At 56.2% G+C, this 87565-nt stretch carries 75 protein-coding genes and 1 tRNA gene (1 of these 76 only partly in view); 33 read left to right on the top strand and 43 right to left on the bottom strand.

Translation table 11 applies throughout. The features are described 5' to 3' along the window. The 7 genes from Q4G72_RS14630 to Q4G72_RS14600 form a co-directional block, all read right to left on the bottom strand. Positions 1-392: carbamoyl phosphate synthase preATP-grasp domain-containing protein (locus Q4G72_RS14630; RefSeq protein WP_502213685.1), on the bottom strand; the 392-nt coding region annotated here is incomplete at its 3' end. A 184-nt stretch (positions 393-576) separates the two neighbouring features. Next, on the bottom strand, positions 577-1662 hold the full coding sequence (gene carA / locus Q4G72_RS14625) for a glutamine-hydrolyzing carbamoyl-phosphate synthase small subunit (RefSeq protein WP_303312175.1): 1086 nt from the start codon (positions 1660-1662) through the stop codon (positions 577-579). A gap of 52 nt (positions 1663-1714) precedes the next feature. Then, a complete protein-coding gene (locus Q4G72_RS14620; RefSeq protein WP_303312174.1) occupies positions 1715-1888 on the bottom strand; it encodes a hypothetical protein in 174 nt (57 codons plus the stop codon). Positions 1889-2035: 147 nt separating this feature from the next. Next, positions 2036-3175, bottom strand: coding sequence for an aspartate aminotransferase family protein (locus Q4G72_RS14615; RefSeq protein ID WP_303312173.1), 1140 nt, complete (start codon positions 3173-3175; stop codon positions 2036-2038). After that, positions 3175-4155 carry an N-acetyl-gamma-glutamyl-phosphate reductase gene (argC, locus tag Q4G72_RS14610; RefSeq protein ID WP_303312172.1) on the bottom strand — a complete coding sequence of 327 codons (981 nt, stop codon included), beginning with the start codon at positions 4153-4155 and terminating at the stop codon, positions 3175-3177. Before argC ends, Q4G72_RS14615 begins: the two co-directional genes overlap by 1 nt. After that, positions 4145-5332 (bottom strand): argininosuccinate synthase, encoded by a 1188-nt coding sequence (gene argG, locus Q4G72_RS14605; RefSeq protein ID WP_303312171.1) that lies wholly within the window; start codon positions 5330-5332, stop codon positions 4145-4147. The genes argC and argG overlap by 11 nt, the downstream gene beginning before the upstream one ends. Further along, on the bottom strand, positions 5332-5916 hold the full coding sequence (locus Q4G72_RS14600) for a GNAT family N-acetyltransferase (protein ID WP_303312170.1): 585 nt from the start codon (positions 5914-5916) through the stop codon (positions 5332-5334). The genes argG and Q4G72_RS14600 overlap by 1 nt, the downstream gene beginning before the upstream one ends. Positions 5917-6561: 645 nt before the next feature. On the opposite strand from Q4G72_RS14600, the gene argB reads away from it, so the two are divergent. Further along, positions 6562-7344 (top strand): acetylglutamate kinase, encoded by a 783-nt coding sequence (argB, locus tag Q4G72_RS14595; RefSeq protein WP_303312168.1) that lies wholly within the window; start codon positions 6562-6564, stop codon positions 7342-7344. Then, entirely contained in the window at positions 7332-8402 is a 1071-nt protein-coding gene (locus tag Q4G72_RS14590) for a M20 family metallo-hydrolase (protein ID WP_303312167.1), read from the top strand. Before argB ends, Q4G72_RS14590 begins: the two co-directional genes overlap by 13 nt. 2 nt (positions 8403-8404) lie before the next feature. Here Q4G72_RS14590 and Q4G72_RS14585 read toward each other — a convergent pair whose 3' ends face one another. Next, positions 8405-8866, bottom strand: a complete 462-nt coding sequence (locus tag Q4G72_RS14585) for a VOC family protein (RefSeq protein WP_303312166.1) — start codon at positions 8864-8866, stop codon at positions 8405-8407. A gap of 101 nt (positions 8867-8967) precedes the next feature. Here Q4G72_RS14585 and argH point away from each other — a divergent pair, with 101 nt between their 5' ends. Beyond that, complete coding sequence (gene argH, locus Q4G72_RS14580) at positions 8968-10269, top strand: argininosuccinate lyase (RefSeq protein ID WP_303312164.1); 1302 nt, start codon at positions 8968-8970, stop codon at positions 10267-10269. A gap of 48 nt (positions 10270-10317) precedes the next feature. Here argH and Q4G72_RS14575 read toward each other — a convergent pair whose 3' ends face one another. Together Q4G72_RS14575 and Q4G72_RS14570 are read right to left on the bottom strand one after the other, a co-directional pair. Then, complete coding sequence (locus Q4G72_RS14575; RefSeq protein WP_303312163.1) at positions 10318-11022, bottom strand: protease inhibitor I42 family protein; 705 nt, start codon at positions 11020-11022, stop codon at positions 10318-10320. 219 nt (positions 11023-11241) lie between these two features. Beyond that, on the bottom strand, positions 11242-16788 hold the full coding sequence (locus tag Q4G72_RS14570) for an alpha-2-macroglobulin family protein (protein WP_303312162.1): 5547 nt from the start codon (positions 16786-16788) through the stop codon (positions 11242-11244). Between the two features lie 153 nt (positions 16789-16941). Here Q4G72_RS14570 and Q4G72_RS14565 point away from each other — a divergent pair, with 153 nt between their 5' ends. From Q4G72_RS14565 to Q4G72_RS14545, 5 genes are all read left to right on the top strand, one after another. Beyond that, positions 16942-17469 (top strand): RBBP9/YdeN family alpha/beta hydrolase, encoded by a 528-nt coding sequence (locus tag Q4G72_RS14565; RefSeq protein ID WP_303312161.1) that lies wholly within the window; start codon positions 16942-16944, stop codon positions 17467-17469. A gap of 35 nt (positions 17470-17504) precedes the next feature. Then, on the top strand, positions 17505-18410 hold the full coding sequence (locus Q4G72_RS14560) for a LysR family transcriptional regulator (RefSeq protein WP_303312160.1): 906 nt from the start codon (positions 17505-17507) through the stop codon (positions 18408-18410). Positions 18411-18475: 65 nt separating this feature from the next. After that, positions 18476-19678: a threonine synthase gene (locus Q4G72_RS14555; RefSeq protein ID WP_303312159.1), complete on the top strand. Its 1203-nt coding sequence runs from the start codon at positions 18476-18478 to the stop codon at positions 19676-19678. A 116-nt stretch (positions 19679-19794) separates the two neighbouring features. Next, positions 19795-22545 carry an alpha-L-rhamnosidase-related protein gene (locus Q4G72_RS14550; protein ID WP_303312158.1) on the top strand — a complete coding sequence of 917 codons (2751 nt, stop codon included), beginning with the start codon at positions 19795-19797 and terminating at the stop codon, positions 22543-22545. A 274-nt stretch (positions 22546-22819) separates the two neighbouring features. Further along, entirely contained in the window at positions 22820-24199 is a 1380-nt protein-coding gene (locus Q4G72_RS14545) for an ammonium transporter (protein WP_303312157.1), read from the top strand. Between the two features lie 11 nt (positions 24200-24210). On the opposite strand, the gene Q4G72_RS14540 is transcribed toward Q4G72_RS14545, so the two are convergent. The 7 genes from Q4G72_RS14540 to Q4G72_RS14510 form a co-directional block, all read right to left on the bottom strand. Continuing rightward, a complete protein-coding gene (locus Q4G72_RS14540; protein ID WP_303312156.1) occupies positions 24211-25008 on the bottom strand; it encodes a ZIP family metal transporter in 798 nt (265 codons plus the stop codon). Between the two features lie 11 nt (positions 25009-25019). Continuing rightward, positions 25020-25295, bottom strand: a complete 276-nt coding sequence (locus Q4G72_RS14535) for a DUF167 domain-containing protein (protein WP_303312155.1) — start codon at positions 25293-25295, stop codon at positions 25020-25022. Between the two features lie 3 nt (positions 25296-25298). Beyond that, positions 25299-25499 carry a DUF5683 domain-containing protein gene (locus tag Q4G72_RS14530; RefSeq protein WP_303312154.1) on the bottom strand — a complete coding sequence of 67 codons (201 nt, stop codon included), beginning with the start codon at positions 25497-25499 and terminating at the stop codon, positions 25299-25301. Positions 25500-25612: 113 nt separating this feature from the next. Further along, positions 25613-26341, bottom strand: coding sequence for an endonuclease III domain-containing protein (locus Q4G72_RS14525; RefSeq protein ID WP_303312153.1), 729 nt, complete (start codon positions 26339-26341; stop codon positions 25613-25615). Between the two features lie 34 nt (positions 26342-26375). Continuing rightward, on the bottom strand, positions 26376-27263 hold the full coding sequence (locus tag Q4G72_RS14520) for a hypothetical protein (RefSeq protein WP_303312152.1): 888 nt from the start codon (positions 27261-27263) through the stop codon (positions 26376-26378). Positions 27264-27484: 221 nt separating this feature from the next. Next, positions 27485-27895, bottom strand: coding sequence for a response regulator (locus Q4G72_RS14515; RefSeq protein WP_303312151.1), 411 nt, complete (start codon positions 27893-27895; stop codon positions 27485-27487). A gap of 16 nt (positions 27896-27911) precedes the next feature. Beyond that, positions 27912-29444 carry a sensor histidine kinase gene (locus tag Q4G72_RS14510; protein ID WP_303312150.1) on the bottom strand — a complete coding sequence of 511 codons (1533 nt, stop codon included), beginning with the start codon at positions 29442-29444 and terminating at the stop codon, positions 27912-27914. Positions 29445-29534: 90 nt separating this feature from the next. On the opposite strand from Q4G72_RS14510, the gene Q4G72_RS14505 reads away from it, so the two are divergent. Then, complete coding sequence (locus tag Q4G72_RS14505; RefSeq protein ID WP_303312149.1) at positions 29535-30350, top strand: TrmH family RNA methyltransferase; 816 nt, start codon at positions 29535-29537, stop codon at positions 30348-30350. Here Q4G72_RS14505 and Q4G72_RS14500 read toward each other — a convergent pair. Continuing rightward, positions 30347-31009, bottom strand: a complete 663-nt coding sequence (locus Q4G72_RS14500; protein ID WP_303312148.1) for a DoxX family membrane protein — start codon at positions 31007-31009, stop codon at positions 30347-30349. The two genes, Q4G72_RS14505 and Q4G72_RS14500, sit on opposite strands and share 4 nt — an antisense overlap. Positions 31010-31148: 139 nt before the next feature. Here Q4G72_RS14500 and Q4G72_RS14495 point away from each other — a divergent pair, with 139 nt between their 5' ends. Then, positions 31149-31427 carry an acylphosphatase gene (locus Q4G72_RS14495; protein WP_303312147.1) on the top strand — a complete coding sequence of 93 codons (279 nt, stop codon included), beginning with the start codon at positions 31149-31151 and terminating at the stop codon, positions 31425-31427. Positions 31428-31480: 53 nt separating this feature from the next. Here Q4G72_RS14495 and typA read toward each other — a convergent pair whose 3' ends face one another. Beyond that, complete coding sequence (gene typA / locus Q4G72_RS14490; protein ID WP_303312146.1) at positions 31481-33289, bottom strand: translational GTPase TypA; 1809 nt, start codon at positions 33287-33289, stop codon at positions 31481-31483. A gap of 335 nt (positions 33290-33624) precedes the next feature. Between typA and msrB the strand changes: the two genes are divergently transcribed. Further along, complete coding sequence (gene msrB, locus Q4G72_RS14485) at positions 33625-34170, top strand: peptide-methionine (R)-S-oxide reductase MsrB (RefSeq protein ID WP_303312145.1); 546 nt, start codon at positions 33625-33627, stop codon at positions 34168-34170. Positions 34171-34342: 172 nt separating this feature from the next. Beyond that, positions 34343-34702 (top strand): hypothetical protein, encoded by a 360-nt coding sequence (locus tag Q4G72_RS14480; protein WP_303312144.1) that lies wholly within the window; start codon positions 34343-34345, stop codon positions 34700-34702. 76 nt (positions 34703-34778) lie between these two features. Here Q4G72_RS14480 and Q4G72_RS14475 read toward each other — a convergent pair whose 3' ends face one another. After that, the gene (locus Q4G72_RS14475) at positions 34779-35408 is read right to left on the bottom strand and encodes a hypothetical protein (RefSeq protein ID WP_303312143.1); all 630 of its coding nucleotides are present in this window, start codon (positions 35406-35408) and stop codon (positions 34779-34781) included. A 217-nt stretch (positions 35409-35625) separates the two neighbouring features. On the opposite strand from Q4G72_RS14475, the gene metG reads away from it, so the two are divergent. Next, complete coding sequence (metG, locus tag Q4G72_RS14470) at positions 35626-37671, top strand: methionine--tRNA ligase (RefSeq protein WP_303312142.1); 2046 nt, start codon at positions 35626-35628, stop codon at positions 37669-37671. A gap of 168 nt (positions 37672-37839) precedes the next feature. Here the strand turns inward: metG and pth are convergent, their stop codons facing one another. From pth to Q4G72_RS14450, 4 genes are all read right to left on the bottom strand, one after another. Next, entirely contained in the window at positions 37840-38403 is a 564-nt protein-coding gene (gene pth / locus Q4G72_RS14465) for an aminoacyl-tRNA hydrolase (protein ID WP_303312141.1), read from the bottom strand. A 189-nt stretch (positions 38404-38592) separates the two neighbouring features. Next, on the bottom strand, positions 38593-39165 hold the full coding sequence (locus Q4G72_RS14460) for a 50S ribosomal protein L25/general stress protein Ctc (protein WP_303312140.1): 573 nt from the start codon (positions 39163-39165) through the stop codon (positions 38593-38595). A gap of 88 nt (positions 39166-39253) precedes the next feature. After that, positions 39254-40183, bottom strand: a complete 930-nt coding sequence (locus tag Q4G72_RS14455) for a ribose-phosphate pyrophosphokinase (protein ID WP_303312139.1) — start codon at positions 40181-40183, stop codon at positions 39254-39256. Positions 40184-40317: 134 nt separating this feature from the next. Beyond that, positions 40318-40390: transfer RNA gene (locus tag Q4G72_RS14450), tRNA-Gln, on the bottom strand. 266 nt (positions 40391-40656) lie between these two features. Here Q4G72_RS14450 and atpD point away from each other — a divergent pair. From atpD to Q4G72_RS14430, 4 genes are all read left to right on the top strand, one after another. Beyond that, positions 40657-42162 carry a F0F1 ATP synthase subunit beta gene (atpD, locus tag Q4G72_RS14445; protein ID WP_303312138.1) on the top strand — a complete coding sequence of 502 codons (1506 nt, stop codon included), beginning with the start codon at positions 40657-40659 and terminating at the stop codon, positions 42160-42162. An 80-nt stretch (positions 42163-42242) separates the two neighbouring features. Further along, positions 42243-42488: an ATP synthase F1 subunit epsilon gene (gene atpC, locus Q4G72_RS14440; protein ID WP_303312137.1), complete on the top strand. Its 246-nt coding sequence runs from the start codon at positions 42243-42245 to the stop codon at positions 42486-42488. A 143-nt stretch (positions 42489-42631) separates the two neighbouring features. After that, entirely contained in the window at positions 42632-43516 is an 885-nt protein-coding gene (locus Q4G72_RS14435; protein WP_303312136.1) for a tetratricopeptide repeat protein, read from the top strand. 66 nt (positions 43517-43582) lie between these two features. After that, positions 43583-44704, top strand: coding sequence for a trans-sulfuration enzyme family protein (locus Q4G72_RS14430; protein ID WP_303312135.1), 1122 nt, complete (start codon positions 43583-43585; stop codon positions 44702-44704). Positions 44705-44711: 7 nt separating this feature from the next. On the opposite strand, the gene Q4G72_RS14425 is transcribed toward Q4G72_RS14430, so the two are convergent. The 3 genes from Q4G72_RS14425 to Q4G72_RS14415 form a co-directional block, all read right to left on the bottom strand. After that, positions 44712-45857, bottom strand: coding sequence for a DegT/DnrJ/EryC1/StrS family aminotransferase (locus tag Q4G72_RS14425; RefSeq protein ID WP_303312134.1), 1146 nt, complete (start codon positions 45855-45857; stop codon positions 44712-44714). Positions 45858-45932: 75 nt separating this feature from the next. Further along, on the bottom strand, positions 45933-46637 hold the full coding sequence (locus Q4G72_RS14420) for an acetyltransferase (RefSeq protein WP_303312133.1): 705 nt from the start codon (positions 46635-46637) through the stop codon (positions 45933-45935). Then, positions 46634-47296: a sugar transferase gene (locus tag Q4G72_RS14415; RefSeq protein WP_303312132.1), complete on the bottom strand. Its 663-nt coding sequence runs from the start codon at positions 47294-47296 to the stop codon at positions 46634-46636. The genes Q4G72_RS14420 and Q4G72_RS14415 overlap by 4 nt, the downstream gene beginning before the upstream one ends. A gap of 108 nt (positions 47297-47404) precedes the next feature. Here Q4G72_RS14415 and ispE point away from each other — a divergent pair, with 108 nt between their 5' ends. Further along, a complete protein-coding gene (gene ispE / locus Q4G72_RS14410; protein WP_303312131.1) occupies positions 47405-48217 on the top strand; it encodes a 4-(cytidine 5'-diphospho)-2-C-methyl-D-erythritol kinase in 813 nt (270 codons plus the stop codon). 14 nt (positions 48218-48231) lie between these two features. Here ispE and Q4G72_RS14405 read toward each other — a convergent pair whose 3' ends face one another. The 3 genes from Q4G72_RS14405 to tgt are packed head-to-tail and all read right to left on the bottom strand — an operon-like array spanning position 48232 to position 51461. After that, entirely contained in the window at positions 48232-49146 is a 915-nt protein-coding gene (locus Q4G72_RS14405) for a DMT family transporter (protein WP_303312130.1), read from the bottom strand. A gap of 51 nt (positions 49147-49197) precedes the next feature. Beyond that, positions 49198-50274, bottom strand: coding sequence for an LptF/LptG family permease (locus Q4G72_RS14400; RefSeq protein WP_303312129.1), 1077 nt, complete (start codon positions 50272-50274; stop codon positions 49198-49200). A 56-nt stretch (positions 50275-50330) separates the two neighbouring features. Continuing rightward, positions 50331-51461 (bottom strand): tRNA guanosine(34) transglycosylase Tgt, encoded by a 1131-nt coding sequence (gene tgt, locus Q4G72_RS14395; RefSeq protein ID WP_121237945.1) that lies wholly within the window; start codon positions 51459-51461, stop codon positions 50331-50333. 179 nt (positions 51462-51640) lie between these two features. On the opposite strand from tgt, the gene Q4G72_RS14390 reads away from it, so the two are divergent. The 3 genes from Q4G72_RS14390 to rsmG all read left to right on the top strand — a co-directional run bounded on the left by Q4G72_RS14390 (position 51641) and on the right by rsmG (position 54124). Next, a complete protein-coding gene (locus Q4G72_RS14390; RefSeq protein WP_303312128.1) occupies positions 51641-52774 on the top strand; it encodes a glycosyltransferase in 1134 nt (377 codons plus the stop codon). After that, positions 52765-53388: an RNA polymerase sigma factor gene (locus Q4G72_RS14385; RefSeq protein ID WP_303312127.1), complete on the top strand. Its 624-nt coding sequence runs from the start codon at positions 52765-52767 to the stop codon at positions 53386-53388. The genes Q4G72_RS14390 and Q4G72_RS14385 overlap by 10 nt, the downstream gene beginning before the upstream one ends. A gap of 118 nt (positions 53389-53506) precedes the next feature. After that, positions 53507-54124: a 16S rRNA (guanine(527)-N(7))-methyltransferase RsmG gene (rsmG, locus tag Q4G72_RS14380; protein WP_303312126.1), complete on the top strand. Its 618-nt coding sequence runs from the start codon at positions 53507-53509 to the stop codon at positions 54122-54124. Positions 54125-54243: 119 nt separating this feature from the next. On the opposite strand, the gene Q4G72_RS14375 is transcribed toward rsmG, so the two are convergent. Then, a complete protein-coding gene (locus Q4G72_RS14375) occupies positions 54244-55230 on the bottom strand; it encodes a YheT family hydrolase (protein WP_303312125.1) in 987 nt (328 codons plus the stop codon). Between the two features lie 151 nt (positions 55231-55381). Continuing rightward, positions 55382-56566, bottom strand: a complete 1185-nt coding sequence (locus Q4G72_RS14370) for an MFS transporter (protein WP_303312124.1) — start codon at positions 56564-56566, stop codon at positions 55382-55384. 146 nt (positions 56567-56712) lie between these two features. Here Q4G72_RS14370 and rpsT point away from each other — a divergent pair, with 146 nt between their 5' ends. Both rpsT and Q4G72_RS14360 read left to right on the top strand, forming a co-directional pair. Further along, the gene (rpsT, locus tag Q4G72_RS14365; protein WP_044512248.1) at positions 56713-56970 is read left to right on the top strand and encodes a 30S ribosomal protein S20; all 258 of its coding nucleotides are present in this window, start codon (positions 56713-56715) and stop codon (positions 56968-56970) included. A gap of 241 nt (positions 56971-57211) precedes the next feature. Then, positions 57212-58579 (top strand): T9SS type A sorting domain-containing protein, encoded by a 1368-nt coding sequence (locus Q4G72_RS14360; RefSeq protein WP_303312123.1) that lies wholly within the window; start codon positions 57212-57214, stop codon positions 58577-58579. A 76-nt stretch (positions 58580-58655) separates the two neighbouring features. Here Q4G72_RS14360 and pyk read toward each other — a convergent pair whose 3' ends face one another. Further along, a complete protein-coding gene (gene pyk, locus Q4G72_RS14355; RefSeq protein WP_303312122.1) occupies positions 58656-60095 on the bottom strand; it encodes a pyruvate kinase in 1440 nt (479 codons plus the stop codon). 150 nt (positions 60096-60245) lie between these two features. Continuing rightward, a complete protein-coding gene (locus Q4G72_RS14350; RefSeq protein WP_303312121.1) occupies positions 60246-60668 on the bottom strand; it encodes an IPExxxVDY family protein in 423 nt (140 codons plus the stop codon). Between the two features lie 154 nt (positions 60669-60822). Between Q4G72_RS14350 and Q4G72_RS14345 the strand changes: the two genes are divergently transcribed. From Q4G72_RS14345 to lgt, 5 genes are all read left to right on the top strand, one after another. After that, complete coding sequence (locus tag Q4G72_RS14345; RefSeq protein ID WP_019948606.1) at positions 60823-61059, top strand: acyl carrier protein; 237 nt, start codon at positions 60823-60825, stop codon at positions 61057-61059. A 102-nt stretch (positions 61060-61161) separates the two neighbouring features. Next, positions 61162-62412 (top strand): beta-ketoacyl-ACP synthase II, encoded by a 1251-nt coding sequence (gene fabF, locus Q4G72_RS14340; protein WP_303312120.1) that lies wholly within the window; start codon positions 61162-61164, stop codon positions 62410-62412. Further along, complete coding sequence (rnc, locus tag Q4G72_RS14335) at positions 62412-63161, top strand: ribonuclease III (RefSeq protein WP_303312119.1); 750 nt, start codon at positions 62412-62414, stop codon at positions 63159-63161. The genes fabF and rnc overlap by 1 nt, the downstream gene beginning before the upstream one ends. A gap of 209 nt (positions 63162-63370) precedes the next feature. Next, positions 63371-65305, top strand: coding sequence for an NAD(+) synthase (gene nadE / locus Q4G72_RS14330; RefSeq protein ID WP_303312118.1), 1935 nt, complete (start codon positions 63371-63373; stop codon positions 65303-65305). A gap of 120 nt (positions 65306-65425) precedes the next feature. Beyond that, positions 65426-66292 (top strand): prolipoprotein diacylglyceryl transferase, encoded by an 867-nt coding sequence (gene lgt / locus Q4G72_RS14325; protein WP_303312117.1) that lies wholly within the window; start codon positions 65426-65428, stop codon positions 66290-66292. A gap of 80 nt (positions 66293-66372) precedes the next feature. Here the strand turns inward: lgt and fbaA are convergent, their stop codons facing one another. From fbaA to Q4G72_RS14305, 4 genes are all read right to left on the bottom strand, one after another. After that, on the bottom strand, positions 66373-67461 hold the full coding sequence (gene fbaA, locus Q4G72_RS14320) for a class II fructose-bisphosphate aldolase (RefSeq protein ID WP_054413842.1): 1089 nt from the start codon (positions 67459-67461) through the stop codon (positions 66373-66375). Positions 67462-67632: 171 nt separating this feature from the next. Then, complete coding sequence (locus Q4G72_RS14315) at positions 67633-68526, bottom strand: SdiA-regulated domain-containing protein (RefSeq protein ID WP_303312116.1); 894 nt, start codon at positions 68524-68526, stop codon at positions 67633-67635. Between the two features lie 76 nt (positions 68527-68602). Beyond that, positions 68603-68824: a membrane protein insertion efficiency factor YidD gene (gene yidD, locus Q4G72_RS14310; RefSeq protein WP_303312115.1), complete on the bottom strand. Its 222-nt coding sequence runs from the start codon at positions 68822-68824 to the stop codon at positions 68603-68605. Between the two features lie 165 nt (positions 68825-68989). Then, positions 68990-69307 carry an antibiotic biosynthesis monooxygenase family protein gene (locus Q4G72_RS14305; protein WP_303312114.1) on the bottom strand — a complete coding sequence of 106 codons (318 nt, stop codon included), beginning with the start codon at positions 69305-69307 and terminating at the stop codon, positions 68990-68992. Between the two features lie 370 nt (positions 69308-69677). Between Q4G72_RS14305 and Q4G72_RS14300 the strand changes: the two genes are divergently transcribed. Beyond that, a complete protein-coding gene (locus Q4G72_RS14300) occupies positions 69678-70424 on the top strand; it encodes a hypothetical protein (RefSeq protein ID WP_303312113.1) in 747 nt (248 codons plus the stop codon). A 12-nt stretch (positions 70425-70436) separates the two neighbouring features. Next, on the top strand, positions 70437-72572 hold the full coding sequence (locus Q4G72_RS14295; protein WP_303312112.1) for a helix-hairpin-helix domain-containing protein: 2136 nt from the start codon (positions 70437-70439) through the stop codon (positions 72570-72572). Between the two features lie 93 nt (positions 72573-72665). Here the strand turns inward: Q4G72_RS14295 and Q4G72_RS14290 are convergent, their stop codons facing one another. The 5 genes from Q4G72_RS14290 to Q4G72_RS14270 form a co-directional block, all read right to left on the bottom strand. Beyond that, the gene (locus tag Q4G72_RS14290; RefSeq protein ID WP_303312111.1) at positions 72666-75971 is read right to left on the bottom strand and encodes a reprolysin-like metallopeptidase; all 3306 of its coding nucleotides are present in this window, start codon (positions 75969-75971) and stop codon (positions 72666-72668) included. Between the two features lie 127 nt (positions 75972-76098). Beyond that, on the bottom strand, positions 76099-78036 hold the full coding sequence (locus tag Q4G72_RS14285) for a DUF3857 domain-containing protein (protein WP_303312110.1): 1938 nt from the start codon (positions 78034-78036) through the stop codon (positions 76099-76101). A 1-nt stretch (position 78037) separates the two neighbouring features. Beyond that, positions 78038-80089: a DUF3858 domain-containing protein gene (locus tag Q4G72_RS14280; protein ID WP_303312109.1), complete on the bottom strand. Its 2052-nt coding sequence runs from the start codon at positions 80087-80089 to the stop codon at positions 78038-78040. Positions 80090-80127: 38 nt separating this feature from the next. After that, positions 80128-82161, bottom strand: a complete 2034-nt coding sequence (locus Q4G72_RS14275) for a DUF3858 domain-containing protein (RefSeq protein ID WP_303312108.1) — start codon at positions 82159-82161, stop codon at positions 80128-80130. A gap of 181 nt (positions 82162-82342) precedes the next feature. Continuing rightward, positions 82343-83575, bottom strand: a complete 1233-nt coding sequence (locus Q4G72_RS14270; RefSeq protein ID WP_303312107.1) for an MFS transporter — start codon at positions 83573-83575, stop codon at positions 82343-82345. 111 nt (positions 83576-83686) lie between these two features. On the opposite strand from Q4G72_RS14270, the gene Q4G72_RS14265 reads away from it, so the two are divergent. From Q4G72_RS14265 to Q4G72_RS14255, 3 genes are all read left to right on the top strand, one after another. Continuing rightward, the gene (locus Q4G72_RS14265) at positions 83687-85360 is read left to right on the top strand and encodes a catalase (RefSeq protein WP_303312106.1); all 1674 of its coding nucleotides are present in this window, start codon (positions 83687-83689) and stop codon (positions 85358-85360) included. A gap of 157 nt (positions 85361-85517) precedes the next feature. Further along, complete coding sequence (locus tag Q4G72_RS14260) at positions 85518-87395, top strand: ABC transporter ATP-binding protein (protein WP_303312105.1); 1878 nt, start codon at positions 85518-85520, stop codon at positions 87393-87395. A 123-nt stretch (positions 87396-87518) separates the two neighbouring features. Beyond that, positions 87519-87565, top strand: partial view of a DUF4136 domain-containing protein gene (locus Q4G72_RS14255; RefSeq protein ID WP_303312104.1) — the 5' portion only. It continues 538 nt past the right edge of the window; the window shows 47 of its 585 coding nt (coding positions 1-47); it begins with the start codon at positions 87519-87521; the stop codon falls past the right edge of the window.

Raw genomic sequence — 87565 nt, 5'->3', positions numbered from 1 at the left:
TCCTTGAAAATGTCGCGGTCCTCCGTGTCGATGATGCTCTGCACGGGCGTGCCCAGCACGCGCACATTATACTGCTCAAATACCCCGGCCCGGTACAGGGCCACGGCGCAGTTGAGCGCCGTCTGCCCACCAAAGGCCACCAGGATGCCGTCGGGCCGCTCCTTTTTAATGACTTCCTCCACGAAGTAGGGCGTCACGGGCAGAAAGTACACGTCGTCGGCCAGGTGCTCCGAGGTCTGCACGGTGGCAATGTTGGGGTTGATGAGGATCGTGCGGATGCCTTCCTCTTTGAGCGCCTTGAGCGCCTGCGAGCCGGAGTAGTCGAACTCGCCGGCCTCGCCGATTTTCAGCGCGCCGGAACCGAGGAGCAGTACTTTGGTGGGTTTGTTCATTCGTATGTGCTGGCGGGGCTTTACCCCAAGGCTCATCTACTAGAGAAGAGGGCGAAAAATTCTTTTTAAAAATTTGACTGTCATGTAGAGCGTAGCCGAGATATCTCACCCGCGCCGCTAGTTAGTATTGCAACATCAGCACGCGAGGTGTCTCGGCTTCGCTCGACATGACAGACGAGAGAGGCTATTCACTAGCTTTATACTCAGCAACTGCCTTCAAGAAGTCATCAAACAGGTACTCGGTGTCCTCGGGGCCGCCAGCGGCTTCGGGATGGAACTGGGTGGAGAAGAAAGGCTTGGTTTTGTGCTTGATGCCTTCACAGGTGCCGTCGTTCAGGTTTTCGAACAACATAGTCCAGTCAGCGGGCAGCGTATCGGTATCGACGGCGAAACCGTGGTTCTGGCTGGTGATGTAGCAGCGCTGCGTGCCGGTGAGCTTGACGGGCTGGTTGTGGCTGCGGTGGCCGTACTTGAGCTTGAAGGTGTCCCCGCCCGCGGCCAGGCCCATGAGCTGGGAGCCCAGGCAGATGCCGAAGATGGGCTTGTCCTGCTGCAGGGCTTGCTGCAGGTGAGCAATGGTGGCCTGGCACATCTTCGGGTCGCCGGGGCCGTTGCTTAAAAACAGGCCATCGTAGTCGAGCTGGGTAAAGTCGTAGTCCCAGGGCACGCGGATGAGCTCTACGTCGCGCTCGAGAAAGCAGCGAATAATGTTGGTCTTGGTGCCGCAATCCACGAGCACAATTTTATGTTGGCCGTGGCCGTAGCGGGTGACCTCCGTGGGGCTCACCTGGGCTACCAGGTTGTCCTGGTTGGGGTCATGGAGGGGCACATCTTCCCCGGCGACGATTTTGCCCAGCATCGCGCCTTTCTCGCGCAGCTTCTTGGTGAGCATCCGCGTATCCACCCCGCAGATACCGGGGATGTTGTATTCCTTCAGCCAGTCGCCCAGGCTTTTGGCCGCGTTCCAGTGGCTGTGCTCCTCAGAATAGTAGTTCACCACCAGGCCGGCAATGTGCACCTTGTCGGACTCGAAGATCCGGGAAATCGACTCGTAGAGCTCCTCGCCGGGCACGCCGTAGTTGCCCACCATGGGGTAGGTCAGCACCAGGATCTGGCCGGCAAAGGAGGGGTCCGTCAGGTTTTCCGGGTAGCCCGTCATGGCCGTACTGAACACGACCTCCCCAGCAGACGAGGTAAAGGCCCCGAAAGATTGTCCCTCGATTTCAGTGCCGTCTTCCAGCACTAGCTTGACCAATTTTGTATTTTCCAATTCGTTGATTCCGTTGAAAGACGTTTGAAGGCTACTTGCTCCAGCAGATTCTTTATTGATTGTAGGTGACTGCCGCTACGGTGTCATGATGCAGAAACACACGCAGGTCATCAGGAGCACCCAAACCCATATCATACTGCATCACCAAAAGGGAGTCGTCATTTTTATTCCACTGATAAACCGTGTCAGGGACAGATAGAATGATGGCTACCTGCTGTTGCGTCATGCCGGTTTTTACCTAGTGCATCTGCTTATATACCCTGCTGCTTTTCGAGAAATAGCTTACGTACAGCCAGTACCCTAGCATCAAAAGGAAACAGGTGATTAGGAAAACCTTAAGCACGTTCATAATTGATGCAGTTGCCTTCTAAGGCTAGGCCGTCACTGACTTTTCCGTCAGCGCATACAGCGCCAGCAGGAAACGGTCAACCTCGGCTTTCGTAATGTTCAGTGGCGGCAGCAGACGCAGCACCGTCGGGTCGGAGGCATTACCAACGAAGATGTGGTAGTCTGACAGCAGCTTGTCGCGCACGTCCTTGATGGGGAAGGCATACTTGATGCCCACCATCAGGCCCCGGCCGCGGATTTCCTCGGCACCGGCATTGGCTTCCAGCTCTGTGCGGAGATAATTACCCATTTCGGTAGCGTGGGCCAGCAGGTTTTCCTGCTCAATGACTTCTAACACGGCCAGCGCCGCAGCGCAGGCCAGGTGGTTGCCGCCAAACGTGGTACCCAGCAGCCCATAGAAGGCCTTCAGCTCCGGCGCAATCAGGATGCCGCCGATGGGGAAGCCATTTCCCATGCCTTTCGCCACCGAAATAACGTCGGGCCGGATGCCGGCGTGCTGGTGCGCGAAGAACTTGCCGCTACGGCCATAGCCGCTCTGCACCTCATCGGCAATCAGCAGCGCGCCATATTGCTTACACAGCGCAGCTAAGCCTTGCAGGAATTCATCGGAAGGCATGATGATACCACCCACGCCCTGAATAGGCTCGATAATGGCCGCACAAACGTCGCCGCCCTGTAACACTTGCTCTACTGCTGCCAAATCGTATTCCACGAAGGAAATGGCGTGGTCAGCGTTGAAAGGCGCTACGATTTTGGGGTTATCAGTAGCGGCCACTGCGCCAGACGTACGGCCGTGGAAAGCGCCTTTAAAGGCGACTACACGCTTCTTGCCGGTGTGGAAGGACGCCAATTTCAGGGCGTTTTCGTTGGCTTCAGCCCCTGAGTTGCACAGGAACAGCGAGTAGTCCTCGTAGCCCGATACCTTACCTAGCTTCTGGGCAAGCTCCCGCTGAATCGGAATCTGCACGGAGTTGGAGTAGAAGCCAATGTTCTGCAGCTGCTCGGTGAGGCGCTGCACGTAGTGCGGGTGGCTGTGGCCGATGGAAATCACGGCGTGCCCGCCGTAGAAATCCAGGTATTCCTGGCCCTTATCGTCCCATAGTTTCGCCCCCAGCGCCTTTACCGGCGTGATGTTGACGAGCGGATAAACATTGAAAAGCTCCATTAGAAAAGCACCGATTTGAGGTGAAGGCCTGTCGTCTCGGGCAAGCCGAAGAGCAGGTTCATGTTCTGGATTGCCTGGCCCGAAGCGCCTTTCACCAGGTTATCGATAACCGAGGTAATGAGCAGCTGCTTGCCAAATTTCTGCACGTGCAGCAGGCACTTGTTGGTGTTTACCACCTGCTTCAGGTGAATTTCTTTGTCAGAAACCGTGGTAAAGGGTGCATCGGCGTAGAACTTCTTATACAGCTCCCAGGCCTCCTCCTGGGTCAGGTCCGACGGCGTGTACACGCTGGCGAAAATGCCCCGCGAGAAATTGCCGCGGTAGGGGATGAAGTGGATATCCAGTTCCAGCGGAGACTGTAGCTGCGCCAGGCTCTCCCCAATTTCGCCGAGGTGCTGGTGGGTGAAGGGCTTGTAGATGGACACGTTATTGGTGCGCCACGAAAAGTGCACCGTCTCCGACAAGCTCTGGCCCGCACCCGTGGAGCCCGTAATAGCCGACACATGCACGTCATCCGTCAGCTTACCAGCCTGCGCCAAGGGCAGCAAGGCCAGCTGGATAGCCGTGGCGAAGCAGCCCGGGTTGGCGATGCTCTGGGCCTGCTGGATGCGGCTTTTGTTCAGCTCCGGCAGCCCGTACACAAACTCCCGGCCTTCAAACTCTGCATCCGCTTCCAGACGGAAGTCGTTGCTCAGGTCGATGACGTGGGTGGTTTCGGGTAGGGAGTTTTTCTCCAGCCAAGCTTTCGAATTGCCGTGGCCCAGGCATAGAAACACCACGTCCTCATCCCCGGCCAACTCGGAAGCAAATACCAGGTCTGTCTCTCCCACCAAATCATCGTGGACTTGATAGACGGGGTTGCCGGCGTTAGAGGAGCTGACGATGCCGCCCAACTCCACAAACTCATGATGCAGCAGAATACGGATCAGCTCCCCAGCCGTGTAGCCGGCCCCGCCGACGATGCCAACCTTAATTTTCATCGTTGAAGGAGGAGTGAATCCGCAGCTGGTTGCTGAAGATTTTGATGAAGCCTTTGGCGTCGCGGCCGTCCCAGGCGTCGTTTTCCTCGCCGTAGGTGGCCACTTTGGAGCGCATCATGTCATACTTCGACTCGATGCCCTGCAGCTCGAACTGGTAGGGTTTCAGCGTCACGAATACCTTGCCCGACACCCGCTCCTGCGACGAGGTGAGGAAGGCCTCAAAGTCGCGCATCACCGGGTCCAGGTACTGGGCCTCGTGCAGGAGCGTGCCGTACCAGTTGGCCACGTAGTCTTTGTGCAGCAGCTGCCAGCGCGAAGACGTGTGCTTTTCCAGTAAATGGTGCGCTTTCAGCAGAATCAGCGGAGCAGGGGCTTCGAAGCCCACGCGGCCTTTGATACCCAGAATGGTGTCGCCTACGTGCGTGTCGCGGCCAATGGCGTAGGCGCCAGCCAGCTCATTCAGCGCCTGAATCAGCTCTACCGGATTCATAGCCTTGCCATTCAGCGCTACTGGCTCACCTTTCTCGAAGGTTACCTCAATGCTGGTCGGTTCGGTTTCGCTGAGTTGGGTGGGGTAGGCCGACTCGGGCAAAGCCTGATGCGAGGTCAGCGTTTCGACGCCGCCCACGCTGGTGCCCCAGATACCCTTGTTGATAGAGTATTTGGCCTTCTCCCAGCTCATTTCGAAGCCGTGCTTATTCAGAAAGTCAATTTCCGCCTGGCGCGAGAGTTTCAGGTCGCGGATGGGGGTGATGATTTCCGTGTTGGGTGAAATCACCGAGAAAGCCACGTCGAAGCGCACCTGGTCGTTGCCGGCGCCGGTGCTGCCGTGGGCAATGTAGTCGGCCTTGTGCTCCCGGGCGTACTCGGCCAAAGCCAGCGACTGGAACATCCGCTCCGCGCTGACGCTCAACGGGTACGTGTCGTTCTTCAGCACATTGCCGAAAATAAGGTAGCGCAGGCAGTCGTGGTAGAAACGCTGGGTCACGTCAATTACCTCGTGCTTCGTGGAGCCCAGCTCGTAGGCCCGCTTCTCGATGGCGGCCAGCTCTTCCTCGGAAAAGCCGCCGGAGTTGACGATAACCGTGTGCACTTCCAGACCCAGCTCGCGGGTGAGGTACACAACGCAGAAAGACGTATCCAAACCGCCGCTGTAGGCGAGAACTACCTTTTTCATTAGTGCTGTTGAGGTTCTTCGATGAAGTTGATGGTTTCCTGGGGCTGCTGGGCAAATTGGTCGTTGAGGTTATCGTAGACCATGCCGGTGCACAGGCACATTTTGCGGTTATTGTCCTGCAGAATCTGGTAGTTTTTGCAGCTGCCGCAGCCCTTCCAGAAGTCGTCGCTCTGGGTAAGGTCCTGGAATGTAACCGGGCGGTAGCCCAGCTCGCTGTTGATCTTCATCACCGGTCCGCTGGTGGTAATGCCGAAGATTTTGGCCTGCGGATACTTGGTGCGTGAAAGCTCAAACACACGGTGCTTGATGGCGCGGCCCAAGCCTTCCTTGCGCAGCTCAGTGTTTACAATCAGACCCGAGTTGACGACAAATTTGTTGTCCTCGAAGGTCTCGATGTAGCAGAAGCCGGCCAGCTGATCATCCATGAAGGCAATGATGGCGTCGCCGCGTACCATCTTCTTAATCAGGTAGTTGGGGTCGCGCTTGGCGATACCCACGCCCCGTTGCTTGGCCGACTGCTCGTACCATTGACAAAGCGTTTCCACATACTGCGCGTCGGCAGCATTCGCAACTCGTAGAATCATGGGAAAAGTGACGATGGGGCCTATCCGGACAGGAAACGGCAGAAAGTCGGAGGGGAATTAGCAGATGCACGGGGGCAAACCGCCTGTAGACGGAGTTGCCATAACCACCTCTGGAGAGAAGCAGTAACCGGGGATTATGCCAGAAAAAAGAAGGATGGCAGAGCGGAGACGCGCGTTAGCGTCGCGCCAGGCGGGGACATACTTTCACCCGCGTTGGAAGCATACTCTTGGGCCTACACTCGTGTCGGTCAGTTATTCGTTGATTTTCTCTTTGGTTAGCCCCGCTTTACGTAAGCGGGCTTCGTCGGTTGGCAGTTCGCAGTGGAACGCAGACGAGGTATTGCAAGCCAGCTCTTAAGCTGGCATTATTCGCACCAGTAGGGCGGTACGACGCGTAAGTGCAATAGAAGAGAGACGAATCATGACAAGTACCAGAACCGCAGCGCGGTGGATGGGTTTCTGCGGTCTAAAATGCGGTAGACCCTGAAATCGTTGCAAAACTAGACGTTTTTTTTCGGAAACTTTGCTGGATCAGTCCAAAAAAAATGAGTGACCAGTAAAATATCATACTGCTGCTGGTTCCCGTTTTAAATAGAAATTTGGGCGTTTTGATACCATGTGCGCCATTTTTCTTTCCTCTCAATAATGAGTAACATCCTGAAAATATTCAAGATTGGTGGCGGCATCATTGATGATGAACAGCAACTGCGGCTTTTCCTGGCCGAGCTGGCGCAGGTGCCTGAACAAAAGATTCTGGTGCACGGGGGGGGCAAAGGCGCCAGCCAGATGCTTACCGATCTGGGCATCGAGCCGAAGATGGTGCAGGGCCGCCGCATTACCGACGCGGCCACGCTGGATATCGTTACCATGTTCTACGCCGGCAAAACCAACAAACAGGTGGTGGCCCTGCTCCAGAGTTTCGGGGTAGATGCGCTGGGCCTTTCCGGGGCCGATGGCAACGTCATCCGGGCCACCAAGCGCCCGGTCAAGGAAATAGACTACGGTTTTGTGGGTGATTTGCCCCTGGACAGCATCAACACCGAGCTGGTAGATCAGCTCCTGCAAACCGGCCTCACACCCGTATTTTGCGCCATTACCCACGATGGACAAGGCCAATTGCTGAATACCAACGCGGACACCATTGCCAGCACCCTGGCCCGCGCCCTGGCCGATTTGTACGAAGTGGAGCTGCACTTCTGCTTCGAGAAGGACGGCGTGCTGGCTGATATGAACGACGAGCAATCTGTCATTCCGCGCATCACGGCGGAGCAGTATCAGCACCTGAAAGCGGAAGGCGTTATTGCGGCCGGCATGGTACCCAAGCTCGATAACGCCTTTGCTGCGCTGGAGGCGGGCGTGGAGCGTGTAGTTATCGAAAATGCGCTGAAGATTAATGAGCCGGTAAAGACTATTCTATGTCAGCAGTAAGCGCCACGCTGGCCGAAGAGGCCATTCAGTTGCTGATTGCGCTGATTCAGACGCCTTCCTTCTCCCGCGAGGAAGAGAAAACGGCGGATTTAATCTTCGATTTCCTGACGCACCACGGTGCCCAGCCCCAGCGCAAAGGGCACAACGTGTGGGCCCGCAACCGGCATTTCGACCCCGGCAAGCCCACCATCCTGCTCAATTCTCACCACGATACCGTGAAGCCCGGCGCTACCTGGACCTATGACCCGTTCGGCGCGGTAGTGGAAGGCGACCAACTCACCGGCCTCGGCAGCAACGATGCCGGCGCCTCAGCGGTGAGTTTGCTGGCGACATTCCTGCATTTTCACAACCAGGAAAACCTACCCTACAACCTGATTTGCGCCATCACGGCCGAGGAGGAAATTTCCGGGGCCGGTGGTATTCGCAGCGTGCTGCCCGAACTCGGGGAAATTGCCCTAGGCATTGTGGGTGAGCCTACCCAAATGGACCTGGCCATTGCCGAAAAGGGCCTGGTGGTGCTGGACTGCGTAGCGCACGGCCGTACCGGCCATGCCGCCCGCGAGGAAGGGGAAAACGCCCTGTACAAAGCCGTACGGGATATTCAGTGTCTGAAGGATTTTCGCTTCCCGAATGTCTCGGAGCTGCTGGGGCCGGTGAAAATGACGGTCACGCAAATTCAGGCCGGTTCCCAGCACAATGTGGTGCCGGACCGCTGCACGTTTGTGGTAGATGTGCGCACCAATGAGCTGTATTCTAATTCGGAAGTGGTGGAGCTGGTGCGCCAGCACATCAGCTCGGAGGTGACGCCGCGCTCCACGCATTTGAACTCCTCGCGCATTGCGCTGGAGCACCCGCTGGTGCAGCGCGGTCTGGCGCTGGGGCGACGCACGTTCGGCTCCGTCACGCTGTCCGATCAGTCGATGATGCCGTTTACCACCGTCAAAATCGGCCCCGGCGACTCCGCCCGCTCCCATACGCCGGATGAGTACATTCTGCTCAGCGAAATCCGCCAGGGAATCCAGGGCTACGTATACCTGCTGACGGGGCTGGAGCTATGAAGCTAGGCTTGTTCCAGGGCGGAAATGTCAATTTTATGCATCTGCATCAGAGCCCCTATTTTGCGTTGCGCCCTTGCTGGATCGTCGCTGCGCAGTAACTGCCCTAGATTTACCGGCGTAATTTGCCACGACACGCCAAAGGGGTCTTTCAGCCAGCCGCACTGGCCCGGCTGGCCTCCATTAGCTGTTAGCTTTTGCCATAATTCATCTATTTCAGCCTGATCGGCACAGCTCACGGCCAACGAAATGCCATCGGTGAAGGTAAAGTGAGGCCCTCCATTCATCGCCACGTATTTTTGCCCGGCCAACTCAAACTCAACTGTCATTACACTATCCGCGGGCATGGGCCCCCCTTTATAATGTGTGACGTTATTGATTTTTGAGTCTTTAAAAATGCTGGTATACAGCTTCGCGGCCTCTTCTGCTTTGTCCTTGAAAGTCAGGAACGTGGTGATTTTCTGCATAGCTGAGAAATTGGGTTAAAATAAATTGAAGCGAAGAAAGGCGGTGGCCTGAAAGTAAGCAATAACGAATGGCCTTAGCCTAGAACAAAACCACTTAATACATGAAAATCTGGGACAAAGGCATTGCCGTCGATAAGAAAATAGAACAGTTCACTGTGGGCCGCGACCGGGAGCTGGATATGTACCTCGCGCGCTTCGATGTACAGGCATCCAAAGCCCAGGCGAACATGCTGGCTAAAGCCGGATTGCTATCCGAAGCCGAAAACCAGCAGTTGCAACAAGGCCTCACGGAGCTGGCCGCGCAGCTGGAAGCCGGCACGTTCACCATTGAGGAAAGCTTTGAGGACGTGCACTCCAAAATCGAGTATTACCTGACTGAGAAGTTCGGCGACGCAGGCAAGAAAATCCACACGGCCCGCTCCCGCAACGACCAGGTACTAACGGCCATTCAGCTCTTCCTGAAAGACTACACTGAGCGCGCCGCAGCCCGCACACTGGAGCTGGTAGACGTGCTGCTGCGCAAAGCTGAGCAGCATCGCACCGACCTGATGCCCGGCTACACGCACTTTCAGGCCGCCATGCCCAGCTCTTTCGGCCTGTGGTTTTCGGCCTACGCCGAGCACCTGTTGCTGGATCTGGCTCTCTTCGAAGCCGCCCACACCGTAGCCGACCAAAACCCGCTGGGCTCCGGCGCCGGCTTCGGCAGCAGCTTCCCGATTGACCGCCTGCAGACCACCCAGGAGTTGGGTTTTGGCAATTTAGCCGTCAGCAGCGTAGGCGCGCAAATGCTGCGCGGCAAGACTGAAAAAACGGTAGCGTTTGCGGTGGCCGGCATGGCCGCCACTCTCGCCAAAATGGCCTACGACCTGGTGCTCTATAACTCCCAGGACCTAGCCTTTGTGGAGCTGCCCGCTGCCTTCACCACCGGTTCCAGCATTATGCCCCACAAGAAAAACCCCGATGTGTTTGAGCTGATTCGCGCCCGCTGCAATGCCCTGCAGGCGCTGCCCAATACGCTCATACTGGCCACCAGCAATCTGCCCAGCGGCTACCACCGGGACTTCCAGATTCTGAAGGAAATCCTCTTCGAGCCGATGACGCAGTTCTTGGACATACTGGACATCGTGCTGTTCGCGCTGCCCCAACTTAAAATCAAGCCCGACTTGCTGAACCAAGGGAAATACGACGCGGTATTTTCCGTCGAAAACATCAACCAGCTTATCCAAACCGGCACGCCGTTCCGCACCGCGTACAAGCAGGTGGGCCAGGCCGTGGAAGATGGCAGCTACGAGCCGCACCGCGAGTTTCACACCACCCATTTGGGCAGCGTGCATAACCTCGGGCTGGAAGAAATTCAGGCGAAGGTGGCGCGGTTTAAACAGGGGAGCCGGTTAGTGAGCTAGCTGGTAAAGCAGTTGTTCAGCCTACTAGCTAAAAGTGCCCAAGCTCCCTTATTTAGGAGGCTTGGGCACTTCTACCTGGAGCTCAAAGTCACGCCGGGGCGGGGCTTCGTTATCAGTGGCATTGCGGTATAGAAACCGGAGCGTGGTCTGGCCGGGATGCATCGCCTGAAATTGAAACGTTACATCATCGGGGCTGCCTTGTTTAGCTTTCTTTCTCGGCTTCTTTAGTACGGTTTGGGATGAAGAAGCTATTGCCTTTACCACATCATTGGTGAGGGGCATTACTTCCCAGGTATAGCCTGAGCCCACCGTGTTGTCCAGTCGGATAAGCAGCTGGTCATCCTGGTTCACGGTCACGCGACTGTGGTTGCCATATTCAGTGATATTCACATTCTTGGCAACGCCAGGTTTGTCGATGGTGACGTATGCGTGGAAATAGCCACCTAAAGACGAATAACCTGTGCCGGGACGCGCCGATACCAGCGCTAGATCCAAGCCGCCCGGGCCAATAGCCATAAACCGAATTTCGAACGTTGCCGGTGCGCCTGGTACGCCGCTTTCGATACCCGGCAGGATATTGGTGCCCGTTACAGTTAGCTGCCCGGGGTACGCCTGGGTAGGCCGCCAGCCGTAGCGCGGCGAAATAGTAGGCAGTCGCACAATCAATTGGTCGCCAACGGTCAGCTGTACTTGCTTGCCATTGTCATTGGCGTTGAGAGTAACAATTTCTGCCCGGGCAGGTCCAGCTAGCACTCCCAGAAAAAGTAAAAGTGCCAGCAAAGCGAATAAAGTACCATGCTGCCGGCAAATGGAAGGAACACACTTTGATTTCATGATTCGGGTTGGTATAAAAGCTGACTACCCATAACAAGAACCATTGAAAAAGAGGTTCTTGTTATGGGTAGTCAGCTTTCTACGATGGGCCTCCGAAGATGCTGCACCTGATTTGCTTAGGTAGCCAGGGGAGTGAACTTACCGCACCCGCACTACCCCCGCACCGCTGTAGCTGTGATACTCAGCATTGTACATGGCATCGGCACTCACGGGGCCTAGCTTGAAGGTGCCTTTGGATACCGCACGGCAGAGATAGTAGAAGGATTTGGGCTGGGCCGTTGCGGTGGTGAATAGGTTAATCCGGTCGTCGCGCACGTCTAGGTAGTCGGGTTGGGCGGCATCGGTAGCCCAGGCCAGCTCGCGCACGGCGCCGATGCGTGGGTTTTCGATTTCCAGGCCGGCGGGCAGCAGGTCAGTGATGGCCACGTTCTTGATTTCACCGGCCGTGCCGGGGGCCTGCAGCGTGATTTTGACTACCACCAAATCGTTCTGGCGGAATGTGGGCGCACCCACGGGCTGACCGGTGCGGGTGAGAAAGGAGCGGCGCACCTGCAGGTAGGCGTCTTCCTCGTGCACCTGCCCGCTGGGGCTGATGCCTTCGGTTTCCCAGAAGTAATAAAGGCTGCCCTGGCCTTGGGTGCGGAGGACCAACTGCCGGTTGGCTACGTTGGTAACAGTAAGGTCTTTGCCTGAGAAGTTGCCAATGGCTTTGCCGTCGGCCAGCAGGCTGGCGGTTACGGTGCTGCCGGCGTTCTTCTTCGCCAGCTTGCCCAGGGCCAGCAGGGAGAAGGCGCGCTCCTGGGTGTTGAGCCAGCCGGCCCGTTTCACTTGGCGGCTCAGCTCGCGGGCCATGCCGGGGATTTGCGGGTTGCCGGGGTCGGCGGCGAGTAGGGCATTAAGCACTAGGGCCTGGTCGCGGATGGGGGAGGAGAAGGAATTGCCCAGCTCGCGGGAGGCGGCAGTGGGGGCGGCGTTGTAGCGGGTAGGCACGGTGCTTTGGTAGCCGCGCTGGTTGCCGCTGAGGGCAAACGCGGCGGCCAGCAGGTAGCGCGCATCAGAAGTGAGCAGCTGGCGGTTGGCTTTGTAGTAGTTCAGGCCGGTGGCATCGGGGCGGCCGGCCAGGGCCAGCACGTAGAGCGAGTAGGCGGTTTCGCGCTTGGCCTGGGCCAGGGGCTGAATCTGGCCGCTGGTCAGGATGACGTTGTAGGTCTCCATTTCCCGCTTGCGCACGCGGGCCTGCAGGTAGCGCAGCACCCGGTCCAGCACCGGCTCATTCACGGCAAAGCCCGCCTGCTTGGCTTCCAGCAGGAAGTGCGCGGCATAGGCCGTGGACCACCAGTTGTCGTAGTCGCCGCCGGGCCAGTAGCTGAGGCTGCCGTTGTACATCTGCTGGGCTTCTACTTTGCGGATAGCTTCCTGCACGTGGTAGTTAGGGTTGAACATGCTCGCCTTCGAAGTGCCGGTTTTCTGCCCTAGCGTGGCGGCCAAATCCCCGTAATACAGCTGCGGGAAAGCTGCCGATACGATTTGCTCCAGGCAGCCGTAGGGATATTGCAACAGGTAGCGCAAATCCCGGGCAAACTCCGTCATCGGTGAGCGGCTCACTACCAGTTGACTCCGTAGGGAAGAAGGGAGGAAATCAGTTTTTAGATTCAGCTGCTGCGATGCGCCGCCTGACACCACGCCCGCACCGGTGCGTTTTTGCAGCGGCGAGGCAGGGCGTAAGGGTAGTTCGATGGTTTCAGTAAAGGTCTCTTTAGAACCGTTAGTCTTTACTGAAACCGTTATTAAACCTACTCCTATGCCACTCGCTACAATATGAAACTGCACTCGGCCTTCAGAGTTAGGCTTTAGAGTTTCAGTTATGTTGTTGAGAATAGGCGTCCATACTACCACCTCTCCACTGACCTTATCAGTTTTATAAATAGATTTTCGTTTAGGAATTTTTAAAAGTGAGTTGTATTTCAGTGTAATAACGGCATTCATAACCTTCCCAGTTGTATTCGTCAGCGTAACGGGCACGTCAATCGTGTCGCCGGGACTGAGGAAGCGGGGGAGGGCGGTGCTGATAACTACCGGGTCGGCCACGCGCATGGTGTGTTCGGCGGAGCCGAAAGCATCGTCTTTATAAGCCACGGTCATGATGCGCAGGGCGCCGCTGAACTGGGGCACGCGCACTTTGTAGCGCACCTTGCCGCTGGCATCGGCGGTGAGGACGCCGCTCCATTTGGCCACCAGCTTTACGCGGCGGTTGGGCACGGGCGTGGTGCGGCGGGCCAGGTCACCTACGTCGCCGCCGGTGCTGCTGGTGCCTAGCTCGGGCAGCAGGAAGGGATACACGTCGTAGGCCTGCACTTCCAGGGCGCGCTTCTGGTAGAAGTAGCCGTGTGGGTCGGGCGTGCGGTAGTCCTTCATCTGCAGAATGCCCTCATCTACCACCGCCAGCGTCACTTTGGCTTTGGGCGCGGTGCTGACTTCAATGGTTTGCCAGGTTTGCGAGCGGCTTTGCGCGGGCGCTTTTATGGCGACTTTCAGCCTGGCCTCGGGCTTTTCCACCATCAGCGGCACAAAGCCCCGGGCCACGGTAAGCGGCAGTCGGTTGTCCTTGATTTCGCGGATGGCGGTGGCCGTTACGTACACATTGGGCACGTGGCCGGCGCGAATAGGAATGCTCACGCGGGCCGATTTCTCGTCGGTGTTCACGTAGAAATGGTCCAGCACCCTGTCCCGCTCCACGGTTACCAGCACGCGGCTGGGGAAGGGCGTTTTCAGCAGCAGCCGGGCCGTTTCGCCGGGCTGGTATTTGGCTTTATCAGCTTCAATAGTCACCTCACCCTCGTTGTTTACTTCGAAGGAATTGCTCTGCGTATCACCGAAGCCGTAGGCGTACACGCGCCGGGCTACGTAGGTGCTGGCGCCGGGCCGGGAAACCCGTATTTCGTACTCGCCGGAGTAGTTGGGCGCGAAATTCAGCCCGGCATCGGCGCCACCGCTGGGTATCATAACAGTGCGGTTCAAGACCACCTGCTCGCGCTTCTGTGAGTTATAGATGTAGCGGCCGCCCTGGCGCTCAATTACGGTTTCCCAGAGCAGGCGCACCACCTGCACCCGGGCCTGAGCCGTGGTAGGCGCGCCGGCCGGCGTGAGGGCCACCAGCCGCACCGGCAGCTGGGTGCGCGTGGCTACCAGCTCGTCCAGGTTCTTCACCCCGAACATGACCGGCTGGGTTTGCACTTCAAACGTAGCGAGGCGGTTTACGGGCCGGCCGGTTTCATCGAACACGGTGGCAAAAGCCGCGCCTTCCAGCGTGCCGAGGTCGGTGTAATCGGGGACTTCGTAGGTGGCAGTGCCGCGGCCGTTGGCATCGGTGGAGCCTTCGCGCATTGTCTTCTCGAAGCGGGCCGAAATGGGGGTGGATTCCTGCTCGCCGTAGTTGCCCCGCTGCTTTTCGCCGCTGTTGATGGCGAAGGTGTAGCCGGGGTAGTTTTTGGGGGTGAAGGGCTTTTCCTTCAGCGAGAATTCTACTTCAAACTTACGGTCGGCGGCGGGTGGGCCGAAGAGGTTCTGGGCAGTAATCAGCGCCGAAACGGTCTGGCCGGGCTTGGCTACGGCGCGGTCGGCTTTCACCGTCACCTTCATGCGGTCGGGAATAAACTCCTCCACGCTGATTTTGCGTGAGGTGAGCAGCACGTCGTTGCCGGTCAGGACTTCCAGCGTGTAGATGCCCGTCATCACACTGGGTGGTAGGATAAAGCTGGCCTCGAAGGTGCCTTCCGGGGTGAGCTGCTTGCGCAGGCTGGCGTACTCCTTGCCGGTGGGCAGCAGCAGCCGAATCTTGACGGGGAGCTTAGCGGGCGGGTTTTTCCAGCCTTCGGTGCGGATGATGGTGTTGGTGCGGATAGTGTCGCCGGGGCGATACAGGTCCCGGTCGCCGTAGAGGAAGGCCTGGTAGCGGGCGGCGTTGCTCTGCAGGCCGCCCACCTCAAAGCGGGAGGTTTCTACGCGGCTGCGCGTGAGGTCCAGAAAGGTGAAATCAGCGTCCTTTTGGGCCACCAGCATGCCCAGCTTAAACCGGCTGTTGGCGGCCGTGCTGTCGAATTTGGCCACGCCTTCGCGGTTGGTAATACCGGTGCCGATGACCTGGTTGTTGGTACTCACGTAGCGCACTTGCACGCCGGCCAGCGGCCGGGCATTGCGGATGGAGTTGGCGAAAACCAGCGTGCTGCCAGCCTTGCCCTGCTTGACAATCAGCCCGATATCCGATACGGCCACCAGCTTGCTGACCTGCAGCCACTGCCGCTCGGTGTCCTGTACCTTCACAATGTATAGGCCCTTCATGCCGCCCGAAAACTCCAGGTCTTTCAAGCTCAGATTCAAGAGCCTCAGCCCTTGCTCTTTGGGCAGGCCGCCTACGGTATAGGTGCGCTCGGTGAGGACGTTGCCCAAGGTTTCGACGTCATAATACTGAAAGGAGCGGTCCACGTATTCGCCTTCCTCGCCTTGGCCGGAGTCCGTTTCGTCATATTCCGGGTAGCCGTATTGCGGGCCGCCGCGCAACAGCTGCTGGATGTTGTTGGCGTAGACTTTGGCAATGGTCACCTTCACTTTGGCTACCTCGTTGATGCGCACGCCCAGGTTGCGCGTGCCGAGGGCATCGAGGTACATGGCTTTATCGGCGGAGGCAAACTGAATGCTGGGCCGCTCATCAGAGAAGCTCACGGTTTGGGTGGTGGTTTCGGCCAGCTGCCCGCCCAGTGCCCCACGCAGGCCCTGGCGCAGCGTAACCTGGTAGCTTTTGCCCACTTCAAACCCACCTTTCAGCGCCACGCCGCTTTCCAGCTCCTCTATTTGAAAAGGTACCTGCGGCGTTACCGTGAGGCTGCTCTGCAACTCTTGCTGGCTGACGGGCTGGTTGGTGAGAATGGAAATGGTGGCCTCGGCGGTTTCCATATTGCCGGTGATGGAGCGCACTTCCAGGGCTTGCGGGTCGGGTACAGTTACTTCGGCGGAATAGTCGCGGGCGGTGGGTTGGTCGCTGCCCACGGCGTGCAGACCGGGCGCCAGGGCTACCGTCAGCGGGCTGCCGGTGCGTACCTGCTGGGTGAGGTGCACGCTGACGTTCTGGCCCGGCTCGGCGTTGGGTACTTCGAAGGCTACGGGTTGGCCGTCCTGTGTGAGGCGCAGCAAAGGCTTTACATCCGTGGGGCGCACAGAGTAATTGAACGGCAGCTCTACGCGCATTTCGGCTGTGCCGGCAGCCCGCGCGGAGCGGCCCCAGAAGGCCTGTGGGGTATTTAGCTGCAGATAGGGCGTATGGAATTTCGTGCGGTTCTCGGGCAGCGACACGCGGCGCTTATCGGAAGGCAGATTTTCGGCTTGCAACTCGGCCGTGAAGGTGGTGCTGGGCCGGAAGGGCGTGAGGGGGGAGAAAATCAGCTCCCGCTCACTGCTCCACTTGAATTTGCCGCGCACGGCGGGCTCAAACTTTACGTACTGAATGGTATCCCAGCGGTCCTGCTGGTCCTTGCTCACTACGTCCTCATCAAACTGAAATACTAGGTTCTGGTACGGGTCTATTTCCTCGCCGTTGGCATCGGGGCCGGTGGTAGAGCCGTTTTTGGAGCAGGCACACAACAGGGCCAGCAACACCAGCAGAGGCAGGCGAAAAAGAGTCCGACGCAACATGGAATAGGGGATAGGGAGGATAGCGCCGGAAAGGTAGAAAAAATGAGGAATGGATAGGGATTTAGAGGGATATTATGCTAAGATCTGACCGGCTGGTGCTCTAATGAGGTGGTGACGGGTTTCTACCTTTGCTTATTCATCAACCACTCATTTATGTCCAGTATTATCCTCACGGTTCCTGGCCTGGGTAGCTCAGGCCCGCTGCACTGGCAAAGTCAGTGGGAACAGCACTACGGTTACCAGCGCGTAGAGCAGCATAACTGGAACCACCCGGTTTGTGCCGATTGGGTAGCACAGCTGGAAGCAGCCGTTGCCAGTGCCGGGCCCAACGTAGTATTAGCTGCGCACAGCCTGGCTTGCGCTACCATAGCGCATTGGGCCCGTACCACGCAGCTAACCATTGCGGGCGCTATGCTAGTAGGCCCCGCCGACGTAGACCGCCCGGATTTTCCGCCGGAAGCCGTAGGCTTTGCGCCTATGCCGCTGCATAAGCTGCCGTTTCCCAGCATCGTAGTAGCCAGCACCAACGACGAATATGTGACCCTAGCCCGCGCTCAGGAATTTGCCCAGGCCTGGGGCAGTCGTTTCATGAATGTGGGAGCCAAGGGGCATCTCAATTCCGATTCGGGGTTGGGCCTGTGGCCCGAAGGGCAGGCGTTGCTGCAGAAACTGATGAAATAAAGTATCCGGCGGCAGCTTATTGCAGTACAGTAACCATGCTTTCCCACGCCCACGAAATATTTCTGGAAGTAGCCCGGCAGTTGAGCTTTACTAAAGCCGGCCAAACCCTGTTTCTAAGCCAGTCGGCGGTGAGCAAGCAGGTAAAAGCGCTGGAAGAATACTACAAAACCGGGCTGTTTGAACGGCTCGGCAACAGCGTAGTGCTGACGCCGGCCGGTGAGCTGCTGTACCAAAAGCTACTCCTGGCCAAGCAGCTGCAACACGAGCTGCACCAGGAATTTACCACGCTCAGCAAAGACTTCTCGCCCCAGGTGCGCATGGTTATCGGGGCCAGCACCACTATTTCGCTGTACATCATTCCGCCGGTGCTATCGGCCTACCTGGGTAAGTTTCCGAACACGCAGCTCACCCTGAAAAACCGCAACAGCGAGAACATCCTGAAGGCCTTGCTGGAGCACGAAATTGACCTGGGCATCATCGAAGGCATTCATAAAGTCAGCAACGTGACGTACACGCCCTTGCTGACGGATGAGGTAGTAGCGGTGTGCTCCGCGCGCAATCCGCTGCACCGGGAAGAACTGGTTGCGCAGGACCTGCGGCAAATTCCCGTGGCGTTGCGGGAGCCGGGCTCCGGCACGCTGGCCGTATTGGAAGAGGCGCTGGCGGCCCGGCACATCAAGCTCACCGATTTGCGGGTGAAGGTGCGGCTGGGCGGCACCGAGGCCCTGAAGAACTTTGTGCGCGTGGATACCTGTCTGGCCTTTCTGCCCCGGCAGGCCGTGATGAAGGAACTAGCCTCGGGCGAACTGATGGAAGTGCCCGTGCACGACCTGAACTTGGTGCGACACTTTGACTTTGTGCAGCGCAAAGGCACGGAAAACAATGTGCCCTACAAAAACTTCGTGCAGTTTGCTCGTCGTCATTATTCTAAATCGGAATAGGCTATTCCAAATAGCCATTTGTTTCCGGAATAGGCTTCGGAGAGATTTGCGTTCATGCTATTGCTATGAACACTCTCCTTGATATCACCACTCGGCTCCAGGGCCTGCATTGTGCGGCCTGCCATACTCCATATTCAGCCTTCAGTATGCAGCACGTTTCGGCCTGTTGCGGTCAGCCATTATTGGTAGATTATGACTTGCGGGAGCCCCTTTCCCGCGCTGAGGGCATTAACCTGGCGGAGAACTCCATGTGGCGGTACCGCCCTCTGCTGCCGTTGCTGGACGATGCCTGCCGGGTGAGCTTAGGCGAAGGCTGGACGCCCCTGTTGCCGCTGCCGCGCCTGGGTGCGCACCATAGTCTGCGTACCCTATTACTGAAAGACGAGGGCCAAAACCCCACCGGCTCTTTCAAAGCCCGCGGCCTGAGTATGGCTATTTCCAAGGCCAAAGAGCTAGGCGCCACCGGCTGCATTATTCCTACGGCCGGCAATGCCGGGGTGGCTATGGCGGCTTACTGCGCCCGGGCGGGCATGCGGGCCGTGGTGGTAATGCCCCGGCACACACCCAAGGCCTTTAAGGAGGAGTGCTACTGGTATGGGGCCGAAGTGCACTTGGTAGACGGCCTCATCAACGACTGCGCGGCCTTAGTCCGAAAGCTGAATGCGGATAATGCCCTGCTGGACGTGTCTACCCTGAAAGAACCTTACCGCCTGGAGGGCAAGAAAACCATGGGCTACGAGCTGGCCGAACAGCTCAACTGGCAGCTGCCCGATGTGCTACTGTACCCAGCCGGCGGGGGTACCGGCCTCATCGGTATCTGGAAGGCATTTCAGGAAATGCAGGCGCTGGGCTGGCTACCCATGGATGCGAAGCTGCCGCGCATGGTAGCCGTGCAGGCGGCCAGCTGCTGCCCGCTTATTGAAACGCTGGCGGGGCGGCAGGCCGATTGCCAGGCGTATGTGGGCCACGCCACCATTGCCAACGGGCTGGCCGTGCCGCGGCCCTTGGGCGAGCCACTGATGCTGCGCGTGCTACGGGAGTCTAAGGGTACAGCGGTGAGCATTACGGATGAGCAAATGCTGGAAGGGATGCGCGAGCTGGCCCGGCAGGAAGGCTTGTTTGTGGCGCCGGAAGGCGCCGCCGTGTGGATGGCGGCCCGCCAATTGCTGCAAAATGGCCAGATACAGCCTCAGGAGCAGATAATGCTATTGAACACGGGCTCGGCCCAAAAATACCTGGACAACGTAGAAGGGCGCTTTCTGGCGTAGGCAGCGCAGCCTGCCTGAGGCGAGAAACAGGAGCAGGAGTACCGGATTCGGGAAGCGGCGGCAAAGAGGATACCGGCAGGGCTTCGGTAACAGGCATAATCTGGTTACTTTGCTTCATGCACGCTACTTCTTCTTATTCCACCGGTTTCCTGTTAGCCCTGGGGCTGCTAGGTTCGTGTCAGATGGCCAAAACTCCTACTACCCCGCCGGCTTCAGCTACTGCTGCCCCGCAAGCTGCCCCGCTGCTTTGGCAGTCGGCGGCCTATACTGTGTACCGCGACTCTTTGGTGCAAGGCAAACACGTGGCGCGGGCTCTTTCCCGCACCGAGCTGACGTCGAACTACCAAAGCCCGGCCAACGAGTTTCAGAGCCCGCAGGTCAACTTCAAGTTTAGCCTCAACGGCAAGGACAACGAAATGCAGCCTGGCCAGGACCACGTGTTTGTGGCGGTACCACGACCCAACAACGCGGGCCTGGAAACCCCGGTTATCGTGTTTGGGCAGCAGTATGTAGACAAAACTCCGGTGCCAGCCAATACCTATCTGGCGCCCAACACTCCGCTGAAAATTCAGCTGGATCTGCGGCCGATGTTGGCGGCTTTTGAGAAGCAGGGCTTCTACCAGCTCTACAACGGCCAAAAGCTCTACAAGCAGGATTTCAAGAAGGTGTTTGTGGCCGGTAACACGGCCCCGCTGAGCTGGGACTTTGATAACCTCATCAACAAGCCCCAACTGGAGCTGAAAGACCCCAACGGCAACGGCATTTACGAAACCACCGTGGTGCTCAACGCCCATTCCGACGCCAAAACCACCGCCGGCCAGTGGAAACAAACGCTGGACACCGCCGGCTTCCCGCAGTATTCCTCCGACTACCCCTTGCTGGATGCCCTCTACAACCTGGCCCTGGAAGAAGCCAAGCGCGCCGTGGAGCCCGACAGCACCTTCCGGACTGGCCAGGAGTGGGCCGGCGTCTGGACGCGCGACATCAGCTACAGCATCATTCTGGCCCAGGCGGCCCTGCAGCCTGAGGTAGCCAAAACCAGCCTGCTGCGCAAAGTCACGCCCGAGGGCCGCATTATTCAGGATACCGGGACGGGCGGCGCTTATCCTTGCTCCACGGACCGCATGATCTGGGCCACGGCCGCCTGGGAAATCTACAAAACCACCGGCGACGAAGACTGGCTGCGCCAGGCGTACCCCATCATCAAAAAGTCTATTGAAGATGATGTTCTGAACGCCTACGATGCTACCACCGGCTTGGTGCGCGGCGAGTCGTCGTTCCTGGACTGGCGCGAGCAGACCTACCCCAAGTGGATGCAGCCAGTCGACATCTATCAGTCAGAGAACCTGGGCACGAATGCTGTGCACTTTCAGGCCAACCAGGTACTGGCTATGATGGCTGATAAGCTGGGCGAAGCTTCCACGGCCACTAAACACCGGGCGCTGGCCGAGCGCATCAAGGGAGGCATTAATCAGCATTTGTGGCTGGCGGACAAAGGGTATTACGCCCAATACCGCTACGGCCGCAACTTTCTCACCGTGTCGCCGAAGGCAGAAGCGCTGGGGGAGGCCCTGACGGTGCTTTTCGGGGCAACGGAGGGCGACCGGGCCCAGAGCGTACTGTCCCGCACGCCCGTGATGGACTACGGGATTCCGTGCATTTACCCCCAGATTTCGGGTATTCCGCCCTACCACAACAATGCCGTGTGGCCCTTTGTGCAGAGCTATTGGGGGCTGGCGGCCGCTAAGACCGGCAATGAAACGGCCTTTATGGAGAGTCTGATGGCCGTAAGCCGCCCTGCCGCCCTATTCCTCACCAACAAGGAAAACTTCGTGGCCAGCAACGGCGACTTTGCCGGTACCCAGATCAACTCCAGCAATATGCTCTGGAGCCTTTCCGGCTCCCTGGCTTTGGTGTATAAAGGTTTGTTTGGAATGGACTTTCAGGCCGACCGTCTCGTGTTTCAGCCCTTCGTGCCGCAAGCCTTGCAGGGCACGCGCAAACTCACCGGCTTTAAATACCGGCAAGCCGTGCTGAACATTGAAATGACGGGCTTTGGCCAAGGTATTCGCACCATTACCCTGGATGGGCAGCCCTTAGCCGATGCTGCCGTGCTGGCGACGCTTACGGGCACCCATAACATCAAGATAGAACTGCCGGGCTTCGCGTTTGCCGCTACCACTCAAAACAAAGTGGCGCACCACGTGGCCCCGATGACGCCAGCCGTGCGCTACGCCAGCGGTAAGCTTACCTGGGCACCGGTGGAAGGAGCCACGGCCTACCAGGTACTGCGCAACGGCCAGTTTGCCGGGCGTACCACTGAGGCTACGTTTCCGGTACCCGCGCCCACAGCTTACACGGAGTACCAGGTGCTAGCCGTGGATGCGCAGGGTTTTGAGGGTTTTGCCAGTGAGCCGCTGGCAGTAGAGTCAGACAAATTTCGGAGCGTGGTGGAAGCGGAAGCGGCTGCCAATAAATCCACCAAGCCCTACAAGGGGGCCACTGGTAAAGGGTTTGTTGAAATCAATAAATCCCTGAACCGGGAAATCTCCCTGCGCGTGACCGTGCCGGCAGATGGTCTGTACGCCGCGGATTTCCGCTACGCCAACGGTAACGGCCCCATCAATACCAGTAACAAATGCGCCATCCGAACGCTCCGGCTGGGAAAACAGCAACTGGGTACAGTCGTATTGCCCCAGCGCGGAGTGGAAGAGTGGTCTGACTGGGGCTATTCGAACCCTATACTAGTGCCGCTCAAGAAAGGAACCACGACGCTGCAGCTAAGCTTCCTGCCTGCCAATGAGAATATGAACGGTGAAGTCAATCAAGCCATGATTGACCACCTGCGGCTTACCCGGATTCAATAGTTCAGCTCAGCCAGCTTCTGTATATTTCTGCAGGCGCGGCCTTCTCAAATCCCCGCTATAACTAGTCATATCTGGTTGTAGTGGGGATTTTCAGTTAAAAGGTGGTTAGATGAAAATTGACTATGAAATTTGATGGGGTATGTTGCGAATTTGTATGTGTGATTTAAGTATGTCCTTTAAAACTTAGGGTGTATTTGGAAAATATACATAGTTGAAACGTATATTGCCTTTAAAAATGGTAGGGTGGTAGTTGATTGACTGAAATATTCTCAAAATGAGCACTTCTTCTTTATTTCGTCCGAGTGTAAGCTTGTTTACCCTGCTTACACTGGTGGTCTTATGCTTGCTGGCTGCCTTTATTGACTTGCCGCATCCTAGTGCTCCGGCAGGCTCACTCAATGCCGCCGATGTAGCCTGGATGCTCACCGCTACGGCCTTTGTGCTCATTATGACCCCAGGCCTGTCGTTCTTTTACGGGGGCATGGTGCGGCCTAAAAATGTCATCAGCACCATGCTACAGAGCTTTGTGGCCTTGGGCGTTATTTCCCTGGTGTTCTACTTCGTAGGCTTTTCGCTAGCCTACGGCGACTCCTGGCACGGCCTGATCGGCAACCCGTTTACCTTCATTATGCTGCGCAATGTGGGTACGGCCCCAAACGCCGCCTTTGCCGCGGGCATACCCTTCATTCTCTACTTCGCCTTTCAGCTGAAGTTTGCCATCATCACGCCGGCCCTCATTACCGGCTCTTTTGCCGAGCGGGTCCGCTTTAAGGGCTATCTGGCCTTTATGGTGTTATTCACCCTATTCATCTACTGCCCGCTGGCCCACTGGACGTGGCACCCAGAGGGCTTCCTGCGTCAGTGGGGGGTGCTTGATTTTGCTGGTGGTACGGTAGTGCACATCTCAGCAGGTATTGCCGCCTTGGCTGGCGCTATGGTGCTGGGCCGCCGCAATGCCCACGTGCGGAAAAGCTCTTTCTCTACTCCCAACGTACCGTTTGTGCTGCTGGGTACCGGCTTGCTGTGGTTTGGTTGGTTTGGCTTTAATGCTGGCTCTGCTTTGGGTGCCAATGAACTGGCCGCTACTTCTTTTGTCAATACAAACCTGGCCTCTGCTGCGGCCTTAGTAGCCTGGCTGCTGGTAGAAGTGGCCCGTGGCGCTAAGCCCACGGCCGTAGGCGCCTGCACCGGGGCAGTGGTAGGCCTGGTTGCTATTACCCCCGCCGCCGGCTACGTGACTTATGGCCAAAGTCTGCTGATTGGCGTGGTAGGCGCACTAGTAAGCCACACAGCCGTGCATTGGCAGAACAGCCGCACCACTATTGATGATACGCTGGATGTATTCCCTTGCCACGGTTTGGGCGGCATTGTGGGCATGCTGCTCACGGGCGTATTCGCCGATAAAGTAGGCTTAGTGTACGGCTCCTTCACTACGTTCGGCTACCACGTGCTGGGGCTGCTGATTGTGGTAGCCTACTCCTTTGTTGGTGCCTGGATATTGCTAAAAATCACTGACCGGTTTTTTGCCCTGCGGGTGAAATCAGCGGAAGAAGAACTTGGCCTTGACCTAAGCCAGCACGAAGAGTCTACCTACCACGTGGATGAGGAGTTTGAACAAACTTTCCGCCCCGAGCTGCAGCCAACCAGCGTGTAGTAGGCGCTTGCCTACATATCCATCTTACTCAGGAAAAAGGAGAGGAGAAAGCCCAGCACGGTAATCATGCCAGTAAAGTTGTGGGCTACCTCAAAGGCCTCCGGTATCATGGTATCGGCAATCATGGCCAGCACGGCGCCGGCTGCTACGGCGGTGGTGATGGCTACCACCTCAGGCGAGAAATGGCTGAATACTGTGTACCCCACTAAGGAAGCTATGCCGGAGACAAGGGCAATGCCGCCCCACAACAGCAGAACATAGCGTGCTGAATGGCCGGCCTTTTTCATGCCCGCCGCGCTGGAAAGTCCTTCGGGCAGGTTGGAGAGAAATATCGCCACTACTGCTACGGTACTTACTGCCCCGCCGGCCAGTAAGCTCAGCCCAATAACAATGCTTTCCGGAATACCATCCAGCAAGGCGCCAATGGCCAGGGCCGAGCTGTTATCGTCGCCGGGGTCGTTGCCTTTGGTGGCTCCCTCCTGCACCTGCTGGCGCTCCGTGGCCTGGTGGTGCCCGGAGCGCTTGCGGTGTTTGGCTCCGTAGCGGGCCAGTATCCAGTTCGCCAGCGTGAAAGCGCCGGCACCGCCTAAAAATCCGATGGCTGCCGAATCAAATCCACCCTTGGTGTAGGCATCTTCCATGAGCTCTAATGAAAGCGTGGAAATAAGTACGCCACTGCCAAAGGCCATAATAGCCCCCACCACGCGCTGGGAAACATGCGTGAAATAGCCCACCGCAGCGCCCAACAACAAGGCTGAGCCGGAAACCAGCCCCCAGAAGCCGGCCATAATCCACATGGGTAAATGCATAAAAACGGGGGTTAGGAAAGAGTAGTGTGCTGCCTGAGTACGGCTAGCGCCTGCTCATCGGTTATGCCGGCTACCTCAATTTTTTTGAAAGGGGCGGTATGCCCCGTCAGCAGTTCCAGGCTGGATTTTGGCTGGCCCAGCAGCTTAGCCAGGTATTCCAGCAAACAGGCATTGGCCTTGCCGTCTTGCGCTGGGGCTTTCAGGCGAATGGTAATAGCGTCATCGGGGGCCAGAACCAGCGCATTCTGGCGGGCATTGGGTTTAGCTTTGATGTACAGAATGGCCACTGCTTAGGCCGGGTCATTATAGGCATCGTACACGTTCCAGGCCCAGATAACAAAGGGAACAACCAGAGTCCAGGCCAGGAAAAAGCTCAGTACGCCACCTACTGCCCAGATCAGAAAGGCCTTCAGAATCTGCCCCTTGATGAGCTGCCCCAACCCAGGAACGAACAGGGAAAGCAGTGCCGGCAAGCCATAGGTTTTTTGCATGGTGTTAGAAGGAGAAAGGTGATGGAGAAATAATAAGGAAAGAACCGGATTCCGGGTTCCGCAGGCAATATCAAGAATTGTTAGCGTTCCATTCCCGCTGCTTTCTCCTAGCCTTATATACTTGCTGCATTCACTCTTTTCTGGCCAAACGGGCACTGGTCCAGCACCACGCACCGGCCGCAGGCCGGCGTTTGAAAGTAGCAGCACTTTTGCCCGTGGTACATAAAGGCTTCGTGGTGGTCGTACACCTGCTGGGCGTCCCAGTCCGGAGGCAAGAGAGCTGCCAGCTGAGCATGCGCCGCATCGGGGCCGGTTTTGGCCGATATCAGCCCTAACCGCTGTGCTACCCGATGATGGTGACTATCAACCGGCATAGCCGGAATGCGCAGTGTGCTGAATAACAGAGTAGCCGCGCTGGTTTTGGGCCCCACGCCGTTCAGGCTTTCCAGCCAGGCCCGTGCTTCAGCTACCGGCATATCGGCCAGAAAGGATAAGTCGCAGGGGCCACCGCACCGCTCACTGATTTCGCGTAGCATGGCCTGAATGCGGGGTGCTTTCTGCTCGGGCCAGGTGCAGGTGCTAATAGCGGCTTCTACCTCGGCCACCGGCGCATCACGCACCTCTTTCCAAGTAGGAAATCGGGCCCGCAATTGCTGGTAAGCCTTGTGGGAGTCCTGGTTGCGGGTGCGGTGTGAAAGCACGGCGCTGACCAGCTCACTTAAGGCATCTTTATGACTAAAAAACCGGAATGGTGCCCCATATTCCTGGCATAGCCGCTCGTGCACCAGCAAGGCTTTGGCCTGCAGGGCAGCAAATTCAGCAGAAGCAAGAAGGGAAGGCACAGGCGCTTGTACGTGCCTGACTGGTGCCGGGATGTTACCGGGTAGCCTGCGCGTTATACAGATTAATGGCCTGTTTGATATTCTGCTGCTGTTTGCCCTGAAATACCAGTGGCACTATCAGCAGCACGGGTGCGGCGTAAATCAGGGGGGAAATGCTGCGGCTGCCACCGTTGAAGGATGACACCAGGCCAGCTACTGTTAAGGCACCCGCGCCCAGATAGCTGAGCGTGGTAACGGTGCGGTAGCGGCGGGCTTCATTCAGCATGCTTTGGGCGCCGGCATTATCCCGGGTAGCTACGCTGAGGTTGCGCAGGTTCAGGTCCTGCACAGGACCATTGTCTTTGCTGAAGTATTCAGTTTTGGTGGTGCGGTAGCCGCCCCCGCCAAAACCGTAGGGGTAGCCGTAGCCACCCCGGCCATAGCCATAAGGGCTGTATCCGTTGTTGACGTACTGGGTGCGCGTCATGGAATACAGGCTGATACGGCCTGCCCGGTCGCGGCGCAGGGTGGTTTCACGGGCAGAGCCCGGCAGGTTGGTACGCACGTAAAAGCCCGACTCATCTTCGTAATAGCGAATCTGACTCAGCTCCAGGCGCTGCTGCCCGTCCAGCAGTAAATAGCTCTTACCAAGGAAAGGTTCTTTTACTTCTACATCCAAAGCGCGTAGTTCCTGGCCACTTTTCAGGCCCACCCGAAAACGGGTGGTTTCTACTGGCGGTAGAGTAGTCAGGCCGCCGCTTTGTGGGGTCTGTGCCCCGGCAGGCGTGGCGGTTTGCGTGGGCTGCTTATTCTGCTCTCGCTGGCGGGCAGAGTCGGGGAGGGAGGGAAGCGTGTTTAGCTGACGAGGGGCATTCTGTGCCAGAACGGCAACCGGCGTACTGGCAAGCACCAGCAGACCCAGAATAATTGAACGAAGTGACATAGAGCAGAAGTGCAAAAACGGTGAGAGGGAATCCGGACGGGCAAGATAAAAGCCACCAGATAGCTAAAACTAAAGGGAAGAGAATAAAATTCGGCGGAAGGTTGCGTGCTTTTTGCGCTACACGGCCCGGAATATTCTCAGGCTATTAAACGCAAAGAGCGGCAGAAACCGTATGGCTTCTGCCGCTCTACATACGGTAGGCGGCTGATAGGGTAGGCGGCCTATTTCAGCAGCGTTTCCAGTAGGCTCATGCTATCCACCATATCAGTGGAAGTCTCAAAATCCAGAGGCTTGAGAATGTAGCCGCGCACCCCCAGCTTTTGCGCCGTGAGCCGGTCCACATCCATGGCCGAGGTTGTGATGATAAAAACTGGAATCTGGCTTAGCTGCGGATGATTCTGCACTTCGGCCAGAAACTCATAGCCGTTCATTTTGGGCATGTTCAAGTCCAGCAGAATTACGTCTGGCAGGGGCTCGATAGCTTCTACGCCATTCCGGCCCAGAAGAAGATCCAAGGCTTCCAGACCATTAAAGGCCGTATAGAGCTTGTGTGGCACGCTAAACTTTTCAAATGATTTCTGCACGGTCATCGTGTCAAAAAAATCATCTTCCACCAACAGAACAGAGCGCATATAAACAGGGGGAATGTTACGAGGTAATAGAAACGGCGGGTTCGGGAGCAGCCGTTGATGTGGTGGCTTTCGGCCACGTAAAGATAAAGGCTGCACCGCGCCCATGGGCAGCTTCCTCTACCCGAATATTGCCTTTTTGCTCGTCAATAATCTTTTTTACGATGCTAAGACCAATGCCGGTGCTTTCGGCTGTGTTTCGGTCGCGCAGCGTCTGAAACATCAGGAATATCTTTTCCCGGTACTCCGGCGCAATGCCGGGCCCGTCATCGGCCACCGTAAACTCGTACATTTTCTTGAGCTCCCGGCTGCTGACGTGAATCGTGCCGGCTCCTTGGTCGTGATATTTCACGGCGTTGCTGAACAGATTGGTAAAAACCTGCTGTAGGCTCAGCCGGTCAGTGGTCAGCGTAGGTAATTCTTTAAGCTGCAGCTGGAAGGTGGGCGGCACCACCATATCGGCTACCTCGCGCACCAGTTCGGCCACATTTACCGCTTCTATGCGGGGGGTAGTGCGGCCGGCCCGGGCGTACGCCAGCAGACCATTAATGAGGTCTTCCAGCCGGCTCAGGCGGCCTTTCATCATATCCAGGTACTGCCGCATCTGCGGGGAGAGTTCCTGGGCTAATTCCTCCTCAATCCATTTCACCACCGTCATAATGCCCCGTAGCGGTGCTTTCAGGTCGTGGGAGGCCACGTAGGCAAACTGGTCCAGCTCCCGGTTCCGATTCTGCAGCGAGCTGAACGCTTCGGAAAGCTGCTTGGTCATGCGGTTGAGGGAGTGGGTCAGGCGGCCCAGACTGTCGCGCTCCTCATCCTTAATTTTAATGCTGTAGTCGCCCTGCACAATTTGCTCTACCAGGTTATCAATAATGCTAATGCGTTGTTTGGTGGCCTGGTTGATTTGCTCCAGTTCTTTTTGCAGCAGATCATTGGCCTGCAGCTCCTGCAGAATACGGCGCATCAGCCAAAGTACCAGCGCTATAGCCAGTAATGCTGAGAGCATTAGCGCAATAGGAGTAGTATTGGCATAGAAGTTCTGGCTGTCATCCCGATCCTGCAGCAGTACATCTTCTTCCTGTTTAATGATGTCCAGGATGTTGCGGGTGCGTTCCAGCTGCGCCTGGGTACGCACAATCATGGTGCGGGCCGTGGGGGACGTAACGCGCACAGTGGTCCAGCCCGCCAGCTCTGCCATCTGCTGATCTATCACGGCACGTAGCGTATCCAGGCGTTTTTGCTGTGCGGGATTGTCGCTGGTCAGCAGGCGCAGAGTGGCATAGTGATTACTCAGATTTCCTTCAGCCCGGCGAAACGGACGGATATAGGAGGTGTCGCCCAGCAGCAGATAGTTACGTACAGATGCCTGTGCATCCCGGAGCTCGGTACGCAGGTCGGCGGTAGCCTGCAGCACTTGGTAGGAGTGGGACACCTGCTTGGTATAGAACCACAAGCGCTGGTTGCTGTAGTAAGCCACGGCCGCCGTGAGCAGCAGCACCAGGGCGGCCATACCAAAGCCCAGCGTAATTTTATTGGTAAGATTTAAGCGCATAGGCTGCAAACGTAAGAAACTTGGCCCACCAACGTAATTTTGGCGGCGGGGTTCCCTCGTATCTTCGCGCCCCGTCCAACCCCGTTTCCTATGCCCGCTGCTCCCGATGCTATTACCAGTCCGCAGAACCCCCGCATTAAGAATCTGCTGCGCCTGCAGCAGAAATCTTCGGAGCGTCGCCAGCAGCAGCTTACCATCATTGAAGGCTACCGAGAACTGACCATTGCCCGCCAGGCCGGGGTGGCAGTACATACCCTTTTTGTATGCCCGGAGCTAGCCACGCCAGCTCAGCAGGAGGCCTTGGCTGGTATGCTGGACCGGGACTCCGAGTGGTTTACGGTATCGAAACCGGTATTTGAAAAAGTAGCTTACCGGGAAGGCTCCGACGGAATACTGGCATTGGTTCGCCCACCCCAGCATAAGCTGGCCAACCTGAAGCTGCCTGCCGCGCCGCTATTGCTGGTGTTAGAAGCCGTGGAGAAGCCCGGCAACCTGGGGGCTATTCTGCGCACCGCCGATGCTGCTCAGGCCGATGCCGTGATTGTGTGCGACCCGCGCACCGATCTATATAATCCCAACGCTATTCGCTCCAGCATCGGCTGCATTTTTACGGTGCCTACGGTCGCTACCACCCGTGAGGAACTGCTTGCCTGGTGCCATCAGCATGGCATCCGCACCTACGCCGCAGCCCTCACTGATACGGCCGTGCCCTATACTACCTGCGACTTCCGTGGCCCCACAGCCCTCGTAATGGGCACCGAAGCCGACGGCCTCACCCCCGAACTCCGGCAAGCCTGCGACCAGACAATTATTATTCCTATGCGAGGGGCTATTGACTCGCTGAATGTGAGCACTGCCACGGCTATTCTCACGTTTGAAGCCGTGCGCCAGCGCCAGCAGCGCTAGGCGCTTTGTCGCCACTCCCAAACCAGAATAGCCAGCAATAGCACGGCTCCCACCGCCATTGTGGTCAGCATTATCTGCAGAGAGATAAAATAGAGCAGGCTGCCCACCAGAATAATACCGATACCTAACCACCATAAGGCTTCGGGGCCCGCGCCGGCCGTGCGCCATGGCTGCGCCCGTAAGGCTGCCGGGTCCTGCGGTGGATACAGCACCCAGCGCAGGCGGTCGAAATCGTGCAGCAACAGGCCGATAGTCAGCACCAGAAAGCCGCTAGTCAGCCAGGGCGTACCCACCCAGTTCTGTGACCAGGTCAGGAAGATGATGTTTAGCCACATGGGTACCAGCAGTACGGCTCCAAGCAACGCAAAGCGTCTGGTAAGCAGTAGCACACCAATGAGTAGCTGGGCTACCCCAATAAACTGCGCAAACAGCATCAGCCCCTGTTTGGCCAGCCAGGCATGATTTACAGGTGGCCCCATCAACCCAGGAATATGGTTTTCAGAAAGCTTATACAGCCCGCCGCCCAGCATAAGCGCACCCAGCAGTAGCCGGGCCCCGACTACGTACAAGCGTCGCCACCAGCCACCTAGCAACAGGGCCACAGTCGTGGCAACCAGGGGCAACAGAATACAGAGAGAATAGAAGTATGGAGTTGGCATCGGCGGCAAAATATAGATTTCGCTATACAATAGCCAGTTGGTTATGGCTTGCGTAAGGGCCTATTGCGCCGTTTACAGCGGTTAGTGCATTGGTAAGCTAAATAATGGTAGGGTACTGGGTATTGGCATCGTATAAAATATGAGTATCGAACACCGCACATTTCGCATCTACGGGCAGGTACAGGGCGTTTTCTACCGGCAGAGCAGCCAGCAGGAAGCACGCCGTTTAGGGCTTACTGGCTTTGCACGCAACAATTCCGATAGTACGGTGACCATTGAAGCAGAAGGCCCGGCCGAAGCGTTGGACGCGTTGGAGAGATGGTGCCGAAAAGGTCCTCCCGCCGCGCAGGTAGAAAGAGTAGAAGTAGCTCCCGGTCAGCTGCAAGGCTACACGGAATTTACCGTGCGCCGGACATAAAAAAAGGGGTGCAGCCATCGGCTGCACCCCTTTTTACTTCAGCTAATTAAAGCTTAGTCGATCTTCTTCGCCGAGCGCAGACGCTCGTTTTCGTCCAGCAGAATCTTACGCATCCGAACCGACTTGGGAGTTACTTCCAGGTACTCATCCTTCTGGATGTATTCCATGGCTTCTTCCAGCGAGAACTGACGCTTGGGCACAATCTTCACGTTGTCATCCGTACCCGAAGCACGCATGTTGGTGAGTTTCTTGCCTTTCTGAATGTTGATGGTCAAGTCGTTGGGGCGGGTGTGCTCACCGATAACCTGGCCAGCGTACACTTCCTCACCGGGCTCCACGAAGAACTCACCGCGGTCCTGCATCTTATCGATGGTATAGGCGGTGCCGGGGCCGGTTTCCATGGCAATCAACGAACCGCTGATACGACCGGGGATGGTGCCTTTGTAAGGCTCGTAAGAAGCAAAGCGGTGGTTCATGATAGCCTCACCAGCGGTGGCGGTCAGCACGTTGTTACGCAGGCCAATCAGGCCACGGGCGGGAATGTTGAACTCCAGGTGCTGCAGGTCGCCCTTAGGCTCCATGATAGTCAGCTCGCCTTTGCGCATCGTCACCAGCTCGATAACCTTACCAGCAGTTTCTTCTGGTACGTCTACCACCAGGTGCTCGATGGGCTCGGTGCGGTTGCCGTTCTCGTCTTCACGGAACAGAACCTGCGGCTGGCCTACCTGCAGCTCAAACCCTTCGCGACGCATGGTCTCGATGAGTACCGACAAGTGAAGGATACCGCGGCCATACACGAGGAATGTGTCTTCCTTATCGGTTTCCTTTACGCGCAGGGCCAGGTTTTTCTCCGTCTCCTTGAACAGACGGTCACGCAGGTGACGCGAGGTCACGAACTTACCTTCCTTACCGAAGAACGGCGAGTTGTTGATGGTGAACAGCATGTTCATCGTCGGCTCGTCGATGCTGATAACCGCCAGACCTTCGGGGTTCTCGGCATCGGCGAGGGTATCACCAATATCAAAACCTTCAATGCCGGTTACGGCGCAGATTTCGCCGGAGCTAACTTCCGAAACCTTGGTACGACCCAAGCCTTCGAATACCTGCAGTTCTTTGATTTTTACTTTCTTGATAGTGCCATCACGCTTCACCAGGCTCATGTTAGCGCCTTCTTTCAGCGTGCCGCGGTGCACGCGGCCAATGGCGATACGGCCTACGAACGACGAGTAGTCGAGCGAAGTAACCTGCATCTGGGGCGTGCCATCCAGGGTAGGAGCAGCCGGAATAGAAGCCACTACGGCGTCGAGCAGCGGAATAATGCTGTCGGTTTTCACTTTCCAGTCAGTGCTCATCCATCCCTGCTTGGAGGAACCGTACAGGGTTACGAAGTCCAGCTGGTCTTCCGAAGCACCCAGGTTGAACATGAGGTCAAATACCTGCTCGTGCACCTCGTCGGGACGGCAGTTCTCTTTGTCCACCTTGTTCACCACCACGATGGGCTTCAGGCCCAAATCAATGGCTTTACCCAGTACGAAACGGGTCTGGGGCATGGCACCTTCAAAGGCATCGACGAGCAGCAATACGCCGTCGGCCATTTTCAGTACCCGCTCTACTTCACCACCAAAGTCGGCGTGACCAGGGGTGTCGATAATGTTGATTTTAACGTCCTTATAACGTACCGATACGTTCTTAGAAACGATAGTAATGCCTCGCTCACGCTCCAGATCGTTGTTGTCCAGGATCAGGTCGTCGAAGTGCTGGTGCTCGTCGAACAGCTTAGAGGCGTGAATGATCTTGTCCACGAGCGTGGTCTTGCCGTGGTCAACGTGCGCGATGATGGCGATATTACGGATGTTCTGCATACAATGGGTTTTCCGGCCGCAAAGGTACGGAATGTTGCGGCAAAAGCGCGCAGTAAATAATTGTTACTGAGCAATGAAGATTAAACCGACCGAAACCGGTCCATTTGCTTTCTGCCTGGTCCTTGCTTTGGGCTCGGGGGTGGTAACAAGCTGGAGGTGAATACAATTCCAGGTTTAAAATATAAGGTCAGCTTTCCGCCTTATACTTCAATAGAGCCGGTTTTTGGCTTGTTCTTGGTAGCAGTAAACCCGAACCGATAGGGCACTGCGTATGTTGTTTCAACCAACAGACCGGTTTTTTCTGCCTGATTTTTCTCCCGATTTGACTTCCTTCTATGCGTGCTTCCTTTCTGATTTTGCTATTATCAGTGCTTACCCTGGGCTCGGCCTGCTCTCAAAAAAAGAGCGCAGTGATAGAGAAAAGCCAGGCTTCTACAGCGGCTAAAACCTATCCGCGGGCCAAACCCAGAACCGGCAAGCCTGATGAGTTTCCCGTGCGCAAAACCGATGCGCAGTGGAAAGCGCAGCTTACCCCGGCACAATATTATATCCTGCGTCAGCAGGGTACGGAGCGGGCTTTCGCCAATAAATACTTCGATAATCACGCTAAAGGCCGTTACTACTGCGCCGGTTGCCACAACCTGCTGTTTACCTCCGATACTAAGTTTGAATCGGGAACGGGCTGGCCTAGCTTCTGGGCACCGGCCTCAGAGGCTAGCCTGAAAGTCACATCAGATAATACATTGGGCATGAGCCGCGACGAAATTGTGTGCGCCCGCTGTGGCGGACACTTGGGCCACGTATTCAGCGACGGACCTAAACCCACCGGCCTGCGCTATTGCATGGATTCTGATGGTATGACCTTCGAGGCTTCGAAATAGCCGGTCGGGTATTTTCTTATTAGCAGCCCGCTGGCAATAGATGCCAGCGGGCTGTTTTGTGCCCGGAAAACCGGTGTTCTGCTAGTAGCCTCTCGTAAAAAGCAACGCACGTTCTGGCGGCTGCGTTGTAGCATAGCCACCCGCTTTCCGAATGGCCTTAGTTCCTACTTCCATGAAATACACTGTTTACTTTCTACTAATCGGGGCTTGCCTGAGTACCGGCTTGCTGTCTGCCTGCACTACTACTGAAGAAACCTCGGCGGAAATGAATGCCGCCCGTCAGCCACCTACCCAAATTCAGACTGATGCGGACCGGCAAGCGGCCTATAACAGTAATGCCGGCTACGGCGGCTCTGTACCCGATGCAACCCCCAAGCGGGTGCCATTAGGGGAGCAGGCCAGCGGCACCAATGCCCGGCAGCGAGTGGAAAACATCAATACCAATGCGCCCAACAATACCACCCCCGAAACCCGCGTGCAGCGCCTAAAGCAAAGCCCGGTGGGCGACACCTTACGGCCGCTGCCACAGTAATAGCCCATAAAAAAACAGTCCACCGTTTCAGTTGCGAAACGGTGGACTGTTTTTGGGAGAGCTATTTAAAGACTGATTAGCTGGTTTGTGCGTTGGAATCAGCAGCCGTATCCGCCGCATTGCTGCCGGAATTAGCCGTAGATGGGCGGCCCCGGCGCGCGGGTGCAGCCGTTGTTTTAGCCGCTACTGGACGACCCCGGCGAGCCGGCGCTTCGCTGGCAGCAGCTTTTGCGCTGGCAGCCGTGCTCCGCGAACGGCGTGGGGCGGTATTCCGCGCACTAGTGCTGGCTCTCGAGCTTTGCCCGGTAGCCGGAGCTACTGCCGCACCCATATCCGTAGAAATGCTGTCGGAAGAAGCAGGCGAGGCGGAGTCATAATGCCGCACAATGGTGTGCAGCGCCTGCTCAAACATGCGTTCCGTATCTACATCCAAACGACGGGTTGCTTCACGCACTACTTCCTTCAGCTTCTCTTTCGTTTCTTTGCGAATCTGTTTCACCATCTCATTCATCCGGTCGTCCAATTCCTTCTGCAATTGCTTGGCAGCTGCTTTCAAGGATTTCTTCTGACTGGACTTTTTGTCGGCGCGATTATCCGTTATAGAATCGGTGGCACGGGCGGCCGCTTTAGTGGCTTTCCGTTCTGCCTTCAATGCCGGATCTTTCTTGGCTTTTTTACCTGCCTGGCCTTTGTCTGATTTTTTCATTCCGGGAGAGAGTTTGGTGGTGTTTTCCAGTCCAGTACGACAATTAATTTCTGCCGTTGTGAGGGAATATAGAAGTAATTGATTTAGCAACGAAATAGGACCAATCTACTTCTATTTGTTTTCGCATTTTTCGGTTCTTAGGCCCCCTAAAGGCATTCATTTTCAACTTCCATACTACACGGGCATTTTCTTTTGTCAGTGATTTTAGTTCTCTCTCATGCAATCTGATCCTCAGCGCTATACTGTAACTGCCGCCCTGCCTTATGCCAATGGCCCCGTGCATATCGGGCACCTGGCGGGTGTGTATTTACCGGCAGATATTTATGTGCGCTATCTGCGCGCCAACGGCCGCGACGTTAAGTTTATTTGTGGTTCCGATGAGCATGGAGTGCCCATTACTATTCGGGCGCAAAAAGAAGGTGTTACGCCCCAGCAGGTGGTGGATAAGTATCACGCCATTATCCGGGACTCTTTCCAAGAGTTTGGAGTATCGTTTGATATTTATTCGCGCACTTCCTCTAAAACGCACAGTGAAGTTGCCAGTGGTTTTTTCAAAAAGCTGTACGAGGAAGGTAAATTCATTGAGCAGGTTTCGGAACAGTATTACGATGAAAAAGCTGCCCAATTTTTGGCGGACCGCTACATTGTAGGTACGTGTCCCAACTGCGGCAATGACAATGCCTACGGCGACCAGTGTGAAAAATGTGGCACTTCCCTGAGCCCCACGGAGCTTATTTCGCCACGCAGCATGCTTTCCGGCAACCAGCCCGTATTGCGCGAAACCAAGCACTGGTATCTGCCGCTGGACCAGTATGAGCCCTGGCTGCGCGAGTGGATTGTGCAGGGCCATAAGCACGACTGGAAAACCAACGTGTACGGCCAGTGTAAATCCTGGATAGACCAGGGCTTGCAGCCACGTGCCGTTACCCGGGATTTGGACTGGGGTGTGCCCGTGCCGGTACCCGGTGCTGAAGGCAAAGTACTATATGTGTGGTTTGATGCACCTATTGGCTACATATCAGCTACTAAAGATTTGTTGCCCGATACATGGGAAACCTACTGGAAGGATAAAGGCACTAAGCTGGTGCATTTTATTGGCAAGGATAATATTGTATTTCACTGCATTATTTTTCCCGCCATGCTAAAGGCGCACGGCGACTATATTCTGCCGGATAATGTGCCTGCCAATGAATTCCTAAACCTGGAAGGCGACAAAATATCTACCTCCCGCAACTGGGCTGTGTGGCTGCACGAGTATCTGCAGGAATTTCCGGGCAAAGCGGACGTGCTACGCTACGTATTGTGCGCCAACGCCCCGGAAAACAAGGATAATGATTTCACCTGGAAAGATTTTCAAGCGCGTAACAACAACGAACTGGTAGCCAACCTCGGTAATTTTATTAATCGTGCCGTGGTACTCACGCACAAGTTTTTTGGCGGGAAAGTACCCGCCGTTGGTGCACTCACGGCGCAGGACGGAGAAGTGCTGCAGCAATTGGCTGAATTCCCGCAGCGCATTGGTGATTTAATTGACAATTACCGCTTCCGTGATGCGCTAAATGAACTAATGAATTTAACGCGTGCCGGTAATAAATACCTCGCCGATACGGAGCCATGGAAACTCATTAAAACCGATGAAGCTCGCACCGGCACGGTGCTGCACGTAGCACTCCAAATGGCAGCTAGCCTGGTAACCCTGCTGGAGCCTTTCCTGCCGGCTTCAGCCGATAAGCTGGGCCAAATGCTGCGCACTGAAAAAAAATCCTGGCAGGCTGCCGGCCGTGCGGATGCCCTGTCTGCTGGTCACCAGATTGGTGAAGCTGCATTGCTCTTTGATAAAATTGAAGACGCTACGGTAGAGGCTCAGGTACAAAAACTGCTAAATACCAAGCAGGCCAACGAACTGGCGGCTGCCGTAGCCGCCCCCGCTAAGCCCGATATTAGCTTCGAGGAGTTTCAGACTATGGATTTGCGCGTAGGCACTATTCTGTCTGCTGAGAAAGTAGCCAAAACCAAAAAGCTATTAAAGCTCAGTGTAGACTTAGGTTTTGAGGAGCCCCGCACCATTGTATCAGGTATTGCCGAGCACTTTGTGGCGGAGGCGTTGATTGGCCAGCAGGTGCAGGTGCTGCTCAACTTGGCCCCCCGCGAAATCAAAGGAATTCAAAGCCAGGGCATGCTCCTGATGGCCGAAAATGCCGATGGCTCCCTGTCTTTAATGCAGCCCAGCAGCCATGTACGGCCTGGTTCGGGCATTGCATAGCCTTATTAATTAACGGGTAATACACACCTAATAAAGCAGCTGCCATCCGGAGCTTGCGCAGAGCCTTGTCACGTTAGCACGAGTCGTTGTTACGATTTTCGTTTAACCAGGCAAGGGGGCCTTCGCAAGCTCCGGATGGCAGCTGCTTTGTTGTGGTTTGTATAGGCGCTATTTCACATTCACCACATTCATGGTGCGCTCTAAGCCCATGGTGCCAAATGTTAGCACGGCGTCAGCAGCTTTTTCAATGCGCAAGGGTAAATCAATCTGCTCATCTGCCGAAAACGGGTTGAGCACATAATCAACCTGCCGGCCCTTGGGAAAATTAGCATCTACACCGAAGCGCAGGCGGGCGTATTCATCCGTGCCCAGCGTTTCCTGGATGTGCTTAAGGCCATTGTGCCCGCCGGCCGAGCCTTTGCCTTTTAGGCGCAGCTTGCCGTAAGGGAGGGCCAAATCATCTGTTACTACCAGCATATTCTCTTTCGGGATTTTGAGGCTGGTGAGATAATGCGCGGCCGCTTTGCCGCTTAGGTTCATATACGTGGTAGGTTTTACCAGCACATAGGTTTTTCCCTTGTGTTTAATTTCGGTCACAAACGCATGCCGTCCTACCTCAAAGTGCGCGTCGTGTTTTTTAGCCAGATAATCGGCTACCATAAACCCAATGTTATGGCGCGTATCAGCATATTCGGCTCCAATATTTCCCAGCGCCAGAATGAGGTATTTCATATCACAGAGTAAACAATTAATAGGCGAATAGTGCTGCTTTAGATGTAATCTGGCCAGCATAAACAGCCTAGTACAGCAAAAGGCCAAAATAAAAAGCCGCTCTACTAATAGAGCGGCTTTTTAAATCAGTTCCCGGAGCCAGATACGATGCTGAAATTAGCAGGGCTACCTGGCTCCAAAAATCCAGGATTACTTCTCGGCAGCCAGAGTGCCTTTCAGAGCACGTGGGATGGTTACGGTAGCAATGGGAGCCTGGGGGTTGGTGAGGATAGCAAAGCCTTTAGGCTCTACTTTGCTCACTTTGATGGATTTGCCCAGAGCCAGATCCGAAATGTTTACTTCCACATAGTCGGGCAGGTTTTCTGGGGTAGCTTTTACTTTCAGCTTACGCAGCTTGCTTACCAGTTTGCCACCGGCCAGTACACCTGGCGAAACGCCAATGTACTTCACGGGGATGTCCATTTTCACTTCTTTGCCTTCTTCCAGCTCCAGGAAGTCAACGTGCAGCAGCATTTCGTTCACGGGGTGGAACTGAGCATCCTGCACGATGGCGCGGTACATGGTGCCTTCCACGTTCAGATCAACGATGTGAACTTCTGGCGTGTACAGCAATTCGCGGAAGAGGATGGCCGGAGCCGAGAAGTGAACCTGCTCGCCGCCACCGTACAATACGCACGGTACATACGAGTCAAGGCGCAGTGCTTTCGCATCCTTCTTACCGAGATTCGCTCTTTTAAACCCTACAATCTCGAGGCTTTTCATAAAAGTGGTTTTTGGAGAATTGGACCGCCTACCCACAGCAGGCAAACGGGCCGCAAAGATAGGCGGATTGTTTGGGAATCGAAAGCCGCTATACAAACAGGGAGCTGATGCTCTCGTGCGTTACCACGTTGCGAATGGCGCGGGCAAACAAATCAGCCAGCGAAATTACCTTGATTTTGTGGTTCTCCTCTTTTAGAGGAATCGTGTCGGTAATTACCAGCTCTTCTAATACTGAGTTGCGAATCCGCTCGTGGGCTGGGCCGGAAAGCACGCCGTGCGTAATTACTGCCCGCACAGATTTAGCGCCCCGCTCCATCAGCAACTCGGCCGCTTTGCAGATAGTGCCGGCTGTGTCTACAATGTCATCTACCAGCACCACATTCATGCCGGTTACATCGCCAATGACCTGCATGGAGGCAATTTCATTGGCCCGTAGACGCATTTTGTCACAGACTACGATTTCGGCTCCGAATTTCTTGGCGAAGGCCCGGGTGCGTACCACGCCACCCACGTCTGGGGAGGCAAAAATGAGGTTATCCAGGTTCAGCGACTTGATGTAAGGCGCCGATACCGTAGCGCCGTCCAGATGGTCGACCGGAATATCGAAGAAGCCCTGAATCTGGCCAGCGTGCAGGTCGCAGGTCATCAGGCGGTCGGTGCCCACGCTTTGCACAAAGTCGGCAACTACTTTGGCGCCAATGCTCACGCGGGGCTTGTCTTTGCGGTCCTGGCGGGCATACCCGTAATAGGGCATCACTACCGTCACGGAAGCGGCAGAGGCGCGCTTGGCGGCATCCACCATCAGCATCAGCTCCATCAGATTTTCAGCGGGTGGGTTAGTGCTCTGAATGAGAAATACGGCACAGCCGCGGATGCTCTCATTAAAGCTGGGCCCCAGTTCCTGGTCCGCAAAGCGCTGCAGGCTTAGGTCGCCGAGTGGCTGGCCAAAAGCTGTTGCTATCTTTTCACCGAGCTCGTGGGAGGCGTTTCCTGTGAAGATTTTTACCTGGGGTGCCATGGCAATAGTAAAAGAGGGTGGGAAGGAAAATAGCTCATTCCAACTTGTTGGTAGGAATGACAGAAACTGAAAAAGCGAAAGGCGCCGAACCTTCCGGAGAGGAAGATTCAGCGCCTTTCGCTTTTCTTAGTCGGTTGTCCGACCAGGGCTCGAACCTGGACTTTCTTGAATCAAAATCAAGCGTGTTGCCAGTTACACCATCGGACAATTTCCCAGCCAGCACTGCCGTTTGGGTTCGCAAATGTACAACGGCTTTAATTCAGGGCAAGTTTTCCTTCAAATATTTTTTGAATGACTTCTGCGTTTTGGGTGTAATGGAGGCCTTTTTTCAGGCTTGAAAGGCTGATTTTCAGTTAAAAAACTTTTTGCTGCTACAGAAAAACTTTTCTGACCAAGCGGACTTTGGCAAAGCCGGGATTAAGCCGTAGTTTTGCACCCTGAAATCTTGCCCACCCTATATCATAGAATCGCACATGGCGAATACCGGCAAAATCACCCAGGTTATCGGTCCAGTTGTGGACGTAAGCTTCGCGGGTGAAGGCTCCAAGCTTCCTAATATCCTCGACGCAGTCGAAGTCACCAAAGATAACGGCCAGGTAGTCGTGCTGGAAGTGCAGCAGCACTTGGGCGAAGACCGTGTGCGCACCATTGCCATGGACTCCACCGAGGGCCTGACCCGCGGTGCTGTAGTTCGTGACCTGGGCTCGCCCATCACCATGCCTACGGGCGATGGTATCAAAGGCCGTCTGTTCAACGTTATCGGCCATGCCATTGATGGTATTGCCCAGCCCAAGAGCGACGGTGCCCTCTCCATTCACCGCAATGCGCCGGCTTTCGAAGACCTCGCTACTTCCTCGGAAGTACTCTTCACCGGTATCAAAGTAATTGACCTGCTCGAGCCCTATGTAAAGGGTGGTAAGATTGGTTTGTTCGGTGGTGCCGGTGTAGGCAAAACCGTACTCATCATGGAGCTGGTAAACAACATTGCCAAGGCCTACGGTGGTCTGTCGGTGTTTGCCGGTGTGGGTGAGCGTACCCGCGAAGGCAATGACCTGCTCCGCGAATTCCTGGAATCAGACGTAATTAAGTACGGCGACGAGTTTAAGCACTCGATGGAAGCCGGCGGCTGGGACCTCTCCAAAGTAGACGAAAAAGCCCTAGAAGACTCGAAGGCAACCCTCGTGTTCGGTCAGATGAACGAGCCTCCCGGAGCCCGTGCCCGCGTAGCCCTCTCGGGCCTCACGGTAGCCGAAAGCTTCCGCGACGGCGACGGCACCGGTGCTGGTCGTGATATCCTGTTCTTCATCGACAACATCTTCCGCTTCACGCAGGCGGGTTCGGAAGTATCGGCTCTGTTGGGTCGTATGCCTTCGGCCGTAGGTTACCAGCCCACGCTGGCTACCGAAATGGGTGCCATGCAGGAGCGTATCACCTCTACCAAGCGCGGTTCTATCACCTCGGTACAGGCCGTTTACGTACCTGCCGATGACTTGACTGACCCGGCTCCAGCCACGACGTTTGCTCACTTAGACGCTACCACCGTACTGTCCCGTAAGATTGCCGAGCTGGGTATCTACCCCGCAGTAGACCCTCTGGACTCTACCTCGCGCATTTTGTCGGTAGAAGTACTGGGCGAAGAGCATTACGGCACGGCCCAGCGCGTGAAAGAGATTCTGCAGCGCTACAAAGAACTGCAGGACATCATTGCCATTCTGGGTATGGACGAACTCTCCGAGGAAGACAAGCTGACGGTAACCCGCGCCCGCCGGGTGCAGCGTTTCTTGTCGCAGCCCTTCCACGTAGCCGAGCAGTTCACCGGTCTGAAAGGCGTACTGGTTGACATCAAGGACACCATCAAAGGCTTCAACGAAATCATCGACGGCAAGTATGACCACCTGCCCGAGGCTGCTTTCAACTTGGTAGGCACCATTGAGGATGCCGTTGTCAAGGGCGAGAAGCTGATAGCGGAAGCCAAGTAATTTGGTTGTTGATTGCCAGGTGCGGACTCTTCATGGGTCTGCATCTGGCAATCAGCCCTTCACACTCAACCACCAAGAAGATGCATCTGGAAATCATCACCCCGGACCGGAAAGTATATGAAGGCGAGGTTTCCTCGGCTCAGTTTCCGGGTGCCGATGGCCTGTTTGAGGTTCTGAATAACCACGCTCCCCTTATCTCCGCGTTGAGACCAGGTGAGGTAACCATCATGGGTATCGGCGGCCGTGAGTCGTTCCGTATCGAAGGTGGCGTGGTGGAAGTACTGCGCAACAACGTTATTGTGCTGGCTGAAGCGGTAGTGTCTTAAGCTTTGTAATTCATATTAATAGCCCCATAGCCATAGGCTACGGGGCTATTTTTGTATTAGGGGCCGTGTATAATTGAAATGATGGTTGACTTACCGTAGCTTCAAGCCATCATTCAATCATCCGCTATTGACCAATTATATACATGCTAAAACCTTTACTGGCTGCTGGAATTGTGCTGCTCAGCAGCAACTTTATTGCTGCCCAGACTCCTCAGATTGATTTTAGGAGAGCTATGCAGGCTGGCGATACGGCAAAAGCTCGTAAGGTTCTGATTACTTGGCAACTCAAGGAACCCGACAACCCTAACTGGTATGTAGCACGGTTTAATTATCAGCTGCGGATGGCATATAGAGTGATAGTGAATAAGACATCTACTACTAGCCGGGGCGTAGAACTTCAAAAGAATGGCAAAGACGCGGGCTCCATCAACGAAGGCTACGAGCCCCAACTGCTGGAAGCGGCCCGTGCAACTTTACGCGAAGGAATTCGGCTGGCACCAGAACGGCTGGATATGCGGTTCGGCTTGGCTAAAACCTATGAAATGACCCACGATGCAGCTCGGGAAATAGAGGTCCTAACATCTGCACTAGCCGACCGAAAAGCCAGTGGTAAGCCTTGGAGGTGGATTGATGCCAAGCCGCTGCCAAAACCGGAAGCGGTTTTTCTCCCTGAGAATCTGGAAGAATACATGCTGCCCTACTGGCAGGCCAACACGCCCGAGGACACTGAGGCAGCGGGGCAGCTAGCCGAACTGCTCAGTCGATATTACCCGGAAAGTGCATTGGGATATTTTAATCGGGCAGTCTATCACGGCATTAAGCGGGAAGATGATAAGGCTTATGGATTATATAAGCAAGCCAACAGCCGTCGGCCCAATGACTGGCAGACTCTGGCCAATTTGACTCAACTGGCTATCAATCTGGGGAAGAAGGCAGAAGCGCAGGAGTACCTGACGACCTTGCGTAAGTTACCAGAAGGTAGAATGGCTGCTACCCAATTGAATAAAGATTTGCGAGCAATGAAATAGCCTCGGAAATCTAAAGGTCACTTTTTACCGAAATTCGGCTGAAGCATAAGTCGCTTTACATACTGCATGAAAATCACCCCCAAAATCACCCCTATCTACCAGACCTCGGTTTTTAAATTTGAAGACCTGAATGAACTGGAGCTGTATTTTGGGGAGCCCGGCAGCCGTTACCTCTATTCCCGCAACGGCAATCCAAACTCTGATGAGTTGGCCGAAGCGGTGAATAAGCTGGAGGGTGGAGCCGGAGCTATTGCCACTGGCTCGGGCATGGCGGCCATCTTCGCGGCTATCATGGCCTGCTGTCAGGCCGGCGACCATGTGCTCTGTGCCGCTGATATCTATGGGGGCTCCTCTGCGCTGCTGAATGCGGAGCTGACTCGGCTGGGTATTTCTGCTACCTATGTGCCCTTTGAGCAGCTAGAGGCTTTGCAGTCCTTTGTGCAACCCACTACGCGGTTGTTGCTTTGCGAAACCATCAGCAACCCGTTGTTGCGCGTGGCTGATTTGCGCCGCGTGGCCGAAGAGTGTCACCGTCATGGCCTGAAGCTGGTAGTAGACAATACGTTTGCTACCCCGTTGCTTACCCGGCCGCTGGCGCTTGGGGCTGATATTTCCCTGCACAGCGTAACTAAATACATAGCCGGCCACAGCGACGTAACTGCTGGGGCGGTAGTAGCTACTGACCCAGCCATTATAGCGCGACTCAAGCAGATTGGGGTGTTTTACGGCCTTACGCTGAGCCCTATGGAAAGCTGGCTGGCCGTGCGTGGGCTGAAAACCCTGCGCCTGCGGGTGCGGGAACATAGCCATAATGCTCTGGCCATTGCGCAGTTCTTGAATAACCATCCTGCTGTGAAGGAGGTGTATTATCCGGGACTGACCTCACATCCGCAGCACCAACTGGCAGCAGAGCAGGGCAACGGCTTGTATGGCGGTATGCTTTCTTTTAAGCTGACCGATGAAACTGCCGCCGTAAACAACTTTATGCAGCGCGTGAAGCGCTTTCCGTTTGCGCCTTCTTTAGCAGGGGTTGATTCCTCTATTTCCTATCCCTTGGGTACATCACACCGCTCCCTTACACCCGCTCAGCAGGAGGAATTGGGTATTACCGTGGGGTTGATTCGCGTATCAGTGGGAATTGAGCCCGTGGAGGAATTGATTGCTGATCTGGAGCAAGCACTGGCTTAGAATCTGCCTACGACACCAGCAATTCTTTTATCCCATCTACCACCCGGCGCAGGTCGGTGTCGGTCATGGCGGAGCCAGAGGGGAGGCACAGGCCCTGCTGGAATAGGCGGGCGCTGACTTCACCACCGTACATAGGCGCGTTGGCGAAGAGCGGCTGCAAATGCAGCGGCTTCCAGAGTGGGCGGCTCTCTACGTTGTGCGTTTCCAGGTGCTGGCGTAGCTGTTCCGGGGTAACGCTGGTCTGTTCCGGATCCAGCAGCACGGTGGTGAGCCAGCGGTTGCTGCGGCTTTTCGCGGGCTCCGTGGGCCCTACGGTGAGGCCGGGAATACCCTGCAGATGCTTCTGATACCAGGCAAAGATTTCCCGGCGCTTCTTTACCCGATCCTCAATCAGGCCCATCTGCCCCCGGCCAATACCGGCCAGCAGGTTGCTGAGGCGGTAGTTGTAACCGGTGGTTTCGTGCTGATAGTGTGGCGCAGATTCCCGGGCTTGGGTGGCCAAGAATAGTGCCTGTGTGGCTATATCCTGGCGGGGAGTAATCAGTACACCACCGCCACTGGTAGTCAGAATCTTATTGCCGTTGAAGGAGAATACACCTACCGCTCCAAAGGTGCCCAGCGCCTGCCCGTGGTAGAGGGAGCCTAGGCCCTCGGCCGAGTCTTCCAGGACCGAAATGCCGAATTCCTCGGCAATGGTCATCAACTCGCGCATCTTAGCTGGCATACCGTACAGGTGCACCAGAATCAAGGCTTTGGGCGTGTGGCCTTGCCGCTGACGATCCTCAATAGCCTCGCGCAGTCGGGCTGGGTCCATGTTCCAGGTTTCCGCTTCACTATCCACAAAAACCGGAGAGGCGCCCACGTAGGTAATGGGATTAGCGGAAGCCACGAAGGTGAAGGAGGAGCACAGAACTTCGTCGCCGGGGCCCACGCCCAGTGCCAGCAAGCCCAGGTGAATGGCAGCGGTACCGGAAGTGAGGGCTACGCAATGTCCAGCTCCCGTGTATTGGCAGATATCCTGCTCGAAACCGGTGATGTTGGGGCCTACAGGGGCCACCCAGTTATCCTCAATGGCTTTGTGTAAATAATTCAGCTCGTGCCGCCCTAAGTGGGGCGGTGATAAGTAAATCCGGTCGTGGTCCTGACTGCGCATAGGTGGAAAAAGATACTGAATACCGGTGGAAGCGCTTCCAGACCGAAAAAAGCAAATGAAAATTAGCTGGTAGCTCTACAACGAGGAACCCACCACTTTTATGACGGAAGCCGGCACGCCCACCGCGGTGCAGTTGGCCGGCAGGTTGCGGACGGCCACCCCACCAGCCCCCAAAATGGTCTGGGCACCTACCCGCACCTGGTTGAGCACCGTGGCGTTAGTGCCCAGATACACGCCTGTCTCCAAGTAAGCCTCGCCGCCGACGTTGGCATGAGGCATCAGGGAGCAGAAATCTTCCAACACCGCATCATGCCCAATGGTGCAGCCCAGATTCATAAGCACATGCCGGCCCAGTTGAATATCGGTGGTGAGAATGCAGCCCTGCGTGATAATGCTACCTGCGCCAATTTGTACTTGCTGGTAAGGCTGCAGAGCCACATCCGGGTGGATGAGGATGGCGTACTCCAGGTGAGGAGCGGTGAGCCGGGCCACCACAGCGGCGCGGCTGTGGCTGCTGCCGACGGCTACTACCACATGCAGGGGCTCGGTGGTAGCATTCAGGTCCTTGGCTGTTCCGCGGTACGGAATGCCGTTAATCGTATCGGTGGCGGGGTGCTTGTCATCATAAAAACCGATGACTTCCCAGGTAGGCGACACTTCATTTATCTGATGAACCAGCATCAATATTTCCCGGCCCAGGCCTCCGGCACCAAAAATGGCTAATGGGCGAATTGCAGTATGATCAGCATCATGTAAATCAGAAAAGAATAATTGCGTCATACGTTACTAGCAGATTCAGAAGAAATAGGGGAGCCCCGGAAGGCTTCCATGGTAGCCTGGCCTTCGGCCGAAATACCGTGGGCGCTCAGCACCCGCCCGGCCGTGCGCAGCAGAATGCGAATATCAAGCCTAAAGGAGAGATGCTCGACGTACCAGACGTCGTAGGTGAATTTTTGTTCCCAGCTAATGGCATTACGACCATTGACCTGCGCCCAACCTGTAATGCCCGGCCGCACCAGATGACGCCGCGCCTGCTCCGGCGAGTATAAAGGTAGGTACTCTGGCAGCAGGGGACGCGGACCAATCAAACTGATGTCGCCGCGCAGCACGTTCCAGAGCTGGGGAAGCTCATCGATAGAGGTAGCGCGCAGCCAGCGGCCCAGTCGGGGCAGGCGGTCCGAATCGGGCAGCAGCTGGCTGTTTGCGTCGCGGGCTTCTGTCATGGTCTGCAGCTTATAGAGCGTGAACAAGCGGCCGTGTAAGCCGGGGCGTTGCTGCCGAAACAGCACCCGGCCCCGGTTCTGCAGGGCTAACAGACCGGCCGCCGGCAGCAACAGCGGCAACGTGAAGAGCACTAAGGGCAGGGCTAAGCCTACATCCAGCAGCCGTTTGCCGCGTAGCGCATACCAGGAAGAGCCTTTTATCACTGCCGACGACATACGAAACTAAGACTGATGCAGATGTACGGCCAAAAATAGAGTTTGTGCGGTAAGGACGCTCGATTTTGGCTTGCCGGCCGTAGCTTGCGCGGCCCAATCCGCTGCTTTATGCTCGTATTTCCCAACGCCAAACTCAACCTCGGTCTATACGTGACCAGCGTACGGCCCGATGGGTTCCGTAACCTGGAATCGGTGTTTGTTCCGCTGCCGTGGTGCGATGCGCTGGAAGTACTGCCTGCCACCGACACCACCCTCAAGCTAACCGGTATTCCCATCCCCGGCGACCCGGCCACCAACCTCTGCCGCCGTGCTTACGAGCTGCTGAAGACCGATTTTAACCTGCCACCGGTGCAGATGCACCTGCACAAAGTGGTACCCATTGGGGCCGGGCTGGGTGGCGGCTCCGCCGACGCTGCTTTCATGCTGCGGGCCTTAAATGAGCTGTTCTCGCTTCAGCTTTCAGCGGAAAAACTGGAAACCTACGCCCGGCAATTAGGCTCCGACTGCGCTTTTTTTATTCAGAACCAGCCCGTCTTTGCCTATGAGAAGGGGGACGTTTTTGAGCCGATTCCCCTCAGTCTGCAAGGCATTGCCTGCAAAGTAATCTACCCCGGCCTGCACATTAGCACCGCCGAAGCTTATGCCCGGGTGCAGCCCCGCCCGCCCCGCCATGCGTTGCGCGCTGCCTTAGCACAGCCCATGGAAACGTGGCGCGACACCGTCAGCAATGATTTTGAAGATGCTCTCACGCCCTATCATCCGGTATTAGGCGAGCTGAAGCAGGCGCTGTATGCCGCCGGGGCAGTATATGCCAGCCTCTCCGGTTCAGGCTCGGCAGTGTACGGTTTGTTTCCGGGCATGGAAGAGCCGCCCCAAATGGCATTACCCACGGAATACCTGGTGTGGAATGGGAAGCTCTAGCGTAAAGCCAGCGCTTAGACCATGACCTCGGCAGCCTCGGCTTTGCGTCGCCGGCGGGCTGCCCATTGATCCAGCACCGGGTGAATGAGCACACTGAACAGTATAACGATAGTGCCCAGATAGAACCCACCCGACATTTTTTCCTGCGAGCCGAAGATGAGCACTGCCAGCAGGATGCCGTACACCGGCTCCAGGTTAATGGTGAGGTTGATGACGAAGGCGGACAAACGCTTCATCAGCTCCACAGAAGCGGAAAATGCATACACCGTGCAGAAACCAGCCAGTAGCAGCAGCCAGAGCCAGTCCATGGGTTGCAGAGCCAGTTGCAGGCCGGCTCCGTTGGTGTAGAAGTGGCTGTAAATCGGGAAGAATAAAGCAATACTTACACAGGCCCCCAGCATTTCATAGAACGTGAGCCGGAGCGGGGCGTGCCGCTTCACCAGCTGCGAGTTTACCACACTGAACAGTGCCGACAAACCCGCCGAAATAACCGCCACGCCCAGGCCCAGCAGCTGGTCTAGCTCCGCCTGCGATACTAAGTACAGACCCACCATCGTCAGCAGTCCCAGCCCTACTTCATACGCCCTGATGCGCCGCCACAGCATGAGAGGCTCCAGTAAGGACGTCCACAAAGCCAGGGTAGCCATGCCAGCCAGGCACACGCTAACCGAGGACAGGCGAGCGGCCAGAAAGAAGGTTATCCAGTGCGTGGCTACCAGCGCGCCCACGCCCATCAGACGTAACGCCTCCGTCGGTGCCACGCGCCATTCCTGCCGGCGCATCACCAGCAGCCCGGCCAGGCCTGCCGAAGCCAGCAACGTACGCCAGAATACCAGCTCCACCGGCGGCACTGAAATCAGCTTGCCCAAAATAGCCGTGAACCCCCACAGCAGGACAATGAAATGGAGCCGGAGGTAGTCTTTAAGCATGGCAGGGGGATAAACTGGGCGGTTGGGTAAACAAAAGCTTCCTTCGGGGCTCTACTTGGGAATAAACCGATAGAGCACGGCGCCAATCATGGTAAACACCAGGCTGGGTACCCAGGCCGCCAGCATCGGCGACAGGTCTCCTACCAGAGCCAGGTTACGGCTCAAAATCACGAAGATGATAAACACGAAGGCCAGCGTGAAGCCCAGCGCAATTTGGCCGCCCACCCCGCCGCGTGATTTGCGCGAGCTCAGAATAACCCCGATAATGGTGAGAATGATGATGGCGAAGGGATACGAATACCGCTCGTACTTCTCAATCAGGTAGATTTCCGTGTCATCCGAGCCGCGGTCCAGCTTCTGTTTTATGTAGCGGTTGAGCTCCGGCAGCGTGAGGGTCTCGCTCAGGCGATAGGTGCTGGCGAAGTCCTTGGGGTATAAGTTAAGTGTAGTGTCGCGGGCGGGGTAGGAGCGCAGGGTTTCCTTTTCCCCATTAAACGTATGCACCAGCTGCGGTGTGAGGCGCCAGGCTTTTTTGGTGGAGTCCCAGGTTATGGCATTGGCCGTGAGGCGGCGCTTGAGCTGAGTGCCTTCAATGGTTTCCAGCGCAAACCGGTAGCCCACGTTGTTCACGTTGTCGTAGCTCTCCATGTAGGCGTAGCTCTTGGGGCCTACCTTAATGTGGATGTTGCGTGCCTGAAAACGGAAGGGGTTTTTAATGTAGGCGCGCTCAAAAGCCACGCGGGTTTTGTTAGCATTGGGAATAACCCAGCCAATCAACCCGAAAATCGAAACCCCGATAATGGTGGCGCCCATAATATACGGCACCAGCAGCCGCTGAAAGCTCATGCCACTGCTCAGCATGGCCACAATTTCGGTGCGCGCAGCCAGCCGGGCCGTTACAAACACCGTGGCAATAAACACGGTGATAGGGGAAAGCAGATTGGCGAAATACGGAAACAGGTTCACGTAGTACTCCGAAATAATTTTCCAGGCCCCCAGGTTGTGCTTAATGAAGTCGTCATTCTTTTCCGTGAAATCAATCACGCAGATAACCGACACCAGCATAACCACCGTGAACAGGTAGCTGGTGAGGAATTTCTTGAGAATGTATTTATCGAGGAGCTTCATTCAGATGCTTTAATCTATCCTGCCGGTATCGGCAGCACCACTAACGTAACGCTCACTTACAGCCGTACCATCAGCTGCTTTACCATGCGCTCCTTCCATTCCAGAAAGGTACCGTTTTGGATGCGCTGCCGGGCCTCGCCCACCAGCCACAGGTAAAACGAGAGGTTGTGCACCGAGGCCACCATGCCCGCCAGGTATTCCGTGCTCTGGAACAGGTGGCGCAAGTAAGACTTGGTGTAAAACGTGCTGGCGTAGCCGCCCAGTTCAGCGTCAATGGGGGAGAAGTCGGTTTCCCACTTCTTGTTTTTGATGTTGATGATCCCCTGCGTAGTGAACAGCATGCCGTTGCGGGCGTTACGGGTGGGCATTACGCAGTCGAACATATCTACGCCTAGCGCAATGTTCTCCAGAATGTTGGCTGGAGTGCCTACACCCATCAGGTAGCGGGGCTTGTCCTTGGGCAGTATGTCGCACACAATTTCGGTCATCTCATACATCAGCTCGGCGGGCTCGCCCACGCTCAGGCCGCCAATGGCGTTGCCCTCGCGGCCCTGCTCGGCTACAAACTCCGCCGATTTCACGCGCAGATCCTTAAAGGTGCTGCCCTGCACAATGGGGAAAAGCGTCTGCTGGTAGCCATACAGGCCTTCGGTGCTATCGAAGCGCTGAATGCAGCGCTTGAGCCAGCGGTGCGTCATGTCCAGGGAGCGGCTGGCATAGTCGTACTCGCAGGGCCAGGGCGTGCACTCATCAAAGGCCATAATAATATCGGCCCCAATTACGCGCTGAATATCCATCACGCCCTCTGGCGAAAACAAATGCTGCGAGCCATCAATGTGGGAGCGGAACTTGACGCCTTCTTCCTTGATCTTGCGCGTTTTGCTGAGCGAGTACACTTGGTACCCACCGGAATCGGTGAGGATAGGCCGGTCCCAGCCGTTGAACTTGTGCAGCCCGCCCGCCTGCCGCAGCACATCCAGGCCGGGGCGCAGGTACAGGTGGTAAGTATTACCCAAAATAATCTGGGCCTTAATATCTTCTTTCAGCTCGCGCTGGTGCACAGCCTTTACCGAGCCTACCGTGCCCACCGGCATAAAAATGGGCGTTTCAATGCTGCCGTGGGCGGTATGTACCACCCCGGCCCGGGCTTTGGTGTGGGGGTCTTGAGCTACGAGGTCGAACGTCATGCGGGAGAAAGGAGCAAGGTGGCCGGCAAAGGGGAAGCCATAGCAGGAAAAGGAGCTTCGGAGCCTTCCCATTCGGCTATAAGCCGGCTACCATCAGTTTAAGCCTGCAAAGGTAGCCGGTAGCTGCCGTTCAGCGGTGATTAATCCCTATTTTTGCTGGCTTACCCCGCCTATCCGCCGTGCCCGTTCCGTTTTCTCCCCTGTTATGGCTATTGATTGCGTGCGTGCTGGTGCAGTTCTATTTCTTGGGCTATTATTTCCTGCCCTTTGCCCGCCGGCCGGAGGAGCTACCCACTGAGGAAAACCAGGCCGCCGATACTGAGCCGGTTTCCGTGCTGGTATGTGCCCACAACGAACTAGAAAATCTGCGCCGCCTGCTGCCACTATTGTTGCAACAGGATTACCCTGCCGGCTACGAAATTATTTTGATTGATGACCGGTCCGGCGACGATACCTACCTATATGTGCAGCAGCTCACGCAGTACTATCCGCACGTACGGCTGGTCACGGTAGACCGCACGCCGGCCGGACTTTCGCCGAAAAAATACGCCCTTACACTAGGCATTAAAACGGCGCGTTATGCGCGTATGCTTTTCACCGATGCCGATTGTATTCCGACTACCAATCAGTGGATCAGGCTGATGCAGCACGGCTTTGCCCAGCCTGCCGATATGGTGGTGGGATATTCGGCGTATGTGCCGGAAACCGGGTTTTTAAATAAATTGATTCGATTTGAAACCCTGATAACCGGAGCGCAGTATCTGTCGTTCGCGTGGCGGGGCAACCCGTACATGGGCGTGGGGCGCAACCTCGCCTATACCCGCGCAGTCTTTCAATCCACCAAAGGCTTTGCTTCTCACATTCGTAGCCTCGGCGGCGACGACGACCTGCTGGTGCAGGACGCCGTGCAGCACGGAGCCCGCGTGGCGGTAGTGGCCAGCCCGGCGGCGCATACGCTCAGCGAACCAGCCTCCAGCTGGCGCGCCTGGTGGCTGCAAAAAAGGCGGCATCTATCGGCCGGCCGGCATTACCGCCTGGCCGATAGGCTGCGAATAGGAAACTTTATCGGGAGCAATCTGCTTTTTTATATCGTCACGATTGTTCTACTGTTTTCCCGCCCGGATTGGATACCTTTGGCCACGGTGTGGGGGCTGCGCACGGCAGCTGTCTGCATCACCTATACCTACCTGGGGAGGCGGCTCGATGACCGCCAGCCAGTGGTTGTGCTGCCGGTATTAGACGCTGTCTATTTTTTTTATTATCTCGCTCTGGGAATTTCGCTGTTCCTCTACCGCAAACTCCGATGGAAGTAAACAATCAGGAAATTCAGAAACAGTTTTCGGCTAAAGCCAAGCATGACTTTAAGCTGATTCGTGCTGCTGTAGAGCAGGGCGATGAAAAGGCCTACGCTGAGTTGATGCAGATTTACAAGAAGCCGGTGTATCACGTGGTGCTCAAAATGGTGCGCAACCCCGACGATGCCGAGGACTTAACTATTGAAGCCTTTGCCAAGGCCTTCCGCAACCTGCATAAATTCAACCCGGAATTCGCTTTTAGCACCTGGCTGTTCCGCATTGCCACCAACAATTGCATCGACTTTATTCGCAAGAATAAAATCAAAACAATGTCGATTGACTCGGCTATTAAGATTGACAACGGCGACGAAATCACCATTGATTTCCGCGACAACAATCTGAACCCGGCCGAAACGGCCATCAAAAATCAGAAGATCGAAATCATGCAGCACGTGGTATCCCGGCTGCCCGATAAGTATCAGCGCCTGGTAACGCTGCGCTACTTCGATGAGCTGAGCTACGAGGAAATTGCGCAGGAGCTGAAAGCCCCCCTGGGCACCGTGAAAGCCCAGCTGCACCGCGCCCGTGAGTTGCTCTATGACATGGTGAAGAACAAGAAGCACATCATCTAAATCGAAAGCCCCGGCCTGTGCCGGGGCTTTTTTGTTGCAAAATTTTGTCATCCTAACCTGAGTTCCGGATGACCTACCATTTTAGGGTGCCGCGCTGCGCACCTACCTTTGTGCTACCATGGATATCCTCTTTCACTACTTCCCGCATCTCACCGACCACCAGCGCCAGCTATTTCGCCAGCTCGATACCGAATTTCATAGTTGGAATGAGCGCCTGAATCTGGTGGCCCGCACGGATATGGATAACCTGGCGGAGCGGCACTTTCTGCACTCGTTGGGTATTGCCAAGGTGGTGGAGTTTCCAGCGGGCTCATCGGTGCTGGATGTGGGAACGGGTGGTGGCTTGCCGGGCTTGCCGCTGGCTATTCTGTTTCCGGAGGTGAAATTTCACCTGGTAGACAGCATTGGCAAGAAGATAAAGGCGGTGCAAGACATGGCTCACGCCCTGCGTCTACCCAACCTTACGGCCGAGCAAACACGTGCTGAGCAGGTGCGCCATAAATATGATTACGTGGTGAGCCGCGCCGTAGCCCGCCTGTCCACTTTCCACCCCTGGATTGAGCATAGCTACAAACCCAGTAAGGACGCTACCACGGGACTTTACTACCTGAAAGGCGGTGACCTGACGGAAGAAATTGATGAAGCCGGCCTGCCCGCTCAGGTCTTCGATTTGAAAGACTATTTCCAGGAGGAATTCTTTGAAACCAAGAAGGTCGTTTTCATTCCGAATAACTAGTTCCTGCTCATTAAGCCTTCCATCAGGCTCCAAACAAAAAGCCCTTGACTACCGCGCAGTGGTCAATGGCTTTTTTGTCGGAAATTTTAAGTGCCCGATTTGGGCCGATGGAGTTATGATTACGCCGGTACCTGCGCCGTCAGGAATTCAATGGCGCGGCGCTCTGAGTAATATTCCCCATCGGGAGTGCCTTCGCCAAAACCCACGTGCCCGCCTTCGTGCGGGGTTTCCAGGAATACAAACTCGCTTCCGGAAGCTACATCCCGGGGGAAGCAGGCAGGCGGGAGAAAGGGGTCATTTTCAGCATTAACCAGCAAAGTAGGAATGCCAATCTTGCTGAGGTAGCGCCCGGAGCTAGCGTGCTCGTAATACTCTTCCGCTGACTTGAAGCCGTGCATAGGCGCCGTATACTGATCATCAAATTCAGGGAAGTAGCGCAAATCGTCCAGCTTCGATACATCTACCTGACCGGGTAGCTTCTCCGCTTTCTGCCGGATTTTCTCCCGCAGCGTCTTCATAAAGTTGTTGAGGTACAGCCGGTTTTCCAGGCGCGAAATATGGTGCGAGCTGGATTTTAAATCGGTAGGCACGGAGAAAACGGCGGCCCGCTTTACTTCCCGCGGCACCCGCTCCGGCTTTTCGCCCAGGTATTTGAGGGTTACGTTGCCGCCAGCGCTGAAACCGGTAAGGAAAATGCGGCGGTAACGCAGCTTGCTGAGGGCATGGCGTACCACAAAGTCCAAGTCGTCGGTGTCGCCGAGGTGGTAGGAGCGCAGCAGGCGGTTCATTTCGCCGCTACAGCTACGATAGTTCCAGGCCAGCGCATCAAAGCCAGCCCGGTTGAGGGCCCGCACCATGCCCCGCACGTACGGCCGGCCGGCGCTGCCCTCCAGGCCGTGCGAGACAATGCCCAGCGTATCAGAAGGGGTATCACCGGATACCCGGGACCAGTCTAAGTCGAGAAAGTCACTATCCTCAGTTTCCACCCGTTCTCGCTGGTAGCGAACATCCGGGACAGTGCGCCAAAGGCTGGGGACAATCGTTTGTAGGTGCCCATTAAAAAGATACATGGGCGGCTGATATCCGGAGGTAGAAACGAGTGGCATAACAGTCAGTGGAATAAGGTAGGAGAGTAACCAACTGCGAGAAAATATGGTGCCTGCAAGGCTTTACTTAATATACAAATAATGCGGCTTGCATACTATTTATAACAGCCTGATTTTTTATAAAAATCCGCTCAGGAGATAGAAGAAAAACTTATTCCGCTGGCTGCGGGCGGGCTTCCGAAATCTTGACCACCCCTAAAAACAGACTTACTGCTACTGCCATGCCGCCGGCCAGCGCAAACGGCAGGGCAGCGCCACCCCACAGCCACAGCACCCCGGCCAGCGAGCTGGCTACCAGCGCCGCTAGGCTGCTAAGCCCGGCAAAGGTACCCAAAGCCGCTCCGGTATCGGTGGGGTGGCAGAGGTTACTGATCCAAGCTTTGCTTACACCTTCCGTGGCAGCAGCGTAGCATCCATACAGACCAAAAAGCAGGGCCAGTATCCATGACTGGTGGGCCCAGATCATGCCTAGGTATACGCCGGCAAACAGCAGAAGCCCGACTATCATCATACTACGGGGACCCAGTCGGTCGGCGAGGAAACCTGCCGGAAAAGCAGCCACCGCATACACCAGGTTGTAGAAAATATACAGCCCGATAACGTGCGCATCAGGCAGGCCGCGCTGTCGGGCCAGTAGCAGCAAAAACGCATCGGAGCTATTGAAAAGGGCGAATGCCAGCAGCGCGCCAGCTACTAGACGGTAGCTGCTTGGCGCCTTTCGCCAGTACCGGAAGGCGGCCCAGAATGGCTGCATAGGCTGTATAGATCTGGCCCGTGGATTTTCCCGCACTAAAAAGGTGGTAAATACAGCGGCAAGGCCTGGCAGGAAAGCCAGCAGAAACAAGAGCCGGTACTCGCCCGGGTGATACGCCAGCCAGACCAGCGCAACGGCCGGCCCCAGCACGGCGCCAGCAGTATCCATGCCCCGGTGAAAGCCAAAGACGCGGCCTTTAAACGCAGGAGTGGTTTCATCGGAAAGGAGTGCGTCGCGGGAGCCGGTGCGCAGCCCTTTACCCAAGCGGTCCAGGGTGCGGGCCAAGAAAACCCACCACGGGGCTGCCAGCACGGCCAGCATCGGCTTGCTAATGGCGCTCAGCCCGTAGCCCCAGCGCACAAACGGCAGGCGCCGCCCCAGCCGGTCCGACCATTGCCCGAAATAGCCTTTGCTTAAACCCGCCGTGGCTTCGGCTACACCCTCCAGTACCCCAATCAATGCCACCGAAAACCCTATGCTCTGCAGGTACAAGGGCATAATGGGGTACAGCATCTCGCTGGCCAGGTCCGTGAACAAGCTCACCAGGGAAAGCAGCCAGATGGTGCGGGTCAGATACTTCACGCAAAAAGGTGGTATAGTAGTGCGGGCAGCGGTTGTACGATGGTGACGCGCATTTTACCCATTTTGGTTTGCTATTATCGATCAAAGCCTTACCTTTGCCAACCCAATTGAATTGATTTCGAGCAGACCGTCACCTTTACATACTCATGGCGAACCATAAATCGGCCCTCAAGCGCATCCGTTCCAACGAAGCTAAGCGCGTACTGAACCGTTACCAGGCTAAATCTACCCGCACTGCCGTTAAGAAACTGCGTGCTACCACCGATGCTACTCAGGCACAAGAGCTGCTGAAGAAAGTATCGTCTATGCTGGACCGCCTGGCTAAAAAGAACATCATTCACAAGAACAAAGCTGCTAATAACAAATCGAAGCTGGCTAAGTTCGTGAAGTCGCTGGCTGCTTAAGTAGTCAACCGACATTCTGCTCTCATATAGAAAAGGCCTTGCGTGCAGACGCAAGGCCTTTTCATGTTTTTCTTTATTTCGCTGCGCATGAGGTAGGCGCACGAGCGGGAAACGGTAGCTTTAGGCTCGAAGCGTATTTTCTTATGCTATGCGGTATTTTTATTCCCTGTTATTCTTGTTGGGTTTATGCCTCAGTAGTTACCAGGCGGTAGCACAGGATTGGCGCCTATTCCGGCCGGGCTTGATATACTCATACCAGGCGGCGGGTAAAGCCGAGGTACACACGCTGCGGCTGGATTCCGCCTTTATGATAGGAACCGACTCCGTGTATCGGTTTAACCGAATCATGCGGCCCGACCCCGCCTCCTCAGGACTATTTCATAAGTCTGACAATAACCTGTTTGGGGCGCAGTTGCGGTTTGTGCCCGGCAGCCAGGAGGTAGTGCTGGAAGCCTTGGCTGATGCCCTGCAAACACCCGTACAGATGCTGCTACGCCCCGCTGCGGCCGTAGGCAGTACCTGGCAAGCTTCAATGGGTGTTACGGCGGTACTAAGCAGCCGCAGCCAGCAAAGTGTACATGGCGTTTGGGATAACGTAGCCACGGTGCTGCTCAGTACCGGGCAGCAGGTGTTGATAGGGGAGGAACTCGGCTTACTGCAGGCCCCGCAATGGCTGAGCCTGGATGCCGCTACGGCTAGTAACCTGCAAGCCACCCGCGTGCCCGTTACCTGGGCCGAATCTGACTATTACCCCGCTCATGCCTTCGACTTTCAGCCGGGCGACGAGTTTGGGTATGAACAGTATGACTGGATTTTCTCTCTGCCCTGCGCCAAAGACTATATTCTGCGGCGCATCAGCAGCCGGGGGCAAACTCAGGATAGTCTGAAATACACGTATCAGGAAGAGCGGGCTACCCGAGGGTACGGGCTCGGCAGTCCCTGTAACAATGTGTATGCAGAAACTCTCCATCCCCGCACCCGGGGGCGCATGGCCGTATCGCTAAAAACGGGGCAGTGGGCCGATAAAAACCACCCGCCGCTGAGCCTGCTCACCTGGGAGTACCAGAAAGAAACCACGGTTTCAGGCCTGGAAAACTATACACTGGCGCTGCCCCTGAGTACAGAAGCCGGTGCCACCCTGCCGGGCCCCAAATATATCCGGGTATACAAGCGGGACCAGGCTTACGCCACCGGCATGGACTACCTGGCCCACCCTCAACGCCTTAGCGCACCGGTAGGCATGGTATATGACAACGATACCTGGCTTGTATACTACCATCGGCGCCTGCCAGACGGCACTTATTCCACCTTCGGCACTCGGCAGCAATATGAGGTGCTGTTGCCGGTGCGGGCCGCCCGCAGTTCGCTGGCAGTCCGCGCCTACCCGAATCCTGCGACAGGAGTGGTTACACTGGATTGGGTCTTGCCTGCTGTAAAGGGGGCAAAGCTCAGCTTAACTGACTTGACAGGGCGGGCACTCTGGCAGGCAGAACCAGCGGCCGGTAGTACGCAGCTGCAGGTGCCATTGGCAGCCTACCCGGCCGGTCTGTACCTATTGCGTCTGGAGCAACCAGGCAAGGTGCCGGTAATGGTGCGTGTACAGCATTAGTAAGGAGGCTTAGAAATAGAAAAGCTCCTCGGAAGATATCCGAGGAGCTTTTCTATTTCAATTACTGAACTGCTAGTTACGCCACGCTCACTTTTACCATGTTGGTTTTGCCCTTCTCATTGATGGGCATCGAAGCGGTGTTGATGAACACGTCGCCCGCATCCAGGTGGCCCGTGGTGGTCAGCACGTACTTGATGTCCGATACGGTGCTGTCGGTGCTCACCATCCGGTCGTAGTAGAAGCCGCGCACGCCCCAGATCAGGCTGAGCGCCGTGAGTAGGGGGCGGTTATCGGTGAAGATAAAGATGTTGGCCTTGGGGCGGTATTTGGCAATCTGGAAGGCCGTATAGCCCCGGTGCGTCATGCCGGTAATGGCTTTGGCACCCGTGTTTTTGGCCAAGTGACAGGCCGCCGACAGAATGCTGTCGACCATGAAGGAAGGCGACTCTGGAGTAATGGTATGCCAGTGGTTGTACAAACTGGGCATACGGCTTTCTACGCTCAGAATGGTGGCTACCATAGAGCGGATAACTTCGGCTGGGTAGGCACCCACAGCGGTTTCAGCGGAAAGCATTACGGCATCGGCTCCGTCAATCACGGCGTTGGCTACGTCGCTGGTTTCGGCACGGGTGGGGCGGGGAGCGGTAATCATACTCTCCATCATCTGGGTGGCCACAATTACCGGTTTACCGGCCTTGTTGCACTTGGCCACAATTTCCTTCTGGGCCATCGGTACCTCTTCCATCTTCACTTCCACGCCCAGGTCGCCACGGGCTACCATCACGGCATCGGTAATAGCAATGATTTCGTCGAGGTTGCGCAGGCCTTCCGGCGTTTCAATCTTGGCAATTACGCGGGCGGTTTTGCCGCTTTCCGCAATCAGGCTCTTGATGAAGCGGATATCCTCGGCGCGGCGCGCAAACGAGAGGGCAATCCAGTCTACATCATTCTCCAGACCAAACTTCAGATCCTCAATATCCTTCTCCGTCATGGAGGGGGCCGATACTTCGGAGTCGGGTAGGTTGATGCCTTTGCGGGGTTTCACTAGGCCGCCATAAATAACTTCCACGTCCACTTCCTTGTCGCGGTCGGTGGCCAGCACGCGAAGCTCAATCTTGCCGTCGTCGATGAGGATCATGTCGCCGGCTTTCACGTCGCGGGCCAGCCCCAGGTAAATCGTGCTCAGGCGCGTGGCCGTGCTGATTTCCTTCTCACCGCACACCAGTTTGATCTTGTCGCCGGCCTTAATTTCCACGCCACCACCTTCTACATCACCCAAACGGATTTTTGGGCCCTGCAAGTCCTGCAGCAAGCCCACGTTTGTGCGCATGTCTTTGTTCAGGCGGCGTACATTATGGATAACCGCGAGGTGGTCTTCGTAGCTGCCGTGCGAGAAGTTGAGGCGGAATACATCCACACCTTCGCGGATGAGCATGCCCAGCTTTTCATAGGTATTAGAGGCGGGGCCAACAGTGGCCACAATCTTGGTCTTATTAAACTTAGGACGCGGTTCCATGCAAAAGGAATAAGTGATTCTCTTAGACAAAGGCAACTGAGAAGTGCCTTGCAAATGTAGCGTGAAGCGGCTGCTTCGCACATCGTTTATGCCGTTTTGCCGGCATGGTGCCACGATGCCCAAAGCAGCCGCTTCACGCTACAAGAACGCTCAAAAAAGGAGATTTTCTTTGAATTTTAATGAATTAGGGTCGAACTGACAAGCATGTTGTACCACTGAAAGCCCGCTTAAGCGGGCCAGAAATTCGTCGCCGGAAAACTCGTCGCTGGCATTGCTTACCTGCAGCAGGTAGTCATATTCCTTGATATCCGGGGCCAGAAAGGGCCTTTTCAGGATAGATGGATCCAGGGAGCGGTTGCGCAGCAAGCGCAACGACAGGGTTTCAGAAGCATGCAGATAATTGCTGATGACCAGGCGCCCGCGGGAGAGCAGGTCATAGATTATATCCTGCTGCTTCACCAGGCGCAGGCGCAGGGCGTTGTTCAGCGTCCAGGCCAGGGTATGTTCGCGGCTGGAAGAAACAATGCCAAAAAGATCAAAGTCGCAGTCGTACTCAACGTCTAGGGTAAGCATGGCGGAAGCAGTTAGGCCAACGGCAGCAAAGTTACGGGTTGCCGGCAGGAGCGGGCCATAACGAAGAGAGGAAAGACAAGATTGCGTGTTTGTTTGACAATGTTAGGGAAGATGGTGTTATTTGTGGCTGAGTTTTCCTTAAACCCCCACGGAAATGTCTGAAATTGCAGAAAAAGTAAAGGCCATCATCATCGATAAACTCGGCGTAGAAGCTTCGGAAGTAACTCCGGAGGCCAGCTTCACCAACGACCTGGGTGCTGACTCGCTGGATACTGTTGAGCTGATCATGGAATTTGAAAAAGAATTCAACGTGTCGATTCCCGACGATCAGGCCGAAAACATCGGTACCGTGGGTCAGGCTATCAGCTACCTCGAAGAGCACGCTAAGTAGTCTGTAAGACTACCGCTGCTCCCTTAGTGCTTACCGGCCGGCTCGCCGCCGGCCGTTTTGCTTTTTTAGTTTTCGTATTCTTTCGCTTCTCTGAGCCAGCCTATGTCTCTTCGGAGAGTTGTTGTGACCGGCCTGGGTGCCATTACCCCGATCGGCAAAACCGCCCCCACCTTCTGGGAAGGGCTAAAAGCCGGTGTGAGTGGGGCTGCTCCCATCACCCGGTTCGATGCCAGTAAGTTCAAGACCCGCTTCGCCTGCGAAGTGAAGGACTATAACCCCGACGATTATTTCGACCGGAAGGAAGGCCGTAAGATGGACCTGTTCACGCAGTTCGCCGTCATTGCTTCGGATGAAGCAATTAAGGACGCCGGCCTGCTGGAAGGGGTAAATAAAGACCGGGTAGGGGTTATCTGGGGCTCTGGTATTGGAGGGTTGAAAACCTTCCAGGACGAGTGCTTCAACTTCGCCAAGGGCGATGGTACGCCGCGCTACAATCCGTTCTTCATTCCCAAGATGATTGCCGACTCCTCGTCGGGCAACATCTCCATCAAGAACGGTTTCCGTGGTCCGAACTTCGTGACCACCTCCGCCTGCGCTTCATCTTCCGATGCCATTGTGGCGGCCTACAACTATATCCGCTTGGGTATGGCTGATGTGGCCGTTACGGGTGGTTCGGAAGCCGCCATTACCGAGGCGGGCGTAGGGGGCTTCAATGCCCTCAAAGCCATGAGCGAGCGGAACGACGACCCGCAAACCGGCTCGCGCCCTTACGATAAGGACCGGGACGGATTTGTACTGGGCGAAGGGGCCGGCGCGCTGATTCTGGAGGACTATGAACACGCCAAAGCCCGCGGCGCCAAGATCTACGCCGAAATTATCGGTGGCGGCTTGTCGTCGGATGCCTACCACATTACCGCTCCGGATCCTACCGGCGAAGGCGTGGTGATTGTAATGCAGAACGCCCTGCGTGATGCTGGCATCAAGCCCGAAGATGTAGACTACATCAACACCCACGGCACCAGCACGCCACTGGGTGATGGAGCTGAGGTGACGGCCATTCAGAAAGTATTCGGCGAAGCCGCGTACAACCTGAACATCAGCTCTACCAAGAGCATGACCGGCCACCTGCTGGGTGGTGCGGGCGGCATTGAGGCTGTGGCCTGTATCCTGGCTATGCAGCACGGCATCGTACCGCCAACTATTAACCACGTTACCGACGACCCCGAACTGGACGCCAAGCTGAACTTCACGTTCAACCAAGCTCAGGAGCGGGAAATCAATATTGCGGTCAGCAACACCTTCGGGTTTGGTGGTCACAACACGTCGGTGGTATTCAGCAAATTCCGCGACTAATGCCTAGGCCCGGCCAGCCACTTCCGCTATTCGGCTTTTTCCGCCGATTGGTAGGGCAGGACCGGGCCTTCCGGCAGGCTATTGCCACGCTCACTGGCCGCACGCCCGATAATATCCGCTTGTACCAGCTGGCCTTCACGCACGCCTCCGTGGTGCGCCTGCAGGGCGATACGGCCCGTCACCAAAGCAACGAGCGGCTGGAATTCCTCGGCGACGCCGTGCTGGGCGCGGTGGTAGCCGAATATCTGTTCCGGAAGTTTCCCTACGAGCAGGAAGGCTTCCTCACGGAGATGCGCAGCCGCATTGTAAACCGAGAAAGTCTGAACGGCCTGGCCCTAAAAATCGGGCTGGATAAGCTGGTGCAGCTGGACGTGACCCAGGGCCGCTCGGCCCGCTCGCGCTCCGTAAACGGCAACGCGCTGGAAGCACTGGTAGGTGCTGTTTACCTTGACCAGGGTTATAAAGCGGCCCGCAAATTTGTGCTCAGCCGCCTGGTGAAGCCTTTTGTGGACGTGAAGTCTCTCACGGAAACCACCACCAACTTCAAGAGCAAGCTCATTGAGTGGGCGCAGCGCCACGGCAAAAACCTGCGCTACGATATGCAAAGCGAAGCCCGCCCGGGCGGCGTGATGGAGTTTTCGGCTACGGTGATGCTGGATGATGAGGAAGTAGCCACCGGCATGGGCCTCTCGAAAAAGCAGGCGGAACAGCTGGCCGCCGAGCGGGCTCTAACGACTTTAGGAGTGTAGATCTGCCTTAAAAGGACGAGACTCCACCCGTTACCACGCTTTTTAGCACAATGCCCTTAACGCCTACAGAGGAGTATAGGGCTTTTTGCATTTCAAGGGCTTTCGCATTTTAAAGGCAAATTCCTCTGCTTTTCAGGGAATGGTAGTTTGTTCGTAACCCAATCCGCAGAAATGGAGTTGTTTTGCAGAAGTTACATTTCTCCCGAATTATGCGAATAGCCGGCGCCGCCCTCAACCAGATTCCTTTCGATTGGCAACATAACCTGCGTACCATCCGCGAGGCCATTGAGCAGGCTAAAGCCGCCGGGGTGCAGCTGCTTTGTTTGCCGGAATTGTGTCTGACGGGCTACGGCTGTGAGGACCTGTTTTTGAGCGACTGGCTTCCCCAATCAGCCCTGGAGCATCTGCAGCTGATTCGCCCTTGGACGAAAGGCATTTGCGTGGTAGTAGGCCTACCGGTGCGCCTTAACCACCGCACCTACAACACGGCGGCTGTGCTGCGCGATGGGCAAATTCTGGGCTTTGCCGCCAAGCAGTTCCTCGCTAATGATGGTGTGCACTATGAGCCTCGCTTCTTCCACGCCTGGCCAGCCGGCGAAACGACTACTGTGCCACTGGGAGGGGAAGAGTGGCCCCTAGGCGACCTGATTTTCGAGCACCAAGGCGTAAAGTTCGGCTTTGAAATCTGTGAGGATGCCTGGCGGCCCGATGATGTGCGCCCCGCCTGCCGCCTGGTAGGCCGCGTGGATTTGATTGTGAATCCTTCGGCCAGCCACTTTGCCATGAGCAAGACGGATGTGCGCTATAACCTGGTGCTGAACGCCTCGCGCAACTTTCGCTGCACCTACCTCTACGCCAACCTGCTGGGCAACGAAGCCGGCCGCATCACCTACGATGGCGAAATTCTGGTGGCCCGCAACGGCCACCTGCTGCTGCGCAACCAGCTTATGAGCTTCAAGGAAGTGGATATGGAGTGCGTGGATGTCGACTTTGCTTCGGAGCTTACGGCTGTTGATGCCATTGACCCGCTGCCCGCTCCCGACGAATACCGAGAGCTGAACCAGGCTCTGAGTTTGGCCTTATTTGACTACTTGCGCAAAGCCCGCAGCCGGGGCTTCGTGCTGAGCTTGAGCGGCGGGGCCGATTCCTGCATGTGCGCCATAGCCGTGGCCGAGATGGTGCGCCTTGGTACCACCGAACTAGGTACGGCTGAGTTTATGCGCCGTTCGGGCTGCTTCACTACAGAGGAAATTCAGCAGTGGGCCGGAGCCGTAGCACCCGTACCTGACAAAGCCGCGCGGGGACCCAAAGACGCCTCCCTTTCCACTCCGGATAATCAGCAGGCCACCATTAACCAGCAGCTCACCAAACGCCTGCTGATAACTGCCTACCAGGGCACCGTTAATTCCTCCGACGATACCTTCAACTCTGCCCAGGAGCTGGCCGATGCCCTGGGGGCGGTATTCTATAACTGGGGCATTGATGAGGAAGTAACCGGCTATGTGGGCAAGATTGAGCACGCCCTGGGCCGCGACCTGACCTGGCAAACCGACGACCTGGCTCTGCAGAACATTCAGGCCCGGGTGCGGGCTCCCGCTATCTGGCTGCTGGCCAATGTTCAGAACTGCCTGCTCCTGACCACATCAAACCGCTCGGAGGCTTCCGTGGGCTACTGCACCATGGACGGTGACACGGCCGGCTCTATCTCGCCCATTGCCGGCGTAGACAAAGATTTTGTAAAGAAATGGTTGCGCTGGGCCGAAGCGGAATTGGGCTACACCGCCCTGCACCGCGTGAACAACCTGCAGCCCACCGCCGAGTTGCGCCCCCTGGAAGACAAGCAGACTGACGAGCGGGACCTGATGCCCTACATCCTGCTCAACCGCATTGAGCGCCTGGCTTTTTACGACCGACTTAGCCCCAAACAAGTACTGGATACTTTGGTGAAGGAAGATGCCACCGTAGATCCGGAGCTGCTCAAAACTTACGTCAAGCGCTTCTACTCGCTCTGGAGCCGAAACCAGTGGAAACGGGAACGGTATGCCCCATCCTTCCACCTCGACGACTACAACGTAGACCCGCGCTCCTGGCTGCGTTTTCCCATTTTGAGCGGTGGCTACACGGAAGAGCTGAACGCCCTCTAGGGAATACCGGAGCAATGAAGCGTATCGAAGAATAAGCAGTATGTTCCGCATAATCCTTCGATACGCTTCATTGCTCATTCATTTACTACCTTTCGGGCATTCATACTATTGCCACTGCTTATGAGCCTGCTTGCTTACATCACCTGGGATGTTTCGCCCATCATTGCCCAGTTGGGGCCGCTTACCTTGCGCTGGTACGGCGTGCTGTTCGCGCTGGGCTTTGTGCTGGGCTCGTTCATCCTCACGCACATTTACCGCACCGAGCGGGTATCGGCGCAATGGGTTGATATTATCACGCTGTACATGATTATCGGTACGGTGGTGGGTGCGCGCCTGGGCCACGTGTTTTTCTACGATTGGGCCGCGTATAAGCAGCATCCCTGGGAGATTCTGAAGATCTGGCACGGCGGACTGGCTAGCCATGGCGCCACCATTGGCATTCTGCTCGCCTTATGGATTTTCAGCCGTCGGCATAAGTTTGATTACCTCTGGGTGCTGGACCGGATTGTGATTGTAGTAGCCGTAGGTGGTGCCTGCATCCGTCTGGGCAACCTGATGAACTCGGAAATTGTGGGCCGCGCTACCACCGTGCCGTGGGCGTTCATTTTCCCGCGCGATGCCGAACACACCACCGTGCCGCGCCATCCCACCCAGATTTACGAATCCCTGTTCTGCGTTTTCCTGCTGGTGCTGCTGTATTGGCTCTGGAACAAGTATAAGGAGCGTACGCCACGCGGTTTGCTCTTCGGCTTGTTCGTGGTGTTGCTGTTCGGCTTCCGCTTCCTGGTGGAATTCCTGAAAGAGAATCAGGTTGACTTCGAAAACAACCTGCAGTTCAACATGGGGCAGCTGCTGAGCATTCCGCTGATTCTGTTGGGTGTGTATGTGCTACTGCGCGCCGGCAAATGGCCCAACAACCCCTATGGCTATGCCGTGCGGGATTTAAGCGAGGAAGAAGCCAATAAGGCAGCGGTAAAAACCCGTTAGTCCCTTCACAATAGCATAAAACAAGAAGGCCCGCTCTCAGCTGAGAGCGGGCCTTCTTGTTTTCAAACCAATGCTAAAAACTAGTAGCGGCGGTTCACAGCGTTGAGGTCTTCGAATGCCGATTTCAGGCGGGCAATGAAGGTTTCTTCGCCCTTGCGCAGCCACACGCGGGGGTCGTAGTATTTCTTATTGGGCGAGTCCTCGCCGGTGGGGTTACCAATCTGACTCTGCAGGAAGCCTTCGTTCTTCTGGTAGTAGGCGCGGATACCATCCCAGAACGCCCACTGCAGGTCCGTATCAATGTTCATCTTGATGGCGCCGTAGCTGATGGCTTCGCGGATTTCCTCCTGCGACGAGCCTGAGCCGCCGTGGAACACGAAGTTGATGGGGCGCTCATCGGTCAGGTTGTATTTCTCCTTCACGAAATCCTGCGAGTTCTTCAGAATAACGGGCTGCAGCTTCACGTTGCCGGGCTTGTACACGCCGTGCACGTTGCCGAAAGCAGCAGCAATAGTGAAGCGGGGACTCACCTTGCTCAGCTCCTCGTAGGCATAGGCCACTTCCGAAGGCTGGGTGTAGAGCTTCGAGGAATCCACATCGGAGTTGTCTACGCCGTCTTCCTCACCGCCGGTTACGCCCAGCTCAATTTCCAGCGTCATGCCAATTTTGGCCATGCGCTCTAGGTACTCTTTGCAGATTTCGATGTTCTCCTCGATGGGCTCCTCCGAGAGGTCCAGCATGTGCGAGGAGTACAGCGGCTGGCCGTACTGAGCGAAGTGCTTCTCGCCGGCTTCCAGCAAACCATCAATCCAAGGCAGGAGCTTCTTGGCGGCGTGGTCGGTGTGCAGAATCACGGGTACGCCGTAGGCCTGGGCCATCAGGTGCACGTGCTGCGCGCCTGAAATGCCACCGGCAATGCTGGCCTGCTGCTTATCGTTAGCGAGGCCTTTGCCAGCGAAGAACTGGGCACCACCGTTAGAAAACTGAATGATAACCGGCGAGTTCAGGTCGCGGGCAGCTTCCAGCACGGCGTTTACCGTGTCGGTACCCGTAACGTTTACCGCGGGCAGTGCATAGCCGTTCGCCTTGGCGTGGTCGAAGAGCTGCTGCACTTCGTCGCCGTGCAGCACGCCGGCGCGCAGGCCGGTAAGAGTGGTTTGGTCAGCCATAGAAGGGCATTGGTTGCGCGGACCGCCAACTGCCGGGCCGCACGGGTGAGGGTTTGAGCCGGTGAAGGTAGCAAAGAAACGGGGCCCATCCGAACCTTACCGACCGCCGGACTCCAGGAGCTCCGGGCAGTAAGTGGTTCAGATGGGCCCCGCCAGGCCAGTTATCGGCGCTTAAGGCATCTTATACTGGTAGAGGCTGCCTTGCTCGGAGCTGATGAGCAGGGTTTGATCATCGGTAAACAAAACGCCTTCAGTCTGGCCGGCGCCGGTTAGGGCAATACGGCGGGGCTTGGCCTTCAGAAGGCCGCTCATGGAGGCGCCGTTCAATACAAACATTTGCTCGCTGCCCATGAGTACCAACTGGCGGCCATCGGGGCTGATGCTGGCATCCGTTACTTCATCCGGGATGCTGAGGCTGGCTACGCGGCGGGCGGTGTAGGTGCCGGGCTTATCGGGCACGGTGTATACTTTGCTGATGGCCTTGCTGCCCCGGTCGCGGGTGAACAGGTAAATCTGCCCATCATGCCACACGGAGGCTTCGCAATCGAAATTGCGCTCTTTCTTTTTGGGTGGGAATTCCTGCTGATCGGGATACGTGAAGTGAATTTCGCCGACGGCACTGGGCTGAGCTGGATTTACCCGGTAAATGGTCAGGTCGCGGCGGTTATTGTCGTTGTTGCCGGCATCCGTCACAAACAAGGTGCCGTCGGTGCTATGCGTGATGCTTTCCCAGTCCTCATTAGAAGCACTTAAACGCACTTCATCCAGCAGCTTTCCATCCCCATCAAATTTATAGAGAATAGGCGGATTGCCCTGGTCGCCCATGGTATAATAAGTGCCCGGCTGACTCATAGCTAGTCCTGAGCTTTCCTTCACCCCCTCCAGCTGGCCCAGGCGTTTCAGGCCGGGCACGGCATCAGCGGTGAGGCGGTTTTCCAATGACTCTTTCTTGTGCTTCTTGCCGGAAGAGCCTTTGGGCTCGTCGGCCGACTTTTCGCTCTGTGCTTGCGAGCAGCTGCTAAAAAGCAGCATTGCAGCCAGAGAATAACCAAACATACTGCGCATTAGGCGAGATATCAGCGTGAAAAAAAGCCTCTACCCTTAGGTAGAGGCATATGCGGCTATACGGAAAACGGCGCCATTAGGGTACTGGGTCGTAACCATGGCCACCCCAGGGATGGCAGCGGCCAATGCGCCGCAGCGCCAACCATCCCCCGCGCCACGGCCCATGTTTTTGCAGGGCATGGGCTGCGTAAGCCGAGCAGGTGGGCGTATAGCGGCAGCTGGCTGGGGTAAGGGGCGAAATCAGGTGGCGATAAAACCAGACTATACCCAGAAAAAGCAGTCGAAAAAAAGAATTCATAGTTTAGCAACCTACCAAGCCGCCCAGAGAATAGCCGCTCTATTCAGCAAAAGAAAGCCTTTTAGGCTGGTTTGGGTTCCCAGTCACTGCCCGCGCAAGCTGCTTTTCGCCAAATAACAAGGCCCGTTATCACATGAAAACGGGCCTTGGTGTGAGCTCAATAGGTTAAGACTTGGCTGCTTCCGGGTTCCGCGTGTGCTGAACATAGTAGGATTTCAGGCTGGGCTGCCCCGAAAGACTATTGGTTAACTTGTTTACCATCTGCTGATACACGCCACTCGTCTCGTAGGCATCGGCTTCTATTTTGCTGTTCCACATGGTACAGGAAATGTGCTCGTCGGTTTCATCAATAGGTTCCAGTAGCATAATATCAAGGCACCCGGGCTGTCTACGGACTATGGGCACAATATCATCGAAATAAACCTTCTTGGCTCCTTCAATCTGCTCGGGAGCAAAACTCATACTAGTCAGGCGAACAAACATAGGACGGGCTCCCGGCGGATTTAGGGTGCAGGCGCAGGTGCAGCACTCGTAGGCCGTAGAGAAGTATAATGTACAGTTTTTTCCTATAATAAGGCTATAAATGTCCTGTTTTTATCATTCAAATGCCAAGTAATTATAGCAGTTGTACAGGCAACACCATGCGTTGAGTCAGGTAGGAGGTAGCTTAGGAACTATCCGGAATATAAGCTCATCGAAAATATCTAATTACCTGCTTGTACAAGCTTAAATAGCCCTGTACCTTTCGAGTATGGGAAAACTCTACCTGCTATTAAGTTGGCTTTTTTTGATATCACAGTGTAGTTTGGCGCAGGGCAATGGCCCTGGGCTGCATGGTGCCCGTGCCGCCGGAATGGGCAATACTGCTGTTACGCTTTCAGATGTTTGGGCTTTAGGCAACAATGTGGCCGGGCTCTCGCAGCTTACGCGCCCCGAGGTAGGCGTGTATGCAGAAAATCGGTTTCTGATTAGCTCACTTAACACCGTAGGACTGGCAGTAGCCTCACCTTTGGGACGACTCACGGGCGAAGAACCCCGTTACGGCGTAGTAGGGCTGGAACTGCAGCGCTTCGGCGACAAACTATATAACGAGCAGCGCGTGGGCCTGGGCTATGCATACCGTACCGGCGTGATGAGCGTAGGTGTGCGGGCTGATGTTCTGCAGGTAGCTATTGAAGGATTGGGCAGCCGCCGCGCCGTAGCCGCTTCGGTAGGAGCGCAGGCCGAGCTGATTCCGCGTAAATTGGTGTTTGGTGCCTACCTCTATAATCTCAACCAAGCCCATCTGGCCGAGTACGAAGACGAGCGGGTTCCTACCGTATTGAAAGCCGGCCTATCCTACCGCCCCACCGAAAAGGTGATGCTGAACGCCGAAGTGGAAAAAGACGTGGACCACGCCGCCGACTTTCGCGCAGGGGTGGAATACCAGGCGCTGGAAGCTCTGGCGCTGCGTGTAGGTGTGCTAGGGGTATCGGAGCAGGTAACCGGAGGAGCCGGTTTCCATGCCGGCCGCTTCCGGGTAGATTATGCCGCGTCCTGGCACTCGTCGCTGGGGCTAAGCCAGCATATTTCGGCCGGTTTCCGGCTGGAGGCTAAATAAGCGCGCCGGATCATGAAATTCATTCGACCCTTACATGGGCTGATGGCTGGTGCCGGTGTGGCAGCCCTACTGCTGCTTAGCAGTGGCCAGGCGCAGGCGCAGGAATACGTGCGCCCTCCCGCCGACCTTGACCGCCTGGTACAGGAGCTGTTTGCGGAACCGCAGAGCGACGATGTGCCTTACGAGGACCTGTATGAAACCCTTCTGCAGTACTACCAAACGCCACTGAACCTAAACACAGCGAGTGCCGAGGAGCTACGCTCCTTGCTTTTGCTGCGGGAACAACAGATTGCGGCTTTGCTGGAGCACCGCAAACAGTATGGCTCCATGCTAAGCATCTATGAACTGCAAAGCATTCCGGAGTTTGATCTGCGGACCATTTACCGCGTGTCGCCTTTTGTAACGGTGGTGAATGCAAACCCCAACGCGGCCCGCGGCCCGCTGTGGCAGCGCGTTTACAAGGAGGATAACAACGCCTTGTTCCTGCGCTATGAGCGGGTGCTGCAAGACCGCAAAGGCTATTCCGAACCCACTACCAGCAGCACCGGCACTCAATCTTCCCGCTACCTGGGTTCCCCGGATAAGCTGATGCTGCGTTACCGCGTCAGCCACACCCGCGACTTCAGCTTTGGCTTTACCGCCGAGAAAGATGCCGGCGAGCAACTGGCATGGGACCCCAATAAGCGCCGCTTCGGTCCCGATTTTTTGTCGGCACATATGCTGCTGCAGGAGCGCGGCCGGCTGAAAACCCTGGCTTTGGGCGACTATCAGCTGCAATTTGGACAGGGGCTGGTTCTTTCGTCCGGATTGCAGGTAGGTAAGGGAGCTGAAACCATTACTACTATCCGGCGCAGCAGCTTGGGGGTGCGGGCATATTCCTCGGTTCTGGAAAGCACGTTCTACCGCGGGGCGGCCGCTACGGCTTCACTTACCAAGCAAATTCAGGCTACCGGCTTTCTTTCCCGCAAGCGGGTAGATGCCAATGTGCAGCAGGCCCAGGATTCTTTGGCTGATTTTGATGAGTTTTCATCCGGCATTGTGCTCACGGGTTTTCACCGCACGGCTTCTGAACTGGCTAACCGCAAAGAGTTACAGGAAACCATTGGCGGCGGTAACATTGGCTACCAAAGCGCCGATGGCAGCCTGACAATGGGGCTGACAGCCGTGAATACGCACTACGACAAAGCCATTCAGAAGCGCGACGAACCTTATAATGCCTTTGAGTTTCAGGGTAAGAACAACCTGGTCGTAGGGGCGCATTACGGATACTCCCGCGGCAACTGGAACGTCTTCGGGGAAACAGCCCGCTCCTCCAGCGGCGGCATTGGAACGGTAAATGGCCTGCTGGCCAGCTTGTCATCGAATATTGATGCTTCGGTGCTGTACCGCTATTATGCCCGCGACTTCCACACGTTCTATGGGCTGGCGCTGAGTGAAAATACCCGCAACATCAACGAAAGTGGCTTATATCTGGGTCTGAAAGTGCGGCCCATTGCCCGCTGGGAGCTATCTGCCTATTACGACCAGTTCAGCTTCCCATGGTTGAAATATCGGGTAGGCGCCCCCACGCACGGCAACGACTGGCTGCTGCGTCTCACCTATCAGCCCACTAAAACCAGTACGCTTTACGCCCAGTTTCGCGCCCGCACCAAGCCTTACGACTCCGATACTGACGCTACTCGCCTGACGGCTGACCCGGAACCCACCGTGCGCCACAGCCTGCTCGCGTATTTCAATACTGAAGTTACCCCATCCTTTAGCCTGCGCACCCGCGTGCAGGGTACCCGCTACCGGGAAGGGACAGGCCCTACCAGCACCGGCTTTTTGCTGGCCCAGGACGCCTCCGTGGCTATTGGCCGGCCGCTGCGCCTGAGCGCCCGCTATGCTCTCTTCGACACTGATAATTTTGATACCCGCCAGTATGCCTTCGAGCAGGATGTGCTCTACGCGTTTTCCGTACCGGGCCTCAGCGGCCGGGGCACGCGCATGTATCTGCTGGCAGAAGTACGCATGAACCGCCACCTCACTCTCTGGGTACGCTACGCCACTACCCACTACCGCGACGTAGACACGGTAGGCTCCGGCCTGGAGGAAATCCAGGGAGCAGAGCGTTCCGAGGTAAAAGCACAGCTTCGGTACCGGCTTTAGGCTTTAGTAATTTCCTCTGCAGCAACCGGCCCTTCTTCAATCTTGAGGAAGGGCCGGTTGCTGTAATGATGGAAGCATTTCTCTAGTATTATGCTAGAGCTTTACCAAGCGAAGCGTAGCTGATCTGCCATCGGGAGCCTGTATCTGCACAAAGTAGAGTCCGGCGGCAAGTTGGGGCAGGGTAAAAGGAGAGGTAAGCGGGTTAGCTGTTTTATTGAAGCTGGTGGCGTGTACCTCCCGGCCTATAGCATCCATAATGCGCACCTGCAGCGTGCCTGCCCAGGCGTTTTCAAACTGTAAGTAGAACTCCCCAGGTGCCGGATTAGGGAAAAGGGCTGCTCCGGCCAAAGGGTCGGTTGTGGAAAGGGCAGTGGTTCCTGTGCCGCGCAGTGTGCATAGCTCCAGTCGCCATCCCAGCAAAGCGTTGCCCTCCTGGGCTTGTGGGGCCAGGACGGTTAAAGTCCAGTCACCCTTAGCAGGCTGGCCTTGCAGACGTGCCAGAAGAGTGGTGGGGAGTACTGTCTGGCCGGTATTCAGAGGGCAGTTAATAGTACTGGCTGCCTGGTCGTCGAAGCTGGCGTGCAGGTCGGCACTGCCGGGGCAGGGGCCTTCCATCAGCACTACTTTGCGGCCCGAGGGAGCGGTCAGCTCCACGGTCAGGTCACCCAGATTAGGATAGGAGACACGCAGGTCGCGCACATTCACATCTGTTATAAGCTCATCGGTAGAAACCCGGATAACGGAGGTGGTGCTGACGGCTCCGGCAGTAGGCATGCGTTTGGGCACATCCAGGCTGGCATACGAAGCACAGTCCATAGTGCCGGTCTGGAAAGAAGCCGCCGTCGAGAATGGGCCCGGACCACATTCTGTGCCTATGCCGCGCACTCGCCAATAGTAGGTGGTTTGCGCCTGTAGCGGTGTTTTAAGTAGATAGATAGTATCAGAGGAAGTGGAGGTAAGCTCGGGAGTAGCGAAATCGGGGCTGGTAGCCACTTGCAGCTCGTAGCGTTGCGACCGGGGCGCCCGTGACCACGCAAATAGGGGCAGTGTGCCCTGGGGGCTAGTGCGTGGGGTGCGCAGCAAAGGAGCCGATACTACTGCCCGACGAATGGTGAAACGCAGAACATACGCTCGTGTCTGAGCGCCGCTGGAGGCTTCAATCGTGACGGAATATGTCCCCGAACTCAGGGTAGAAGGCGTATTCAGCGTAACAACCGTTGTCCCGGTAGGAGGTACTACTGAGTTGGAGAAAGAAACCGTTACGCCGGGTGGTAGCTGGCTAGCCGTCAGCGTAACCGCGTCGCTAAAACCATTAAGGGAACTTACTGTCAGGCTGGCCTGGCCCGTTGTGCCGGGGCATAATTCCAGCGTAGCAGGAGCTTCTTCCGCTTGGCTGATGGAAAATGCCGGCCCCGCGGGTACCTGAATGGTCAGGCTTTCATCAGAAATATCGAAATACACATTGCCTACTGCCTCTACTTTAATGCGGGCCGTTGCGGTAGCTTTGGTGGAGGTGGGCAGCGTGATGGTTTCGTGCCCGTCGTTCGGGGTGTTGGCAGCCAGTACTACCGGAAACGTCAGCCCACCATCGGTAGACAGTCGGATGTTGACAGTGGCGGTATTAATGGGAGCCTGGTCCGTATTGGCAACATCCCAGCGGATGAGCTGAGGCGAGCCCGCCAGCCATATCTGCGCGCCCGAGGGTTCCTTAATCCTAAACGGCCCGGCCGTGCCAATTACCGGTATGGTAACGGTATCCGTAGCCACTCCGCCTCCACTGGCGCGGTTGTCGCGCACGGTCAGCCGAAACACCAGTTTACGCCCGTAGGAGGGGAGCAACTCACCAATGGTGTGTTGGTTTGCCAGAATGTCTGTCAGGCGGGGGAACGTGCGGGCCGGGCTGCTGGTAGGCAAAAACGACCGGAAAATGGGGGCATCACCGCTGGGAGAATCCGGGAAACCATCCGGACCCAGATTAAACTGTTCCCAACTGTACGTGAGGGCGTCGCCATCAGCATCACTGCCGGAGCCCGTCAGTATAAAAGGCGTATTGGTCGGAATCAGGTAGCGCGGACCCGCATTGGCTGAGGGCGCGTGGTTGCCGGTGTTGGTTACCACGGCGCAGGTGTTACCGGCTCCTATGGCGGTGTAATTAATAATTTCTTCCAGGCTGCTGGTATGGAAGTAGGCGTCACTATTAGGTTGCAGGTTTTGGGGGGCACAAATGCCGGCATAGGCCATGATGGTGCTGCCACTACCCGGCTCATAAGCCGTCTGGGCCTCGCGGTTACCGCCGCTGCAATTGCCTGTGTTGCCATTAAATGTGTGGCTGGCCCCAAACTGGTGCCCGATTTCGTGGGCCACAAAATCCACATCGAAAGCATCACCGGTAGGGTTAGAAAGCCCGGTAATGCCCTTGGCTTTCTCCCCATTCACGCACACTACGCCCAGCAGTGCCAACCCGCCGCCGTCGGTGCTAAACAGGTGCCCGATATCATAGTTGGCTTCGCCGATGCGCTTGTCTATTGTGCGCTGGTTGGCGTTGAGCGTGTTATCGTCGGTTTGGTTAGTATAGGGGTCGGTAGCAGGATCAAGGTAGATAATGGAATCCTCTTTTGGCACCAGCGTCAGCCGAATGGCCAGTTCCCGCTCATAGATGCCGGATACTCGGTTAATGGAAGTAACAATAGCCGCCAGGGCCGCGGCTCGGGAGCCGCCCTTCACCTGCGTGTACTCACCGGTACAGGCCACGGCAATTTGATAGGTGCGAAGCTGCTCACCGAAAGTGAGCAGCTTTGTTTGGCGGCGCGGCTGAAGAGCTGCCAGCAAAGGAGCTGCCGTATAGCAAGTGGCCGGCATACCGGAAAGCGCCGTGCGGTGAAAGACCAGATGGGTAGCAGAGCCCGGTGCGGCCGGATCGATGTAGATAGTACCGGAAGCGGAAAGAACCTGTGCGTGAAATCCTGCTGGCGTTAAGTCCAACCGGGCAGTGGCTGTTACATCATCCAGGCCCTGCCCGGTATAGGTGGCAATTTGCGGGTAGCGTGCCGCCAGCGGTGCCGGTAGCACGGGCACGGTGGTAAGGCGGAACCGGCCCGAAGTACCATCGGGCAGCGGTAACGAAATGACTACTTCAGTTTCACGGCTTGCGCGCTGGGCTGCGGTAGAGACGGGGCGTAAGGTTTCCCGTAAGGTGGCGAGCTGGAACGTTACTGCACGGTAGCGCCCCAGGCCTTTGGGAACGGCGTGCTTGGTGGCAGTTGAGTGCGGCGCATCAGCCCAGAGCACGCGCTGAGCCAGGGCCAGGGAAGGCATGCCCCAAAGCAGCACCAGCAGGAGCGCACAAAGCATAGCCGGCGCAGGATAGCGCCGGGGCGGGCCGGCAACAGGAAATGTCATAAAAAGGGCGCCATCAAGCAAAAATGACTTTAAAGTACGGAATCAGCCGCAACCCTGGCCCTAAACTAAGCGGCCCGTCTCCTATGCAGGAAACGGGCCGCCATCAGGTCAGCGTAAGTGCCTGGGATCAGACGTCAGTCTTCAAAAAAACCAACGTTGATTTGTCTGCTTTGCTGATTTTTCGCCGAAATTCCAGGTAAGCCGGATACTCGGCTTTAGGAAAACGCCCGCGGTTAAGCTGCAGGCGCCGAATATATTGTACCGTGCCATCGGGCAGGGCCTGCGTTTGAGCCGAATAGGAGCCGAACCGAGAAGAGAGTTGTACCGGAGCAGGCATGGTTTCGGGCTGAAGGCTGCGGGGCATGAGTAGGTGCACCGTATCGGCATCCAGAAACGCAAAGCTTTGCCACATGTCGGTCTTCCGCTCGCCCAGCATGGGCTCCGGCGCCGCCGACTGATTCAGCAGATTAGGCGCTACAAATACCCGTTTGCCGGTGATGGTGGCATAGCGAGGCAACGTTAATTCCAGGGTTTCTACCATGGCCGGGAGCGGGGCAGCAGGGGCCGCCGCCAGGTTATAGCGGCTGATGGTGAAGCTGGGAATTCCGATTTGACTGTAGGCGCGTTTCTTCTGGTCTTCGGGCGTCAGGTTATGCATGTAGCTGGCCAGATCATCCTGCTGCAAGGCTGCGCTGCGGGTCCGTACAGTAGCTTTAGCGTTGCCCAACTCATCCAGCTGCACATCAGCCCGGCGGAACTGCGTGTTGTCAGTGGACTGGTACACGGGGGTACGTACCAGCCGGCCGCCCTCCGGCGTGAGCAACAGCACATGGCGCCCGGCGGTAAAGTCGCCCAGATAATTAAAGGGGGCCGTTTGGCTGGTGCACTCCAGCCAGACCGTGTCGCGCCGGCCAGCCTGAGCCAGTGGCACGCACAGAATCATGTGGTTGAACTGGTTGCTGGGAAAGTCCGTCTGAATATCGGGCTGGTCAGCGCCGGCCAGGGCACAGTAGGAGGGTACACCCGCCGCCTGCAGCAAGGCCATGCCATAGTTGGAAAGGCCTTTACAGTCGCCGTAGCCCCGGGTTGCTACCTCTGTGGCGGGTGCCGATTGCCAGCCTCCAATACCCAATTGCACGGAGATATAGCGGGTGCTGCCCTGCAAGTATTCATATACCTGGCGGGTACGCTCCCGCATATCCGGTACGCGCTGGGCCAGTTCTTTCATGCGGGCCGTAACGGCTTCCGGCAGCACATTGCGCCCTTCGTTTAGCTTATATTCCCATTTCCCGAGGCCTTCCCAGGTAGATAAGTCACCGGTATGGCCCTGTACTTCAAACTGCGAAGGAGCAGTATACACGGCGGGGAGCAGTTCACGCGCAGGCAGGCTGTAGGCCTCCAGTTCCAGTGCGGGCAGGTTAGCTATGCTCCACTCATGCACAATCTGATTACCTACCGTCTGATGTTTGGCTTGCACCTCAGCAGGCAGGTTGAGTTCCCGATAACGCAACGCCGGGAGCGAACCAGGCATCAGCACCTGGAAGTGTGACTGCTCTACTCCTAAATGCGTGTTCAGCAGCGGACGCCACACCGGGTAAAAAAGCGTGTTGGAAGTGGTATACTCCTCCTCAAACTCTACCGTGTAAGGATAGCTGCCTTGCTGCAGGCGTGCTACCTGGGCCCGGTTATCATCGGAAAGGTTGGCGCCGGAAGAAAGGCTGACATCCTTAATATCCGATGAGCGTAACGTGCGCAGTAACTTTCCATTGGCATCGTACACGGTGCCGCGCAGGTAGTTAATGCTGGTAAACCGGTCATAGCTCACTATATCAGTAGCGTAGTCATCACCCTGCTCATCGAGCACCGTAATGGCAAAATGTAGCGTGTTTACTGCCTGCCCCGCCGACTTTACCGTGAAGGTATGGTCATAGAGGCGCACCACAGCATGAGCATTTTCACGCAACGCGGCCGGCATAGCAGCTACCGGAAAACGCACCTTGGGGCTGGCCCCGGCAGTACTGGTAAACGCCAGCAGCCCAGCTATAAGAGGGAAATGTAGCCGCATATCAGGATTTCTTTTTGAGCACAATCTGCTCGGCGTGCTTCGCCACGATATGATTGTAGAACTCTCGCAGGTCCGCGTATTCTTCGGCTGAGTACGACGGCTTGCTGAAGGTAATGCGGCTTACTACCTGCAGACCAGCGGGGCTGGGGGTAACACTGTACTGGAAGCGGCCCCCATTATCAGGCAGGCTTACCAGCACACTCTTGGGCAGCTCCTCAACCTCGTAGCCAGCGGGCAGCGTGAAAGTGAGCATGTGCGTTTCATCGTGGGCGGCGCCAAAGTCTACCGGGAAGAGGCGGTTTTCCAGCAGGAAGGGGTTACGGTTTTCCCCGAAATGCCGCATAGGGCTAAGGTAGATGGTGGAGGCAGCGGCCTCACCACCGGCCACTTTCACTTCCATATCAAGTGCCAGTGGCTTGCTGAGCACGTCTTTCTGTTGGAAAGTATATTTCGATATCTCCCAGCCTTCATTAGCCTTCAGGTAGTTATTCTCCACATATTTCTTCTCCCCGTCTGCATGTAGTTTGGTCCGGGCCTGCAGAGCCTGATAGCCGCCGTGCTCGTCATGCACTTTTCCGGTCAGACCACCCCGCTCATCCAGCGCCAGTTGCGCCATCTGGAAATGCACGTAGCGCTGTGAGGAGGCCACTTCAATCCAGCGCCCTTGATCAGCCTTGTCGGGAATCAGACGGCCCATGGTGTTCAGACAGCGCTCCGGCAGCATACCCACGCTGGCCAGGGGCTCAGTGGCATCCAGCAGGAGCTCTTTATTGTCGGGTAGAGCTACGTGGGCCAGTACATAGTTAAAACGGTTAACCATAGGCACGTTTTCATCGATGCGGCCATGGTCGCGGGTGCTGAGGATAACCGGGGTAGCGGTTAAGCCGGCATCCCGCAGCAAGCCAATCAGCAGCAGATTTACATCGGCAGAGTTTCCCCGGTGCTGCTCAAATGCCTTGCGAATGCCATCGTTGCTGGTGAGCTGGTCGTTACCGTCAAAGCCGATGCTCTGTTTGGTGAGAGCTACTAAAGCGGCGGCGCGCTCCGTCGGGTCGGGGTATTTCGCTACAATAGCTGCTACCTCGGCTTTTAGGAAGCCGGTACGGTTTAGCTGCAGTCCAAAGTTCTCGTTGCCCATCAGCTCATTGCCCACACTTACCCAGGTGCCTAGCTTGATATCATATGGCTGCTCGGGCATTTTGGTGCCGGCCAGTTCAAAATCAATGCGGGCAATATAGTCCTGCCGGGTCGTCATGTAAGGCTCGTCGCGGAAGGCAGGCACATTCTTCATAGCCCAGCGGTGGTTGGTCACCTGGGGAGTGAGGGTTTCAGCTCCCCCCGCCGTCCGGGTATCTGCCAGTCCGAACTTGGTTTGGCCTGACCAGCGCACCGTCATTTGACCAGTAGATATTGGGTGCTCATTCACCTCCAGGGGCTCATAGCCCTGCATCAACATCTTATAATCGAAGTATTCCGGAATGTTGGCGCGGTATTCACTCCAGCGCACCGGAATTGTGTGCTGAAACTGCCAATCCTGAAAGTTATAGACGAAATCGGAGGCAACTGTATAGGCATACTCAATAACGGAGCCTTCCTTCACATTGGGCAGGGTGAATTTGCGGGCCGAATGATTGACATCTACCTGCTCGGTAAACATGCCCGTCGCTTCAAGCTTTTCTTTTACCATTTCCCCGTTCACCATATTATAGGTCATACCCTTCAGGGCTGTGACCTTTTCCTCGCCCGAGTTTTTCTTGTATAGGGGTATGCGGACCGTAGCCCAATCGTAGCCTGATTTCTTCAGGATTTTGATACGGGTAATACGGTCGAATACTACCCGGAAGCCATCCTGCTGATAGTCAATGCGGGAACGGCCAAAGTCACATAGAATAACGGCCTCGGCTCCGCTGTCAGCTACAAAATTTTTGGCGTCGAAGTCCTTTGGGTCCAGCTTGCCAAACTTAATAGGGTCGGCTTGCGCATGGGCCTGGGTAAGGCCAGTCAGTACCAGGCCCGCGGTCAGGCCACAGGATAAGAGTACGCGTGATATCATAAAAGGAAAATAGAAGTGAAAAGGCAGAGAAAGGCAGTTTAAGGCTGCGTGTTAGTGATTTTGCTCAGCACCAAGGGCTCGGCGTGCTTGGCCGCTACCCGGTCATATAACTCCCGTAGGGCACTGTATTCAGTTGTAGGGTACTGGGTCTTGGGGAGGCTCAGCCTGCTGGTTATACTGATAGTATTGCCTTGCTGCAGGCAGGAGTACTGGAATTGACCACCTCCATTGGGAAGCGTGAAAACCTGGGATTTAGGCAGTTCCGCTACACTATATCCCTTGGGCAGTGTAATAGTGAGCAGATGTGTTCTGTCGCGCCCCGTACCGAAATCCACCGGGAAGTAGCGGTTTTCAGCCCGGAGCGGGTTGCTTGTCAAACCAAAATGCTTCATAGGGGCGAGGTAGATAGTTCCTGCAGCTCCGGCTTCGCTCCCCGGAATCTGAACAGTCATATCCAACGCCAGCGGCTTACTGATATCGGCGGCTGCAGGCAGAACCGGGGCGGGGTTTGGGGTTTCGTCGCCGAGATGCTGGCGCAGGGTGCGCACCAGGTCGGTGGTGCCGGTGGCGCGGGCTTCCAGACCAGCATAACCGCCCCATTCCCAATGGCCTTTGCCCTGCAGGGTACCATCGGGCGCCAAAGTAAGGTTGGCGTTGCTGTACTCCGTATGTCGTTGCGCCGGGGCCAGGGAAACCCAGCGGTTTTGGGCAGGGATATCCGTAATTAAACGGCCCTGCCCGTTCAGGCAGCGCTCCGGCAGCATGCCCGCAGGAAGCAACGGGTCAGTGGCATCCAACAGAAAGTCCTTGCCATCGGCCAGGCGCACGTGGGCTGCCACATAGTTAAAATGATTGAGCACGGGCATATCCAGCAGCACGTGCCCGTGTGAGCGGGTGCTTAACAGCAGTGGGTTGGCATTGAGACCAGCTTCGCGCAGGGCCTGCACTAGTAGCAGGTTGACCGCCGCCGAATTTCCTTGCCCATTCTTCACGGCCTGTTTCAGGGAAACCTGGGTCAGAAACCGCTCTTCGCCATTATACTTCACGGCTTGCTGTACCTGGGCCACTACCGCAGCGGCTCGGGCCTGTTCTTCGGGGTAGCGAGCGGGCAACTCGGCCATAGCGGCGGCTATTGGCGAAGTGCGGTTCAGATCATGTCCAAAGTACTCTTCTTTCAACAGGTCTTCCGCAATCTTTTCCCAGGTGTTGGCTACATCCTTCGGGGGTTGATTGTAATACTGAATCACCGCCAACTCAAACTCGACTGAGGAAAAATAGTCGCGGTTGGAAGTCATGAAAGGCTCCTTCTGCAGGGCAGGGATATTCTGCATAGCCCAGCGGCTGCTCAGGGCATTGGTTGAAATGGGAATGTCCTGCTTGTCCAGCCGCCCATCCAGGGTTTGCGACACCCGGGTAGAATATGGTACTGACTTCTCTTCCTGAATCGTGAAAGGCAGGTAGGTGCGCGTAATCTGTTTGTAGCGGAAGTAAGCCGGAATCAGGGTGCGGTACTCGCTCCAGCGCACGGGAATGGTGTATTGAAACTGCCAGTCCTGCAGGTTGAAAAGGAAGTCGGAATCCAGGGTGTAAGTAAATTCGATAATAGAGCCTTCCTTTACATTAGGCAGGGTAAAGCGGCAATTATTGAAGTGCTCGTCCACCTTGTCCCGGAAGATGCTCTCGTTGCCCATTTTGGTAGCAACTAGCTTGCCGCCCTCCAGATTATAGGTGGTGCCCTTAAGTGCCTTAATGCGCTCCGTCCGCTCATCATGATGATAGAGCGGTACCTCTACAGTAGCCCAATCATAGCCGGCTTTGCGGCGAATCAGGATCCGGGTGGTGCGTTCAAAGTTCAGGCGGAAGCCATCGTCGCCGCCCACCACTTTCGACACGCCAAAATCGCACAATACCACCGCCGGCGCAGCAGAATCTGCCGCTAGCGGCGTGAAATCAGCTACGCTGACTTTACCAAACTTAATAGGATCTGCCTGGGCTTGCGCCTGACCCGAAAAGCCGCAACAAACTATGGCCAGCAACAGCACGCGCTGCCTGATTCGTAAAGGATTCAACACAAGTAATAAGAGGTAAAAGAATGAAATAGCTGCTTTTATAAGCACATAGGTACCCGCATGCGCTCTTGCCAGAGTACAAGCCCAGTACGCTTCTCCAAATGTACAGAATTAAGGGAGTTGTATTATACTGGGAGAGGCTGCACATTAAAAATAATATGCCAGATCCTAAACAAAAGTTTCGTTAGGCCGTATGGCGCGCGCGAACCCCAACGAACAGATAAATTAAAGCAATGAGCGTAAGTCCGGCGCTTACATAATGGACATAGGGCAGATGGGCGGCCACATTACCGTAGAGCCAGCCGGCCAATAAGGCACCCAGGCCAATACCGGCTTCCAGAAAAATGTACATAGTGGCTACGGCCCGGCCGCGCCGTTCCGAGTGGCTCAGGTCAATGGTCCAGGCATAAAGGGTAGGGGAGTTTATACCGCCTGCCAGCCCAAAGAGTACGGCGGCCAGCAGAAAAACTCCCAGGGAATGTGCCCCGGCCAGCACAAGCAGGGAAACCAGCATAAGCGCCGTAGAGGCACGTAGCACCGGCACGCGGCCGTAGCGGTCAGAGGCACGGCCGGCTACCAGCCGCACTACCAGCGAGGCTACGGTGTAGCAGGTGAAAAACAAGCCCTTATTGGTGGTACCCATCAGTTGGCTCTGGTCGGGCACCACCGTGAGAATTACGCCATACGGAAACAGGCACAGCAGCGTGACCAGGGACGGGGCCAGCACCCGCGGCTCTAGTATCTCGCCCCAGTTGAGCCGCAGCAGACGCCAGCTAAACCGCTCCCGCTGATCCTGAGGAAGCGTTTCCGTGAGCGTGCCCTGCACCAGCAACGACAGCAGCGCCGCGCCAGAGGAGCAGTAGAACATGGTGTTCAGCGAAAACCATTGCGTAATCAGGCTGCCCAGCGCGGGGCCCGCCGCCATGCCCAGGGAGCCTGCTACCCCCAGCATACCCATGGCCTCGCCGCGCCGGTTCAGTGGGACAATATCGGCAATGAAGGCGGCCGTGCCAGTAGGTTTAAAACCGGTGCTGAAGCCGTGGACTAGTCTTAGGAAAAGAAAGCCGAAAACGGTGGTGGCCCAGGGGTAAAAGAACCCGCACACAAAGCAAACCAAAGAGCCAAATACCATCACCGGAATGCGCCCCACGGTATCGGCCAGCTTACCGCTGAAAGGGCGGGAAAGGCCGGCAGTAAGTGTGAACAGCGCAATAATAAGTCCCTTGTAGTCAGCACCGCCCAGCCGGGTCAGGTGGTCGGGCAGTTCCGGCACGAGCATATTAAAGCTCAGGAAAAACAGAAACGACGACAACGACATCAGCCAGAAGCCAATGTTGTACACACGAGAGGAGGTAACGGGAAGGGGCATTACAACAAAGGTAACGGCCTCAGCCAGTACCCGCCAGGATAAAGCCATTACGGAAAGTGTTGCCATTCATAAAGACCAAAATTTTGTTGATGCATTTATAAACAGACTGCCTGTCTGCTTGGTATTTTAGGTGCAAATCATCATTTCTCGATAGGACTTATGGATAAAGAGCAAGAAAAAGCCGCTGGTGGAAAAGGTCATACGCCGGCTGATGGCACTGGCACGGCTGTAACAGGGGCCGGTTCTTCGCAGGACCAGCGCACGGCCGCCGGCGAAAACAGCCAGACCCTCACCACCCGCCAAGGTCACCCGCTCACCAATAACCAGAACCTCCGCACCGTGGGCAACCGCGGCCCGGCTACGCTGGAGAACTATCAGTTTCTGGAAAAAATCAGCCATTTCGACCGGGAGCGGGTACCGGAACGCGTGGTGCATGCCCGGGGCGCGGGTGCCCACGGCGTATTTGAAGCCTATGGTAAAGTAGGCGACGAGCCGATTGAAAAATACACCCGCGCCAAGCTCTTCAACACCAAAGGCAAGCAAACGCCGGTATTCGTGCGCTTCAGCACGGTAGGACACGGTGGCCACTCGCCCGAAACCCTGCGTGACCCCCGTGGCTTTGCCGTGAAGTTCTATACTGAGGATGGCAACTGGGACCTGGTAGGTAACAACCTCAAGGTGTTCTTTATCCGCGACGCTATGAAGTTCCCGGACCTGATTCACTCCCAGAAGCCCGACCCCGTCACCAACCGGCAGAGTGGGGAGCGAATTTTTGACTTCATCTGCAACACGCCCGAGGCCATGCATATGGTGTCGTTCCTGTTCTCGCCCTGGGGCATTCCGGCCAACTACCGGCAAATGCAGGGCTCCGGTGTGAATACCTATAAGTGGGTAAATGCCCAGGGCGAAGCCGTACTGGTGAAGTACCATTGGGAGCCGCTGCAGGGTATTAAAAACCTCACGCAGCCCGAAGCCGAAGCTATTCAGGCCAAGAACTTCAACCACGCCACCCAGGACCTGTTCGACCACATCAAGGCGGGTAAATTCCCGGAGTGGGAGCTGTGCGTGCAAATTATGAGTGACGACGAGCACCCGGAACTGGACTTCGACCCGCTGGATGATACCAAAATCTGGCCTCAGGAGCAGTTTCCGTTCCTGCCCGTAGGCAAGATGACGTTGAACCGCAACCCGGAAAACTACTTTGCGGAGGTAGAGCAGGCCGCATTTGGTACCGGGGTTTTGGTGGACGGCCTCGACTTCTCCGACGACAAGATGTTGCAGGGCCGCACGTTCTCCTATTCCGACACGCAGCGTTACCGCGTGGGTACTAACTACCTGCAGCTGCCCATCAACGCGCCCAAAAAGCACGTAGCTACCAACCAGCGCGACGGCCAGATGGCCTACCATGTGGACTCCGCGCCCGGTCAGAATCTGCACATCAACTACGAGCCCAGCAGCCTGAACGGCCTCAAGGAAGCGCCTCGCACCGCCCCTGACCACATGCCCGAGTACAAAGGCCGCCTGATTCGGGAAACCATCGACCGGCAGAATAACTTCAAGCAGGCCGGCGAGCGGTACCGTCTGCACGAAGACTGGGAGCGGGACGACCTCATCAATAACATGGTAGGCGCCCTGGCTGATGCCAACCAGAAAGTGCAGGACAAGATGATTGAGCTTTGCACGAATTGCGACCCGGACTGGGGCCGCCGCGTAGCCGAAGGCATCCGCAATGCCCAGAAACATCAGGCTGGCGCTACCCAGGCTAATGAAAGCAAAAATGCCCAGGCCGTAGAGCAGGCCGAAGCCACTGCCCACGAAGCCCGGCCGTACTAACCGCTGTAGCGGGTAACGCATACCGCCCGGTAGGATCTGCAGAATCAGCAGGAACCGCAAGGTGTTCTGTTGGTTGTAGCACCTACCGGGCGGTAGTGTGTTCTGCCAAAACGGCCGGCGTTTCACTTCGGCGCGAAGTGTGCCATTGCCCCTGCATATGTCCTGGTTCTCCTCTTTTTTTAAATCAATTTCTGCTAAACGCCCGCGCCCCGATGGTAAGCCCACGCTAACAGTGCGCGAGCGGGTATCGGCGCTTCGGCATTTGCCCGCATTTCTACGGCTAATCTGGGAAACCAGCCCCGCACTCACCCTCAGTAATATGGCCCTGCGCCTGGTGCGGGCAGCCCTTCCACTGGCCATGCTATATGTGGGTCAGCTGATCCTGGATACGGTTGTCAGCCTCAGCCGTCTGCCCTCGGCCGAGCGTGTGCTCACGCCGGTATTGGGCTTGCTGGCGCTGGAGTTTGGGCTAGCGGTGCTTTCGGATACGCTGGGCCGGGCCGTGGCTTTGCTCGACTCTCTGCTGGGCGACTTGTTTGCCAACCGTTCCTCGGTGCGACTGATGGAACACGCCGCCGAGTTGGACCTGGACCAGTTTGAAGACAGCACTTTCTATGATAAGCTGGAGCGCGCCCGCCGCCAAACTCTCTCCCGCACCGTACTCATGTCGCAGGTGCTGGCGCAGGCACAGGACGTCATTACCATGCTGTTTCTGGCTGTAGGTCTGGCCGCTTTCAACCCCTGGCTGCTATTGCTGTTGCTGATAGCCGTGATACCGGCGTTTTTGGGCGAGTCGCACTTTAATGAGCGCAGCTACTCGCTGGTACATTCCTGGACGCCGGAACGGCGCGAACTGGACTACCTACGCCAGACAGGTGCTTCCGATGAAACGGCTAAGGAAGTTAAGATCTTTGGCCTGTCTGGTTTTCTGATTGACCGGTTTCGCGTGCTTTCGGATGAGTTTTACCAGAAAAACAAAGTACTGGCCCTTCGCCGGGCCGGGTGGGGCGCTTTCTTCGCTGCCGTTGGTGCCGCCGGGTACTACGCCGCTTATGTTTACATCATTAGTCAGGCCGTAAAAGGGGCCATCAGCATTGGCCAGCTTACCTTCCTGGCGGGTTCTTTCGGGCGGATGCGGGGCTTGCTGGAAGGCATTCTGAGCCGCTTCAGCTCCGTAGCCGAAGGCGCCTTATACCTGCAGGATTTCTTCGACTTTTTTCACCTGCAGCCCCGCATTGTGCGCAACGAAGCCCAGCCCGTGCGGCCTTTCCCGCGGCCTATTCAACAAGGTTTTACCTTCGAGAATGTAGGGTTCAAGTACCGCAACGCCGCCGGCTGGGCTTTGCGCCATCTCAACTTCACGCTGCATGCCGGGGAAAAGCTGGCTTTGGTAGGCGAAAACGGTGCGGGGAAAACCACCCTCGTTAAATTGCTGGCCAGGCTTTATGACCCCACCGAAGGCCGCATTCTGCTCGATGGTTATGACCTGCGCGAGTACGACCCCGCCGAGCTGCGCCAGGAAATAGGCGTCATCTTCCAGGATTTTGTCCGGTTCCAGCTATCCGCCGGCCAGAACCTGGCCGTAGGCCGCATCGACGAAAAAGACAACCAGCCCCGCATTGAGCAGGCCGCCGCGCAAAGCCTGGCCGACTCCGTAGTGCGCAAGCTGCCCGATGGCTATAACCAGATAATAGGCCGGCGCTTTTCTAAAGGGGTAGACCTAAGCGGAGGAGAATGGCAGAAAATAGCCCTGGGCCGCGCCTATATGCGGGACGCCCAGCTCCTGATTCTGGACGAGCCCACGGCCGCCTTAGATGCCCGCGCCGAGCACGAAGTATTCCAGCGCTTCGCTGACCTTACTCAAGGCAAAACGGCCGTACTCATCAGTCACCGTTTCAGCACGGTGCGCATGGCGAATCGGATTCTGGTGATTGAGCACGGGCAGTTTGTGGAAATTGGCTCTCATGCCGAGCTGCTGGCCAAAGGCGGGCGCTATGCTGAGCTGTTTCAGCTGCAGGCAGCCGGGTATCGGTAGTGGAAAATAGGGAAAGGGAAAGGCCAAAATATTTCAGGGCAAGGAATCCATTTTGGTCTGGAAATCAGTAGATAAGCTGCGGTAAGATCAGTATCTTACTTATTCAATATCTATTATAAGCCTATGAAACCATCTGCCATCCTACTAGTCGCCCTTGGTCTCTCACTCAC

The sequence above is a fragment of the Hymenobacter sp. BT730 genome (genome assembly GCF_030542105.1).
GTDB lineage: Bacteria > Bacteroidota > Bacteroidia > Cytophagales > Hymenobacteraceae > Hymenobacter.
This window is presented reverse-complemented; position numbering and strand designations above follow the sequence as displayed.

Excerpts from the sequence above, each read along its gene's own strand:
- Q4G72_RS14620 (WP_303312174.1), bottom strand. The coding sequence starts at position 1,888 with ATGACGCAACAGCAGGTAGCCATCATTCTATCTGTCCCTGACACGGTT.
- Q4G72_RS14615 (WP_303312173.1), bottom strand. The coding sequence starts at position 3,175 with ATGGAGCTTTTCAATGTTTATCCGCTCGTCAACATCACGCCGGTAAAG.
- argC (WP_303312172.1), bottom strand. The coding sequence starts at position 4,155 with ATGAAAATTAAGGTTGGCATCGTCGGCGGGGCCGGCTACACGGCTGGG.
- argG (WP_303312171.1), bottom strand. The coding sequence starts at position 5,332 with ATGAAAAAGGTAGTTCTCGCCTACAGCGGCGGTTTGGATACGTCTTTC.
- Q4G72_RS14600 (WP_303312170.1), bottom strand. The coding sequence starts at position 5,916 with ATGATTCTACGAGTTGCGAATGCTGCCGACGCGCAGTATGTGGAAACG.
- argB (WP_303312168.1), top strand. The coding sequence starts at position 6,562 with ATGAGTAACATCCTGAAAATATTCAAGATTGGTGGCGGCATCATTGAT.
- Q4G72_RS14590 (WP_303312167.1), top strand. The coding sequence starts at position 7,332 with ATGTCAGCAGTAAGCGCCACGCTGGCCGAAGAGGCCATTCAGTTGCTG.
- Q4G72_RS14585 (WP_303312166.1), bottom strand. The coding sequence starts at position 8,866 with ATGCAGAAAATCACCACGTTCCTGACTTTCAAGGACAAAGCAGAAGAG.
- argH (WP_303312164.1), top strand. The coding sequence starts at position 8,968 with ATGAAAATCTGGGACAAAGGCATTGCCGTCGATAAGAAAATAGAACAG.
- Q4G72_RS14570 (WP_303312162.1), bottom strand. The coding sequence starts at position 16,788 with ATGTTGCGTCGGACTCTTTTTCGCCTGCCTCTGCTGGTGTTGCTGGCC.
- Q4G72_RS14565 (WP_303312161.1), top strand. The coding sequence starts at position 16,942 with ATGTCCAGTATTATCCTCACGGTTCCTGGCCTGGGTAGCTCAGGCCCG.
- Q4G72_RS14560 (WP_303312160.1), top strand. The coding sequence starts at position 17,505 with ATGCTTTCCCACGCCCACGAAATATTTCTGGAAGTAGCCCGGCAGTTG.
- Q4G72_RS14555 (WP_303312159.1), top strand. The coding sequence starts at position 18,476 with ATGAACACTCTCCTTGATATCACCACTCGGCTCCAGGGCCTGCATTGT.
- Q4G72_RS14550 (WP_303312158.1), top strand. The coding sequence starts at position 19,795 with ATGCACGCTACTTCTTCTTATTCCACCGGTTTCCTGTTAGCCCTGGGG.
- Q4G72_RS14545 (WP_303312157.1), top strand. The coding sequence starts at position 22,820 with ATGAGCACTTCTTCTTTATTTCGTCCGAGTGTAAGCTTGTTTACCCTG.
- Q4G72_RS14540 (WP_303312156.1), bottom strand. The coding sequence starts at position 25,008 with ATGCATTTACCCATGTGGATTATGGCCGGCTTCTGGGGGCTGGTTTCC.
- Q4G72_RS14530 (WP_303312154.1), bottom strand. The coding sequence starts at position 25,499 with ATGCAAAAAACCTATGGCTTGCCGGCACTGCTTTCCCTGTTCGTTCCT.
- Q4G72_RS14520 (WP_303312152.1), bottom strand. The coding sequence starts at position 27,263 with ATGTCACTTCGTTCAATTATTCTGGGTCTGCTGGTGCTTGCCAGTACG.
- Q4G72_RS14515 (WP_303312151.1), bottom strand. The coding sequence starts at position 27,895 with ATGCGCTCTGTTCTGTTGGTGGAAGATGATTTTTTTGACACGATGACC.
- Q4G72_RS14510 (WP_303312150.1), bottom strand. The coding sequence starts at position 29,444 with ATGCGCTTAAATCTTACCAATAAAATTACGCTGGGCTTTGGTATGGCC.
- Q4G72_RS14505 (WP_303312149.1), top strand. The coding sequence starts at position 29,535 with ATGCCCGCTGCTCCCGATGCTATTACCAGTCCGCAGAACCCCCGCATT.
- Q4G72_RS14500 (WP_303312148.1), bottom strand. The coding sequence starts at position 31,009 with ATGCCAACTCCATACTTCTATTCTCTCTGTATTCTGTTGCCCCTGGTT.
- Q4G72_RS14495 (WP_303312147.1), top strand. The coding sequence starts at position 31,149 with ATGAGTATCGAACACCGCACATTTCGCATCTACGGGCAGGTACAGGGC.
- typA (WP_303312146.1), bottom strand. The coding sequence starts at position 33,289 with ATGCAGAACATCCGTAATATCGCCATCATCGCGCACGTTGACCACGGC.
- msrB (WP_303312145.1), top strand. The coding sequence starts at position 33,625 with ATGCGTGCTTCCTTTCTGATTTTGCTATTATCAGTGCTTACCCTGGGC.
- Q4G72_RS14480 (WP_303312144.1), top strand. The coding sequence starts at position 34,343 with ATGAAATACACTGTTTACTTTCTACTAATCGGGGCTTGCCTGAGTACC.
- Q4G72_RS14475 (WP_303312143.1), bottom strand. The coding sequence starts at position 35,408 with ATGAAAAAATCAGACAAAGGCCAGGCAGGTAAAAAAGCCAAGAAAGAT.
- metG (WP_303312142.1), top strand. The coding sequence starts at position 35,626 with ATGCAATCTGATCCTCAGCGCTATACTGTAACTGCCGCCCTGCCTTAT.
- pth (WP_303312141.1), bottom strand. The coding sequence starts at position 38,403 with ATGAAATACCTCATTCTGGCGCTGGGAAATATTGGAGCCGAATATGCT.
- Q4G72_RS14460 (WP_303312140.1), bottom strand. The coding sequence starts at position 39,165 with ATGAAAAGCCTCGAGATTGTAGGGTTTAAAAGAGCGAATCTCGGTAAG.
- Q4G72_RS14455 (WP_303312139.1), bottom strand. The coding sequence starts at position 40,183 with ATGGCACCCCAGGTAAAAATCTTCACAGGAAACGCCTCCCACGAGCTC.
- atpD (WP_303312138.1), top strand. The coding sequence starts at position 40,657 with ATGGCGAATACCGGCAAAATCACCCAGGTTATCGGTCCAGTTGTGGAC.
- atpC (WP_303312137.1), top strand. The coding sequence starts at position 42,243 with ATGCATCTGGAAATCATCACCCCGGACCGGAAAGTATATGAAGGCGAG.
- Q4G72_RS14435 (WP_303312136.1), top strand. The coding sequence starts at position 42,632 with ATGCTAAAACCTTTACTGGCTGCTGGAATTGTGCTGCTCAGCAGCAAC.
- Q4G72_RS14430 (WP_303312135.1), top strand. The coding sequence starts at position 43,583 with ATGAAAATCACCCCCAAAATCACCCCTATCTACCAGACCTCGGTTTTT.
- Q4G72_RS14425 (WP_303312134.1), bottom strand. The coding sequence starts at position 45,857 with ATGCGCAGTCAGGACCACGACCGGATTTACTTATCACCGCCCCACTTA.
- Q4G72_RS14420 (WP_303312133.1), bottom strand. The coding sequence starts at position 46,637 with ATGACGCAATTATTCTTTTCTGATTTACATGATGCTGATCATACTGCA.
- Q4G72_RS14415 (WP_303312132.1), bottom strand. The coding sequence starts at position 47,296 with ATGTCGTCGGCAGTGATAAAAGGCTCTTCCTGGTATGCGCTACGCGGC.
- ispE (WP_303312131.1), top strand. The coding sequence starts at position 47,405 with ATGCTCGTATTTCCCAACGCCAAACTCAACCTCGGTCTATACGTGACC.
- Q4G72_RS14405 (WP_303312130.1), bottom strand. The coding sequence starts at position 49,146 with ATGCTTAAAGACTACCTCCGGCTCCATTTCATTGTCCTGCTGTGGGGG.
- Q4G72_RS14400 (WP_303312129.1), bottom strand. The coding sequence starts at position 50,274 with ATGAAGCTCCTCGATAAATACATTCTCAAGAAATTCCTCACCAGCTAC.
- tgt (WP_121237945.1), bottom strand. The coding sequence starts at position 51,461 with ATGACGTTCGACCTCGTAGCTCAAGACCCCCACACCAAAGCCCGGGCC.
- Q4G72_RS14385 (WP_303312127.1), top strand. The coding sequence starts at position 52,765 with ATGGAAGTAAACAATCAGGAAATTCAGAAACAGTTTTCGGCTAAAGCC.
- rsmG (WP_303312126.1), top strand. The coding sequence starts at position 53,507 with ATGGATATCCTCTTTCACTACTTCCCGCATCTCACCGACCACCAGCGC.
- Q4G72_RS14375 (WP_303312125.1), bottom strand. The coding sequence starts at position 55,230 with ATGCCACTCGTTTCTACCTCCGGATATCAGCCGCCCATGTATCTTTTT.
- rpsT (WP_044512248.1), top strand. The coding sequence starts at position 56,713 with ATGGCGAACCATAAATCGGCCCTCAAGCGCATCCGTTCCAACGAAGCT.
- pyk (WP_303312122.1), bottom strand. The coding sequence starts at position 60,095 with ATGGAACCGCGTCCTAAGTTTAATAAGACCAAGATTGTGGCCACTGTT.
- Q4G72_RS14350 (WP_303312121.1), bottom strand. The coding sequence starts at position 60,668 with ATGCTTACCCTAGACGTTGAGTACGACTGCGACTTTGATCTTTTTGGC.
- Q4G72_RS14345 (WP_019948606.1), top strand. The coding sequence starts at position 60,823 with ATGTCTGAAATTGCAGAAAAAGTAAAGGCCATCATCATCGATAAACTC.
- fabF (WP_303312120.1), top strand. The coding sequence starts at position 61,162 with ATGTCTCTTCGGAGAGTTGTTGTGACCGGCCTGGGTGCCATTACCCCG.
- rnc (WP_303312119.1), top strand. The coding sequence starts at position 62,412 with ATGCCTAGGCCCGGCCAGCCACTTCCGCTATTCGGCTTTTTCCGCCGA.
- nadE (WP_303312118.1), top strand. The coding sequence starts at position 63,371 with ATGCGAATAGCCGGCGCCGCCCTCAACCAGATTCCTTTCGATTGGCAA.
- lgt (WP_303312117.1), top strand. The coding sequence starts at position 65,426 with ATGAGCCTGCTTGCTTACATCACCTGGGATGTTTCGCCCATCATTGCC.
- fbaA (WP_054413842.1), bottom strand. The coding sequence starts at position 67,461 with ATGGCTGACCAAACCACTCTTACCGGCCTGCGCGCCGGCGTGCTGCAC.
- Q4G72_RS14315 (WP_303312116.1), bottom strand. The coding sequence starts at position 68,526 with ATGCGCAGTATGTTTGGTTATTCTCTGGCTGCAATGCTGCTTTTTAGC.
- yidD (WP_303312115.1), bottom strand. The coding sequence starts at position 68,824 with ATGAATTCTTTTTTTCGACTGCTTTTTCTGGGTATAGTCTGGTTTTAT.
- Q4G72_RS14305 (WP_303312114.1), bottom strand. The coding sequence starts at position 69,307 with ATGTTTGTTCGCCTGACTAGTATGAGTTTTGCTCCCGAGCAGATTGAA.
- Q4G72_RS14300 (WP_303312113.1), top strand. The coding sequence starts at position 69,678 with ATGGGCAATACTGCTGTTACGCTTTCAGATGTTTGGGCTTTAGGCAAC.
- Q4G72_RS14295 (WP_303312112.1), top strand. The coding sequence starts at position 70,437 with ATGAAATTCATTCGACCCTTACATGGGCTGATGGCTGGTGCCGGTGTG.
- Q4G72_RS14290 (WP_303312111.1), bottom strand. The coding sequence starts at position 75,971 with ATGACATTTCCTGTTGCCGGCCCGCCCCGGCGCTATCCTGCGCCGGCT.
- Q4G72_RS14285 (WP_303312110.1), bottom strand. The coding sequence starts at position 78,036 with ATGCGGCTACATTTCCCTCTTATAGCTGGGCTGCTGGCGTTTACCAGT.
- Q4G72_RS14280 (WP_303312109.1), bottom strand. The coding sequence starts at position 80,089 with ATGATATCACGCGTACTCTTATCCTGTGGCCTGACCGCGGGCCTGGTA.
- Q4G72_RS14270 (WP_303312107.1), bottom strand. The coding sequence starts at position 83,575 with ATGGCTTTATCCTGGCGGGTACTGGCTGAGGCCGTTACCTTTGTTGTA.
- Q4G72_RS14265 (WP_303312106.1), top strand. The coding sequence starts at position 83,687 with ATGGATAAAGAGCAAGAAAAAGCCGCTGGTGGAAAAGGTCATACGCCG.
- Q4G72_RS14260 (WP_303312105.1), top strand. The coding sequence starts at position 85,518 with ATGTCCTGGTTCTCCTCTTTTTTTAAATCAATTTCTGCTAAACGCCCG.